This is a genomic window from Mycolicibacterium sp. ND9-15, assembly GCF_035918395.1.
Classification (GTDB): domain Bacteria; phylum Actinomycetota; class Actinomycetes; order Mycobacteriales; family Mycobacteriaceae; genus Mycobacterium.
The window spans coordinates 1232801-1345786 of the sequence record NZ_CP142362.1 but is presented as its reverse complement, the minus strand read 5'-3'; the positions used below and the strand labels follow the sequence as shown (position 1 = coordinate 1345786).

Below are 112986 nucleotides of genomic sequence, written 5' to 3'. Positions count from 1 at the left end.
GAGGTACCAGCCATGGCGACGTCAAGTATCGCTCCGGCATCTACCTGCGCCATGTGTGAGCCGTCGTAAGCTAAAACCGGAAGGAAGCTGACCAACTCCTTGACAGCCTCTTCGGGATTGGTTGCTTCCGGAGCAAGACCCGCGCCGTAATCCGCAATCTGCCGAAGCGCGCGTGTAGGCGCGAAGTCGAACACAAAGCACACCGGCTTTAGGACCTCTTCCTCGTTCGGGTCGTTGCCGTTTGGATTTCTGATCGACCAAGGCGACTGAACGCGGAATGCGGCCTGGAAGTAGGTCTCTGGTGAGTTTAGATTCCTAAGCATGAGCATCGAGGACCATTGGGGCACCGTGACCCCGGTTGTCAGCTTGCCGCAAGACAACGTGATCGTCTTAGTGTCATGCCCATTGGCTATTGCTTCCCTCACTGGGGGCAACGCCGCGAGACCAACTCCTGCACTACTTCCTGCGACGGTAAGAACTCTGTAGTCGTGAAAGAAGGTGTTGTGCTTCTCAGCCAACAGGTTCGCCATCGCGTAACAAGAGGCGACAGAAGGAAGGAACCAGAATGAGTGGTTGAGGTAAGGCAGTAGGCGCACATCGGAGTACGGAAACGGGGGCTTCTTCGCGCCAAGTTTGAGGTTGTCCACTTGAGTCGCCGTGTAGGCGCCTCGGATGATGTCAAGCCACTTCTGAACTTCGCTCTTGTACTTAAACTGCGCCGACTCGTTCTCTCCGATCGCTGTGAAGAACTCGTTCAGGTCGAACTCATCGAACTCGCCTTGCATGGCGATCGCCAGTAGTTCGTCGGGCATCTGATACGTCATGAGCCGCATTTCAGGCAATGCTCCGTAGGGATTCCATGCCTGGGGATGCCCCTCGGCCCACTGGCGCTTCGCCCGTTGCTCGTCGGTGTAGGTCCAGTTGAAGATCTGCTCTTCGATGAACTCTCCGGTTGCGAGAGCCTTGAATGGCGTACCCGAAAGGTAGAGGTAGGCCTTCGTAGTGATAGGAAGAAAATCCGCTTCGCGGCCAGCGAGGTCGTCTAACTCTTCATTGAAACCGTCCAGTTCCGGGTTGTACTCGGCAGCCGCCTCTTTCTTAGCTTCAGATTCGTCCTCCCCTTCGAACAGCTCTTTGGCCCGGTCTCGCCATGCTCCGAAGTGGTATTCATCGAATACCACGAGGTCCCAGTTGGTCTCGTGGAGCCAGGCGTTTTTGGCCTTGATGTTGCCCGACTTGTCCTTGCCCAGTAAGTCTTGGAAAGACCCGAAGTACACAATCGGCTTTCGCGGATTTGCAGACGTAGGATTTTTTCCACTCGCCTTCGACAGATACTGCCATCCGTGAAAGTCTGCGTGAGAATCAAGGTCGTTCTGCCAAGCATCCTCGACTGCCGGCTTGAAGGTGACGACCAGTATCTTGTTGGCGCCCAGCTTCTTCGCCAACTGGTACGTAGCAAAAGTCTTGCCGAAGCGCATCTTCGCGTTCCACAAGAATCGCGGCACCGCGTGCATGTCTTCTTTCCAGATCGAGTGGAAGTAGGCATGGGTCTTGTTGACGGCGGCGGCTTGTTCCGGGCGCATCTTGAAGGTCTCGTGATGCGTGCCTGACAGCTCTTGGCCGCTCGAAAGTTCGACAAGCACAGTGAGTACATCAGCGACAGAACACTTCATCCACTCCAGTTGGGGATTGGCGAAGCCCTTCTGCTTCAATCTTGTTCGGACCTGATGATCGGTAAAGACGGACCCATCGTCTCGTTCGGCGGACTCATCGATCTGGATCGTGTAGTTCTTAATCGCCGCGGTCTTGAGCTGTTGGGCTACTCGGGTCTTGACGTCCTGCGTTGTTTGCCCAATCTTCAGTTGGCCCGCATGGTCTTGATCATCGATCGAATAGGCGTAGATCCGAAGGCGAGCCTCAGGTTTTTCAGGCAGTAGTTCTTCGATCGATCTACTCACCCTTAACTCCGCTAGTCTTCGCATCGTCGTGCTCGGCCACTTGCGACTTGATGAACTCAATCTCGTCTGTCGTCAACCCGTAACGCTTGTAGAGCTTTTCATCTGTCCAGTCCTCGTCGTACGGCACATCAGGCACGAATGCATAAACGTCGCGAGTAGCGTGCTGCGTGGACTTCCTCAACGAGACGAGGAATCGGACAAATCTTGTCCGAAGGTAGCTCGCATAGCGATCAGCCTCTGTCTCGGACGGGAATCGCCCTGCAACGAGATACGTTTCCGTGCATGCCGTGCCAGGCCCGGCCACGATAGGCTTGCTGAGAAACTTCGTCTCGACGGCTGCGCTTGTGCCTTGGACAGCCGTCATGAGGACTTTCCAATCGTGGATCCAAGGCTGGTTGATCTGGATCTGTTGGCGTTCTACCCATGTCACCTTTTGGGAACCGTAGAGCTTCACCGGCTCCTTTAGGGCGCTCTCATTCGGCTTACCGTGGAAGTTGGTAGGCAATCCAAATGGCTTGCGGCTTGAAACGCGCTCATCAAGCGTCGGCTCAGACTTCGCTCGCACCTTGTCCAGAATGGAAACGGCATCATTCCAGCGGACAAGGACGTCATAGTCGTCTAGGTATCTGGCAGCCGGTTCGCCAACTGGCTGTCCATCCCACATTGTCTGAATCGTGCAGGGGCCGTCATAGTCGCGATCCCAAAGGAAGTAGGACACTCCTCCACGGATCTTGACTCCCGGAAACCCGTCGTAAAGCTTGGGATAATCGACGAGATTCCTCATGCGTCTGTCAGAAAGTAGTCGCTCCCGGAACTTGTCTAGACCCTTACCGCCCGCGAACCAGCGGGAGGGTGTGATGAAGACGGCGTATCGCGGAGCCAGATCGAGGGCGCGCTCAACGAACTTGTTATAGATCGGCGCGGCGCTGGTTCCGTAGCCACCGTCGTCCAACTGATACGGAGGATTGCCGATTACCACGTCGAACTGCATCTCGTCTCCGAACACCTCTGCCACGAAAGCTTTGGGATTGTCGTTGTGAATGAAGGCGTAGGCGTGCGTTTCAAGGCCTTCGCCGCGGTCAAGCGTCTTTTGACTTGCACCGCAGTACTTGCACTTGCCATTGACGCCCCTGCGAATCGGCTTACCGCTCGAATCTGCGGTGTCCACAAACTCGGTCGCGCCAATCCATGTGTGCTCAACAGGCTCAAACCAAATGTTGCCGGCCTGGGTGGTGAAAGACGGAGCAACGGAATGCTTCCCGTTCGCCAGTTTCGAACAGTAGACGCTCCTTCGAGCGATAAGGCTTGTCAGTGTAGTGATCCCGACACCAAAGATCTGCTTCGTGAGGATGTGATCCACACGCTCTTGGAGGTCGGGGATCTCGTCCTTCAGTCCTTCGATAAGCCGAGAGGCGATCTCTCTCAGGAAGACACCCGACTTAGTGAAAGGATCCAGAAATCTCAAAGATTTCTGTGACCAGATGTCAGCGCCGTCGTGGTCTTGCTGAGGTGAGCCCACTGTAGTGGTCCAGTCGTTGTGGGACTCTGTTGCCCGAGTGTTTGGGCAGGAAGAATCGACGACGACATGGCATCGAACAAGCGCCGGCGGCATACCCCGGATCAGATCATCCGCAAGCTCGCCGAGGGCAACAAGCTGCTCGCATCGGGCCAAGAGCTGGCCGAGGTGTGCCGGCATCTGGAGATCGCGGAATCGACGTGGCATCGCTGGGTGGCCCAGTACGGCGGCATGAAGGCCAACGACGCCAAGCGGCTCAAGGAACTCGAGGCCGAGAACGCCCGGCTCAAGAAACTGGTCGCCAACCAGGCCCTCGACATCGACATGCTCAGGGAGATTTCGGCGGGAAACTTCTGACCCCGAACCGCAAGCGCCGCGCAGCAGCGATGCTGCGTGAGCGGTTCGGGGTCTCTGAGCGCCGCGCGTGCACCGTGGTGGGTCTGCACCGCTCCACGATGCGCCTGGCCCCGCCGTCGATCAGCACCGAGGAGGCCCAGCTGCGGGCGTGGCTGCGTCGGTTCTCCACCGACCGGCCGCGTTGGGGGTGGCGTCGCGCTGCCAAGATGGCCCGCCGCGCGGGTTGGCAGGTCAACAACAAGCGGATCCGCCGGCTGTGGCGCGAGGAGGGGCTTCGGGTGCCGCAGCGGCGCCGCAAGAAGCGGCTGAATGGTATCGGCGTGGCCGTGGGCGCGATGTCGCCTATCCGTCCGAATGTCATCTGGGCGATGGACTTTCAGTTCGACACCACCGCCGATGGCCGCACCCTCAAGATGCTCAACGTCATCGACGAGTTCACCCGCGAGGCCCTGGCGATCGAAGTCGACCGCAGCATCGACGCCGACGGCGTGGTCGCCGTGCTGGACCGCCTCGCCCTGGTACACGGTGCACCGCACTACGTGCGTTTCGACAACGGGCCCGAGTTCGTGGCGCACGCCGTGAGCGATTGGTGCCGATTCAACAGTGCTGGTTCGCTTTTCATCGATCCCGGCTCGCCGTGGCAGAACGCTTTCATCGAGTCGTTCAACGGCCGGCTTCGTGATGAACTGCTCAACTCGTGGCGGTTCGACTCCCTACTGGAAGCCAGGGTGATCATCGAGGACTGGCGTCGTGACTACAACGCCAATCGGCCCCACACCGCCCACGGCGACCTCACCCCGGCCGAGTTTGCCCTACAGTGGGCCACGACCCATCAACCGAAAGTCGCATAACGACTGGACCACCAAACGGGTCCCCCTCATTGCGCCCACGTCTGAGCGACCAGATCTAGCATCTGATTGGCGAGTTCGGGCGGAGTGAAAACTTCATCGTTCGAAAGATTGGCGATGCACTTCAGGACGTCCGGATTGCGGTTCCGGAGACTGAACGCCACTGGCTCACTCAACGAGCTAGACACCCCCCAGCAATGTCGTTCACTGTCAGAGATCCATAATCCCTCGCCGGTGTAAAGATCTCGTGCTTTCCCAGATCGGAAAAAAGCGTGTCTTCTTGCCCAAAAGTTGACATCTGAGTCATGGTGTCGAAGCGGAAATCCCGGCGGTGGTACGCACCCCTCCCGAGGTACGACCATTCGGGAAATGTAATCGGTTTCGGCTCGAGTTCTCGGGTCGTCATAGACAGCGCGTCCCCGTGAACTATGTTCGCGTCGAGCACCTTCAACGCCGCGGCATACCACCGATCTGCGGAATCCAAGCCCAGGTAGCTCGAGATCACATCAAGCAGGTTCTCGCGGCACTCGGCGACGTTGTCCTCCAGGAGTTCGATGCCGTAAATCGACATGAGAGCGAGCAAGGCGTGGTGCCGCTTCTCGAAGTCGCTCTTGCCGTACTGACGATCCACGGTGGCAAGCTTTCGCTTCAGCACCGGAATCAGGAAGTTGCCGGAACCGCAGGCGGGTTCTAGGAAACGCGCGTCAATACGTTCAGACTCTGAGTGCACCAGTTCGAGCATTGCGTCCACCAACGCTGGAGGCGTGAACACCTCTCCATGGTCGGCCACCCGTTCCCTCGACTTCACAAACTCCACGGTATGAGCCTATGACGGAGAGCGGCCCACGGTTGCCAATGCAGTTGCGGGCTGCTCGGGGCCGGGCGTCCGGCGCCCATGATCTGACCGCTTGGGAGCTTAAAAACCCGTACACGATGGCTCGGCCGCATAACCGACCGGTCAGGAGGCGGGGTATGGGGGATACCCCCTGGGGTGCAGCCCGCCAATGTGGACCGCAGAAGGCCTCTCCTAGTCTGCGCCGGTCAGGGCGGACCTGCCTGGCAGAAGCGGCCTGCCACTCTGCCTGCTCTCTGGGCTGTCGTCCCCGACTAGACCGTCTTCCCGACCACGTGCCGTAACTCTCTCCCAGTGCCGCGCGAGTGCCGTACTGGCTCCAGACGCCGAGCCGCGCCGAAGGCCGCCGCCGCGATGGTGGCGATTCGCGTACTCGAAAGTCCCGCGTTACGCGCAGTCGATGGAGGTGGGTTTGGCAGTTAAACCGGTGGAAGAGGAGGAGGGTCGTCGGGATCGATCTCGAAGGCTCCATCGACACTTGGCCGACTCTTGGTACAACTCACGATTATCGCCTCGTAGGCGACCGCACCCACCCGTCCCCGTTCTTCATGCTTGGCGAGCAGTTCCTCGAAGGTCGGATTCCTCTCGTGTTCCTGGAGGATTCGGGCAGCCTCCACATCGCTCATCAGCGTCCTGGTCCAGAGGCGCAGTGCGGTACGCAACGAAGCCATCCGCCGAGCCTGATCCTCCAAACTGATGCCGGCGGCAACCATCTCGGCGTGTAGGGTTTTCATCCGCCGTTCGCCGTGCACGTAGATAATCCGCGTGTCCTTCGATGAGCAGGACGCGGCCGGGTAGTCCGGCAACATCAAGGTGGTTACGGGATGGAACTCCGGATCGATGAGCGAGTGACTCGACATCTCCGCCTCCTGTCACGAGGTGTGCTGAACCGATAGTACCGCAGGTTCGCGGAATCTGAGCACTCAAGGTTCTGCGGTTCCCTATCTCGAGACAGAAGAAAGGGGCGGGATGTACCCGCCCCTTTCCGTATGCCCATCCTGGCGCTAGACGGCCGCCGTCCGCATCTCCTCAGCGGCCTGGAGTAGGCGCTGCTTCTCAGCCTCGATCATCCGATTGATCTCCAGGGGGTCCAGAGATGCACGGATGCCGTCAAGGATGAACTGCCGGGCGAGTTCAGCGATTGATGTATTCCTGAGCTTCGCGATGCTGCTCAGCACCTCATAGTCTTTCGGCTGAAGTCGCAGACTAAAGGTCGTGGTGTTTTTCGTTGGCGTCTCAGCAACTCCTTCTTTGGGGTCATCGAGATGCGGCGACTGCTGCGCGTACCGTGACATGCTGGTTCTCCTCTGACATTGACGGTTTATCGCACTGGCGGTGCTATAAACTAGTGTAGCTGATGAGTGATTTGAACCTTAGCACCTAAGCACACGCGAAGCGCTATAATCAAACCAGTATGGCCAACCTGCGGCTAAGTCGTCACTGCGAGACCCACCAGGGAGCTTGAAGATGACCGGTGCGGAACCCACAGAGGGCAACGAGAGCAAGCCCGTTGATAAACCGATTCTTCTACGTGTAGCTGACCCTCGCCCGGTCGGTCCTGCTTTTGCGGTCCCCGGAGGACAGGTAGGCGGGAGCCACACTATCGACCTAGATTGGTACTACCGGCATGTTTACCTGTTGGCACTTGAGGATCCCGGCGTCTGCGCGGCGTTCGATGCCGCAGCAACTGTGTGCATCGAGGAGTTCATCAAGTCACTGCCTCAGTCTGTACAGCAGCCAGAATGCGAAGACGAGTGAGTCCGACATACTTGCCCCTCGGCCGTCAGGGGCCTCTCCTAACTTGTGACGTTCGTCCCCGTGCGTTGTCGGTTCGCTTTTGGTAACAATGAGTGTGTAGAGCAAGACATTGGGTATCTGAAGCGAGACAATGCGAACACACCAGATGAAGAGGTGTTGGGCATGAGTAAGAGTCAACAAGTGTTGGCCCCGATTGGCTACGACCAGACCGGCCTGCGCGGTCAGCTTGCCCAAGTTCTTGTCGATGAGCCTACTGACGAGATCGACTGGCCAGCCGATCTGCCGCCCGGCACGGAGCTTGTTGTCGTCGTGGATGACACCCCAAACCCGCATCACACCTTGCGGGTCCATCCCGTCGGAGACGCGACAAGAGTGGCGCTGGTGGTCTATGACCAACTGGCACTGGTGCCCAGTGATCGTCCGCGCATGCGAGGGGCCAGCGGACCTGACGGTCCCCCCGCTGGCCTTGAGCGATTAAAGGCGTTTCTCAAGGTCCGTTAGGATCGTCCGACTGCCCTGCAGGTACGTCTTGGACGGCTGATGTTTCAAGACCCGTACGGAATCGGCCGGGCGGATTACCGCCGGGTCCGCAGGGAGTGCAACCGCCTGGGTAGAGGTAGTACAAGAACGAGCGCCGCCAACAAGAAACAGAGCCTCATCCAGCCGCCCACGCAGCGCCTCACCAGGCGCGCCACAACTCGTGACGTACCCCTGTGGCCGTCAGCGTGGCAACCGTCACTGCCTCCCATCCCGAGCACTCACCCATCGAGACCGAGCGGGCCGGCGTCGTAGTCGGCGACCGGCCAGGGGACGGAGTAGCCCCGGTACTCCTTAGCCCGTTCCAGCAACCGCTGCAGCCGCTGACCGCCAAGAACCCTCAACGTGAACTTGCCCGGGTCGCCCTGGCGGACGTTCTCCACGACGTACAAGTAAAAGTCGGGGTTGCGTCGGGCCTCCTCTACCTGCGTCACCTCCATCAGCAAGTCATAACCACGATTGCTTGTGCCGAACGCCTTTACCTCGATGACACGCGGCGGTGACTCGATGTCAGCTGGAGCGCCCTTGAATCGGGTGTCCCTGGGATCGCGCCCCTTGGCGCGCTCAAGTTTGATCACCCATGCGATCGCCGCGTTCTCTACCGCCTTGTTACTTGTGAGTGGAGTCATCAGACAATCCTGGTGCATGAGCACGAACACCAACGTGCAGAAGCCGATCATGAATCGTTGCGTAGTTTCCTGAACAGAGGCCCGTAACGCGCCCTAGCAGCCACGCTGACGGACGTTTGTCCATCTGGGGTACACCCGTGCTGGACAGCCGCCCCTGGCGCCCACAGCGTCAAACTAGAGTCCGCAATCCGTTATTTGACAGCCTGTCTATTGGGATCTAGAGTCCAGATAGACAGACGGTCGGACAAGGGAGTTGGAACCATGGGACATCGCGTCGGGTATCAGCGAGTCAGCACGGTCGATCAGAACACGGCACGCCAGCTCGACGGCGTGCGACTGGACAAGGTGTTCACCGATAAGGCCAGTGGCAAGGACACCAAACGCCCAGAACTGGCACGGGCATTGGAGTACGTCCGCGAGGGGGACACCCTCGTCGTCCACAGCATGGACCGCCTGGCACGCAACCTTGAAGACCTGCGCCGGATCGTCCGAGAACTGACCGGCAAGGGTGTCCGCGTTGAGTTCGTCAAGGAGTCTCTCGCCTTCACGGGCGAGGACTCGGCCATGAACACTCTGCTCCTGTCGATGCTCGGTGCCGTCGCAGAGTTCGAACGGTCGATGATTCTTGAACGTCAACGCGAGGGGATCGCCCTTGCCAAGGCTGCGGGGAAGTACACAGGCCGTAAGGCGGCCCTGACAAGTGCCCAGGCCGCTCAACTGCGTGAGCGGTTGGCGGGTGGCGAGTCGGTTACGGCTCTGGCTCGGGACTACGGAGTCAGCAGGCAAACCGTCTACAACTACGCCGGGTGAGCTACAGGATTCCCAACTGCCTCATCAGTTCGTCTTCTTCCTCTCGTCGCCGACGTTCGTCGTCTTCGTAGATCGCCGGTCCCTCATCCGGCGGTGCGTCTCCTCGTGGCCGGGACCGTTCTTCCTCTATCCGCCCAGCGAGGCGGGCCTTCCTCGCCACCGCTCCCCGGCTGACCGCCAGCCGGTCCGCTACGCCTTCGATCTCAGACGGCAGGCTGTAGCCCCTGTCCTCACGTTCCAACAATCCGGTATCGACGAGGACCGCCAGCGCCTCACGCGCTGCATCGAGACTCATCCCGCCCGCCTTTGCGATCTCACTCGCACGGCGGACGCCAACGCTCACCAAATCGAACACTTGAGAGTGACGGCCCTTTAAGCCGTCACCCGTCCAAACAACATGAAGGGGGTCTACTGATGACTCCCTGGGGGGAGTCATCTCCTTACTAACAACTGTGGTCATTTCCCCCACCACTGGGGCGTACTCCTGGCTCCCGTCTTCGGCAGTCCCAACGGCACACAACCGGCCAGACTTCACCAGCCGCTCCAGGGCGGCGGATACCGTCTTCGGCTCTAAACCTGTCAGGAGCGCCAGCGTTCGCACGCTGGCCACTGTCGTCATGGTCTGGCCATCCCTGCACCGCTGCACTACTGCGAGAAACACCTTCCGGTCCGTGCTGCCGGTCCGGCCCCTCCAGGTCCCGAACCGGCCAGACTGCCACGCCGTCAGCAGAGCTTCCCCGACGTACTTGGATCTCCTGATCAGTGAGCCAGGCGCAGCAGAATCGCCGTACTTCTCCAACGCGCTCTTGACCGCGCTCTGGATCCAACTCTCATCCTCGCCGAGGTAGGCCGCCATGAGCATGTCGGCACCCTCAGCTCCCTTCAACCGGATCACGATTGGAGCAACCTCAGTGAATACATCGTTACGGCTGCCACCGGGAGCGTCGCCGAAACGCTCCACAAGCCTCGCAACCACATCATCGTCGTCCCGACCTTCGTCACGGTCGTCCGCGTCTCCGGTCGATGCTTCGGTGGCTAGGCCGACGATCTCTCCTTTGTCAACAGCGGCCAGGAGGCCCAGGGGAGCCGGTGCCGGCTCAAGGTCGTTGGTCAGTTCGTACTTACGATCCACCCCGTCAGCGCCTGTGACGACGCTGCCGGGGAGCAGTACCGAATGCGGTATGTCAATGCCCGGGCAAAGCCGTCGTCCGCTCAGGCGAACGTCGCTTGGAATCGTAAACAACAGATGCGTGCCGAACCCAGCGGGATGCGGTGTCGATGTGCGAACGGTCCTGGTTTCGGGCAGGTCCGGGAACCGTCTCCGCAAAGCGTCCACGGACCCGCCGTTCTTCGGATCAACGTCCACGATCAGCAACCGGCCAGAACCGTTGATCACTTTGGCGTTACGCATCAGCATTGAGACATTCCGGCGAGTGGCTTCGACCGTCCAACCGCCGCACCCTTTGCGGGTGTTTTTGGTCTTCCCGTAGCCGGGAACAACGACACAACCTCGGTCCAAGTAGAACCGCAAGTATTTCATCGCGGGCATAAAGCGTTCACCCAACCAGTATTCGCACTGACTGCGCCGGAGGGGCCAGCTCGGCGTACGAGCGAGCCGCACGACGGTTCGCACGAAGAACCGGAACTATTCACCGCTGACCTGTTCGGCGATCGGGACATCTGACGCTAGATCGAAAGTTTGTGACCTCTGCCCATCAGGGCTGACCAGCACCACGCCGTCGCCGCTCAACTCCATACCCGCTACGCCGTTCCTCCCCATGGCTTCGAAAACTTCCTGCCATTGAGCCGCTGGTCCGCTGGCGTTCAACTGCTGCGTGAGTGTGCCGAGGTCTCCGAGGTCTACATTGATTCCCTGACGGCCGAACTCGGCTCTCACGTTCATCGTTCGGAGCCAGACATTCCTCGCGGTCACGTCCTGGCGCTCCCACCAGTCGCCGAATCTCTCGCCGGTCGGCCTCCAGGTCCAGCCAGCAGGCGTTACTTCATCGGCGGATAGTTTCTCCTGGCGAGCTACGAGTCCTTCGATCCGGGCCATTAGAGCGTCGTACTGCGGTGTTCCGGCTCGAAAGGCCGGGGTACCGATAAAGCTGGTTACCTCCACCAGTTCGGCGTTGATTTCTTCCAGCTCTGCTGAGTTGTCAGAACCGGAATCCCATACCCGCTCAAGGCGTTCGGACTCACCGAGCAATCCGAGTATCGCGCCCTCTACAAGCAGATCGAGTTCATCTGCGCGGGTGGTTCTATTGCCGCATTTGACGGCTTGAGTCATCGACTTGCATCTATACCGGGGGAACTGGCTATGGCTGCCGCCGTTGAACTTGTAGGCGGGCTTCCCACAGATCCCGCAGTGAAGCACACGCAGCAGCAGCGACGACGAGCGTTCGGTCGGCTCACCGCGCTTGGACCTGCTGTCCAGTTCCACCCGTAGCCGCTCGAATACCTCGCGGGTCAAGATCGGCTCAGCACGGACGATCGGGGAGCCGTCATCACCACGGATCGACTTGCCGTGGGCGTCGGTTACTCGTCCGAGCATCGCCTCACTGAGTAGTGACCGTTTCAGCGGAGTCACGCTCCACGCCGTTCCCTTCGTCGGCCTGCCTTGCCGTTTCAAGGTGTGATCTTTCGGGGTGGGAACGCCCCGACGGGTCAAGTCGTGGGCGATCCGCTGTAGCGGCTCTCCGTCGACCACGCGACGCGCGACCTCGTGAATCACCTGGACCTGTTCGGCATCCTGGACCAAACGCCAAGTCCCATCGATCTTTTCGGGTCGGTATCCCCATGGTGGTTGTGATCCCCGGTACCTGCCCGCCCTGATGTTGTGGCGGGCAGTCGAGGCATTGCGCTCCGAGATGGCCTCCAGCTCCATCTGCGCGACCGTGCCCATCAGCGCGATGACGACACCAGCGAACGGTGTAGTCGTGTCGAAGTGCTGCTCTGTAGCCGACACGAGCGTCTTCCCGTGGTCGTCACACCAATACACAAGCTCTTGCAGGTGGCGCAGCGACCGGGTGAACCTGTCAACTCGGTACGAGATCAGCACGTCGAACTCATCGGTGTGTTCATGGAGCCAGCTCGACAGTTGGGGCCTCTTCTTGCGGTCGAACGGATCGACCGCACCGGACACGTCTAGATCTTCGGCAACGCCGATCTCGTCGTAGCCGCGCTTCGCGATCAGCTCCCGACAGACCGCAAGCTGGCGTTCGGGGGAGGTTGTAGTGTCGGTGACTCGCGAGAGTCGAGTAACGATGAGTGCCCGTTTGACCACTTCAGCCATGGCTTAAATCTAGACCACCGAGACGGCTGTCGTCGACAAGCCCGAGGAGCCGCAGGATGACGGCCATGGCCACGGCCACGGTCATCACCACGGCCACGCGCACTGATCGAAGTCACGAGCAAGACCCCCGCCCGCCAGTGGGGGTCTTCCTCGTTTCTGGGGACTGCGACCCGCCCATTGAAGACGAGGTGCATCAGGGCGAGCCGCAACTTGCCGACGTTGCGTGGAGCAAAACGCATGAAGCGCCCCCTCGAACTGTTAGCTTTGTCCGGGACTTCGCTGGATAAGACGCCCGCGTGCTGCTGATCGTCCCTTGGGAGGACCGTTGATGAAGAGACTTTCCGCAACGATTGTGGGCGTTGCCGCTCTAGTCGTTGCTTATGTCGCCTACAGCCCGCTTGCGGTGGCGAATCCTGCGTGTCCCTTCGACATGAATACTCAAGCGGGTCGAGATGCCTTCATGCAGGCCATTGTTGCCTCTTCCCAGCAAGTCGGGAGTCACCAGCAGGAGTACCGCGCCACCGGGAACCCCGATGTGATGGCCAATGACAATCAGATCGCACGAGATTCGAGCGAGATGACACTCGCTTGTCAAGGGATAGCTGCGCCGCCGCTGCCTCCGCTACCGCAAGAGCAACCAATGCCGCCAGTCCCTGCCCCCGTCGAGGGTCCTCCCGGCATGGACTGCGAAGGGATGTACCACTCAATCAACTCGCCCGGAGAGATAGCAGGGGCCATCGCAGATGGGTCCGCGCGGATGCCGGGGGTGAAAATACCCGGCCTCAGCCAGATTCAGGCAGCCCCGCAGGCTGTTTGCGCGGCGGTAAACGCTGGTGTTGGCGCGGTTGCGCCGAACCCGTACAACCAGGAGCAAGCGGCTGTTGGCGCATGCAACGCGGTGAATGCTTTCATCAACCCGCTGCCCGTGGACATGTGCGGCAATACCCCAGCCGGTTAACAGCGTCGTCATCGGACTCCTCACCCGCATAACCGACCCTTCGGAGGGGCCGGGGCAGGTTTGACTCGACGGACGCGAGGTGTCTCCTGACGCAACCGCCGCCATACGAAGGTTCTGGGTGGTACCAAGACAGCAGATCGGGCGGAAACCCGTGGGATTGACGGGATTGCAGCAGAGAGCGCCTGACGGCTGAGCTACACCCCGAGTGTCGCGGCGCGCCTGTCGGTGCCACTCCGGCCATTTCCCTAAACTTTTTTCTTCACCGGCGAGAGGATCAACGTGGGCAACACCGCTATCCGTCGGTCCCCTCGCCTGGGACAGCTGGTGGCCATCGCCGCGGCCAGTGTCGGCGTCATCTACGGCTACGACCTCTCCAACATCGCCGGTGCGCTTCTGTTCATCACCGACGAGTTCGGGTTGACCACCCGGCAGCAGGAATTGGTGACCACAGCGATAGTCATCGGCCAGATCGCCGGGGCGGTCGGCGGCGGGGTGCTCGCCAACGCCATCGGACGCAAGAAGTCGATGGTTCTCGTAGCCGTCACCTACGCGGCCTTCGCGCTTCTCAGCGCGTTGTCGGTGTCGGTGCCCATGCTGCTGGTGTCGCGCTTTCTGCTGGGCCTCACCATCGGTGTGTCGGTGGTGGTCGTGCCGGTGTTCGTCGCCGAATCAGCACCGGCGAAGGTCCGCGGCTCGCTGTTGGTCGCCTATCAGGTGGCCACGGTCGTCGGCATCATCATCGGCTACCTGGCCGCGTACTTTCTGGCCGGCTCGGGCAGCTGGCGGTGGATGCTCGGCCTGGCCGCGATACCGGCAGTGCTGGTCACGTTGATACTGCTGTGGTTGCCGGACACCGCGCGGTGGTACATGCTCAAGGGCCGGGTGGAGGAGGCGCGTCAAACGCTGCGCCGGGTCGAGCCAACCGCCGACGTCGAGGTCGAACTCGCCGAAATCAGCCGCGCGCTCAAGGAGGAGACCGGCGGCGCGGTGCGCGAGATGCTCCGGCGGCCCTACCTTCGCGCCACGGTTTTCGTGGTGGTGCTCGGTTTCTTCATCCAGATCACCGGCATCAACGCGATCGTCTACTACAGCCCCCGACTGTTCGAGGCCATGGGCTTCGAAGGCGACTTCGCGCTGCTGATACTTCCGGCGCTGATCCAGGTCGCGGCCCTGGCGGCGGTGTTCGTCTCACTGATGCTGGTCGACCGACTAGGTCGACGGCCGATCCTGCTGGGCGGCATCGCGATGATGATCGCCGCCAATGCCATGCTGATCGGCGTCTTCGTTGCCGGCACCGAGTTCGGCGGTGCGCTCACCACGATCGGGTTCCTCGGCGTGCTGCTGTTCACGATCGGGTTCACCTTCGGCTTCGGCGCGTTGGTCTGGGTTTACGCCGGGGAGAGCTTCCCGACCCGGCTCCGGTCGATGGGCTCGAGTGCGATGCTCACCTCCGATCTGGTGGCCAACGCCATCGTCGCCGCCTTCTTCCTGACCATGCTCAATTCGCTCGGCGGTGCGGGGACGTTCGCGGTGTTCGGCGCCTTCGCGCTGGCCGCGCTCGTATTCGTCTATCGATTCGCGCCGGAAACCAAAGGCCGTCAGCTCGAAGAGATCCGGCATTTCTGGGAGAGCGGTGGCCGCTGGCCTGCTGAAGCCAGAATCACGGCCGAGGACCCCAGCGCATCAAAGCCGTGACGCTCATCGCCACGGGGACCATCGTCCTGGAGGACCGGGTCTGCAAGCCGGGCTGGTTGGCTACCTCTGCCGGTCGAATCATCGACTGCGGGCCCGGCCCGGCACCGCGACCACCCGACCATGACTTCGCGGATCACGTAGTGGTGCCCGGGTTCGTCGATATGCACGTGCACGGAGGCGGCGGTGCGTCCTACACCGACGGCCTCAGCTCACAGATCGAACGGGCAGCCGAGTTCCACCTGCGCCACGGCACCACCACGACGGTGGCCAGCCTGGTCACCGCATCACCTGAGAACCTCTTGCGCCAAGTGCGCGTGCTCGCCGAGATGACTCGGCAGAAAACGGTCGCCGGCGTGCATCTGGAAGGCCCCTGGCTGAGTGCGGTGCGCTGCGGTGCACACGACGCAACGCTGATGCGGGACCCCGACCCCGCGGAGGTCGACGCTCTGCTCACCGCCGCGGACGGCACTATCCGGATGGTCACGCTGGCACCCGAACTGCCGGGCAGTCTGGCCGCCATCGCACGCATTTCGGACGCGGATGTGGTCGTCGCCGTCGGCCATACAGATGCCAGCTACAACGACGCGCAGCGTGCGATCGAATCGGGCGCGACCGTCGGCACCCATGTGTTCAACGGGATGCGGCCGCTGCACCATCGCGACCCCGGTCCGGCGTTGGCGCTGCTGGAAGACCCGCGGATCACGGTGGAGCTCATTGCCGACGGCGTGCACCTCCACCCCGCGCTCGTGCGGCACGTCATCGAGTCGGTCGGTCCCGATCGCGTCGCGCTGATCACCGACGCGATGGCGGCAGCCGGATTGCCGGACGGCTCATTTCGGATCGGCGCAGTCGAGGTGGAGGTCACCGAGCGCGTCGCGCGCGTGCGCGGGATGTCGACGATCGCTGGCAGCACGGCGACCATGGATCAGCTTTTCCGGACAGTGGTCGGCCAACTCGGCGGCTCGGATGAGGCGCTGGCCAAGGCGGCACAAATGACGGCGACCACCCCGGCCCGCGCGTTGAAGCTCGACCATGTCGGCAGCCTACGCATCGGTATGGATGCCAATTGTGTTGTGATGGAAAAGGATTTACGCATCCAGCAGGTGATGCGCAACGGTTCGTGGCTGCGTCACTGCTAGCAGCGCCTGGATTCGAGCACGACGTCTGGTCGTGGGCATGAGGGCTTTCCCGTTGCCGTGGCAATCGCATGACGTGTGTCGCCCAAACCGCAACCCGGTGGGTGCCGCCCGGGGGATGGCGTCGCCGCGGTCTTCGCCATGAGTCCTTTTGGACATCAAAACGATGAACTGTGTAATCTTTCTGCGTGGCCGAATCGGCGAACACAGCCGGTACGGCTGAGCTCGACGGCAAGATCGCGATCGTCACCGGAACCAGTCGCGGTGTCGGCGTGGGTATCGCGCATGAGCTGCTGCGGGCCGGAGCAACCGTCGTCGGCTGCTCACGCAAGCCGATGGACGGCATACCGGGCGTAAACGACAATTCCGATTGGGTTTCGCGGTCTGTCCAAACGGTCTGTGACCAAGGCGATTACCGCGCAATCGACACCATGGTGCAGGAAGTGGCGGACCGATTCGGTCGCGTCGACATTCTGGTCAACAATGCCGGCGGGACGGTTCCTGCGCCTCACGTGGAGGACATCCCCGAACTCGTCCAGCGACTGCAGGGAACGCCGCGCAGCGATGACGATTTCGAGCGGACAGTGCTTTTTCATGCTTTCGCGGTCCAGATGAACTTGATCAGCCCGATGTGGTTCGCGATCCGCGCCTACCGGCAGATGAAAACGCAGGACGGCACCGGCTGCATCATCAACGTCTCCAGCGGGGCCGGGCACCCCGCCGGCTCACCCACCCTGGTGTCCTACGGAGCGGCCAAGTCCGGGTTGAACCACCTCACTCGGTCGCTGGCCGAGGAGTGGGGGCCACGCGTCCGCGTCAACTGTGTCGCCCTGGGGCCCACCATCACCGACAACTTCCGCGCCTTCGTCCTGCCGCAGGACGACCCCAACGGCACCGAATACTTCAAGAAGATACCGATGCGCCGCGGTGGAGAGCCTGCCGAAGTAGGACGCACTTGCGTCTTCCTAGCCTCTGGCGCAGCTGATTTCATCAATGGCACCACGATCGAAATCGACGGCGGCATGCTTCCGGGTGTTCTCTACGAAGCCGGGCTGAAGACGATCACCGACCTCATGTGAGTGCGGACGGAACCGAAATGACAACGCGTGCCGTGCAGTTCTCCACGGGCAACGTCGGGCAGTGCGGTTCCGGAGGACCCGGCAGCACAACGGCCCATGGCCGGATCACCTGCGGACCGCCGGCTTACCTCAAGAACTTCCTCAGCAATTTTGCTGTCCAGCCAACGTGAAGACGTGTCTTCAACGGAATCAGATCGATTCTTCACGTCGGGTAAGTCGGGTAAGTAGTGAGCCATAGGCCACCTCGAGAATGAAGTAGTGGCCTACTCACGACACGGCGAAGCTCATGTGTTGAGCTTCCGGTAGGGCAGTCAACGACGCCGCACAGCGAGAATCAATGTCCTTGAAGGAGAGCAGTAGAGATGCAGAATCAAACGTTCGAATGCACGCTCACTGCGGCGGCGGACTGCTACCGGCTCGGCGAACCGATCATGGTGAAGTTCGAGATCCGCAATGTTGGGAGCGAAACCTGTCGAATACTGACATGGAACACGCCGCTCGACGGTGACCCGCTCGACTTCCTGACAGTTACTCAAGACGACGTCGAGCTCGAGTACGACGGACGGCTGGTAATGCGCGGCGATCCCGCCGAGGACGACTACATCACGCTTGAACCCGGCGCATCTCGCTCAGCCGACGTCGACATTTCACGCCTCTACCCCATCGATTTGCCGGGCGAGTACGCCGCGACGTTGACCACTTCGTTGGCTGACGCCTACACCGTGACCGAAGAGCCAGAGCCGAACGTCCAAAGCCGCAGTGAGTATCGGTCGCATCCTCTTGACGAGACCAAGGTCATGTTCGTTGTCGAGCCCGGTGGCGCGCCGAAAGCGACTGCCGGACAATTGGCCCGGCTTGCCGAACTGGAGCGTGCGGGTGGCCTGGCCGTCCGTACCGGTTCATTCCCGATGATCCCGGTGATCATTGGCGGCACAAAGCAGCAGCGCACCGATACTTTGACCGCCCACTGGGGTGTGATAGAACGGGCGACGAATGCATATTTCGCGCTGACTTCGACAAGCATTGGCGCCAACCCGATCTACCGAGAGTGGTTCGGGAAAGATGGGAAATTGGTGCCTTGGGGAGGTGAAAACCGCTCCAGCGTGGTCAAGAACACCTACGACCTTCTCCGCCACTTACCTGACGCGACTTTTCCGTTCCCCACCTACGACCTCACGGCGAACAGCAGCAAATATAACGCTTACACCCATAAAAACTCCTGGACGATCTTCTGTTGCCAGGGGTACCGCGACGCTGCATTGTTCGGGAAACACAGCAGCAAGCGCAGCATCCTCACCCATGAGTGGACCCATGCCCGCGGGGGCACCGGCGATTACGACACGTACGGCGTAGCCGCAGCTCACGCGTTAGCAATAAGTCAGCCGGGGCAAGCGGTCTTCTGCGCTGAGAATTACGAGTACTTTTCCGAATCGATTTAACCGGGTCTGTCGACACCCACACGGGACGGCAAATGTGATAGGTGCGGGAGACCGCAAAACTTGGTATGGCCGCCCTCCACCTGCCTGAATAGGGGAGGACAGGGCGTAGCAGTCTGCAGGTGTGAAATCGTCGACGTGCCAACTCATTACATCGGCGGTCCTCGAGCTATCCCATCACCGTGCCGGTGGAGTCTGGATTGATCTCGCGTCGACGTGAGAACGAGCCGAGGTTGAGGTCGTGACCAGTGTGCGGACAGGTGTAGTGGACCGGGTCGTTGTCGTGGTCACGGCCGTTCTCGACGGCGTCGATGACGCGGTCCATGATGGAGCCGATGATGGGGGCATTCTTGAACTGATTTCCACTCGTGCCGATTGCGACATAAAACCCCGGCAGAGCGGTCCTGTCGTAAATCGGCGTCCAATCCTCGGCGACGTCGTACACGCCGGCGATGCCCTTCGGCCGGTTCGGAACCGTCATGTCGGGGAACCGTCGAGCGGCGCGGCTGACTTGAGCCTCGTACCGGCCCACCGTCGGGTTCAGGTTGGCCGCATCCGGGTCTTCGATCCATTCGAGCGGGTCGCACTCTGGCTCGGTGCCGCCGACGAGCATGTCGCTGCCCGACTCCGGCCGGACATAGATGCCCAGATCCAAATCGCCGATCGCAGGGAACTCGGCGTTTGGGGCCCGGAGAGTAGGAGGCGCCTGGACACGGTGCACCTCTTGGCGCATCGGGGCTACCTCGATCGTGAAATCGTCTGTGGCCCCGACCATCTTGTTGATCGCGCTGGACCACGGGCCGGCGGCGTTCACGACGATGGGTGCCTCGATCGGTTCCTGTCCCTCGATCTCCACGCGCCACACGTCGCCGGCGCGGCCGATCGAACTGACCCGGCGGCGAAAAGCGAAGCGGGCACCCTGGTGCGCGGCTGCCGCCGCGAGGTTGGCAGCGGCGAGGCGCGGGTCGTCGACGTAGCCGCCATCGGGGGTATACAGAGCTCCGAGGTCGCCGTGCGGGTCTTCGAAGAACTCTGCTGAATCCACCTGCTTGGGCGGGTAGAAGGAACCGGTGTCGATGCCGCTCACTCGGTTCGCCAGCATTTCGGCGTCCCACACCTCATAGGGGATACCTGCGCGGTCGAAGAGGTCGGTCATCGTCTGCCGTGGGATTACGGGGACGTCGAGGACGATCATGCCGCATCGATGGAACCCGGCCAATCCGTTGGGATCCCGGTACCCCAGGTGCTCTTCCCACTCCTCCCAGCGGAACTTCGATTCCCAGGAAGCCGCGACACCTTCCCAGGTCGAGTAGTTGAACCGGATGATGGCACTGGATGCGCTGGTCGATCCCATGCCGGCGCCACCGGCCTTATCGACCGCGAGCACGTTCAGGCCACGGCGTGACAGCTCCAAGGCCGTGGCGGAGCCGACGACCCCGGCTCCGATGACGACGGCATCCGCTGTGGTGGTCATCGGGCGCTCCTTCGCGTCAGTGAGACATCTGCTTCTTCGAGTCGCCCCGCATCGCGGTGGCGCCAAGGCCGCTCACCGCAACGCCGTGGCGATACGAACTTCCGATGTCAGCGTCTGATGAACTGGGCATCGTTCGGCGATCTGCAGTAATCGCTGCCGTTGGGTGTCGTCGAGGTCGCCCGCCAACTCGACTTCGCGATCGATGTGATCGATCCACCCTTCGGTGGTCTCGCACTCGACGCAGTCTTCGGCGTGAATCCGCCTGTGTCGCAGGGCTACCGCGACATGCTCGAGCGGCCAGCCTCTGCGATTGGCATACATTCGTACCGTCATGGAGGTACATGCCCCGAGTCCGGCCAGCAGCAGATCGTAAGGTGTTGGCCCTGCGTCGTCGCCAATCGGCCGTGGCTCGTCGGAAGTGAAATGATGGCGCCCGGCGGTGATTTGCTGCGTGTAAGTCCCCGTACCGCTATCCGTCACTGTCACGGTGTCTGCAGGCAGCGCTCCGTCATGGCCAGACTCGTGTGTAGTCATGCGACTCTCCTTGTCGACCGGATGCCACTGGGGGCAGTGTCGAAGTTGTCGGGGCCGTGTCAGCTGGAACCCGACACTACTCAGACCGCGGTGGTCGACAAGCCGGCCGAGGATGAGTACGGCCAGAGGTAATGACCATCGGCCCTATGGCAGCGCGAGGCCGGAGCGCATCCTGGTGTCGAGTCGTTTCGAGGCTCGTTTTCGCACTCAACCTTCAGGAGTGATCATGGCGGAAAGCACCGAGAAGAACTCGCCGGCTGAGCGTGCGTCAGACCTGGCGGAACGGGCAGCGGGCTTGTCTGACGACGTGCTCAAGTCTCTCGAGTCCGGCCAACGGAGCGCCATCGATGCCGTGCGCAAATTCGTTGGCACTGTGGAGGAGTCGTTGCCCGGGCGTGGCGACGATCATCCGTCGCGGCGCGAAACCATCGTCGACGCCGCCCTTGATATGGCGGACAAGCTCGTCAAGACGCAATACGAGTTCATCCGAAGCGTCGTCAGCAGCGCGAGTGAGACGCTGAAGAAGCAGGGTGACGAGAAGTCGGGTGCGGAGTAGTCGCTCGTTGACCGAGCGCCCAGTCGCGCGAGCGCGCACCTTTGTACGGTTTCGGACCCGAGGTTGATCGACCGGGGATCGCATGTCGTGAAAGGCGGTCCGCCGCTGTGAGGGTCTTCGGATGCGATCGGACGGACTACGAGTTGGGCGTATCACTTCGCTAAATCGTCGAAACCGCACCGTTGACGCTGGAAGGAGAGTTAAATCTGCTGCGCGGGGAGATAGCCGCCGTCGGCGTCGCGGCGGGCCGGAAAGCCCTCCGGGTCGCGCCCGTTCGAGAAGCGGGATTCGATGATCACGATGTTGACGAAACTCACGATCAGCATCATGTTGGCGGCCATCGCCCTGGTCGGGCTGGCCGCAGCACCGGCAGGTGCGCAGGACCGCCACGTGCAGATCATCAATGAAACGCGGCACACCATCGTCGAGTTCTACGCATCGAACATCGGCCGCAACACCTGGGAGGAAGACATCCTCGGCGACGACGTGCTACCGGTCGGCCAGTCGATCAACATCAATATCGATGACGGCACCGACGCGTGCCTGTATGACTTCAAAGCGGTGTTCGACGACGGCGATGAGTTGGTGCGTAACCGCATAGACGTGTGCACATCGGCACATATCGCTACACGGAGGATTGATCTCCGCGGGCAGCCCTGATTTTGGCAAGACTCCGACCCCGGTATACCCTGGGCCGCGTGAACATCGGTTTGCGTGCCGGCTATTGGCGCTTTATCGAGGCTCCGGGCGGAGCCGATAAGGCGCAGCGCTAAGCACGCATCCACCCGGAGCCCAGGCAGTGACCACAAGGTCGCTGCCTTTCGTCATTCAAGGGCCCCGGCCATTCACCGGGTGCCCACAAACCAGAAAGGCACCTGAACGTGAATCCAGCGCAGATCGCCGCCCCTCCGGTTACCTCGGATCGGCGGGTCCGCGGCTTTCGCACCATCCCCAGCCCGCACGACGTGCTCAGCGAGTTCCCGTTGGGTCCGCGGCGGGCCGAGCGGGTGGTGCGCGACCGCGACGAGATCGCTGACATCCTCGCTGGGCGCGACGATCGCCTCCTGGTCGTGGCGGGCCCCTGCTCGGTGCATGATCCTTCCGCCGCGCTGGATTACGCCAGCCGGTTGGTCAAGGTGGCCGACGACCTCAACGATCGGCTCAAGATCGTGATGCGGGTGTATTTCGAGAAACCGCGCACCACGGTCGGGTGGAAGGGCCTGATCAACGATCCGGACATGGACGGCACCTTCGACGTGGCTCGCGGTCTGCGCATCGCGCGCCACCTGCTGCTCGACATCGTCGACATCGGGCTGCCGGTCGGATGCGAGTTCCTGGAGCCGACCAGCCCGCAGTACATCGCTGACGCGGTGGCGTGGGGCGCGATCGGGGCGCGCACCACCGAATCCCAGGTGCACCGCCAGCTCGCATCCGGATTGTCGATGCCCGTCGGGTTCAAGAACGGCACCGACGGCAACATCCAGGTCGCCGTCGACGGGGTGAAGGCCGCCGCCGCCCCGCATGTCTTCTTCGGAATGGACGACCTCGGGCGTGGCGCGCTGGTGAACACGGCGGGCAACGAGGACTGTCACGTGATCCTGCGCGGTGGCACCCACGGGCCGAACTGCGATGCCGAGTCGGTGCAGGCGACGGCCGCAAAGCTGACGGCGGTCGGGCTGTCCGGCCGCGTCGTGATCGATTGCAGCCACGCCAATTCCGGTAAAGACCACGTCCGCCAGGCGCAGGTCGCGTCCGAGGTGGCGCAACTCGTGCGCGACGGCCTTCCGGTCAGTGGGGTGATGCTGGAGAGCTTCCTCGTCGCCGGGGCGCAGTCACCCGAATCCCGCCCACTGACTTACGGGCAGTCGGTGACCGATAAGTGCATGGATTGGACGACAACCGATTCGGCGCTGCGCGAGCTGGCCAAGAGGGGCTAGCCTCCGCCCGCGCCGACGTCCTAGGAAGCCCTGCGGATGCCTCGCTTCAGCAACAGTTCGCGCTCGGTCTCGGACAGCCCACCCCAGATGCCGTAGGGCTCACCGACGGCAAGCGCGTGTGCGCGGCACTGGGCGATCACCGGGCACTGCCGGCACATTTCCTTGGCGCGCATCTCGCGCTGAGCACGAGCACGGCCGCGTTCGCCGTCAGGGTGGAAGAACACGGAGGAATCGACGCCTCGGCAAAGCCCGGCCATCTGCCAGTCCCAGATGTCGGCGTTGGGACCGGGCAGCTGTTGCGGCTGTGGCATTGGAAACCCCTCTCTGCACATCCATTTCGAAAACGAACGGATGAGTGAGTTCAAAACCGAATTCGAGCTCAAGTCGCCGATGACCACTCGTGGACACAAAGTAGGGGCGCTTACGAAATCTCGTCAATAGCCCGACCATGTGCTCATTGACATAACCGCAGGCCGAGAATTTACCTCACGTTCATCATTGCGACCCATGCACAACGCGAAGGGTGCTACGCGAACGTATCGCGGTCGATCGTCGAACGTGTTTTTCCAGTTCGCTTCAATTACCGTTGCGACAATAATTCCCGTCCGTATACACGGAAGTAACACTGCCACCATCAACTGTTAACCAACCGATTGATACCGTCGCCAGTCGATGCCCGTGGAGACCGTTCTGGCGAACGCCGCATTCGGCGACGACCCGGGGCGTTGGCCGTTGCCCTGTGCCGCCACGCCACGGGAGTTGTGGCTGCGCGCCGTGGCCGCCGGCGGTCAGGGCCGCTACGCGAGCGCGCGTGCCGATCTGGCGAAGGTGTACCGCAGCGCGGCGCCGGAGCGTGCGTTGGCGCACAGCACGGAGGCGTCGTTCCTGCGCCAGCTGGGCTGGCACACTCAGGCGCGGCGATGGGACGGACGCGCGCTGGTGCTTGCCGGGCCGGGCACAGAGGGGGCGGCGGACGCATTGATCGGATTGGCCGCCGACGCATTGGGGGTGGGCCGGTTCGCGGCATCGGAGTCCGCGCTGGTCCGCGCCGGCGGACTCCTGTCCGACTCGACGCCGCCGCGGCTGCGGGTGCGGCTGGGCTGGGTGTCCGCGGAACTGGCGATGGCGCGCGGCGAAGGTGTCACCGCGATCGCCCATGCCGAACGCGCCGTCGAACACGCCGCGAGGCTGGGCTCGATGCGCCACCAGGTCAAGTCGTCCGTCGTCCTTGCGGCCGCGCGGTGCAGCGCTGGTGACCTGGACACCGCCCGTGCCGTGGCGGATACGGCGCTCGACGATACGGATCGCCTTGGAATGGTTCCGCTGCGCTGGGCGTTGGCTTGCTTGCTGGCCGACATCGGCAGCGCCAACCACCCGACCCGGGACATGGTGATGCTCCGCGACCGTTGCGCCGATACAGTCTGTCGGCGGGGCGGCGTGTGGTCGGTGCGGTAACCGGGCCAACGCGTAAGTGAAAGTTATGGTTTAGCTGATGCCCTTTTTGGGCTGGGTCCCATTCGTAACGTTGGAGAGATCGCCCACGATGACATTTTCGGGAGAACGTCTCGATGCTGTCGTTGCTGAGGCTGTGGCAGGAAACCGGGACGCACTTCGGGAGGTGCTGGAGACCATTCGCCCGATCATCGTTCGTTACTGCCGGGCGAGGGTGGGGGCGACAGAGCGCAGTGGTCTCTCGGCAGACGACGTTGCGCAGGAGGTTTGCTTGGCCGCCATCACGGCTTTGCCACGTTATAAGGATCAGGGACGACCGTTCTTGGCCTTCGTCTACGGCATCGCCGCACACAAGGTTGCTGACGCGCACCGCGCAGCGGCCCGAAACCGATCCGACCCGACCGATGTCGTGCCGGAGCGGTTCTCGCTGGCCGCCGGACCCGAGCAGATGGCCCTGGACGCCGAGGCGTCGGCGCGGATGAACAAGCTTCTCGCGGTGCTCCCGGAGAAGCAGCGAGAGATTCTCGTCCTGCGCGTCGTCGTCGGGATGAGTGCCGAGGAGACCGCAGAGGCCGTCGGCAGCACGGCGGGCGCGGTCCGGGTCGCCCAGCACCGCGCACTGGCGCGGCTCAAGTCCGAGATCGTTGCGACGGGGCGCGACTATGCCTGACTTCGGACGCTGGACATCGAACGGCGGCGACCCCTCTCTCAACGAGATCAACCGCACCGATCGGTTCCTCGATGCGCTGGCCTATCAGCAGCCGGTGTATTCGACCGATCCAGGCGAGGCCGAACTGGCTGCGCTTCTGGCCGGCTGGCGCGACGAGGTCCGCGGGGCTCCCCTCACCGCGACGGTCACGCCACGCGACGCGGTGCTGGCGCTGGACCGTGCCGCCGCATCGCGTCGGCGCACCCGAATGTCGCTGGCCGTCGTCGGGTCGGCCGCCGCCGCGGTGTTGTGCATCGGAGGCTTCGGCGCGGTGGTGGCCGCATCGGGCCCGGGTGACTCCCTGTACGGCCTGCGCACGATGTTCTTCGGAGAGCAACAGGAGACACGGGACGACGCGGTCGTGCTCGCCGCGCAGACGCAGATGGCCGAGGTGCAGCAGCTCATCGACCAGGGCCAGTGGCAGGCCGCCCAGGACAAGCTGGAGACGCTGACCACGACCGTCGCGACGGTGAACGACTCCCAACGCAAAGAAGAGTTGGTCACCCAATGGCAGGAGCTGACGGTCAAGGTCGAGGCCCAAGACCCCGCGGCGACCGTGCCGCCGGGTGTTCCGCCGCCGACCTTCCCCGAGGTCGTCGTGCTCACTCCCAGCGACGGAACGACGACATCGGAAGCGACTGCGACATCGCAGACCACCTCGCCATCGGGGCCGACCACCCCATCGACCACCCCGTCGATGTCGCCCTCGACCACGACCCCGTCGCCGTCGCCGTCGCCGTCGCCGACTACGTCGACGTCGACGTCAGAGGCGACAACCTCGCCGCCAGTTCAGTTGCCGGGCACCGCCCCGCCGACGTCCGTGCCGAACTCTCCACCACCGCCGCGCACGCAGCAGCCGACATTGACGGCGACCACGCCCCAACCGACACCGAGCACCCGCGTTCCGGCTCCGACGCCGTCGTCGCAACCGTCGGTGATCGAGCACCAGGACGACGAGCAACCATCGGTCGCGCCGCCGTCAAGGCAGCCTGCGGGGGAGACGCCCGCGCCGAAGACGGTGATCACCACCGTGCCGCAGGCGGTCGACGAGCCCAGCTAGATCAGCGGTAGCCGTCGGATTCCGACGCCGCCTCGTTCAGCGAAGCGTCGGCGTAGCCGCGGCAGTAATCCCACGTGACGTAGGCGTCGGGTTCGGGATCGTAGGCGGGCTCGTGCGGCCGCACCGTGCCGTCGACCAGCAGTTGCAGCAGATTGGCGCGCAGCATGTCCCAGTCGTGATAGTGGTCCTGCTGGCATTCGTCACAGCACACCACCAAGCCGCGGACCCCCCGGTGCGCCAGAAGGGCCTCGTACACCGCCAGATCGGCGAGGTCGGCCTCGACCGCGGTCCGCTCCTGCGGGTCCAGCGGCTGGCCGGGCTCAAGGGCGTCGAGGGCCGCCGAAGGATCGCACGGGTCATCGGCGAACGGGTCGGGTGGCAAACCCGGTGGCAGGTGGTCACGCACGAGTCCACCCTACGCAGCCGTGCTGGGATCGCGCTAGCCGTTAGCCCGTCATGGCCGTGCATCAGGGATGGCCGCCCGCAGCCGATAAGATGGATATCTAGCTCGACGACTGTGTTCGGCTGCATTACGGGAGGCTCACCTTGTCGATACAAACGTCGACTGCCGAAAGCAGCATCCCCATCGCGGTGCCCGTGTCGACCGGTGGAGACGATCCGACGAAGATCGCCATGCTGGGCCTCACTTTCGACGACGTGTTGTTGCTGCCGGCCGCCTCCGACGTGATTCCAGCAACCGCCGACACCTCCAGCCAACTGACCAGGAAGATCCGACTCAAGGTCCCGCTGGTGAGCTCCGCGATGGACACCGTGACCGAGTCCCGGATGGCGATTGCGATGGCCCGCGCCGGCGGAATGGGCGTGCTGCACCGCAACCTTCCCGTGGCCGAGCAGGCCGGCCAGGTCGAGACGGTCAAGCGCTCCGAGGCCGGGATGGTCACCGATCCGGTCACCTGCTCGCCGGACAACACGCTGGCCGAAGTCGACGCGATGTGCGCGCGATTCCGGATTTCCGGGCTGCCCGTCGTCGACGACACCGGCGAGCTGGTCGGCATCATCACCAACCGCGATATGCGGTTCGAAGTCGACCAGTCCAAGCCGGTGTCCGAAGTGATGACAAAGGCCCCGCTGATTACCGCTCGCGAGGGCGTGTCCGCCGAGGCGGCGCTAGGATTGTTGCGCCGCAACAAGATTGAGAAGCTGCCGATCGTCGACGGGCACGGCAAGCTGACCGGGCTGATCACGGTCAAGGATTTCGTCAAGACCGAACAGTTCCCGTTGTCGACCAAGGACAAGGACGGCAGGTTGCTCGTCGGGGCCGCCGTGGGTGTCGGTGACGACGCCTGGACGCGGGCGATGACGTTGGTGGACGCCGGCGTCGATGTGCTGGTCGTGGATACCGCACACGCGCACAACCGCGGTGTGCTGGACATGGTGAGCCGGATCAAGGTCGCCGTCGGCGACCGGGTCGAGGTGATCGGCGGCAACGTCGCGACACGTACCGCCGCGGCCGCCCTCGTGCAGGCCGGTGCGGACGCAGTGAAGGTCGGGGTGGGGCCCGGCTCGATCTGCACCACCCGGGTGGTGGCCGGTGTGGGCGCACCGCAGATCACGGCGATCATGGAATCCGTCGCCGCGTGCGCACCCTCAGGTGTGCCGGTCATCGCCGACGGTGGGCTGCAGTACTCCGGGGACATCGCTAAGGCACTGGCCGCGGGCGCGTCGACCACGATGCTCGGCTCACTGCTGGCGGGTACCGCAGAGTCGCCGGGCGAGCTGATCTTCGTCAACGGCAAACAGTTCAAGAGCTACCGCGGCATGGGGTCGCTCGGCGCAATGCAGGGCCGGTCCGGCGGCGGAGGCGCGGCAGGCGCGACGCGTGGCTCGTACTCCAAGGACCGCTATTTCCAGGACGATGTGCTCAGCGAGGACAAACTCGTGCCCGAGGGCATCGAGGGCCGGGTGCCCTTTCGGGGCCCGCTGGCGACGGTGATCCACCAGCTCACCGGGGGCCTGCGGGCCGCCATGGGCTATACCGGCTCGGCGACGATCGAGCAGCTGCAGCAGGCGCAGTTCGTGCAGATCACGGCGGCTGGGCTCAAGGAAAGCCACCCGCACGACATCACCATGACCGTCGAGGCGCCGAACTACTACACCCGCTGACGAGCGCTTGCGCGAGGAACAGAACGTACTGACAGGGGGAGACCCGCCATGCGAGACATGGTTGAGATCGGCATGGGCAGAACCGCCCGCCGCACTTACGAACTCGGCGACATCAACATCGTCCCGTCGCGACGCACCCGGTCGTCGCAGGATGTCTCGACCGCATGGCAACTGGATGCCTACCGGTTCGAGATCCCGGTGGTGGCCCATCCCACCGATGCGCTGGTGTCCCCGGAATTCGCCATCGAGATGGGTCGGCTCGGCGGCCTCGGCGTGCTCAACGGCGAGGGTCTGATCGGTCGGCATGCCGACGTAGAAGCCAAGATCGGTCAGGTCGTGGAGAAAGCAGCGGCGGCCTCCGCTGAACCTTCCGCCGCGGTCGGACTGCTGCAGCAGTTGCACGCCGCACCGCTCGACCCGGACCTGCTGGGGGCCGCCGTCGCGCGCATCCGCGAGGCCGGGGTGACGACGGCGGTGCGGGTCAGCCCGCAGAACGCGCGGGCGCTGACGCCCGCACTGCTGTCCGCCGGGATCGACCTGCTGGTCATCCAGGGCACGATCATCTCCGCCGAACGTGTGGCATCCAACGGGGAGCCGCTGAACCTCAAGACCTTCATCTCCGAACTCGACGTGCCGGTGGTCGCCGGGGGCGTGCTCGACCACCGCACGGCCCTGCACCTGATGCGGACCGGCGCGGCCGGCGTCATCGTCGGCTACGGCTCGACCAGCGGCGTGACCACCAGCGACGAAGTGCTGGGCATAAGCGTGCCGATGGCCACCGCGATCGCGGACGCAGCCGCGGCGCGCCGCGAGTACCTCGACGAGACCGGCGGGCGGTACGTGCACGTGCTCGCCGACGGTGACATGCACACCTCCGGAGATCTGGCCAAGGCCATCGCATGTGGCGCCGATGCGGTGGTGCTCGGCACGCCGCTGGCAAGTTCGGCCGAGGCCCTTGGCGACGGCTGGTTCTGGCCCGCCGCCGCCGCCCATCCGTCGCTGCCACGGGGTGCGTTCCTGCAGGTCGCGGTGGGTGAACGGCCGTCGTTGGAACAGGTTCTCACCGGTCCGTCCGACGACCCGTTCGGCTCGCTGAACCTCGTCGGGGGGCTTCGCCGCTCGATGGCCAAGGCGGGGTACTGCGACCTCAAGGAGTTCCAGAAGGTCGGCCTCACCGTCGGAAGCTGAACTGCGCCTAGTCTGAACGGGGTGTTCTTCTTCCTCTTCGGCTACGGCACGAAACAGCAACACCTTGGTGCGGGGGAGGTCAGGACGTGCTGGCGCTGTCACAACACCACGCAGTGGTCGCGGGTCCGGGAGTTCAAGCAGTTCACGTTGTTCTTCATTCCGGTGGCACGCTGGAACCGGCGCCAGTTCGAGGTCTGCGGGATCTGCGGCACTGCCGTCGCCGTGTGAACGACTAGGAAGTTACCCCTCGGTAACGCCATACTGGACTGATGGAACCTGACTACGACGTCCTGGTGATCGGTTCGGGCTTCGGCGGCAGCGTCACCGCCCTGCGGCTCACGGAGAAAGGCTATCGCGTCGGCGTGCTGGAAGCGGGCCGGCGCTTCGCCGACGAGGACTTCGCCAAGACCTCGTGGAATCTGCGCAAGTTCCTGTGGATGCCACAGCTCGGCATGTACGGCATCCAGCGGATCCACCTGCTGCGCAACGTGATGATCTTGGCCGGTTCCGGCGTCGGCGGCGGGTCCCTGAACTACGCCAACACGCTCTACGTGCCACCGGATCCCTTCTTCAACGACCCGCAGTGGAAAGAGATCACCGACTGGCGCGCCGAGTTGATGCCACACTACGACCAGGCGCAGCGCATGCTCGGCGTCGTCACGAACCCGACGTTCACCGACGCCGACCGCGTCGTCAAACAGGTCGCCGACGAGATGGGCGTCGGGGACACGTTCGTGCCGACGCCGGTGGGCGTCTTCTTCGGGCCCGACGGCACCAAGGCACCCGGCGAGACCGTGCCCGACCCGTACTTCGGTGGGGTCGGCCCGGCGCGCAGGGGCTGCATCGAGGTCGGCGAATGCATGACCGGATGCCGGCACAACGCCAAGAACACCCTGGTCAAGAACTACCTGTATCTGGCGGAGAAGTTCGGGACGAAGATCCACCCGATGACCACAGTCACCGGCTTCGAGCAGCGGCCAGACGGACTGTGGGACGTACACACCGTCCGTACCGGTCGCTGGTTGCGTAGGCAGAAGCGAACTTTCACCGCGACCCACGTGGTCCTCGCCGCCGGCACCTGGGGCACCCAGCGGTTGCTGTTCAAGATGCGCGATGCGGGCAAGCTGCCGGCCTTGTCGGACAAGCTCGGCGTGTTGACGCGCACCAACTCCGAATCGATCGTCGGCGCTGGGCGATTCGAGGTGTCCGACGACTTGGACCTGACGCACGGCGTAGCGATCACGTCGTCGATTCACCCCACGCCGGACACCCATATCGAGCCCGTCCGCTACGGCAAGGGCTCCAACGCGATGGGCCTGTTGCAGACGTTGATGACCGACGGCGACGGTCCGGAAGGCACCGACATCCCACGCTGGAAGCAGCTTTTCATCAACGCTCGGAACGATCCCCGTGGCACGCTGCGGCTGCTCAACGTCCGGCGGTGGAGCGAGCGCACGTTGATCGCGCTGGTCATGCAGCACCTGGACAACTCGATCACGACTTTCACCAAGCGGAACAAGCTGGGAATCCGGCGCTTCTTGAGCAAGCAGGGTCACGGGGCACCCAACCCGACGTGGATCCCGGTCGGCAATCAGGTCACCCGCCGGATCGCCGAGAAGGTCGACGGGGTCGCGGGCGGCACCTGGGGCGAGTTGTTCAACATCCCGCTCACGGCGCACTTCCTGGGCGGCGCCGTGATCGGCGACGACGCACAACACGGTGTCATCGACCCGTATCACCGGGTGTACGGGTACCCCACGCTGTCGGTGCACGACGGCGCGGCGATCTCGGCGAATCTCGGTGTCAATCCATCGCTTTCGATCACCGCGCAGGCGGAGCGCGCGGCGTCGCTGTGGCCGAACAAGGGACAGCAGGACCTGCGGCCGGAGCAGGGCCAGCCCTACCGCCGGCTGGCGCCTGTCGCGCCCCAAAACCCGGTGGTGCCCGCCGACGCCCCCGCGGCGCTTCGGCGGCTGCCCATCGAGCCGGTCCCGTCGGCCGGTTAGAACTCGACGATGGGACGAGGGTCGCCGATGCGAACCGCATATCACGAGGAGCTGGCCGCGCTGAGTGGCCGGCTCGGCGAGATGTGTGGGCTGGCGATCAGCGCGCTGGAGCGTGCCACCCGGGCTCTCTTGGAGGCCGACCTGTCGCTTGCGGAGCAAGTCATCGCCGACCGAGAGCACATGATCGCGCTCAACCGGCGGGCCGAGGAAGCGGCGCTGCGGATCCTTGCGTTGCAGCAGCCTGTCGCGAGTGACCTGCGCACGGTGGTCGGGTCCATCCACATCGCCGCGGACATCGACCGGATGGGTGCGTTGGCGGCCCACGTCGCAGGCATCGCACGTTTGCGGCACCCGGAATGCGCGCTGCCTGCCGACGTGCGCCCGACCTTCGCCGAAATGGGTGCCCACGCGGTGACACTCGCGAGGACCGCGCAGGAGGTGGTGCTCTCGCGTGATCCCGACAAAGCGGCGCGGTTGCGCGACGAGGACGACGCCGTCGACGCCGAGCATCGGCACCTGTTCACGCTGTTGATCGACCACAAGTGGCTGGACGGGGTGTGCTCCGCCGTCGACATCGCGTTGCTCGGCCGCTACTACGAGCGGTTCGCCGACCATGCCGTCGAAATCGGTAAGCGGGTGGTGTTCGAGGCGACCGGGGGACTGCCGGGACACAAGCAGATGGCGTAGCCCCCGGCGTTGAATCCGGGTCGCTAAACCCGGCCCCGCCGCAATGGGTGCCGGCCCGGGGGCTGCTGCGGCGTCGGCAGCAGCGGTTCGCAGCGGTGGACCGGCAACCTCGTCGGTTCCCGAGAATCCAGCACGACATCTTCGCCGCCATGGCGGATCCGCAGCACGGCGTCCGGACCGTCGCGCAGCGTGTAGGTGACGTCGTCGTGGTTCGCGTCGATGGTGACCCGAAAGCTTCTCCAGCGCAATCGAAATCGGAGCCGCGATATCCCGTCGGGCAATCTGGGGTCGAGCTCGAGCACTTCTTCGTCGTCTCGCAACCCACCGAAACCGGCCACCAGTGCGGCCCACGCCCCGGCGAGCGACGCCATGTGCAATCCATCGCGGGTGTTGCCGTGCAGATCGCGCAGGTCGATCATCGCGGCCTCATAGGCGTAGTCATGGGCAAGGTCGAGATGGCCCACCTCGGCGCACATCACCGCCTGCGTGCACGCCGACAGCGACGAGTCCCGGCTGGTGCGGCGTTCGTAGTAGTCGACGTTGCGGGCCTTCTGCTCGGCGGTGAACACGTGGTCCTGCCAGTGCATTGCCAGAACCAGGTCGGCCTGCTTGACCACCTGCGCCGGATAGAGCCGGACGTATGGCTCGTGCATCAGCAGCGGGTAGATCGTGTTGCTGGTGAAGTCCCACTCCCGCAGGGTCGTGAATCCCTCGCACTGAGGATGCACCCCCAGTTCCTCGTCGAACGGGATATGGGCCGATTCGGCGGCGTGGCGCCACGCGGCCATTTCCTCGTTGGTGACCCCCGCGGTCTGGGTGGCGTCCACGTTGCGCGCGCAGGCATCGGCGGCCGCCCGAAGATTGGCCGCCGCCATCAGGTTCGTGAACACGTTGTCGCGCACCACGGCGGTGTACTCGTCCGGTCCGGTCACACCGTCGATATGCCACACCCCGTGCCGATCGTGATGTCCCAGCGACGCCCACAGCCGAGCGGTCTCGATCAGCACCGTGAGGCCACACTCGTGCTCCAGGGAATGGTCGCCGGTCACGACGCGGTACCGCTCGAACGCCATTGCGATGGTGGCGTTGACGTGGAAGGCCGCGGTGCCCGCCGGCCAGTAGGCCGAACACTCCTCGCCGTGGATGGTGCGCCACGGGTATGCGGCACCCTCGAGATCGAGTAGGGCGGCCCGCTCCTTGGCGAGCGGGAGAATCGATGAGCGCCAACGCAATGCGTCGGCCGCCGCCGACGGATGGGTGTAGGTCAGCACCGGAAGCACGAAACCTTCGGTGTCCCAGAAAGCGTGCCCGTCGTAACCCGTGCCGGTGAGCCCCTTAGCGGGTATCGCGCGCCGCTCGGCGCGAGCGCTGGCCTGCAGGACGTGGAAGAGCGCGAACCGCACCGCCTGCTGGAGGTCGGAGTCACCCTCCACCTCGACGTCGGCACCGTCCCAGAAGTCGTCGAGATACGCGCGTTGGGCGTCGAGCAGGCCCTGCCAGCCGGTGTACCGCGCGTTGGCGAGCGCTGCCGCTGCCTGATCACGCAAGGCCGGGCGGGACCGCAAGCTCGACCACCCGTAGGCGAGGTACTTGACGATCCGCAGCCGTTGGCCGGGCCGGAGGCCGCAGATGACTGTGGTGGTTGCCCAGTCCACGCCGGCACCGGTGTCGATCTGAACCCGGCCGGGCACCTCGACGTCGTGGTCCATCGCCGCGGCCATCATGAGGTTGGTGCCCCGGGTGCGGTGCAACAGGATCGCGCCGCGGTCGGAGTGTTCGTGCTGCACCGGCTCCAGCGGTTTCTCCAGCACCGCCGACACCCTCGGATCCCTCGATGACGGCGGCAACTCCTCGTTGGCGACCAGTTCGGATTGCGCGGTGACCCTGACGAATTCGTCCTGCGCCTCGACGACGTATTCGATTGCCGCCACACTTCGCTGGGCCAGCGAAACGATCCGGGTGGACGTTATCTTGATCTTCTTGCCTGTCGGCGAGCACCAGCACGCGGTGCGCTTGAGCGTGCCCGCCCGCAGATCGAGGACGCGTTCGTGGTCGAGCAGTTCGCCGTAGCGCACATCGAACGGTTCGTCGTCCACCAGCAGCCTCATCAGCTTGCCGTTGGTGACGTTGACGACAGTCTGGCCGTCCTCCGGGTAGCCGTATCCCGCCTCGGCATATGGCAGGGGACGAAGTTCGTAGAACGAGTTCAGGTAGGTGCCCGGCAGGCCATGCGGCTCGCCTTCGTCGAGGTTTCCGCGCATTCCGATGTGGCCGTTCGACAGTGCGAACAACGACTCCGACTGGGCAAGTACGCTGATGTCGAGCGATTTCTCGCGGACCTGCCACGGCTCGACCGGGTACACATCGTCGTGTAAGGTCATGCGAGCAGCTCCGCCAGGTCGGATACCACGATGTCAGCTCCGTTGCGCCGCAACGCTTCTGCGTGACCTACCCGGTCGACGCCGATCACCACGCCGAAGCCTCCCGCGCGCCCGGCCGCCACGCCGGCGATGGCGTCTTCGAAAACGGCGCCCTGCTGGGGTTCGATGCCGAGGAGCTCGGCTGCACGTAGGAAGGAATCGGGCGCCGGTTTCCCTGCGATGTTCTCCTCACGCAGCACGACACCGTCGACCCGGTATTGGACAAACCCCGCCAGCCCGGTCAATTCGAGTATCTCGCGAGTGTTGGCGCTGGCGGACACCACCGCGATGCCCAGGCCCGACTCCGCGGTCGCCTCCAGATAGCGCCGCGAGCCCTCGAACACATCCACGCCGTCCATCCGCAGAATCTCTTGGAACATCGCGTTCTTCGCGTTGCCCAGCCCGTAGACGGTCTCCTGCGGTCGCCCGTCGTCGGGATTGCCGTCGGGCAACTCGATGCCGCGGCTGGTCAAAAATGACCGCACGCCGTCTTCTCGTTTCTTGCCGTCGACATAGGGCAGATAGTCGGTTTGCACGTCGAACGGTGTGAATGCCTCACCGGTGCGCTCCGCCCGCGCCCGGAGGAAGTCGTCGAACATCAGCTTCCACGCCTTCTTGTGCACGCTTGCGGTGTCCGTCAGCACGCCGTCAAGGTCGAACAACGCAGCGCGGATTCCAGCGGGAAGACCAAGTTTCTCAGTTGTTCCGTCAGTTCCAGGGCTTATCGGCACCATCTACCCATTCCCGTTTTCGCCCGCTCGCAAGCTTGTGCATCGATGAACTTACTGCAAGGAGGGTGTGCGAGACGCCGCTCGGGGCTGTGGCGGCGATCAACCGGCCAACTAGACTTGCCGCGTGACATCTGGATCCCCACGGCCCGTACTGGTAGTCGATTTCGGAGCGCAGTACGCGCAGTTGATCGCTCGGCGGGTCCGCGAGGCTCGGGTGTATTCCGAGGTGATCCCGCACACCGCCAGCATCGAAGAGATCAAGGCCCGTGACCCCCGGGCCATCGTGCTTTCCGGCGGACCGGCGAGTGTCTACGAGGACGGCGCCCCGCAACTGAACCCGGGGTTGTTCGACCTGGACGTACCGGTGTTCGGCATCTGCTACGGCTTCCAGGCGATGGCCCAGGTGCTGGGCGGGACCGTCGCGCGCACCGGGACCCGTGAGTACGGCCGCACCGAGTTGAAAGTGACTGGCGGAGAACTGCATTCGGATCTGCCCGCTACCCAGCCGGTGTGGATGAGCCACGGTGACGCGGTCACCGAAGCCCCGGACGGTTTCGAGGTGGTGGCGGTCAGCAGCGGTGCCCCGGTCGCGGCGTTCGAGAATCGCGGTCGGCGGCTGGCCGGTGTGCAGTACCACCCGGAGGTGATGCACACCCCGCACGGTCAGCAGGTGCTGAGTCGCTTCCTGCACGAGTTCGCCGGGATCGATTCGACCTGGACGCCGGCCAACATCGCCGACACGCTCGTCGAGCAGGTGCGTGAGCAGATAGGCGAGGGGCGGGCCATCTGCGGGCTGTCCGGCGGGGTGGACTCCGCGGTTGCCGCCGCGCTCGTGCAGCGGGCCATCGGCGAGCGGTTGACCTGCGTGTTCGTCGATCATGGCCTGTTGCGTGCGGGGGAGCGGGCTCAGGTGCAGCGCGACTTCGTCGCCGCCACGCACGCCAACCTGGTCACCGTCGACGTCGCCGACCGGTTCCTCGAGGCGCTGTCCGGGGTGAGGAACCCCGAAGGCAAGCGCAAGATCATCGGGCGGCAGTTCATCAGGGCGTTCGAGGAGGCGGTCCGCGACATCGTGTGCGACGACGCTTCCGAAGTCGAGTTCCTGGTGCAGGGCACGTTGTATCCCGACGTGGTGGAGTCCGGCGGAGGGTCGGGCACCGCCAACATCAAGAGCCACCACAATGTCGGCGGCCTCCCCGACGACCTGAAGTTCAAGTTGATCGAGCCGCTGCGGTTGCTGTTCAAGGACGAAGTCAGGGCGGTGGGCCGTGAGCTCGGCCTGCCTGAGGAAATCGTTGCGCGCCAACCATTTCCGGGCCCGGGCCTGGGTATCCGGATCGTCGGCGAGGTCACGGCCGAGCGGCTGGAGACATTGCGTCGCGCCGATGCGATCGCCCGCGAGGAACTGACCGCCGCCGGACTCGACAACCAGATCTGGCAGTGCCCGGTGGTGCTGCTGGCCGACGTGCGTTCGGTGGGGGTGCAGGGCGACGGCCGCACGTACGGACATCCGATCGTGCTGCGCCCGGTGTCCAGCGAGGACGCCATGACCGCTGACTGGACGCGAGTGCCCTACGAGGTGCTCGAGCGCATCTCGACCCGCATCACCAACGAGGTCGCGGAGGTGAACCGGGTGGTGCTGGACGTGACGAGCAAACCGCCCGGCACCATCGAATGGGAGTAATTCTCAGGACTCGTCCGTGGTTCCGGTGTCCTTGTCGATGAGGTCACCGAGAATCTCGCCGACCAGCGACTCGATCGTCGACTCGATCGAGAACGCCAGGGTGGCCGACACCGCGGAGACCGCCTGCGTGCGGAACCGCACGAGCATGGTTATCAGCTCGGCGATCTCGGTGTCGGGCGGCAGTGCGGCGCCCGGGTTGATGCGGTGCAGCACCTCCTCGACACCGGCCTGCACCAGGATGCCGCTGATCTGGTCGAGCAGCGGCGCGATCCGCTCGTGCAGGTCGATGAGTTTGCCGGTGGCCACGCCGTACTGGCGGATGTCGTTGAAGGCCTCGATGAGCTTGGGCCGCACTACTGTAGCTTCTTGGAGGCCTTCCTCTCCTTCCAGCCGGATCACCCCCAGTCCGACCATCCGCTCGAAACCGGGCTCGTCGTCGACGAGTCGCTTGGCGTCGGCGACGCTCATGCGCTCGGGCTTTTCCGTCGCCCAACTGCCGGCGATCGCCGATTCGAGCCCGAGGATGTCACCGACGCCCTTGCCCTGCTCCCACGCCGACAACATCTCGTGCACATGCGAGATGTTGTAGCCGCGGTCCAGCAACGAGGTGATCAGCCGCAACCGGGTCAGGTGCGTGTCGTTGAAAAGCGCGATCCGGCCGACCCGCAGCGGCGGGTGCAGCAGGCCACGATCGCGGTACACCCGGATATTGCGGGTGGTGGTGCCCCCGAGCCGGGCGAGTTCCTCGATGCGGTATTCCCCGGACTCCGCGACGCCGTGGGGGTGTACGGCGGCGTCGAACAGTTGCGACACGGCGGTCTCGACGACATCGCGAGAACCGCGGCGCACTCGCTGCGGTGCGCGCCGAAGCCCGTTGAGGATCGCCGAGATCGGTCCCGCTTGCGGTCGCGATGTCACATCAGGCCGGTGTGATGATCGCGGCTGGGCTCGCGTCGGCTCCGACTCGGCTCGCGACGAGGTAGTCGTCCAATCGGAAGTCCCGCATCTGTCGAAGATACTGCGTTGCAAACCCCGGGTACATCGACGCGTTGAAACCGTCGGCGGTCAGGTACCAACTGTTGCAGCCCGACATCCAGGTGGTCTTGGTCAGCCGCTTCTGGATGCGTTCGTTGTAGCGTCGCTGGACATCCGCACGCACATCGAGATAGCGCACACCCTTGCGCAGGATGGTGGTGATCGCCCGCACCGTGTAGTCGAGTTGACCCTCCACGTAGACCAACAGTGAGTTGTGGCCCGGTCCGGAGTTCGGGCCCGTCATGAAGAACAGGTTGGGGTAGCCGTGCGCGTTGACGCCCTTGTAGGCCTGTGCGCCGCCGGCCCAGTCGTCGCTCAGCGAGCGGCCACCGATCCCGGTCACTCCGAACGGCGGTCCGGTCAGATGAACGTCGTAACCGGTGGCGAAAACCACGCAGTCGAGGTGGTGCTCGACGCCGTCGCTGGTGCGGATGCCGACGGGGCTCATGGTGGCGATGGGCCAGTCGATCAGCTTGCAGTTGTGGCGCTGCAGCGCGGGGTAGTAGTCACTGGACATCAACATCCGCTTGCAGCCCGGGGTGAAATCCGGGGTGAGCTGACGGCGCAGCCACCGATCTTTGACCTGCATCCGAAGGTGCGCCTTGCCCAGCCTGGCCACCAGGCCGGTGAGCGGGGTGTCCCATACCAGCGCGGTCGCGGTCAGCTCGTGACCCCAGAACAACGCCTGTCGTGCGATCTCCTGAACCACCGGGGCTTTCGCGAAGAGGGTCTGCGCCGCAGCGGGTGTGGCGATGTCCAGCCGCGGCAGTACCCAGCCCGGCGTGCGCTGGAAGACCTTGACGCGCTCGGCGCACTTGACCAGTTCGGGCACGATCTGCACCGCGCTGGCACCCGTACCGACGACGGCCACCCGCTTGCCGGTGAAGTCGTAGTCATGATCCCAGCGCGCACTGTGGATCTTGTGGCCCTCGTAGCTGTCCAGGCCGCGAATGTCGGGCCACTTGTGGTCGGCCAGCGGTCCCGACGCCAGCACCACGGTGCGAGACCGAAACGGCTTGCGCCCGTCCACTTCCAGCGTCCACACACCTTGGGCTTCGTCGAAGTGCAGACCGTTGACTTCGACGCCGAACCGGATGCGGTGGCGGAGCCCGAAATCGTCGACCATGTCCTCGATGTGGGCGCGGATCTCGTCGCCCGGTGAGTAGGACCGCGACCACCCCGGATTCTTGACGAACGAGAACGAGTACAGCAGCGACGGAATGTCGCATGCCGCACCGGGATAGGTGTTGTCCCGCCAGGTACCGCCGACCCGGTCGCTGCGCTCGAGGATGACGAAGTCCTCGACGCCGGCCTCGGAAAGCTTGATCGCCGCGCCGATGCCGGTGAAGCCGGCGCCGACGATCAGCGCGTCGTGGACGTCCATGTCAGGCCGCCGGCTCGTGGGTGACCTCTTTGACCCAACTCGGCACCGACGGCAGCAGCGGTCGCGGATACCGGTCGGAAACCCACACCATGGAATTGGCCAGTAGGTGATAGGGGTGTCGCGGGTTGGTGACGACGCCGGCATAGCGTCTCAGGAAGCGGTACGTCGGTACCCGGTTGGTGTACTCACCGCGATCGCCGAGTTCTTTGAATCTCTTCACCGCCCGGTACAACCGCTCCGGCTCCATTCCCATGGCGACGATCTCGTTGCGGATCCGGTTGATCAGCGGTGCACCCATGACCGCGCCGATGATCAGCCCCGGGGTGGCGTTGTGGCCGACGAAGTCGATCAGCAGCCGACGGATCCTGGCGTGTCCGATCATGTCGAGAACCTCGAAATCGACCACGAGATGGCGGGACTCGTCGTTGTTGATCTTTTCGAACACTTTGTGGCACACGGGATCGTGCACCTCGTCGAGCAGGAACTTCAACAGTGCGCCGTCAAGGGCGACCTCGAGCATCGGGATGACCGTGCCGAGCAGCGACAGCGGCATGTCGTCGGCCCAGCGGTCGAGCCAGTCGATGGCCAGGCGGATGTTGACGTTGGGTTCGGGAACCTCACCGTCTTCGAGCATGCCCCAGCGCTTCATCAGCGCCAGTTCGGCGTTGGCGTGCCGTTGCTCCTCGGCGTGGAAGTAGCGGTATATCTCGGCGATCGTCGGCGTCGGCGCCTTTTTGGCCAGGGCGGCGAAGCCGCGTGCGCCGATGTTCTCGATCCAGCACAGGTCGGCCATGAACGCCTTCAACTTCGGGCGCTGCTCGTCGGTGATCAGTTCGGCGCCCGGAGCGTTCCAGTCGATGTCGGCCAATGCCCATTGCCGGTCCTTGATCTTGGCCAGCATCGCGTCCATGTCGATTGCCATTGCGCCTCCTAGGTCGTGATGCGGTTGGTCAGGCCGACGGCTCGGGTGTACGCCGTAGGAGTGAATCGTTTGACGCCCCAGCCGATTCGGGCGTCCAACTGCGGCATGCAGTACAGGCCGCCGCGGTCGAGGGTGTCCAGGCAGGCGCGGGCCACCCGCTCGGGGGAGAAACCGGTCCAGCGCATCAGCCGGTCGGCCAATTGGGTGGACCTGGCCGAGATGCGCCCGGACTCGACGATATTGGTCTTGACGAACGTCGGGCACAGCGCGGTGACATGTACGCCCGTGCCGCTCATTTCGGCGGCCAGCGTTTCCGAGAGCGACAGCACCCCAGCCTTGCTGACGTTGTAGGCCGCCATCCCCGGCGCCGCACCGAAGGCGGCGGCCGAGGCGACGTTGATGATTCCGCCGTAGTGCGCGTCACGCAGAATCGGCGCGAACACATGGCAGCCGTGGATCGGCCCCCACAGGTTGATGTCGAGCACCCAGCGCCAGTCGTCCAGGTCGATCTCCCCGATCGGCAGCCCACCGGCACCGACCCCAGCGTTGTTGACCACCATCGTCGGCGGGCCATCGAACCAGGAGTGTGCGGCGTCGGCGAGCGCGATGACGTCGTCGATCCGGGTGACGTCGCAACGCATCGAAGTCACCTGCCCGCCTGTGCTTTTGATCTGTTCGGCGGTGGACTGGGCCGACGCCTCGTCGATGTCGCTGCACACCACCCGGCCGCCGCGCTTGGCGAGTTCGACGGCAAATGCGGCGCCGATGCCGCTGCCTGCGCCGGTGATGACGGCCGCCGCGTTGCGGCTGCGCTTGTGTCCGAAGATCATCTACCTCGCCCCGCGGCCCGGTGATGTCGTTGTCGCGCAAATCTCGAGCGATGAATCCCGAGATCCGGCGCATGGCGGGCGCCGCCTCGGGAGTCAACCGCGGCAATGCCTGGAAGACATGCACCTGGTCGTGAACCTCTGGGCCGCAAACCCATTCGCCGACGAGGCGTCGGGCGTCGGAGGTGCGGGTGTCGACGGGGTGGACGCGGGCGCCGGCCAGCGGGGGGCCGAAAGGAGGGCAGGACGGCGCTGGGCTGGCGCAGTGTCACGCTGCTGACGGCGGCCGCACTGCGGGCGTGCTGCGAACCGCGCAGAGGCAGTGCCGGCTCTTCGTCGAGCATCACCTCAGTGCAACACCGATTGGTGACATTTGTCAATGTCATCAATTGTAGGTGTCGCAATTTTTCCCGCCGAGCACTGCGAACGGCTTGACGCTGTCGGCGGGTAGGTGTTTACTCGGGATATCGAACATACGTTCGAAATACTAGTGAGGCAGACGATGCAGGAGGTGCTGTTGTGACAGCAGCCGTGAGCCTGGATCAGCGTCAGCTTACCCGCACTGAACAGGTGGAACACCTGCGTCGCAAGATCGCGGCGGTGTCCGGCAAGGTGGGCGGCGGGCGCCGCGGCGCGGCCTCCTCGGCCGAGCCGCTTCCGGACTCGGAAACTTTGCTGCCGATGCCCGAAACGTCCCCCGCAAGCGGGTGGTACCCCCAGGCCGAACTTGCGCAGCTGCCGCGTGGGACGGTGGCGGTGGTGGCGGGGGCCAGGTCGCTGTCGCTGAGCATGGTGGCGGCGGTGACGGCAGACGGGGGGCATGCCGCGATCGTCGGCCAACCCGACGCCGGTCTGCTGGCGGCCGTGGAGATGGGCGCCGACCTGAGCAGGCTCGCGGTCATCCCCGAACCGGGCGCCGATCCGGTCGAGGTCGCCGCGGTGCTGATGGACGGAATGGATCTGGTCGTACTCGGGCTGGGTGGGCAATACGTGCCGGCTACCCGGGCGCGGGCGGTGGTGGCCCGGGCCCGGCAGAAGGGGTGCACCCTGCTGGTCACCGGCGGCGAATGGCAGGGAGCATCGGCCCGGTTGGAGGCCAGGGTGTGCGGCTATGAGATCACCGGCCAGGGGCGGCCGGGGTTTGGCCGTATCGGCCGGGTGCGACTGGCCACCCGGGCCAGGGGACGCTCGTTCGGTTCCGGGCGTGCAGTGGGCGGATGAGTGTCCACGCGGGTTCTCGCCATCTGGTGCATGGACTGGCCGGCCGTCGCCGCGGCGGCCGCGGCGGGCCTGGCGTCGACCGCCCCGATCGCGGTGACGCTGGCCAACCGGGTCATCGCGTGTTCGGCGTCGGCCAGGGCGGCGGGGGTGCGACGGGGGCTGCGCCGCCGGGAAGCGCAGGCGCGGTGCCCGGAACTGCACGTGGCGACCGCCGACCCGGCGCGCGATGCCCGCCATTTCGAGAGCGTGACGCTCGCGGTGGACGACCTGGTGCCGCGGGCCGAGGTATTGCGGCCGGGTCTGCTGGTGCTGCCGGTCCGCGGCGCGGCCCGCTACTTCGGGTCCGAACAAGCCGCCGCGGAGCGGTTGGTCGACGCGGTGGCCGCCGCCGGTGCCGAATGCCAGGTCGGTGTCGCCGACCAGTTGCCCACCGCGGTGTTCGCTGCGCGGGCGGGGCGCATCCTCGCGCCCGGACAGGACGCGCTGTTCCTGTCGGCACTGTCGATCCGTCAACTGGCCACCGAGCCCAGCCTGGCCGGACCCGGTCGCCAAGACCTATCGGACCTCTTGTGGCGCATGGGGATTCGCAGTATCGGACAGTTCGCCGCGTTGTCCCGTAGCGATGTCGCGTCGCGGTTCGGGGCCGACGCGGTGGCCGCGCACCAGTTCGCCCGCGGCGAGCCTGCTCGGAGGCCGTCGGGCCGTGAACCCGAACCCGAACTCGACGCCGTCATGGACTGTGACCCGCCGATCGACCGAGTGGACGCCGCGGCCTTCGCCGGACGATCGCTGGCATCTGACCTGCACCGCAGCCTGGCGGCGTCCGGCGTGGGCTGTACGCGGCTGGCCATCCACGCCATCACCGCCAACGGCGAAGAGCTGGAACGGGTTTGGCGCTGCGCCGAGCCGTTGACCGAGGACGCCACCGCCGACCGGGTGCGCTGGCAGCTCGACGGCTGGCTGAACAGGCGCAACCCCGACGACCGGCCCACCGCGCCGGTCACGGTGATCCGATTGCGCCCGGTGGAAGTGGTGTCGGCCGAGGCGCTGCAGCTGCCGCTGTGGGGTGGCGTAGGAGAAGAGGACCGGCTGCGTGCCCGTCGCGCGCTGGTGCGTGTGCAGGGTCTGCTCGGGCCGGAGGCGGTGCAGGTGCCGGTGCTCAGCGGCGGCCGGGGACCCGCCGAACGCATCACGCTGACCCCACTGGGAGATGAGCCGGTGCCCCGGGCCGATCCGCATCAGCCGTGGCCCGGCCAACTGCCCGACCCGTCGCCGACGGTGTTGCTCGATGATCCGGTCGAGTTGTTCGACGCCGACGGTCGTCCGGTGCGGGTGACCGCACGCGGCCTGTTCTCCGCCGATCCGTCGCGGCTGGCCGCGCCCGGCAAGGTCGTCAAGCCGGGCAGGCTGGCCTGGTGGGCGGGGCCGTGGCCGGTCGACGAGCGGTGGTGGGATCCCGAACAAGGAAAGTCCGGCCGCAGCGCGCGGGCACAGGTGCTCCTGGACGGCGGGTCGCGCGACGGGCACCCGGGTCAGGCCTTACTGCTGTGTTACCGGCAGCGGCGGTGGTACGTCGAAGGGATTTATGAGTGACGACCGTGCGAAAGGGTACCCGCCCACCGATGACCGCGATACCGCCAGACCCCGACCCGGCCAACACGCCGGACCTCGAGCCCGGTGGCGGAGTGCCGCCCGGGGCGACGCCACCGGATTCCGACCAGACCGCGGGCGTGGGCGCGGTGGAATCGCGGCCGCGCCACCGATGGACGCCGACGGCCGTCGCAAGCATGATCGCGATCGCGATCTTCCTGCTGTTGTTCTTGGCCGTCGTGGTGTCGGTCGTCGTCTAGCCATCCAGACCTCGCGCGAACGCGCCGACGCGTGCGATGAACCGGTCGAAGAAGGTGCCCGGATCCACGTCGACGCCGACGAGCGCGTTGGTTTCCCGGCCCCATCGGTTGCTCCAGTCCGCGATGGTCATGCCGCGGGTCAGCGTGCCCGTCAGTTCGACGTCGACGGTGGCCGCCCGGCACGTGACGATGTCTGGATCCAGCGCCACCGCCGCGGCCAGCGGGTCGTGCAGATGCGCCAGATAGCCTTCGCCCTGGTCGAAATGAAACTCGAAATAGAACCGCATCGCATCCTCGAGTACCGCGATCAGCGGGTTGGCCGACACAGATCGGGTGCCACGATCATCGGACACGCTCATCGCCACCGAGATGGCACCGGCTTCCGCCGCGAGGCGGTTCAACAGGGCCGGCGTCATCGCGATGTGCTCGGTCAGGTTGAGGCCCAACACGATCGGTAGGTGCGCGGGTGGGTTGTCGGCCCACGCGGTATTCCACCCGGTGAACACCTCGGCGGCGGCCTCCGGATCCACGCTCATGTTCCACTCGGCCACCGGGGTGGTGTTGCCGCGGTAGTCGAACGCTCCGCCCATGATCACCAACCGGCGCAGCAGTTTCGGCAACCCGGGTTCCAGGCGCAGCGCCAGCGCCAGGTTGGTGAGCGGCCCGACGGCGATGGCGAGCAATTCACCCGGATACCTGTGAGCGGCGCACACCCACGCCTCGGCGGCGCCGTGCCCGGTGAGCTGTCGCTCGGACACAGGCAACTTCGCGTAACCCAATCCCTCGGGACCGTGGGTGTCCTCGGCCGTGCGAAGCGGTGAGTCGACCGGCTGCTCGGATCCCTTCGACACCGGGATGTCCGGCATCCGACACAGGTCCAGCAGGCCCAGATTGTTACAGCAAACCTGTTGTGCCGGAACATTTCCCGCCGTGGACGCGATACCGACCACCTCGGCGTCGTCGCTGGCGAACAGGTATGCCAACGCCATCGCGTCGTCCACGCCGGTGTCGACGTCGGCGAAGACAGGCTGCTTCACCCCGCCAACGATAAGGAACCGCAGTCACCAGTGCACACCCGGTACCAGCCGCGCCGCGACCTTGACCGGTCGCGGAACCCGCAGCGCAGGCACCGTCCGTTTCGGGCGGCGTGTTGTCGGAGGTCTGGTCGATGTCGGCACGCCGCGCGCCGCAGCGGAATCCGGATAGCCGAGATAGAGCTGGTGCAGGACCCGCCGCGACAGCTTCGGCGTGAAGTAGTTACCGAAAGCGGCGAGGGTGCCCAGCGGCGTGTCGATCCGCGCCGGCTTGTCGATCAGGCTGCGCACGACCATCGCCGCGGCGTGTTCGGCGCTGATCGCGGGAACCGGATCGAGCCGGTGCGACGGCACACTCATCGGCGTCTGCACCAACGGCATGTGGATGGTGGTGAAAGTGATGTGATCGGACAGCGTCTCGGTCGCGACCACATCGGCGAACGCGTCGAGCGCCGCCTTCGTCGGAAGGTACGAGCTGTACTTCGGATTGCGGGCCTGCACTCCCGCGCTCGACACGTTGACCACATGACCGAACCGTCGTTCGCGCCAATGTGGCAACAGCGCAAGCACCATCCGCACCGCCCCGAAATAGTTGACGGCCATCACCCGCTCGTAGTCGTGCAGCCGGTCGGTGGACGCCACCACAGACCGGCGAATGGAGCGTCCGGCGTTGTTCACCAGATAGTCGACGTGGCCGAACCGGCCCAGTATGTCCTTCACGGTGCTCTCGACCGATGCCGAGTCGGTGACGTCGCAAGTGAATGCGTGTGCTCGGCCACCGGCGGCGCGGATCTCGGCGACCAGTTCGTCGAGCGCGTCGGCGTTGCGCGCCAACGCGAACACCGTCGCCCCGCGTTCGGCGACCGCGATCGCCGAAGCCCGTCCGATCCCGCTCGACGCCCCGGTGATGATCACGTGCTTACCGACCAGAGGCCCGGCCGGATCGTCACGGCGGGCGCGGTCGGGATCGAGATGCGTGGCCCAGTACCGCCATAGCGACGGGGCATAATCGGCGAACTGCGGCACCGCTATCCCGGTGTGACGCAACGCTTCTGTGGTTTTCTCGGCGGTGAACTTCGGCATCAGGTCCACTACGTCGAGGATTTCGGCGGGCACGCCGAGCTGGGTGGCCGTCATATTGCGTACCACCTTCGCGCGACCGCTGACCTTGAGGAATGGTGTCGCCATGGAACGCGGCAGCGAGGCACGCAGCGGCGGTAGACCGGCGGCCTTTTCGACAGCGCGGTAGATACCGCATAACCCGACGGCTTTTTGGGCCGTGAGATGAAAGGTCGCACCGTCGCGGTCCGGTAGGTGCATCAATGCGACGAGCGCATCGACGACGAAGTCGACCGGAACGAGGTTGGTGCGTCCGGTGTCGGGCAGCGCGATCGGGGTGATCGACGGAAGCCTGGCCAGTCTTGCCAGCACCGGAAAGAAGTAGTACGGCCCGTCGACCTTGTCCATTTCACCGGTGCGCGAATCGCCGACGACGACGGCGGGCCGGTAGATCCGGTAGCGCAGTCCGGTTGCCGCGCGCACGAGCAACTCGGCCTCGAACTTCGTCTGGTGATACGGCGTCGGCAGGTCCTGACCGACGTCGAAGTCGTCCTCGCGGAACTCGCCGCGGAAGGTGCCGGCCACCGCGATGGAAGACACGTGGTGCAGCGTCGCGTCGAGTCGTAACGCTAGGTCGACCACGGCGCGGGTGCCGTCGACGTTGGCCGCGCGCTGGTCGGCATCGGAGGCGGTGATGTCGTAGACGGCGCCGCAGTGCACGACGTGGTCGATTGCGCCCACTTCGGCGAGGGCGTCGGCCGTCAGCCCCAAGTCTGGTGCGGTGAGGTCGCCGATCAGGGGTTTCGCTCGCCCACCCCACGCGGCCGCCAACCGTTCGAACCGGGAGAGCGAACCGCGGCGCACCAGCACCAGCACCTCGGCATCGCTGCTGCGTCCCAATAGCGCCGTGACCACTCGTCGGCCGATAAACCCGGTACCGCCGGTAACGACATAACGCATGCGAGTCATCGTGGACCTCCCGCGGGTGAAACGTCAATGCCTTTTGGCGGAGCGGTTATGGTCCGTTCATGCCTCTCGACCCCAACGCCATCGGCGCCAAGACCGACCCGCAGATGTTCGAGTGGACCGACCGCGACACCCTGCTCTACGCGCTGGGCGTCGGGGCGGGTACCGCCGACCTCGCGTTCACCACCGAGAACAGCCACGGCATCGAACAGCAGGTGTTGCCGACCTACGCGGTGATCGCGTGCCTGCCGTTCGCGGCTGCGGCGATGATCGGCTCGTTCAACTTCGCGATGCTGCTGCACGGCTCGCAGGGGATCCGGCTGTATGAACCGTTGAAGCCGGCCGGCAAGCTCAGCGTCGTCGCCGAAGTCGCCGACATCCAGGACAAGGGCGAGGGCAAGAACGCGATCGTCATGCTGAAGGCGACCGGCACCGATCCCGACACGTCGAACGTCGTCGCAGAAACGTTCACCACCGCGGTGATCCGCGGTGAGGGCGGCTTCGGCGGGCAGCCGGGGCAGCGGCCCGTCGCTCCCGAGATTCCCGACCGCGAACCGGATGCGCGAATCGCGTTGCCCACACGCGAAGACCAGGCGTTGATCTACCGGTTGTCGGGCGACCGCAACCCGTTGCACAGCGATCCGTGGTTCGCGCGTGAGTTGGCCGGCTTCCCGAAGCCGATCCTGCACGGTTTGTGCAGTTATGGGGTCGCGGGCCGCGCGCTGGTCGCCGAACTCGGCGGCGGTGACGCGACGAAGGTCAGCGCGATCGACGCCAGATTCACCTCGCCGGTGTTTCCCGGCGAGACGCTCACGACGTCGATCTGGCGGACCGAGGCTGGGCGCGCGGTGTTCCGCACGGAGGCCGCCGAAACCGACGGTTCGAACGCTCGCCTGGTCCTGGAGGACGGCGCCGCCGAATATCGCAACTGACGCGCATTCGGGTGAACCGCCGGTGACCTGCGCTGCGGATTGACAGGATGGACGACCATGAGGCTCGTCGTTGGTTACCTCGCCACTTCCGGCGGGGCTGACGCGCTGGCGCTCGGGGTCCGGTTCGCCCGAACGCTCGGCGCCGAGCTCGACCTGTGCATGGTGCTGCCGCCGGACCGGGTTGCGCCGTCGATCAAGCCGGTGGGCGATTTCGAGAAGCACCTCGTCGCACAGGCCGAGGAGTGGCTGGCCGCCGCCGCGGCCACGGTGCCGGACGACATTGTGGTCCGCACCCATGTCCGGTCCGAAGACTCGTCGGCCGGGGGCCTCATCGAGGAGGCGGCGCGCGTCGAGGCCGACATGATCGTGGTCGGCGGATCGGGCGGTGGCCTGGTAAGGGGTTACTCGCTCGGGTCGGTGGTCAACGGTTTGTTGCACTCGGCACCGGTGCCGGTCGCCGTGGCTCCCCGGAGAGGTCGCAATTCGACGGTCGACCGCATTCGGCAGGTGACGTGTGCGATCGGTGAGCGTGAGGGTTCAGATGCCTTGTTGGGCAATGCGGTTCAACTGAGTCGGGCAGCTGACACACCACTGCGACTGGCGTCGCTGGTGGCTCTGGACCCGACATTCGGGACACTTCGCGGAGACAGCGAAGCGGTGCGGGAGCGTGCACTCGCGCATGCGCGGCACGTTCAGGAATCCGCGACCGCTGAACTGCCAGAAGGATTTCCGGTGACCTCGACCATCGTGGACGGCGCGACGGTCGAGGAGGCGGTGGGAAAGCTGGACTGGCAGGACGGCGACCTGATCATGGTCGGATCGAGTCGACTCAGCGCGCCTCGACGGCTGTTTCTGGGGTCGAAGGCCGCCAAGATGCTGCGAGTTCTCGACGTCCCGATGGTGGTGGTGCCGCGCGACCAACTCAGCCCGGAGGATCTGCCCTGAGCGCGCATACCACGACGCACTGACATCTAAGGCGCTTCATCCCCAAGTTGCGATTGATCCACAGTTCGGGCGTTGATGGTGGGGCGGTGGCGATGGTGGTGGATAACGTTGTGGTGTGAGTGAATTCGTTACCGGTCGGGTCGCACGCGAGCGTATCGGCGTGCTCCTCGATCGTGTGGACGATGCCTACGCCGAGTTGCGGGAGTTGTCCTCGGACGAGGTGGGCACCGAGTTCCGGGTCGCGATGGCCGAGCGGTTGGAACACCAACAGCGCACGAACCGAGGTCTGACGTACCGGGTGTTCGGCGAATTGGCGCATCCACCCGATGAGGCCGGCGCGACTCCGGGGTGGATGGACAAGGTGTGGGCGCGGGTGCGGATCGCGCCGAACGAGATTCGTCGGCGGGTCAAGGTGGCTGGACTGATCCGGCCGCGCCGGTCACTGACCGGTCCAACGTTGCCGCCGGTACTGCCCTTGGTCGCCGAGGCGGTGGAGCAGGGGGCGATCGGTGAGGACCACTTGAAGGTCATCGAGGACGCGTTGAAGAAGTTGCCGTCCAACACCTCTGAGCGGGACCGGACCGAAGTAGAGGTCAGTCTGGTGCGCGAGGCGTCGAAGAACGACGCCGAAGTGGTGCGGCAGGTGGCGCGAAGAATCGACGAGATCTTCAATCCTGATGGGCACTACGACGAAAAGGACCGGGCGCGTCGGCGCGGAATGACGCTGGGCCGCCAAGGCCGCGACGGGATGTCGCGGTTCTCGGGATATATCGATCCGGAGACCCGCTGCTACGTGGAGGCCGTCACCGCGGCGGTGCGCCCGGGCAGGCATCTGCCCGACGGCGGCATCGAGGAGGTGCGTGACGAGCGCAGTGCTGCACAGCGGTGCCACGACGGCATCAAGCTGGGCCTCAAGGCCGGTATCTCGTCGGGCGGGTTGGGAAGCCATCGCGGGCACCCGGTGACGGTGATCGTGCGCACCTCGCTGGGCGAGTTGAATCAGGCCGCACATGCGGTGACGGACCCGAACGTGTCGATGCCGGGGCCGGCGCGCACCGGCGGGGACACCGCGCTGCCGATGCGTGATCTGATCCGCATGGCTGCCGTCGCCATCCACTACCTGGCCGTATTCGACGACCATAGTGAGCGTCCGCTCTACCTCGGGCGGCAGAAACGGATCGCCACCGCCGATCAGCGCATCATGTGTTACGCCCGCGACGGTGGGTGTACCCGGCCGAACTGCACCGAACCGGGCTATCACTCGGCGGTGCATCACAGTCCTGCCTGGGGCGAAAATGGAGTGAGCGACGCCGACTCGTTGTTCTTCGCCTGCGACCCCGACCACAAGCTGGTCACCGACGGACACTGGCGCACCGAAGTCACCGACAGCGGTCGGCTGGCTTGGACCGACGGAACGCGACCGCCGGAGGTCAACCACGCTCACCACCCCGAAGAACTCCTCCACGCCGACCCGGACCCGCCAGACGAAGATGTATAGGGATAGCTCGGACTAGGTCGTTCAAGATCGAACAGGTGTTCGATATACTGCGAAGGTGGGTTGGCATACCGGGCCGCCGAGCTGGGCGGAAATGGAGCGGGTGCTCTCCGGTCGGTTGATCGAGCCGGGCAAGCCGCGCCGCGCAGGCTGGCCGATCGACGAGCAGATCGGCGACGGCGGCGACAGCCCGGCCTGGTCCAGTAAGCGGGGGGAGTACCAACCGCTCGATGTAGAACGACCAACAAGCGGTATCCCGTATGCCGAACTGCACGCGCATTCGGCATACAGCTTTCTCGACGGCGCCAGCACGCCCGAGGAACTCGTCGAGGAGGCGGTCCGCCTGGATCTGCGGGCGATCGCGCTGACCGACCACGACGGCCTCTACGGGGTGGTGCGCTTCGCCGAAGCCGCCAGGGAACTCGACATGGCGACAGTGTTCGGCGCCGAACTGTCCCTCGGCGGGGGTGACCGGACCGAGGATCCCGACCCGCCCGGGCCGCATCTGCTGGTGCTGGCGCGCGGCCCGGAGGGTTACCGGCGACTGTCGCGCGAAATCGCCAAGGCGCACCTCGCCGGCGGCGAGAAGGGCAAGCTGCGCTACGACTACGACGCGCTGACCGAGTCGGCGGGTGGCCATTGGCACATCCTCACCGGCTGTCGTAAAGGCCATGTTCGACAGGGACTTTCGCAAGGTGGCCCGGAGGCGGCCGGCCGGGCGCTTGCCGATCTGGTCGACCGGTTCGGCCGCGACCGGGTCTGCATCGAACTCACCCATCATGGTCATCCGTGCGACGACGAGCGCAACGCGATGCTGGCCGAGCTGGCGCCGCGCTTCGGCCTCAGCATCGTCGCGACCACCGCCGCGCACTTCGCCGAACCGTCACGGGGCCGGCTGGCCATGGCGATGGGGGCGATCCGCGCCCGGAACTCGATGGACGAGGCCGCCGGTTACCTCGCCCCGCTCGGCGGTTCGCACCTGCGCTCGGGTGCGGAGATGGCGCGACTGTTCGCAGACCGCGCCGAGGTGGTGACCGCCGCGGCCGACCTCGGCGAGCAGTGCGCGTTCGGGCTCGCGCTGATCGCACCGAAGTTGCCGCCGTTCGACGTTCCCGCCGGCCACACCGAGGACAGTTGGCTGCGGCATCTGGTGATGCAGGGTGCGCGTCGGCGGTACGGCCCACCGCAGCGTGCCCCACGAGCGTACGCGCAGATCGAGCACGAGTTGAAAGTCATTGAACAGCTGACTTTTCCGGGCTATTTCCTGGTGGTCCACGACATCACCCGGTTCTGCAGGGAGAACGACATTCTGGCCCAGGGCAGGGGATCGGCGGCCAACTCCGCGGTCTGCTACGCGCTCGGGGTCACCAACGTGGACCCGGTCGCCAACGAGCTGCTGTTCGAGCGGTTCCTGTCGCCGGCGCGCGACGGGCCGCCCGACATCGACATCGACATCGAATCGGACCTGCGGGAGAAGGCGATTCAATATGTCTACGACCGCTACGGTCGCGACTATGCCGCCCAGGTGGCCAACGTGATCACCTACCGGGGCCGCAGCGCGGTCCGCGACATGGCCCGTGCGCTGGGCTTCTCACAGGGGCAGCAGGACGCGTGGAGCAAGCAGCTCGGCCAGTGGGGCAACCTCGCTGAGGCGCCGCACACCGAGGACATCCCCGAGCCGGTGATCGCGCTGGCGAAGGAGATCTCCAACCTGCCGCGGCACATGGGCATCCACTCCGGCGGCATGGTGATTTGCGACCGGCCCATCGCCGACGTGTGCCCGGTGGAGTGGGCCCGCATGGAGAACCGCAGCGTGCTGCAGTGGGACAAAGACGACTGCGCGGCAATAGGTCTGGTGAAGTTCGACATGCTCGGCCTCGGCATGCTCTCGGCGCTGCACTACTGCATCGACCTGGTGCGTGAGCACAAGGGCATCGATGTCGACCTGGCGCAACTGGACCTGTCCGAGCCCGCCGTGTACGAGATGCTGCAAAAAGCCGACTCCGTCGGGGTGTTCCAGGTCGAGTCGCGCGCCCAGATGGCCACCCTGCCACGCCTCAAGCCGAGAGTGTTCTACGACCTGGTGGTCGAGGTCGCACTGATCCGGCCGGGTCCCATCCAGGGCGGGTCGGTGCATCCCTACATCAAGCGGCGCAACGGAGAAGAGCCCGTCACCTACGACCATCCGTCGATGGAGCCGGCGTTGCACAAGACGCTGGGGGTTCCGCTGTTTCAGGAGCAACTCATGCAGCTCGCGGTGGACTGTGCGGGTTTCTCCGCCGCCGAGGCCGACCAGTTGCGCCGAGCGATGGGGTCGAAACGGTCGACCGAGCGGATGCGCCGGCTTCGCGGCAGGTTCTACGACGGCATGCGCCAAAGACACGGCATCACCGGAGACATCGCCGACCGGATCTACGAGAAGCTGGAGGCCTTTGCGAATTTCGGCTTTCCCGAAAGCCATTCGTTGAGCTTCGCGTCGCTGGTGTTCTACTCGTCCTGGTTCAAGCTGCACCACCCCGCCGCGTTCTGCGCGGCGCTGCTGCGGGCCCAGCCGATGGGCTTCTACTCGCCGCAGACTCTGGTGGCCGACGCCCGCCGGCACGGGGTCACCGTGCACGGACCGGACGTCAACGCCAGCCTTGCCCACGCCACTCTGGAGAAAGAGGGAACCGAGGTGCGCCTCGGCCTCGGCGCGGTACGACACATCGGCGACGAGCAGGCCGAGAAGTTCGTCGAACAGCGAAACACTCACGGCCCGTTCGCATCCCTGCTCGACCTCACTCATCGGGTGCAGCTGTCGGTACCGCAGACCGAGGCGCTGGCCACCGCGGGCGCGTTGGGCTGCTTCGGCATCACCCGGCGTGAAGGGCTGTGGGCGGCGGGCGCGGCCGCCAGCCAACGACCCGACCGGCTGCCCGGGGTGGGCGCGTCGTCGCATATTCCCTCGCTGCCCGGCATGACCGAACTGGAGTTGGCCGCCGCCGACGTGTGGGCGACCGGTGTCTCACCCGACAGCTATCCGACGCAGTTCCTGCGCGAGGATCTCGAGGCTCTCGGCGTGATCCCGGCGGGCAAGCTGCTCGACGTGCCGGACGGCTCCCGGATACTGGTGGCCGGCGCGGTGACGCACCGACAGCGGCCGGCGACCGCCCAGGGTGCCACCTTCCTCAACCTCGAGGACGAAACCGGAATGGTCAATGTCATCTGTTCGCGCGGGGTGTGGGCACGCCACCGCAAGTTGGCGCAAACGGGCCCGGCACTGCTGATCCGCGGTCAGGTACAGAACGCCACCGGTGCAGTCACCGTCGTCGCCGAACGGATGAGCAAGCTCAGCTTGGCGATCAGCTCCAAGTCCCGCGATTTCCGATAATCGGGGCTCGGTGCCGTTGCGGTGCCGCGCCGCCTACTTCCCGATGCTCAGCGCCCGGTCTTGTTTTGCAGCACTTGTCCAGAAGCGGCGTCGATGGTGACTTCGTGCTTGGTCTGTGAACCGTCGACGACATCTGCTTCCCAAACCGTCGTTCCGTTGTTGCTGTCGAGGTTGAGTTCGGTGATGGTGCCGTTCGGCACCTCGCTGAGCACCTTGTCAGCAGCGACTCGGTAATCCACACGAGCGGCCTGTACCCGGTCGCGGTGCTTGGCTTTGTCGGCTTCGTCCTCGATTTTTGCCGTCGGCCCCATCGTCACCGCGGCGCCGTCGCTGGAGACGTCCATCTCGTGCTCGCTGCCATCGGCAGTGACGACTTGGATTTCCCACCGGCCATCGCGCTCTTTCTCGATGGAAACCACCGTGCTGTCGGGAACAGCTGCGGTCGCAGTGCTTGCGGCCCGGCGCAATGCATCGATGCCGGGGTCTGCCGGAGCAGCCGGGGCGGGCGCAGAAGACGTCACCGTCGTCGCCGGAGCGGTCGCCGCCGAATCTGCGTCCTGATCATTACCGCTGGCGCATCCGCTGACTGCCAAAAGCAACACCCCGAGCAATAGCGGTGCTGCTGTGCGACGGTACTTCGACGTGAGATATCCCTCAGGCATGACTCGGGTCCTTTCTTGCACACCGTCACACCCGGATTGCCCTGCTACTCGACGGTGAAACGTCAACCCGGCGCCGTCCGACACCCGCATACCGCGGGCGGCGTCCCTTCCACGGCTTGAGGTGGTGGCCTGAGGCGGCGCCCGGTTCGGATGTCGGAGTTCGGATCCGACCCCATGTCGTGTTGCGGATCATTGGGCACTTCGAGGTCGGCGTGCGGTGGACATCGGCCAGCCCTCATCCGCTATGACGCTGTGAGTTTGCTCGACGTCACCGGGGACGTCGCGGCGGCGCCGACGCTCGACGACGAACCGATCGTATGGGTCGAGCGCTGAGGGCGACATCGGCCCGAAACTACGCAGGTGTGCAGGCCTATTACACCGATTTCCTGATCGGCACATAGCCGTCGATGACGTCGGTGCCGACTACCTGATCGTGTTGCCGGCAATTGCTGCTGTGGCCGATCGGCGAGAACGGGAAGATCCTCCAGCATGACCGACATGACCTAAGTGTCACGTGACGAGCTGCCGCAGGCCATCTGGACCTCGTTCATCCGTCCGCCTGATATGCGCTCAGACATCGCTGTGTCACAACGCGGGTCCGTCGCAGAAATGCTGCTCGATCGTCTCGGTCACCTCCGAAGAAGTAGCGCCGAGCTGACGATACCGTTGGGCCGTGCCGCGATCCGCCTGTTTCCTGGTCGGCGCCGGTTGCGCGCTCATCGCGTGCTGTTACGGATTCGCGCGCTTCTCCTACGGGCTGTTCGGGCCGGTGTTCGGCGAGACCTTCGGCTTGAGTCCGACGATCGCCGGGGTGATCGGCGCAGGAAGCTATACAGGGTATTGCGCGGCGATCCTTGTGAGCCTGCTGCTGACCGACCGCCTTGGCGCACGCTGCGTCGCCGTTGCAGCCGGAGCCGTTGCGACACTGGGTATTTCAATCGTAGCGTTGGCCCCGTCGGCATGGGTTCTCGCGGTGGGCGTGCTGGTCGCCGGGTGCAGCACCGGAATCGCCTCACCGCCGCTGGCTTCGGCGGTGGCGCAACACGTGCCGTCGAGTACGGCGGATCGGGCGCAGACGGTGGTGAATGGTGGCACGGGGATCGGTGTGGTGTTGTCGGCGCCGGTCGCGTTGCTGCTGATGAGTCACTGGCGCGCCGCCTGGGCCGTCTACGCGGCGGCGTCTGCGGCGGTGACGATCTGGGTGTTCCTCGCGGTGCCGACCTCGTCACACCGCACCGCGAAGCGGGCCGAGCGGGTCTGGCGCCCAGGCGTTTTCGGGTTGCTGCTGGCGTCGTTACTGACCGGCGTCGGCAGCATCGCGGTGTGGACTTTCGGTCGCAACCTGGTGACCACGGTCGGCGGAGCCGACGAAGCACGGTCGTCGCTGCTGTGGATCGTCATCGGCGCAGCGGGCATCGTGGGAGTGCTGGCCGGTGATGTCGTCCAGCGGGTCGGCTTGCGACGCGCGTGGCTGGCCGCGACGGTGACGATGGCGGCGGCTTCGTTGCTTCTGGCGGCCGCGCCGAGCAGCCTCGTTGTGAACGTCGTCGCGGCAACGCTTTTCGGGGCCGCCTACATCGGGCTGACGGGACTGGTGTTGCTGTGGAGTGCACGGCTTTATCCCGACAGCACCTCGACAGGCGTCGGCCTGTCTTTCTTCACGCTCGCCGCCGGTCAGGCGCTGGGTGCCCCGGTGGCCGGTGCGCTCATCGACCTGAGCGGCGCGAGAACGGCGTTCGTGGTGATCGCCGCTGTCGGCCTGTGTGCGGTCGCAGTGCGTCCGGTCCGGGAAGTGCGGGCGCCCGCCGGTTGAATTCGCCTGCCATGAGGCGAATGTAGTCTCGGGAAATGAGCTTGAATCTGTCTGTCGATGAAGTCCTGACCACCACCCGCTCGGTACGCAAGCGGCTCGATCTGGACAAGCCGGTGCCGCGCGAGGTGCTGCTGGAATGTCTCGAACTCGCAGTGCAGGCGCCGACAGGATCCAACGCGCAGGGTTGGCAGTGGGTGTTCGTCGACGACCCCGACAAGAAGAAGGCGCTCGCCGACATCTATCGCACCAGCTGGAAGCTGTACCGCACGATGCCCGAACCCGAATATGCCGAGGGCGACAGCCGCGGGGAGCGGCGCCAGGCCGTGGTGTCGTCGGCCGAGTATCTGGCCGAGAACATGGAGAAGGCGCCTTGGCTGCTGATTCCGTGTCTCGCGGGACGGGCGGACGGCGTGCCCGGCGCCGTGAGCGCAAGTTTCTGGGGCTCACTGCTGCCTGCGGCGTGGAGCTACATGCTGGCGTTGCGGTCACGCGGCCTCGGTTCGGCCTGGACGACGCTGCACCTGCTGGGCGACGGCGAGAAGCAGGCCGCCGACGTACTCGGCATTCCGGACGACAAGTACAGCCAGGGCGGGCTGTTCCCGATCGCCTACACCAAAGGCACCGACTTCCGCCCCGCCAAGCGGTTACCCGTAGAGCAAATCGCGCATTTCAATACCTGGTGATCTTCATACGGCTCCGCTGAACCCGTGTTGCCGCCAGGCCTCGTACACCGCGACCGCGGCCGCATTCGACAGGTTCAGCGAGCGCCGGCCTGCCAGCATCGGGATCCGCACCTGTGCGGTGATGTGCGGATCGGCCAGCGTCGCAGCGTCGAGGCCGGTGGGTTCCGGCCCGAACATCAGCACATCACCGGGCTGGTACTCGACGTCGGCGAACGAGGTTGCCGCATGCGCGGTGAACGCATAAACGCGCTCGGGCACCATCGCGTTCCACGCGGTGGCGAGGTCGCGGTGCACGGTGACCGACGCCAGATCGTGGTAGTCCAGCCCGGCCCGGCGCAGTCTCGGCTCGGACAAATCGAAGCCCATCGGTTCCACCAGATGCAGTTCACAACCCGTGGCGGCCACCATCCGGATCGCGTTGCCGGTGTTGGGGGCGATGCGCGGCGAGTAGAACATCAGCTTGAACAAACTGCGACCTCTCAACTTGAGAGCGCTTCGGGCACGACCGCCACCGGCTCACCGGTTTCTCTTTGCGATAATGCTCGCATGGTCGCGCAAAGCCTGTGGATGCAGAAGGTAGCGGCCGATCCTGGACATTCGCACTGGTATATCGAACGGTTTCGCGCCATGGCACGCGCCGGCGACGACCTGGCCGGCGAGGCTCGTCTCGTCGACGCGATGGCGCCCCGCGGCGCGCACGTCCTCGATGCGGGCTGCGGGCCCGGCCGGCTGGGCGGCTATCTGGCCGCGGCGGGTCACCGCGTCGTCGGCGTCGACGTCGACCCCGCGCTCATCGAGGCGGCCGAACAGGACCATCCCGGACCGCGCTGGCTCGTGGGCGACCTCGCCGAACTCGACCTCCCCGCGCGAGGCATCAGCGAACCGTTCGACGTGATCTTGTCGGCGGGTAACGTCATGACCTTCCTCGCCCCGAGCACCCGGGTCCAGGTGCTCGCCCGGTTGCGCGCCCATCTCAAGGATGACGGTCGGGCGGTGATCGGATTCGGCGCCGGCCGCGACTACGAGTTCGCCGACTTCCTCGACGACGCCGCGACTGCCGGGTTGGCGCCCGATTTGCTGCTGTCCACATGGGATCTGCGGCCGTTCACCGACAGCTCCGACTTCCTCGTGGCGCTTCTCCGGCCGGCGTAGCGGTCCGCGGGCGGTCGCATCACGAACGGGTTCCGGTATTCGCTCGGAATCCTTACACCGTCTGCGACCTGCGATTATGAAGTCTGTCTGTTCAGTAAGAATTGTGGAATCGACTGCATTTCGCTGGCATACTCGACCAATTGCCAGGGCCGGAACGCGCCCGGCCGCGGAGGGGCAATACAAGTAGGAATCAGTAGAAAGTCTTCTGAAGCGATGAGCGTGTTCTCCCAACTCAAGCAGGCCGATGGCACGCTGGTCGATTTCGAACGCACACCAGAGCCGCCGGTCAAGCGGCCGTCGCCGTGGGCATTGTCCAATTGGCCAGTCCGCTGGAAAGTTTTCGCGATCGTATTGGTGCCGCTGATTCTGGCCGGAACGTTCGGCGGCTTGCGTATCTACAACAGCGCGACGGCCGAATCCGACTTGCATCGCGCCGCCGATCGCGCCGAGTTGGTGCCGGCCATCGAGAGCTACATGGCGGCGCTGGAACGTGCCATGCTGGCGAGCTCCACCGACGGCGACATCCAGGGCGCGCTGACCCAGTTCGACAACAGCCGCCGGGATCTGCAGCGCCGATTGGACAGCACCGACATCGCGCCCGACGTCCGCCAGGCCGTCACGACGATGACCAACGGTGGTCAGGTCTTGGTGGAGAAGGTCACCTCGAACAGCATCGGACTGCGCGACAGTATGCAGGCCTACGCGTTGCTGCTGCTGCCCGCCGAGGATGCGATCACCGGCTCGGTCCGCATCGACGACGAGCGGATCCGCGCCGAGACGCTCGGCTTGTCCCGCGCGGTCGGGGCGCGGGGCCAGATGATGATGCAGACGCTCGCCCTCACCCGCGGCGCGGAGTTGCCCGAGCCCGAGTTGCGGACCGCGGTGATCGCGCTCGCGGGCACCGAGCCGTCGACGCTCTTCGGGATGAGCCAGGTGCTCGGCGTCGGATCGCCGGACGCCGAGAAGCTGCAGGCCGAGTTCGTCAAGCGGATGGCGCTGATGACCGACCCGGCGGTGCCGGTGGTGAACAATCCTGAGCTGCTGGCGTCGGTGGCCGCCACCGACCAGATCGCGCGTCAGGTCATCGAGCGCACCACCCCGGCGATCACCTCCGCTGTCCGGGACCGGGCCGACGCTGCGCGCACCACGTTGATCCGCGATGCGGTGATCATCGGCGGGACGATCCTCATCGCGCTGATCATCGTGATTCTGGTGGCACGCACGCTGGTGCGCCCGCTGCGGCGACTGCGTGACAGTGCCCTCAAGGTCGCCCATGAGGATCTGACCACCGAGATCGAGCGGGTTCGCGCGGGTGGGGATGCTTCGCAGATCACACCGATCCCGGTGCACACTTCCGAAGAGGTGGGTCAGGTCGCGCACGCCGTCGACGAACTGCACGAGCAGGCCGTCTTCCTCGCCGCCGAACAAGCGCGGCTGCAGCTGCAGATCGGGGACATGTTCGAAACCCTCTCGCGGCGCAGCCGGTCGCTGGTCGACCAGCAGCTGTCGCTGATCGACCGGCTGGAACGCAACGAGGAGGACCCGCAGCGGTTGGAAAACCTGTTCCGGTTGGACCACCTGGCCGCCCGAATGCGCCGCAATGGCGCGAACCTGCTCGTGTTGTCGGGCGCGAAGGTGCCGCGCGAACAGGCCGAGCCGGTCCCGATATCGGCGGTGATCAACGCCGCGGCATCCGAGGTCGAGGACTACACGCGCGTGGTAACCGCGACCGTGCCCGACAGCGAGGTCACCGGTGGGGTCGCCGGCGACCTGGTCCACCTGCTGGCCGAACTGCTCGACAATGCGCTGCGCTATTCACCGCCGATCTCACAAGTGCGGGTGTCGGCGGTGCACACGGCCAACGGCGGGCTGGTCATCGAGGTGAGCGACATCGGGCTCGGCATGACCGAGTCCGATCTGCGGGTCGCCAACACCCGACTGCAGTCCGGCGGGCAGGTCGACCCGTACACCGCGCGGCATATGGGGTTGTTCGTGGTCGGTCGCCTCGCGGCCCAGCACGGGCTGGTGGTCCGGCTACGCAGTACGGTGGCCGGCGAGCCGAATTCGGGTACGACAGCGGGTGTTTACGTGCCGGCCGAGCTGCTCAGCGGAGCCGGGCAGCCACATCAGTTCAGCGAACCCGAGTATGCGGTGCCCGCCGATGCGCACGCGGGTATCGCGACGGCGTTGGCGCTCGACGACGACCACAGGGAGGTCGAGCATCTAAACGGCCACTCCGAGGTCCCGATCTCGCTGCTGCCCCATCGCAATCCGGGCGCCAGCGGCATCTCGGACATTCCCGCCTCGCTGGCGGCCGCGCCCGCTGCCGAACCGCAGGTGTACGAAGAAGAGTGGCCTGCGGGCTCGATGCCTGCGCAGGCGCCGGATCCCGAACCCGCCAACCGCCCGACCGACACCTCCGGATTCTTCGCGGCGCGGGCGCAGGCGGCGAGCGACCGGACGCCGGAGCCGGTTGTTCAGTCGCCACCGTCCCCGCGGGCCAAACCGGCGGTGACGGCCGGTTCGGACGACTCGATCTACCAGAGCATGCTCTCGGAGTGGCTGGTCGACCCGACGGAAATCGCCAACAGCGAGGACCTGAACTGGGAGTCGGTGTGGGACCGCGGCTGGTCGGCCGCTGCCGCCGCGGACGAAGCGCCGGTCACGCAACGCACCGACGAGGGCCTTCCGGTGCGCACCCCCGGTGCTCACCTGGTGCCGGGCGCGGCGGACAGCGGCGACGACGAGGTAGCATCGGCGGCTGAGTTCGACGCAGAACCGGATCCGGAAGCTGTTCGCGCGAGCATCAGCAGCCATTTCGGCGGGGTCCATGCCGGGCGCTCGCACTCAAGACAGACCAGGGGAACCGATACCGAATGAAGCCGACGCAGCGCGACTCGCTCGACTGGCTGGTTTCCAGATTCGCCCGCGAAGTGTCGGGGGTCTCCCATGCCGTGCTGGTTTCCGCCGACGGACTGCTGATGGCCGCCAGCGAACACATCCCGACCGAGCGCGCCGACCAGCTCGCGGCCGTCGCGTCCGGTCTGGCCAGCCTGTCGACGGGCGCGGCGCAACTTTTCGACGGCGGCCACGTGCTGCAGTCGGTGGTCGAGATGGAGAACGGCTACCTGCTGCTGATGCGGGTCGGCGACGGCTCGAATCTAGCCACCCTGGCGACCCGCAACTGCGACATCGGCCAAATCGGTTACGAGATGGCGATACTGGTCGAACGGGTGGGCACCGTCGTCCAGTCGGCACGGCGGCGCGCACCCCAGCATTCGTGAGCCGCCCATGGACGATCCGGAGGGTTGGGACGAGGCGAGCCTGGTCCGGCCGTACATTCTGACCGCGGGCCGCACCGACTCCCGCGTCTACCTACCGCTGGAAGCGCCGATCGAGACCATCGACTCGGGCAAGCCACCCCGGTGGCCGAATAATGACGTGCGGGTTCAGATCCTGGGGATATGCGTGGATCACCCTTCGGTCGCCGAGATCGCCGCGAAGTTGTCCTTGCCGCTCGGCGTGGCGCGGGTGCTGATCGGCGACCTGGTGACGCAGGGTTATGTGGCGGTGCGCGGCACCTTGACCGAGTCGACCACCGTCGACGAAAGACGTGAGCTGATAGGAAGGACACTGCGTGGCCTCAAGGCACTTTGAGGAACGCCGGGGGCCGAACACGCCCGGGCAGGCAGTTTCGACGAAGATCGTCATCTCCGGTGGATTCGGCGCCGGGAAGACGACGTTCGTCGGCGCGGTTTCGGAGATCATGCCGCTGCGGACCGAGGCGTTGGTGACCAACGCGTCGGCCGGCGTCGACGGCCTGGAAGCCACCCCGCAGAAGAACACCACCACGGTGGCCATGGATTTCGGCCGCATCACCCTCGCCGACGACCTGGTGTTGTATTTGTTCGGAACCCCCGGACAGCGCCGGTTCTGGTTCATGTGGGACGACCTTGTTCGCGGCGCGATAGGAGCGATCATCCTCGTCGACGTGCGGCGCCTGCAGGACAGCTTCGCCGCAGTGGACTTCTTCGAGGCGCGCAACCTTCCGTTCCTGATCGCAGTCAACCAGTTCGACAGCGCGCCAAGACATCCCGTCGCCGCGGTGCGCAAGGCGCTGGCCCTGGCCGAGCATATTCCGGTGATCACCGTCGACGCCCGAGAACGGAACTCCGCGAAGGCCGCGTTGATCGCGGTCACCGAGTACGCGCTCAACAGCCTGACCTCGCTGCCCGGCTGATCGGTGCGCGCAGACGAAACGGTCTGGGCCGACGAGGAATTCACCGGCCGCGACTTCCGCGACGACGACCTCAGCAGGCTTCGCACCAAGCGGATGGTGTTCGACGAGTGTGACTTCCGCGGTGTCGACCTCACCGAGTCCGAGCATGTCGGATCCGCATTCCGGAACTGCCGCTTCGAGCGGGCGACGCTGCACCACAGTGTCTTTCGACAGTGCACGATGCTCGGCTCGGTGTTCACCGGGAGCCGGTTGCGGCCGCTGTCGCTGGTCGATGTCGACCTGACACTTGCGGTGCTCGGCGGGTGCGATCTGCGGGGTGTCGATCTGACCGGATGCCGGTTGCGCGAGACCGGTCTCGTCGACGCCGATCTGCGCAAGGCGATACTGCGCGGCGCGGACCTGACCGGTGCTCGAGTGCAGAACGTCCGAATGGACGCGGCCGACCTGCGCGGCGCCCGGACCGATGCGACGTTGTGGACCACCGCGAGCCTTCGCGGCGCGAAGATCGACATCGATCAGGCACTGGCCTTCGCCGCCGCGCACAGTCTGGACATCCACGGCCAGTGAGGCATCAATAGCGTCGAATTCCGCGTGCGGCCGTCTGTCCGAGGTGAGGATGGGCAGATGGCCGCCACGTGGGACACCATCGATCGCTACGTCGTCATCTCGACCGACACCCATGCGGGGGCCGACCTGCGCGACTACAAGGCGTATCTGCCCGCCCGGCTGCACGACGACTTCGACGCGTGGGCGGCGAGCTATGTCAGCCCGTTCGACGACCTGATCATCGCAACCGCACAGCGCAACTGGAGCCACGAACTCCGGATGTCGGAAATGAACGCCGACGGGGTGGCGGCCGAGGTGCTGCTTCCCAACACCGTCCCGCCCTTCTTCCCGACCTCGCCGAACATCACCATCACGCTGCCGCGCACCCGCGACGAGTTCGAGAAGCGGTGGGCCGGAGTGCAGGCCCACAACCGTTGGCAGATCGACTTCTGCTCGCAGGCCCCGGCGCGGCGCCGGGGACTGGTACAGGTCTTCCCCAACGATGTGGACCTGGCGCTCGACGAGATCCGCTGGGGAGCCGAGCAGGACTGCTTCGGCGGCGTGCTGCTGCCCGCCGTCTCACCCGGTGATCCGAACGTCGCACCGCTGTTTCACACCCGCTACGAACCGATCTGGACGCTGTGCGCCGAACTCGACCTGACCGTGGTTCAGCACGCCGGGGCGGGTAGCCCGCTGATGCCGATGGATCAGCCGGCCTCGAACGCGGTGCTGGTCACCGAGATGGCGATGTGGGCGCAGCGCACCGTCTCGCATCTCATACTCGCCGGTGTGTTCGAGCGCCACCCGACACTGCGGTTCGTGCCGACGGAGCAGGGCACGCTGTGGTTGCAGAACCAGATGATGATGCTCGACGTCATGGTGCCCTCGATGAAAACGGAAGCGGGCAACCGCACCTACGGCATGTTCGGCGGCTCGTCGATCGACGAACTGACGATGGCGCCCAGCGATTACGCCAAGCGGAACTGCTATCTGGCTTCGGAGTTGACGCCGTACGAGTCCTCGACGATCCGCTATCTCGGCGCCGATCACGTCATGTGGGGCAGCGATTATCCACACGAGGAAGGCTTCGCGCCGCACTCCAAGCTGGCGATCCGCTGGGCGCTGCACGACCAGCCCGAGGACGTCTGCCGCAAGATTCTGGCCGGCAATGCGGGCCGGCTGTACCGGTTCGACCTGGACGCGCTCGTCCCGGTCGCCGCTGAGATCGGCCCGACGGTCGCCGAGGTGCACACGCCGCTGGGGGATACGGGCTATGTCTCCCCGCCCGCGTTCGGGTACCGGCCGTTCGAGGGCGGGCTTGCGCTCAAGCGGCTGGCACCGGCTCGCGACTGATCCATCCCGACGTGCGCTAGGCGCTGCTGAGGCGGATCCGCCAGCGCACGAAGGCTGTGTAGCCGATGCAGATCAGCGCGAGCATCGCCATGTCGAACAGCCAGGTTCCCGCCGTGTGTTCCCAGTGCCGGTCGGCCGGCGTCAACGGCCCCGGAACCAGCCGGATGAGATCGATCGTCGAGGCGGAAGCGGCGAAACCCCAACGCGCGGGGGTGAACCACGACATCTGGTCGAGCACGATGCGGTCGGTCACCGGAATCATGCCGCCCGAGAACACCAGCTGCGACATGATCGCGACCACCAAGAGCGGCATGATCTGTTCGTTGGACCTCGCCAGTGCCGAGAGCGCCAACCCGACCATCGCCGCAGCGACCGTCGTCACCGCGATGTCGACGAACAACTCGACGCTGCGGTTGCCCAGCAGCGCACCACTGTCCACGGCGCCGGGACCCCACCCCTTACCGATGATCGCGATCGCCGTGACGATCGCCGACTGGACGATCGCGAACAGCGTGAACACGAAGACCTTCGCCAAAAGGTATGCGGTGGTTGACAATCCGACGGCCTGCTCGCGACGGAAGATCGCCCGCTCACCGATCAGCGCGCGGATCGTCAGCGCGGTGCCCATGAAGATGGCGCCCACGTTGAGCATGACCAGGATCTGCCCCGGCTCATTGGGCGCCGCGCCGCCCTGCATGGCGGGCACCGGCACGCCGAACCCGACGTCACCGGGCACCGAGAGCGACAACACACCCATGATGAACGGCAGCATCATCAGGAACGCGAAGTAGCCGCGGTCGGACACCACCAGCCGCACCTGACGGCGGGCGATCGTCGAGAACTGCCGCCGCACGCTGGTGCTGGTCGGGCTGCCCAGATCGGACGGCTGCTCGGTCGGCGGGGCGGGCGACGGCGGGCCGTGGTGGGCGAGGAACCGCTTGTTGGCGCCGTCGGGGTCACCCGCGACCGAGCTGAAGATGTCGGCCCAGTTGGTGGTGCCCATCGAGGGCCCGATCTGGTCGGGCGGCCCGTAGAACGCGGTCTTCCCGCCGGGCGCCAGCAGCAGCACCTGGTCGCAGACGTCGAGGTAGGTCAGTGAGTGCGTGACCACCAGCACCACGCGGCCCGCGTCGGCCAGTTGGCGCAGCATCGTCATGACCTGACGGTCCAGCGCGGGGTCCAGGCCGGAGGTGGGCTCGTCGAGGATCAGCAGCGACGGGCCGGTCAGCAGTTCGAGTGCCACCGAGGCGCGCTTGCGCTGGCCGCCTGAGAGCTTGTCGACACGGGTCTCCAGGTGCTTGGTCATCTCGAGCTCCTCGAGCACCTGCATGACGACCTGCTCGCGGTCGGCCTTGGTGGTGTCCGGCGGCAGTCGCAGTTCCGCGGCATACATCAGCGCCTGACGCACGGTCAGCTGACCGTGCACCACGTCGTCCTGGGGAACCATCCCGATTCGGGACCGCAGCGAGGCGTACTCGGCGTGGACGTTGTGGCCTTCGAAGGTGACGGTGCCCGTCGTCGGATGGGTGTAACCGGCGACCAACCGCGCGAACGTCGACTTTCCGGCACCCGATGGACCGATGACCGCCGTCAGCGTGCCCGGCCGCGCGGCGATCGAGATGTTCTCCAGCAGCGTCTTGTTGTTCTCGATGGTCCAGGTGATGCCGTGCACTTCCAGCCCGCCGGTGCGGGTGGCGGCCTCGGTCTCGGTCCGGCGAACCAGCGTGCCGCCGGAGAAGACGAGGTCGATGTTGCCGATCGTGACGGTGTCGCCGTCGTGCAGCAGCGCCGACTCCACGCGCGCACCGTTGACAAACGTGCCGTTGATGCTGCGGTTGTCCTGGATCTCCGTGCCGGCAGCGGTCGGCACCAGGGTCGCGTGGTGGCGCGAGGCCAGCACGTCGGGGACCACGATGTCGTTGTCGGTCGCGCGGCCGATCTTGACAGCGCCCGCGACGTTGTCGGCGGGCCGGCTCGGCCGCAGGATCTTGAGCATGCTCGTGGCGAGGTTGTCGCTCGAGCGCGGTGCGGCGGTCGGTCCCATCATCGTCGCCGACTCGAGTTCCGGCGCCGACATCGACTGTGACACCTGCGGTCGCACCGGTTGCGGTGCGCTCGGATAGCGGGGCGGCGGGGGGGCGCTCGGATATGCCGGACGCGGCGCACCCTGCGGCGGTCCGTATGGCCGTGCTACCTGTGGTCCGGACATCTGCGGGGGCGGAGCGGTGGGGTAGCTGCCCGCCGGCCGGTGGCCGGCGATCGGCACCGCCATGGTGGGCGTACGGCCCACCGCACCCTGGTGACGGCCGACCTCGAACGTCAGTCGTGGGCCGTCGGGATTGCCGATGTTGACGGTCTGGCCGTCGGAGATGTCGACGGCGGGCACCCGGCGGTTGTTGACGAACATTCCGTTGAGGCTGCCGTTGTCGATCGCGACCCAGCGGCCCTGATCGAAGCGCAACACCAGGTGCGCCCGGGAGATCAGCGGATGGGCGATGCGAACGTCGGCGCGGAGGTCACGGCCGATGACGACATCGTTTCCCGCCGCGAAGGTTCGTGTCGATCCGTCGTACCGAACGGTCAGCGCGGGTGGGGCGGGTCGGCTCATCGGAGCCAACTCTAACGGTAGGGACCCTCCGCGCTGCGTTACGACCACGGGGTCGGCTGCTTCGAATGCTTCCGCCCGACGAAAGTTCTCCTGTCGTCCGGCGCGTCGCGCGCTGATTGCGTCGAATCGTGGTCACCATTGGGCATGGTGTCTCGGGCGCCTTTCGTGTTCGTCGGCATTTCCGGGCTCTGCATCGCGGCGGCGTTCCTGGCGCCGACGGTCGATGCGCAGAGCGCCATCGCCATCGACGACCGTGGGTTCGTCGACTCGGATGCACGCTGCGAAGCGCCCGCTGCCCCGGTCGCCTTCGGCCGCACCGAAAGCGCCCTGGTCGCGATTTGTCTGAAGAACGGCCGTTACGAGTACCGCGGTGTGCGGATGCGGGACGAGGCGTTGCTCGCCGCTCCGGCGGTCGAGGATGGCGAGGGCGTGTTCACCGCCGACAGCGAGGGCGTCACGTACACGTTCTCGGCGAAGGAACTCGAGGTTTCATCGGGCGACCAGGTGATCCACGCCGAACCGATGGTCGCCTATGTGGAACCGCGCTCCGCCGACGGCTGATAGTGGTCGGGTGCGCCGGTCAGCACGCAGTGCGTGTGGCTGTAGATCGTGGGCATGCACTTGTTGCAGTGATCGCAGATCGACCGCACCGAGCTGTCGGCCTGGATGCGGTTGAGCAGATCGGGTTCGGCCAACAGCGCGCGGCCCATCGCGACGAAGTCGAAACCCTCCGCCATCGCCAGGTCCATGGTTTCGCGATTGGTGATGCCGCCCAGCAGGATCAGCGGCAGCTTCAGCTCCGCGCGGAACAGCTTGGCATCGCGCAGCAGGAACGCTTCGCGGTAGGGGTACTCGCGGAGGAACTTCTTGCCGGTCATCCGGATGCCCCACCGGATCGGCGGCTTGAACGCGCCCGCGAACTCCTTGACCGGGGCATCGCCGCGGAACAGGTACATGGGGTTGACCAGCGAGCTGCCGGCGGTCAGCTCGATGGCGTCCAGCCCGCCGTCCTCCTCCAGCCATTTGGCGGTCTGAAGCGACTCCTCGACGCTGATGCCGCCGCGCACCCCGTCGGCCATGGTGAGCTTGGCGGTCACCGCGATGGGGTTGCCCTCCTTCTCGACGGCGCGGCGCACGGCGGTGACGACGCCGCGGGCCACCTTCGCGCGGTTCTCCAGCGAGCCGCCGAACTCGTCGGTGCGCCGGTTGATCAGCGGGCTCAGGAACGAACTGGCGAGATAGTTGTGCCCGAGATGGATCTCGACCGCGTCGAACCCGGACTCGATCGCCAGGCGGGCCGCGTCGGCGTGCGCCTCGGTGACCTCGCGGATGTCCTCCGCTGAGGCCTTCTTGGCGAACCGCATCGACAGCGGATTGAAGAAGCGCACCGGTGCCAGCGCTCTTGCCTTGTTGGTCCGCGCGTTCGCCACCGGCCCCGCGTGGCCGATCTGCGCGCTGATCGCCGCGCCCTCGGCGTGGATCGTCTCGGTGAGCTTCTTCAGCCCGGGCACGGCCTCGGGCCGCATCCAGATCTGCCAGCCGTCGGTGCGTCCCCCGGGGGCGACCGCGCAGTACGCCACCGTCGTCATGCCGACCCCGCCGGCGGCGGGCAGCCGGTGGTAGTTGATGAGGTCATCGGTGACGAGCGCATTCGGGGTCGACGCCTCGAACGTGGCCGCCTTGATGATCCGGTTGCGCAGCGTCACCGGCCCGAGCCGGGCCGGCGCGAACACGTCGGGCGCGGTGTCCATGCGACGAGCATGCCAGACTGTGACGCGTGCGTGCGATCACACTGGACGGCAAGGCCACGCGGGACGAGATCTTCGTCGACCTGAAAGAGCGGGTCGCGGCGCTGAGCGCGGCGGGTCGCACCCCCGGCCTGGGCACCGTGCTGATCGGCGACGACCCCGGCTCGCACGCGTATGTGCGCGGCAAGCACGCAGACTGCGCAAAGGTCGGCATCAACTCGATCCGGCGCGACCTGCCCGCCGACATCAGCCAGGCCAAGCTCGACGAGACCATCGACGAACTCAACGCCGACCCCGAGTGCACCGGCTACATCGTGCAGTTGCCGCTGCCGAAGCACCTCAACGAGAACGCCGCCCTGGAACGGGTGGACCCGGGTAAGGACGCCGACGGCCTGCATCCGACCAACCTCGGCCGGTTGGTGCTCAACGAGCCCGCGCCGCTGCCGTGCACCCCGCGGGGCATCGTGCACCTGCTGCGCCGCTATGAGGTGGAGATCGCCGGTGCGCATGCCGTGGTGATCGGCCGCGGCGTGACCGTCGGCCGCCCGCTGGGGCTACTGCTGACCCGGCGCTCGGAGAACGCGACGGTGACGTTGTGCCACACCGCAACCCGTCATCTGCCCGAGCTGGCCCGCGAAGCCGACATCATCATCGCCGCGGCGGGCATGCCGCACATGGTGACCGCCGAGATGGTGCGTCCCGGCGCCGCCGTCATCGACGTCGGGGTCAGCCGCGACGAGAACGGCAAGCTCGTCGGCGACGTCCACCCCGACGTCTGGGAGGTCGCCGGCCACGTGTCGCCGAACCCCGGTGGCGTCGGCCCGCTCACCCGTGCGTTCCTGCTGACCAACGTCGTCGAGCGCGCGGAGGTCCAGACCGGCACGTGACCCCCAAAGAGTTCGCGCACAAGGTTTTCACGGGCCAGTGGCCGTTCTGGTCGGTCGGCCTGACCTTCCTGGTCGCGTTCGTCCTGGTGGTCGCAGGTTATTGGCGGCGGGGTGCGCTGGTGATGGCGATCGGGGTAGGTCTTGCCGCGGCGTTGCGGCTGACGTTGAGCGACGACCGCGCGGGGCTGCTCGCGGTGCGCAGCCGGGCCGTAGATTTCGTCACCACCGCGACGGTCAGCGCGACGATGCTCTACGTCGCCTGGACCATCGACCCGCTGGGCACGAGCTAGTGGCGCTCAGGTGACCCGCTCGATCGCGAAGGCGGCGGCCGCATTTGAGTGAGAAGCCACGGCTGTGAATTGGCTCCCGCAACGACCAGGAATGCTATTTCACGCTGGGCCTCCCGCGGCATCCACCGGTTATGCACTCAGCTTCAGGGCGGCGGCGACGATCGGCTTGGCCCATCCCGGCGTCGCCGACAGGTCCGCGGGGCCGACGATCTCGCCATGACTCACGTGCAGCACGAGCACCGGCCGCGGCGGTTGCCCGTCGGCGGGGTCGGCGTGGGCGGAGTTGTCGTAGACCCGCAGTTCGGTGAGAACCGGCAGCAGCTGCACCAGGTTCTGTCTGCTGTGTCGCCACCGGCGCCGGATGTCGGCTTCGGGAATGTCATGGCCACCGGAGCGGACGCGCTGGGCAACCCGCTCGATATGCGCGTCGGCGCTGGCCAACCCGACGTACCAGATGCGTACCTCGATGCCGCGCGACGCGGCGTCGGACAGCAGCCGGCTGATGGTGCTCCCGCCGAGCGTGGTCTCCAACGCGAAGTCGAGCCGCTCGCGCAGTGCCCGCTCGAGCAGTCTCGTGCCCTGCCGCCATGCCACGGCGTTCGCGGTGGTCTGGTCGAGCCCCGGGTTGGCTCCCATCAGCTTGCGGGCCGCCTCGTCGGGGTTGTAGTAATCGCTGCCCGCCGCGCGGATCATCGCGCCGCCGATGCTGCTCTTACCGGCGCCGTTGACGCCGGCAAGGACATATAGGCGGGACAGTCAGCGCCGCCGTTTCGGGCGGGCCGCCTTCACCGCGGCGCGGCCGAGTCGTTCTGGGTCGGCGTCGAAGGCCGACGCCATGCCGGCCTTCGCCTTACGGCTCTGCATGCGTTCGAGAAGTTCGTCGAACTGCGCTGTCAACTCGTCGAGCGCAGGCGTGCCCGCCTTCGTCAACGCTTCGAACTCGGCGTACGACAACAGCACCGCCCGCGGCGTGTTGTGCTTGGTGATCGCCACCGCGCCTCCGCTCGTGGCCTGCTCGAAGACCGCCCCGAACTCGTTCTTGAAGCGGGTGGCCGCCACGCTCGGCACGTCGACCAGCTCGCCGTCGCGATTGCGGTACGTCAGAGTGGACATATTGGCTATTATAGCCAAAATGTCATTTCCGGGGGGTGTGCCGCGTGCCGCGCGCCGCGCCGAGTTCGACGTTTTGGTCGATTTCACTCGCAATTTTCCGCCAAAACGTCAGTTTCGGCGCTAGTGAACACATGCCCGCTAGGCCAAGTCGGCGCGGATGCACACCGTGACGTACGGCAGCGCCAGCCCGCTGGAGTTGGCCAGCGCCGGATGGGTGGCCAACAGCTCGCGCACGCGGTCCAGCGTCCTGGTGCGTACCTTCTCCGGCGACGTGATGCAGTAGCTTCGCGAGGCGACCAGGTCGAAGAGCGCCCGCGGGGTCAGGTAGTTGGTCCACTCGACCTGATGACGCTCGACGCCGGTGAACGGCCCTGGCAGCGACACGGTGCTGCTGAAAGGATCGTCCTCGTGGCCGATGATCCGGCCGAGATCCTTCACCCAACCCAGCCGCTCGTCGCGGGTGTTCCACACCAGGCCGAGCCGCCCGCCGGGCCGCAACACCCGGGCCACCTCCTTGACGGCGCGTTCGGGATCGAACCAATGCCACGCCTGGGCCACCAGCACGGTGTCGACACTGTCGTCGGGCAGCGGAATCTCCTCTGCGGTGCCGAGCAGCGCGGGCGTTTCGGGCAGCGAATTGCTCAGCAGCTCCAGCATTTCCGGGATCGGATCGACCGCGACCACGTGGAGGCCGCGCTCGACCAGCCGGGTGGTCAGCTTGCCGGTGCCCGCGCCGAGGTCGAGCACCTTGGCGGCGTCTGGAGCCAGCAGCCAGTCGATCGCCTCCGGCGGGTACGACGGCCTGCCTCGCTCATAGGCCGCGGCTTCAGCACCGAACGACAGCGAGCGATCCTGGTCCGGACGGGTCACTGCGCCGTCATTTCGCTGCCAACTCGAGCGTTTGGCGGATGAGCTTGTACACCGCATCGGTCTCCACCAGGAAGCCGTCATGTCCGTAGATCGAGTCGACGACGTCGAGTTCGGCGCAGCCCGGCAGCAACTCGGCCAGCTGCTCCTGCAGCCGCAGCGGGTAGAGCCGGTCCGAGGTGATGCCGCCGACAACTGCGGGCACCGGACAGCCGCGCAACGCGGCCTCGATGCCGCCGCGGCCGCGCCCGACGTCGTGGCTCGACAACGACTCGGTGAGCGCCACGTACGTGCCGGCGTCGAAGCGGGCCACCAGCTTTCGGCCCTGGTGTTCCAGATAGCTCTGCACCGCGTAGCGGCCGCCGACCGCCGGGTCCTCACCGTCCTGCGGATGGTTGGCGAATCGATCGTCGAGCTCGACCTCGCCGCGATACGTCAGGTGCGCGAAGCGGCGGGCGATCTCCATGCCGAGATCGGGGGACAGGCCGGTGCCGTAGTAATCGCCGTTCTGCCAGTTCGGGTCGGCCTTGATCGCCGCGATCTGTGAGCTCTGGGTGCCGAGCTGGTCGGCGGTGGCACGCGCGCCGACGGCGAGCACCAGGCCCGAGCGCACCTTGTCCGGGTGCCCGACCATCCACTCCAGCGCCCTGGCTCCGCCCATCGACCCGCCGAGGACCGCGGCGACCTCGGTGATCCCGACCATCTCCAGGGCGGCGATGTCGGCCTCCACCTGGTCCCGGATGGAGACGACGGGAAATCGTGAGCCCCACGCCTTGCCGTCGAGGTGCAGTGAGCTCGGACCGGTCGAGCCGCGGCACCCGCCGAGCACGTTGGTCGCCACCGCGCACCAGCGGTCGGTGTCGATCGGGCCGCCGGGCCCTGCCACACCGTCCCACCAGCCGGGGGTCGGATGGTTCGGACCCGCCGGTCCGGTGATGTGCGAGTCGCCGGTCAGCGCGTGCAGCACGACCACCACGTTGTCGCGTTGCGGCGACAGCTCACCCCAGCGCTGAACGGCGATCGAAACGTCGTCGATGACCGCACCGCTTTCCAGTGTCAGCGGTCCTATGTTGACGACGCCGACCTCGCCCTCGGCGGGCAGACTCAACAGTGGCACGTCGGTTTCCAATTCGAAGATCGTCATCAGAACGCCGCCGTGGTGTTGGGATCGGTCACCGCTCCGGAGCGGAACGGCTTGGCGGCGGCGAAGCCCTGCTCCAGATCGGCCAGGATGTCCTCGATGCCCTCGATGCCGACCGCCAGGCGTACGAGGCCGGGCGTGACCCCGGTGGCCAGCTGCTCCTCCGGGGACAGCTGCGCGTGCGTGGTCGAGGCCGGATGGATCACCAGCGACCGCACATCGCCGATGTTGGCGACATGACTGTGCAGGGTGAGCGCGTTGACGAAGGCCTTGCCCGCGTCGACCCCGCCCGCCAGCTCGAAGGCGAGCACGGCCCCGGTGCCCTTGGGCGCCAACTTCTTTCCGAGCTCGTGCCACGGCGACGACGGCAGCCCGGCGTAGTTCACCGACGTGACATCCTGGTGTCCGGTTAGGTACTCGGCGACCTTCTGCGCGTTCTGCACGTGACGTTCGACGCGCAGGCTCAGCGTCTCGAGCCCCTGGGCCACCAGAAAGGCGTTGAACGGCGACGCCGCCGAACCCAGGTCGCGTAGCAGTTGCACGCGTGCCTTCAAGGCGAAGGCGGGTGGGCCGAGCTCGGCGTACACCACGCCGTGGTAGCTCGGGTCCGGTGCGGTGAAGCCGGGGAACTTGCCGTTGGTCCAGTCGAATGTGCCGCCGTCGACGATGACACCGGCGATCGCCGCGCCGTGGCCCCCGAGGTACTTGGTGGCCGAGTGCACGATGATGTCGGCGCCGTGGCGCAACGGTTGGATCAGGTACGGCGTGGCGATCGTGTTGTCGACGATCAGCGGCACGCCGGCGTCATGGGCGACCGCGGCGACGTTGGGGATATCGAGCACGTCGATCTTCGGATTCGAAATCGTCTCGGCGAAGAACGCCTTGGTGTTCGGGCGCACCGCCGCGCGCCAGGAGTCGAGATCGTCGGGATCCTCGACGAAGCTGACCTCGATGCCGATCTTCGACAGCGTGTAGTGGAACAGGTTGTAGGTGCCGCCATAGAGCCGAGGGCTGGACACGATGTGGTCGCCGGCATCGGCGATGTTGAGGATCGCGAACGTCGACGCGGCCTGACCGGAAGCCAGGAACAGCGCGGCGACTCCGCCCTCGAGTGCTGCGATGCGCTTCTCGACGGCGTCCTGCGTCGGGTTCATGATCCTGGTGTAGATGTTGCCGGGCTCGGCGAGACCGAACAGCGCGGCGGCGTGCTCGGTGCTGTTGAACGTGTACGACGTGGTCTGGTAGATCGGCAGCGCCCGCGCGTTCGTCGCGATGTCGGGGGTCTGGCCGGCGTGGACCTGCTTGGTCTCGAACGCCCACTTTGCGGTCGGATCTTCTGGCGCGCTCATGCGGGAACGGACCTCCATCTGCGTCTGGGGGCCCGTCAGAACGGACCCGCGCTTGCCGGCAGCCGCTTGTTAGCGGTTACTCAACCTGGTCATCACCCGGGGCACCCCACCGCGGTTGGAGGGTTGCCGACCAGCAAGCCGGGGCTTGTCGCTGGCACTCATGACCGATGAGAAGCGTATCGCACGTCACCGGCGTCATGCCAGCGAGGGATCGCACCGACGCGGACCCCTGGCTCACACGCAACGTCAGGTACGAGGCAATACTGGTAGCCGACGCCACAGAAAACGACCTCGAAACCGACCGAGGCCGCACCGACAAGCGAGCCGGGAGAACACCGCATGACTGCCGAGCAGCCGACCATCATCTACACGCTGACCGACGAGGCGCCGCTGCTGGCGACCTACGGGTTCCTGCCGATCGTTCGTACTTTCACCGAACCGGCGGGCATCAATGTCGAGACCAGTGACATCTCGGTGGCCGCGCGCATTCTCGCCGAGTTTTCCGACCGCCTGACCGAAGACCAGCGGGTGCCCGACAACCTGGGCCGCCTGGGTCGCCTGACTCAGGACCCGGAGACCAACATCATCAAGCTGCCGAACATCAGCGCTTCGGTGCCCCAGCTGCTAGCCGCCATCAAGGAGCTCAAGGCCAAGGGTTTCGACCTGCCGGATTACCCGGGCGACCCGAAGACCGACGAGGAAAAGGCGATCAAGGAGCGCTACGCCAAGGTACTCGGTAGCGCGGTCAATCCGGTTCTGCGGCAGGGTAACTCAGATCGACGCGCACCCAAGGCGGTAAAGGAATACGCGCGTAAGCATCCGCACAGCATGGGCGAGTGGTCGCAGGCGTCGCGCACGCACGTGGCGACCATGAAGAAGGGCGACTTCTACCACGGAGAGAAGTCGATGACGCTCGACAAGGACCGCAAGGTCAAAATGGTGCTGCAGACGAAATCGGGCGGGGAGACCGGAAAGACTGTGGTGCTCAAGCCGGAGGTCGCGCTCGAGGCCGGCGACATCATCGACAGCATGTTCATGAGCAAGAGGGCGTTGTGCGAGTTCTTCGAGGAAGAGATCCAGGACGCCTACAAGACCGGCGTGATGTTCTCGCTGCACGTCAAGGCGACGATGATGAAGGTGTCGCATCCCATCGTGTTCGGTCACGCGGTGAAGGTGTTCTACAAGGACGCGTTCGCCAAGCACCAGAAGGTGCTCGACGAACTGGGCGTCAACGTCAACAACGGCATGTCCGACCTCTACAGCAAGATCGAGGCGCTGCCGGCCTCGCAGCGCGAGGAGATCATCCAGGACATCCACGCCGTCCACGAGCACCGGCCCGAACTGGCGATGGTGGATTCGGCCCGGGGTATCACCAACTTCCACTCGCCCAGCGACGTCATCGTCGACGCATCGATGCCGGCGATGATCCGGCTCGGCGGAAAGATGTACGGCGCCGACGGGCGGACCAAGGACACCAAGGCGGTGAACCCCGAGTCCACGTTCAGCCGCATCTATCAGGAGATGGTCAACTTCTGTAAGACGCACGGTCAGTTCGATCCGACCACGATGGGCACCGTCCCCAACGTCGGGCTGATGGCGCAGCAGGCCGAGGAGTACGGCAGCCACGACAAGACGTTCGAGATCTCCGAGGACGGCGTGGCCAACATCGTCGACATCGACACCGGCGAGGTGCTGCTGACCCAGAACGTCGAGGCCGGCGACATCTGGCGCATGCCGGTGGTCAAGGACGCCGCGATCCGGGACTGGGTCAAGCTCGCGGTCACCAGGGCGCGGGTGTCGGGGATGACCGCGCTGTTCTGGCTCGACACCGAGCGTCCGCATGAGGTGGAACTGCGCAAGAAGGTCAAGGAGTATCTCAAGGACCACGACACCGATGGCCTACACATCCAGATCATGCCGCAGGTGTGGGCGATGCGGTACACGCTCGAACGGTTGATCCGCGGACAGGACACGATCGCCGTGACCGGGAACATCCTGCGGGACTACCTGACCGACCTGTTCCCGATCCTGGAACTGGGCACCAGCGCGAAGATGCTGTCGATCGTGCCGTTGATGGCCGGTGGGGGCATGTACGAGACCGGTGCGGGCGGTTCGGCGCCCAAGCACGTCCACCAGCTGCTCGAGGAGAACCACCTGCGGTGGGACTCGCTCGGCGAATTCCTGGCCATCGGAGCGTGTTTCGAGGACATCGGGCGCAAGACCGAGAACAAGCGGGCCATTCTGTTGGGTAAGACGCTGGACTCCGCGATCGGAAAGCTGTTGGACAACGACAAGGGACCGTCACGCAGGACCGGCGAGTTGGACAACCGCGGCAGCCAGTTCTACCTCGCGATGTACTGGGCGCAGGAACTCGCCGAGCAGACCGAGGACCCCGAACTCGCCGACCACTTCGCAGACCTGGCCTCGTCGCTGGCCGAGAACGAGGAGAAGATCGTCAACGAACTCGCTGAGGTGCAGGGAGATTCGGTCGACATCGGTGGCTACTACTACCCGGACCCGGAGAAGACGACGTCCGTGATGCGGCCCAGTAAGACGCTGAACTCGGTGCTGGAGGGTGCGACGGTGCAGGCGGTAACCGAGGCTTAGCTCCCGGTCGCTTCCCTGGGTGGCGATGCGTAGCGGTCGACGAAGTCGACGATCAGGTCGGCGACGACCTGCGGCGCCTCGAACATCGGAATGTGCCCGACATCGTCGAGGTGGGTGATCTCGGTGCTCGACGGCAGCTTGGCGGTGAAATGGCGAGTGAACCGCGGATGCGGCAGCACCCGGTCCTTCTCGCAGATCACCAGGCGGGTCGGGCACGTGCCCTCGGCCAGGTCCAACAGCCCCGGCGTCAGCAGCGACTTCACCAACAGCTGGTAATAGGCCGGGCAGTGGGTGACGTCGTCGATGATGTCGACGAGATCTTCATCGGACAGGCGGTCCGGACTGGCACTGATGGGGAAGTGAGCGAGGAACCGGGCGAACGGCAACTTCCGGACATGTTGACGAAACACGAGCGTGAACAGCCATACCGGAAGGCCGGCCAGGAACTTGCCGATGATCTCGAATTTGGCGGGCGTGTACCGGGTCCACCCGCCGGCCGGTGCGATACCGGTCAGCGTGCGAGCCCTACCGCGGCGCTCCAACTCGAAGGCCACCCAGCCGCCCAGCGAGTTGCCGACGATGTGCGCGGTGTCCCAGCCGAGCGCGTCGAGCCTGCGTTCGACGTCATCGGCCAATTCGGGCGTGTCGAGAAAGCGGTGCCCCTTCACGCCGCCGTTGTGGCCGGGCATGGTGGGCGCGAAAACCTCGTAGCGTCCGGTGTCGGCGATCAGCGGAGCGACCTTTTTCCACACGTTCTGCGACATCATGAACGGGTGCAGTAACAGCATGGGCTCGCCGGTTCCGACGTGGATCGGTGCGCGCTCGGTCATCAGCCCGAGACTAAAGGCGATACCGCCGGTACCGCAAGTAGGTCGTATGGTCTGCCGGACCTGGCGGTCGTGAACATCATCAGCTCGAGAAGGAACGGTTCATGGTTGCGTTGGGCTGCGCGGATGGCGACGCTGACCGACCGCGGTGCCGTGGTTCGCGGCGGCCGGAACATCGACCACACGGAGAACGAGATCAAGTCAGGTTCAAGGTAGAAGTCTGAGGCCGATTGCCCTCGTTCATTTCGCCGGCGGGCATAAGCTCGGTTGAGCTTGGGAGGTGAAGCCGTGATCAGGGATTGGGATGCGGAAGGGGACCGGCTCAAAGCTTCAGCGCCGCGTCGAGTTAAGGGGGCAAGCGGCGCTTCAAATGGTGTCGGGCGGCGCCAGGTTCTCGATGGGTAAAGGCCGCTATAGGGGGGTATGTATGCCGAACCGCGCAGGAAGGACGAGAACGGAGGCCGCTATGACGAGGAGTGGTTCGACGGGCACTAGACACCACGACCTCACCCAAGCGTCGACCGATTCCCGCACCGTCGACGCCACCAGTCTTGCTGTGCGCATGTGTAGCTATCCCCGGCCGCCCGCGACCGTGATCGAATTGAGCGGTGAAATAGACGCCTGCGATGCCGAGCAGGTAAGCGACTACCTCGTCGGGTATGTCCACGTGGATCACCCGTTGGTGCTGGACTGCAGCCGCGTCGACTTCCTCAGCGTCGCTGGTCATCGGGCCACAGTCTTGTTCGCTGAGAAGTGTCACCGGGCTGGCCGGGACTGGGTACTGATCACCAGCACGGCGGTTGATGTTCTCCTGCGCGTCGTGAACGAGGCTGACTTGCCAGTCGTCGCTTCGTTGGACGAAGGATTGCGGACGTTGGCTCAGGGCCAGCAAGGGCATCGGTCTATTACGACTGTGGACTGCAAACGGTGCTGATGGCCATGGGGCAAGGCTGAGTCACAGGTCAAACCGCGCTACCGTCACCGCCTTCTGGAGGGGGTGACGCGCGGCCTTGCACCGCCACCGGCCAGCCAGGCCGTGCGGCATTGGGAGTCGAAGTCCACGCCTGGCGGTGACGGTCGAGTACCGGTCGCGTGAAATGATCGGATGACCATGAGCAGTTCCCCGCAACCTGTCGTCTTCTCCGGTGTGCAACCCACGTCCGATTCGCTACACCTGGGCAACGCGCTGGGCGCGATCCAGCAGTGGGTCGGTCTGCAGGACGACCACGACGCGTTCTTCTGCGTGGTGGATTTGCACGCGATCACAATTCCGCAGGATCCCGAGGGACTTCGGCGGCGCACCCTGGTCACCGCGGCGCAGTATCTGGCACTCGGCATCGATCCCGACCGAAGCACGATCTTCGTGCAGAGCCATGTCCCGGCGCATGCCGAGCTGTCCTGGGTGCTGGGCTGTTTCACCGGGTTCGGCCAGGCGTCGCGGATGACGCAGTTCAAGGACAAGTCGCAGAAGGAAGGCAGCGAGGCCACCACCGTCGGGCTGTTCACGTACCCGGTGCTGATGGCCGCCGACGTGCTCCTGTACGACACCGACCTGGTGCCCGTCGGCGAGGATCAGCGCCAACACCTGGAGTTGGCGCGCGATGTCGCGCAACGGTTCAACTCCCGGTTCCCCGACACCTTCGTCATCCCAGATCCGATGATCCCGAAGGCGACGGCCAAGATCTACGACCTGCAGGATCCGACGTCGAAGATGAGCAAGTCCGCGGGCACCGACGCCGGGCTGATCAGCCTGCTCGACGATCCGAAGGCATCGGCCAAGAAGATTCGCTCGGCGGTCACCGACAGCGAGCGTGAGGTGCGCTACGACCCCGACGCCAAACCCGGCGTGTCGAACCTGTTGACCATCCAGTCGGCGGTCACCGGGACCGACGTGGAAAAGCTCGTCGACGGATACGCGGGGCGTGGGTACGGCGACCTGAAGTCCGACACCGCCGAGGCCGTCGTCGAGTTCGTCGGCCCGATCAAGGCCAAGGTCGACGAACTGCTCGCCGACTCCGGCGAACTCGAATCGGTGTTGGCGGCCGGTGCAGAGCGCGCGCGCGATGTGTCTGCGAAGACTCTGCGGCGAGTTTATGACCGGTTAGGGTTTCTGCAGCCACGCGGCTGAAACTTTGGGGAGGCTTGGCGATGAGAACCCCGGCGGAGCCGGATGACAAGCCGGGAATCGTCGGTCGGCTGCGTGCCCGATGGGGCTGGTTCGACCACGTCATGCGGGCCCAGCAGCGCTACACCGACAGCAAGGGCGACTTCTACGCCGCGGGCATCACCTATTTCACGGTCTTCGCGATGTTCCCGCTGCTGATGGTCGGATTCGCGATCGCCGGTTTCATTCTGGCCAGCCAACCGGAACTGCTCGCCGAGATCCAGGACCGGATCAGGGCGTCGGTGTCCGGCGACATCGCCACCCAACTGGTCGAGCTGATGGACTCGGCGATCGAGTCCCGCACCTCGGTCGGGGTCATCGGGCTGCTCACCGCGGCGTGGGCGGGGGTCGGCTGGATGGCCAACCTGCGCGAGGCGCTGAGCCAGATGTGGGGCCTGACGCGGCGCGGCCGCCCGGGCTTCCTGCGCACCAAGCTGTCGGACCTGACGGCCATCGCCGGCCTTTTCGTCGCGATCGCGGTCACCGTCGCCCTGACCGTGGTGAGCAGTTCCGGACTGGCCCGCAAGGCAGCGGAATGGCTTGGGCTCGAGGATGTTCCGGGAATGAGCATCGTGTTGCGGGTGGTCTCGCTGACAGTCTCGGTGCTGATCAGCTGGCTGCTGTTCACCTGGATCATCGCCCGGCTGCCCCGCGAGTCGATCAGCGTCCGCTCCGCGCTTCGGGCGGGGTTGCTCACGGCGGTGGCGTTCGAGGTCTTCAAGCAGGTGGCGTCGATCTACCTGCGGTCGGTGGTGACCGGCCCGGCCGGGGCGACGTTCGGCCCGGTGCTGGGTCTGATGGTGTTTGCCTACATCACCGCCCGGCTCATCCTGTTCGCCACGGCGTGGGCGGCGACGTCGAGAGAGAACCTGGAGGCCGTGCCCGTCGCCCCGCCCGGTCTCGCGCAGATCACGCCGCGGGTGCAGGTTTACGAGGGCGTCGGGGTCGGCGGCGTGTTGACCGCGGCGGCCGCGGGAGCAGTTGGTGCGCTGGGGATCTCGCGAATGTGCCGGCGTCAGTGATTCTGGCTGACCACTTGGAGGCCGATCACACATCCGACGAGGCCCAGTAGCAGCGCCACCTTGATCGGCGAGGCGCTCTCTTGGCCGGTCGCCAGCGAGTAGACGACCGTGAGTGCCGCGCCGACGCCCACCCACACCGCGTATCCGGTGCCGACGGGCAGGTCGCGCTGTGCGATCCCCAATCCGCCCATCGAGATGATCACCGCTACAACGAAAACCACGATCGGCACGGGTCGGGTGAACCCTTCCGACTTGCTCAGCGCGATGGCGAATACAGACTCGAACGCCCCAGAGACGACGAGGATGACCCAGGCCATGTGACACCTCCGAAGCGCCGTCTTGTCGCTGGCCGGGTACGGCGCCCCTCGTCCGGTGTCAACTGCTGACAAGGCCACCGTAGCAAAGCGGTAGCGTCGCGGGCGTGCGCCTGTCGACGCCGTGGTCCCGTCGGATGGGACTCAACGTCCCGATCGTCAACGCCCCGATGGGCGGTGCCGCCGGTGGCGCCCTGGCGGCGGCGGTCTCCCGGGGGGGCGGGCTCGGCATGATCGGGATGGGCAGTTCGGCCACCGCCGCGAACCTGTCCGCCGAACTTCCTCACATCTCGGGACTGGCACGTCCGTTCGGAATCGGTCTCGTGCATTGGGTGATGGCGGCCGAGCCGGCGCTGCTGGAGGTGGCGCTCGCCGCGAAACCCGCGCTGCTGGCCGTCAGCTTCGGCGAGGACTGGTCGTGGGTGCAGCGAGCGCACGACGCCGGCGTGCCGGTGGCCGCGCAGGTGGCTGATGTGACCGGTGCGCGGCGGGCGGTGGACGCCGGTGTGGACGTGGTGGTCGCCCGCGGGGCCGACGGGGGTGGGCACGGCGAGGCGCGCGTCGGCACTCTGCCGTTGCTCGCGGAAGTGCTGGACGAGGTGACGGTGCCAGTGCTCGCCGCTGGGGGAATCGCGTCGGCCCGCGGGCTGGCCGCGGTACTGGCCGCCGGGGCCGCCGGCGCCTGGCTCGGCACCGTGTTCACCACCTGCACCGAGGCGGCCACGTCGGCGGCGGCGCGCGAGATGCTGATGGCGGCGTCGAGCGACGAGACGGTGACGACCCGGGTATTCGACGTGGCGCAGCAATACGCTTGGCCCGCAACGCTTCCCGAACGGGTACTGCGCAACGATTTCGTCAACCGGTTCGACGGTCGCGAGGACCTGGTGGACGCCGACGCGCGGGCTGCGCTTGCCGAGGCCGCCTCCACCGAGGACTACCGGGTAGCGCCGATCAACGCCGGGCAGGGCGTCGGTATGGTGCGCGAATCGCGTTCGGCGGCAGAGGTGATCGACCGGCTCTGCGCCGGGGCCGAGCAGCTGTTGCGGCGCTGGGCCTAGATTGTCGACCGCCGGTTCAGCGACCGGGCGCCCATGATCAACGCGAACACGATCGCGCTGCCGACGACCGCGACGCCCACCCGCACCGGCATCGCGTCGATGTCCGACATCATCGGGGCGGCCTGGACCGCCGGGTTGGTGCCGTCGGCGTCCTTCGGGCCGGCCAGCGACGGGTCGGGTTCGATCAACGTGCCGACGCTGGTGCCCGGCGCGGTGGCGAAACCGTAGTCGAGCAGATGCGCGGCCTGCTCCCACGGCGCGATGGGCTGGCGGGTGCCCTTCAGCAGGACGGCGACCAGTCGCCGGCCGTCGCGGTCGGCCGCGCCGACGAACGTCTGCCCGGCGTCGTCGGTGTAGCCGGTCTTTCCGCCCATCGCGCCCGGATAGTGGAGCAGCAGCTTGTTGTCGTTCTCGATCGGGTAGCCGGCGTCGCCGCGGCCGGGGAAGTCGAACGACCGGGTCGCCACGATGTCGGCGAAGATCGGGTTGCGCCAGGCGTATCGGTAGAACAGCGCCATGTCGTACGCCGACGTGCTCATGCCGGGACCGTCGAGACCGGACGGCGTCGCGACCCTGGTGTCAAGGCCGCCCAGCTTTCGAGCCAGGTCGTTGAGTTTGTTCAGCGCGGCGTCCCAGCCGCCGAGCTGCCGGGCCAGCGCGTACGCGGCGTCATTGCCGGAGTACATCAACAACCCGTGCAGCAGGTCGTTGATCGAGTAGTGGCCGTTCTCGCCGACCCCGACCTTGGTGCCTTCTTGAGCGGCATCGTCCGCGGTGCCCGCCACGACCCTGTGGATCGGCAGATCCTTGATCGCCTGCGTGGCCACCAGGACCTTGATGATGCTGGCGGGCCGGTGCCTGCCGTGGGGGTCCTTGGCCGCGATGACGTCGCCGGTGTCCAGGTCAGCGACCAGCCACGCCTCGGCCGAGACGTCGTTCGGCAGCGGTGGTGTCCCAGGCGCGGTGATGACGCCGCAACCGGACAACTCGTCACCGCCCAGCGGCGTCGCGGGCACCGGCAGCGGAGCGGGTGGCGCCTCGCCGGGTTTGGGCACCTCGGAGGCGTCCACCGCCGGCGGGGTGGCCTCGCGATACGGGCACGCGTTGGCTTCGGGCGCCGGGGCCGGCTGAGCACTTGCCACGGCCGGCCCTGCGGCTACGAACAAGGCCGCTGCCAGCACGGCGGCGCGCTGCAGCCGAATTCGAAACTTCGCCATGGTGAGCGCAGATTAGGCCTCCGGTGGCACGATTCCGTGGAGGCGCGCTGTGACTGGTGTTACTCGAGTTTCAATTGTGACTAAGCCAGCCCGTCGGCGAGCGCACAGCTGCGTACGGTCCAACTCGGCGTGTCGCGTACACAACTGCGCACTCGCGGTCAGGGTAGGGCGCAGTGCGCGACGGCGGGGAAGCCGATGCTGCCCATCCAGAGTCGGCCGTCGGCTTCCACTACGCCGGTGACCATGCCGAACTGCGGGTGCTGGGTGCGGATGCCCGCGACGACGTCGCCGCTGTCGGGATCGAACGCCACCGCCCACACCTCGGGTTTGATCTGAGGTTGCAGGTTGTCGGGCAGCTTCCACAGCAGCTTGCGCAGCACCGGCCAGCGCGGGGCGAGCCATTCGGCGGCGGCGTTGAGCGGCGAAACCATCGCGCACCAGATGCGGCCGTCGGCGCCGGTGGACAGGTTGTCGGGATGGCCGGGCAAATGCTCGCGTAGCCGTGTCACCGACCCGGCGCGCTCACCGGTCAGCCAGTACTTCGACAGCCGCCGCCCCATCGTCTCGGCGAACACCAGCGCCGATCCGTCCGCGGTCGGTGTCACGCCGTTGGCGAAGTACAGACCGGCCACCGCGGTGAGCACGGTGCCGTGGGCGTCGCGGTGAAACAGGCTCCCGCGCGGACGCGCCTCCATCACCGCACCCTTGAAGTTGGCGTAGTCGAAGGCGCTTGTCGACTCGGTGAAATAGATTGTGCCATCCGGTAATTCCGTGACATTCGAGCAGAACATCAACCGCCGGTCGTCGACCTCGGCGACGAGCGTCTCCAACGCACCGGTGGCAGGGTCGAGGGACAGCAGGCCGCCGGGGCTGGTGCAAACGAGAATCCGGCCGTCGTGCGCGGCGTGTAGGCCCAGCGGCCGGCCCTGGATCGTCGCGACGACGACCGGATCGCCGCCGGGCGGGATCCGCACGATGCGGCCGTCGGCCAGGCCGGTCCAGATGGCGCCCGCGGCGTCGACGACCACGTCCTCGGGCCCATCGCCGGGCAGCGGCACGACGGTCAGATCGGCTCGCGGCAGGTCCGGCAACGGGTCGACGGGCGGCGGCTGCCAGCGGACGGGATCGATCGGCGGTTTGGGTGAATCCTTGGGCACGCCGCCAGTCTCGCCGAAACTGTATTCCCGCAGGCCGTTACTCGGACTTTCGCTGCTGGAATACTGTTTCGCGGTGATCAGAGGAGTCGGCTGGCTTCGGCGAGCACGCCGCGCATGATCTCGTAGATCGCGTCGAACTCCTTCTGACCGCAGACGAGCGGCGGCGCCAACTGCACGACGGGGTCGCCGCGGTCGTCGGCGCGGCAGTACAAACCCGCCTCGAACAGCGCGGGAGTGAGGAAGCCGCGCAGTAACCGCTCGGACTCCTCGTCGTCGAAGGTCTCCTTGGTCGCCTTGTCCTTGACCAACTCGATGCCGTAGAAGTAACCCTCCCCGCGGATGTCGCCGACGATCGGCAGGTCGTAGAGCTGCTCGAGGGTGGCCCGGAGTCGCGGGGCGTTCTCCTTGACGTGGTCGTTGAGGCCCTCGCGCTCGAAGATGTCGAGGTTCGCGAGCGCGACCGCTGCAGACACCGGATGCCCGCCGAACGTGTAGCCGTGCGCGAACGTGGTCTTGCCGTCGTCGAACGGCTCGAACAACCGGTCGGAAGCGACCATCGCGCCGATCGGCGAGTAGCCCGAAGTCAAACCTTTGGCGCAGGTGATGATGTCGGGCACGTAGCCGAAGTCGTCACAGGCGAACATCGAGCCGATCCGGCCGAAGGCGCAGATCACCTCGTCGGACACCAGCAGGACGTCGTACTCGTCGCAGATCTCCCGCACCCGCTCGAAATAGCCTGGCGGAGGCGGGAAGCAGCCGCCCGCGTTCTGCACCGGTTCGAGGAAGACGGCCGCGACGGTGTCGGGCCCCTCGAACTCGATCGCTTCGGCGATGCGGTCGGCGCAGTACTGCCCGAACGCCTTCTCGTCGGTCGCATACGGCGCGGGCGCACGATAGAAGTTCGTGTTGGGCACCCGGAAACCGCCCGGTGTCAGCGGCTCGAACGGCGCCTTGAAGATCGGCAGGCCCGTGATGGCCAACGCGCCCTGCGGCGTGCCGTGGTAGGCGATCGACCGCGAAACCACCTTGTGCTTACCGGGTTTGCCGGTGAGCTTGAAATAGTTCTTGGCCAGCTTCCACGCCGACTCGACGGCCTCGCCGCCCCCAGTGGTGAAGAACACCCGGTTCAGGTCGCCGGGTGCGTAGCCGGCGATCCGCTCGGCGAGCTCGATCGCCGACGGCGTGGCGTAGGACCAGAGCGGGAAGAACGCCAACTGCTCGGCCTGCTTGGCCGCGGCCTCGGCCAGTTCCTGACGGCCGTATCCGACCTGGACGACGAAGAGCCCGGACAGGCCGTCGATGTAGCTTTTGCCCTTGCTGTCCCAGATCGTGATGCCATCGCCACGGGTGATGATCGGCGGCGTGATGCCGGCGCCGTGCCGGGCGAAGTGGCCCCACAGGTGGCGGTTCGCCTTGGCTTCGAGATCGGCCGAAACGTCCTGCGCGGTAGTCATCTGGTACCCCAATTATATTGCTGCTTAATAAGTTTCAAGTATACGAGCGTCTCGGTGGAGATGACTTCCGGCAGCGCGCGGATCTGGGTGTTGAGAAGGTCCAGAAGTTCGTCGTCGTCCGCGCAGACAACTTCGACGATGGCGTCGAACGATCCGGCGGTCAGCACCACATAGTCGACGGACTCGATGGTGGCCAGCTTCTCGGCCACCTTGGTGGTGTCGCCGGTGCACCGGATGCCGATCATCGCCTGCCGGGCGAAGCCCAACTGCATCGGATCCGTGACGGCCACGATCTGCATGACGCCGGCGTCGACCATGCGTTGGACCCGCTGGCGGACAGCGGCCTCGGACAGCCCGACCGCCTTGCCGATGCCGGCATACGAGCGGCGACCGTCCTGCTGAAGCTTCTCGATGATCTGCTTGCTCAAGTCGTCGAGTTGGAACGCGGCGCCGGGGCGGGACTGGTTGACGCGGAACGAAACGGGGCCGATGCCGTGCGTGGTACCCGAGGTAGCCATGCCAGTGATTGTGCACGGAATCCGTCGTAACGGGCAACCACGGCCATGAAATCACTTGTTTGGTGGCGCTCCGGCTGCGGGATTGCGCAGACGATCCACGTCGGCTAACCGCATCGGGACCGTGAGCGCGCGGCGGTGACCGGACACGAGGTATGTGGATCAACGACCACATCCCGGTCATCAGCGAGCGACATCACCGGCGTTGCCGAGAAGGGCTGGCATCGTGCGGTTTTTGCGAAGCGCTGAGCGTTCGGCAAGTAATAGGCTGTGGGCATGTCCGCCGGCACGCGGGTCGACGAGTTCGAGGAACTACGACCGCACCTGCTGTCCGTCGCCTACCGGCTCACGGGCACGGTCGCCGATGCCGAGGACATCGTGCAGGACGCCTGGCTGCGCTGGAGTGCCGCCCAGCACGAGCCGATCAAAGACCTGCGGGCGTGGCTGACCACAGTGGTCAGCCGGCTGGGCCTTGACCGGCTGCGTTCGGCGGCGCACCGGCGGGAAACCTATGTGGGGGAATGGCTTCCGGAGCCGGTGGTCACCCCGTTGGAGGGCGACGACCCGCTGGCGGCGGTGGTCGCCGGCGAAGACGCCCGGTTCGCCGCGATGGTGGTGCTCGAACGGCTCAATCCGGATCAGCGGGTGGCGTTCGTGCTGCACGACGGTTTCTCTGTGCCGTTCGGCGAGGTCGCCGAGGTGCTCGGTGTCAGCGAGGCGTCGGCGCGACAACTGGCGTCGCGCGCGCGGCGGGCCGTGGCAGACGCGCCGCCGCCCGTGCCCGATGACACGCACAACGAGGTGGCGGGTGCGCTGATGTTGGCTCTCGCCGCGGGTGACATGGAAGCCGTTGTGCGACTGCTACATCCGAATGTCACATTCACCGGCGACTCGAACCGCCGCGCACCGACCGCACCGCGCGTCATCCACGGTCCGGACAAGGTGGCCCGATTTCTGTTCGGCCTGGCTCGGCGCTATGGACCGGGATTTCTGTCGTCGAGTCAGCTGGCCAAGATCAACGGGCAGCTGGGCCACTATCTCGTCGGCTCACCGGCCAACGATGGCTATCCGGAGGTGATGCCTCGCGTCACCGCGATGACGGTACGCGACGGCAGGGTCTGCGCGATCTGGGATATCGCCAACCCCGACAAGTTCACCGCTTCGCCGCTGCGTCGGTAGCCCACGGAACCCGGCACGCGTCACCGGAATTGAAGCCCTGCTCGGTGATGCCCAGCGCGGAGTACATCCGAGCCCGCATGTTCTCCACACCGATCTGATACGTCAGCTCGATGACGCCGTCGTCGCCGAACCGCCGCCGCAGATCGTCGACCTGCTCGTCGGTGATGGTGTGCGGGTCGGTGGTCATCGCGTCGGCGTAGGCGATCGCGGCGCGCTCGTCGTCGGAGAACAGCGGCGACGTCGCGTAGGAGTCGATGTGCTTGAGCCGGTCGACGTCGAGGCCGTCGAGGCGTTGCAGCATCGAGCCGAAGTCGACGCACCAGGAGCAGCCGACGGTGCGGGCGGTCCAGAACACGGCCAGCTCCCGCACGCTGGCGGGCAGCTTCTTCGACCCGGACTGCAGCATGCCCTCGTGCACGACGTTGGCGATCATCAACCGCGGGTGATGCGCCGCCACGGCGAACGGCTCGGGCACCTGGCCGAACCGGCGCTTGGCGACTCGGTAGAGGAGCTTGGTGAGCAGCGTGGCGCGCTGCGGAGGGAGGGGTTCGATACGAGTCTTCTGGGTCTTTTCGGTCATACCCGTTAGACGAGACAGCCCGCCGAACTGTGACAACTCTGGGGTTTCGGTGCGCTACCAGTCGATCAGCGATTGTTAGCGCACCGAAATCGCAAAGGATCAACGCGCGAACATCAGCGCGCGCTTGACTTCCTGGATCGCCTGGGTGACCTGGATGCCGCGGGGGCACGACTCGGTGCAGTTGAACGTGGTGCGGCAGCGCCATACGCCGTCGACCTCGTTGAGGATGTCGAGCCGCTCGGCGGCGGCCTCGTCGCGGCTGTCGAAGATGAACCGGTGTGCGTTGACGATCGCTGCGGGGCCGAAGTAGCTGCCCTCGCTCCAGTAGATCGGGCAGCTGGTCGTGCAGCACGCGCACAGGATGCACTTGGTCGTGTCGTCGTAACGCGCGCGGTCGGTCTGGCTCTGAATGCGCTCCCGGGTCGGCGGGTTGCCGCTGGTGACCAGGTACGGCTTGATTGCGCGGTAGGCGTCGAAGAACGGCTCCATGTCGACCACGAGGTCCTTGTGCACGGGCAGTCCGCGGATCGGCTCGATGGTGATGGTCAGCTGCTTGCGGGGGTTCTTGGGCAGCAGGTCGCGCATCAGCACTTTGCACGCCAGCCGGTTCACGCCGTTGATCCGCATCGCGTCCGAACCGCACACGCCGTGCGCGCACGACCGCCGGAACGTCAGCGTGCCGTCGAGGTACCACTTCACGTAGTGCAGCAGGTTCAGCAGCCGGTCGGTGGGCAGGGACGGCACCCGGAAACTCTGCCAGCCGGCCGAATCCGGGTCCTCTGGGTTGAAGCGGGCGATCTTCAACGTCACCATCACCGCGCCCTCCGGCACGGGCGGCAGCATCGGGTCCTTGGTGTCAACCACGGATGTCATCAGTACTTCCGTTCCATCGGCTCGTACCGCGTCTGCGCCACCGGCTTGTAGTCCAGCCGGATGTCGCTCAAGAGCTCCGAACCCTGTTTATAGGCCATGGTGTGGCGCATGTAGTTGGTGTCGTCGCGGTTGGGATAGTCCTCGCGGGCATGCCCGCCGCGCGACTCCTTGCGGTTCAGCGCGCCCACCACGGTGACCTCGGCGAGCTCGAGCAGGAAGCCGAGCTCGATCGCCTCGAGCAGATCGCTGTTGTAGCGTTTGCCCTTGTCGTGCACGGCGATTCGCGCGTAGCGCTCCTTGAGTGCATGGATGTCGGTCAGCGCCTGCTTCAGCGTCTCCTCGGTGCGGAAGACCGCGGCGTTGTTGTCCATCGTCTGCTGCAGCGCGACGCGGATGTCGGCGACGCGTTCGGTGCCGTGTTCGGAGAGGATGTCGGAGACCCAGCCGACCACCATGGCCGCCGGGTCCGTCGGCAGGTCGACGTGGTCGTGGCCCAGCGCGTAGTTGGCCGCGGCAATGCCGGCGCGACGGCCGAACACGTTGATGTCCAACAGCGAATTGGTGCCCAGGCGGTTGGCGCCGTGCACCGACACGCACGCACACTCGCCGGCGGCGTACAGGCCTAAGACGATCGTCGTGTTGTCGCGCAGCACCTGACCGTTGACCGTGGTCGGGATGCCACCCATCAGGTAGTGACACGTCGGATACACCGGCACCAGTTCGTTGACCGGGTCGACACCCAGGTAGGTGCGGGCGAACTCGGTGATGTCGGGCAGCTTGGCCTCGAGCACGTCCTCGCCGAGGTGGCGCACGTCGATGTAGACGTAGTCCTTGTTCGGCCCGGCGCCGCGACCCTCGAGCACCTCGAGCACCATCGACCGGGCGACGATGTCGCGGGGGGCGAGGTCGACGATCGTCGGGGCGTAGCGCTCCATGAACCGCTCGCCGTCGGCATTGAGCAGGCGCCCGCCCTCGCCGCGCACGGCCTCCGAGATGAGGATGCCCAGCCCGGCCAGTCCGGTCGGGTGGAACTGGTGAAACTCCATGTCCTCCAGTGGGAGTCCCTTACGGAACAAGATGCCCAGCCCGTCGCCGGTCAGGGTGTGGGCATTGGAGGTGGTCTTGTACATGCGGCCCGACCCGCCGGTGGCGAACACGATCGCCTTGGCGTGGAAGATGTGGATGTCGCCCGTCGCCAGCTCATAGGCGATGACTCCGCTGGCCACGGGGCCGGACTGCGTCTCGGTCAACGAGATGTCCAGCGCGTAGAACTCGTTGAAGAACTCGACGTCGTGCTTGACGCAGTTCTGGTACAGCGTCTGCAGGATCATGTGGCCGGTGCGGTCGGCGGCGTAACAGGCCCGGCGCACCGGCGCCTTGCCGTGGTCGCGGGTGTGTCCGCCGAACCGGCGCTGGTCGATGCGGCCCTCTGGGGTGCGGTTGAACGGCATCCCCATCTTCTCGAGGTCGAGCACCGCGTCGATGGCCTCCCTGCACATGATCTCGACGGCGTCCTGGTCGGCGAGGTAGTCACCGCCCTTGACGGTGTCGAAGGTGTGCCACTCCCAGTTGTCCTCTTCGACGTTGGCCAGCGCGGCACACATGCCGCCCTGGGCCGCGCCGGTGTGGCTGCGGGTCGGGTACAGCTTGGTCAGCACGGCGGTGCGGGCCCGCGGCCCCGCCTCGACCGCGGCGCGCATGCCGGCCCCGCCGGCACCGACGATCACCACGTCGTAGCGATGTTCCTGAATCATCTGTAATCCCTCTACGAAATATTCGCGTCGAAGGTGACCAACACGTAGCTGCCCAGCACCAGGGTGAACCCCGTGGCCAGCAGCAGCAGCGAGTTCAGCCAGAACTTCGTGGTGTTCTTGCGCGAGTAGTCGCCGATGATGGTGCGCAGGCCGTTCGCTCCGTGCAGTTGGGCCAGCCACAACAGCGCCATGTCCCAGATCTGCCAGAACGGCGACGCCCAGCGCTCGGCGACGTAGTTGAAGTCGATGCGGTAGACACCGTCGTCCCACATCAGCATCACGAACAGATGGCCGAGCGCGAGAAAAACAAGTGCCGCACCAGAAAACCGCATGAACAGCCAGGCGTACTTCTCGAAGTACGGGATACCGCCCGCGCGGCGCGGCGCCCGCGGGTGGTCCAGTCCGGCCGGCCGGTCGTGTTCTTTCTCCATCACCGGCGCGATCCGGCCCTCGCGGTGATGAGGCGTCCAGGATCCGCCCGGCCCGCTCACAGGAACCGCTCCGCCATGTGCATCCCGATCACGCCGAGCGCCGGGATGAAGACCGCCAGGAAGACGCCGACGACGATCCACAACATCACCCGCTGGTAGCGCGGTCCTTGCTGCCAGAAGTCGATCAGGATCACCCGGATGCCGTTCAGCGCGTGGTAGAGCACCGCGACGACGAGGCCGATCTCCATCAGCCCGATCAGCGGCGTCTTGTAGGTCTCGATGACCTCGTTGTAGGCCTGAGGGCTGACCCGCACCAGCGCGGTGTCGAGCACGTGGACGAATAAGAAGAAGAAGATCGTCGCACCGGTGATGCGGTGCAGGACCCACGACCACATCGCGGGATCGCCGCGGTAGAGGGTGCGCCTGCGCGACGGCCGCGATCGTGGAGCCGGTACCGCCGAGGCTGCGGGGGACGCCCCGGAAATCTGAGCACTCATCTTGCCTCCAACGCCTTCGGTGGACGATCGGGCTCCGGAGCTGCACCGGGCGGCAGGGGTGGCTGCCCGGCGGTCGGTCCGGTTCCCGCACTTCGCCCAAACCTCGGGGCGACTCTAAACCCACTTGTCCTGCTAAACGAACTACGGTTTAGCCGTCGACGTCTCGAATACGCCGAAGTTAGGGTCGCCTATTTCGTCTCCCGGCTTCGCGTACGGGACTTCGGAATGCATTCAGAACGGGGCCGACGAGGGTGGCATGACAACCGATATTGACTGGAATATGTTGCGGCGCAAGGCAACCGAGACATCAAGAACGGCGTATGCGCCGTATTCGGGGTTCGCGGTCGGCGCAGCGGCTCTGACCGACGACGGCAGGGTGGTGGCCGGCTGCAATGTGGAGAATGTCTCATATGGCCTAGGTCTCTGTGCGGAGTGCGCGGTGGTCTGCGATCTGCATACGACCGGCGGTGGACGTCTGATCGCACTGTCGTGCGTCGACGCGGCGGGCGAGGTGCTGATGCCCTGCGGGCGGTGCCGCCAACTGCTGCTGGAGCATGGTGGGTCGCAGATGCTGATCGATCACCCGCATGGCCCGCGGCCGCTGGGCGACCTCCTGCCCGACGCCTTCGGGCCGCAGGATCTGGCCCGCCGCGGCCGCCAGCCACACGGGGAAACTCCGTGACGCAGTTCACATTTGACGCGCCGACGGTGATCCGCGTGAAGCGCGACGGCGGGGTGCTCTCGGATGCGGCGATCGACTGGGTGATCGACGCCTACACCCACGGCCGGCTCGGCGACGAGCAGATGTCGGCGTTGCTGATGGCGATCTTCCTGCGCGGGATGACGACGGCCGAGATCGCCCGGTGGACGGCGGCCATGGTGAACTCCGGCGAACGGCTGGACTTTACAGACCTCCGTCGCGATGGCAAGCCATTGGCGTTGGTGGACAAGCACTCCACCGGTGGGGTGGGCGACAAGATCACCATTCCGCTGGTGCCCGTGGTGATGGCATGCGGCGGTGCGGTACCGCAGGCCGCGGGGCGCGGCCTCGGCCACACCGGAGGCACGCTCGACAAGCTCGAGTCCATCCCCGGGTTCACCGCCGAAATCTCGAAACACCAGATTCGGCAACAACTTTGCGATCTCGGCGCGGCGATCTTCGCCGCCGGCGAGCTGGCCCCCGCAGACCGGAAGATCTACGCGCTGCGCGACGTCACCGCGACGACGGAGTCGCTGCCGCTGATCGCGAGTTCGGTGATGAGCAAGAAGATCGCCGAGGGTACCCGCGCGCTGGTGCTCGACACCAAGGTGGGCTCGGGGGCGTTCCTGAAGACCGAAGAGGAGTCGCGGAAGCTGGCCCGCACGATGGTCGACCTGGGCGCCGCGGCCGGGCTGACGACGCGGGCGCTGTTGACCGACATGTCCACGCCGCTCGGTCGCGCGGTCGGCAACGCCGTAGAGGTGGCCGAATCGCTGGAGGTGCTCGCCGGCGGCGGCCCGCGTGACGTGGTGGAGCTGACTGTGGCGTTGGCCGCCGAGATGCTCGACGCCGCGGGCATCGACGGCGTGGACCCGGCCCAGACGCTGGAGGACGGCTCGGCGATGGACCGGTTCCGCGACCTCGTCGCCGCGCAGGGCGGTGATCTGACCGAGGCGCTGCCGGTCGGGCCTCACACCGAAACCATCACCGCACCGCGCGATGGCAGGATGGAGGCCATCGACGCGATGGCGGTGGGTCTGGCGGTGTGGCGGCTCGGTGCGGGCCGCTCCGCTCCCGGTGAGCGGGTGCAACCGGGTGCCGGGCTGTACATCCACCGGCGGGTGGGCGAGCCGGTCGGCGCCGGCGAGCCGCTGTTCACGCTCTACACCGAGACCCCCGAACGCTTCGAGGGGGCAATCGCCGAACTGGACGGCGGCTGGGCCGTCGGCGATGCCGCACCGCCGGCGCGTCCGCTGATCATCGACCGAATCACGAGCGGAGATTGAACCGGAGACAGACATGACGACGCTGACGCTGGACTCGATCACGCAGGCGCCCAAGGCGCTGTTGCACGACCACCTGGACGGCGGGCTGCGCCCGGCGACCGTCCTCGAGTTGGCGGAGGCCTCCGGTTACGACGACCTGCCCGCCTCCGACGTCGACGACCTCGCCACGTTCTTCCGCACCGCCGCGCACAGCGGATCGCTGGTGCGCTATCTGGAGCCGTTCGCCCACACAGTCGGCGTCATGCAGACGCCGGAGGCGCTGCACCGGGTGGCCTACGAGTGCGTCGAGGACCTCGCCGACGACAACGTGGTCTACGCCGAGATCCGCTTCGCGCCTGAGCTGCACATCGACAATGGCCTGTCGCTGGACGCGGTGGTCGACGCGGTGCTCGCGGGGTTCGCCGACGGCGAGAAGGCGGCCAGCGCCGAAGGGCGGGCCATCACGGTGCGATGCCTGGTCACGGCGATGCGACATCGGGCGCGGTCACTGGAGATCGCCGAATTGGCGATCCGATTCCGCGACAAGGGCGTCGTCGGGTTCGACATCGCCGGCGCGGAAGCCGGCTACCCGCCGACGCGGCACCTCGACGCGTTCGAGTACATGCGAGGCAACAACGCGCGCTTCACCATTCACGCCGGCGAGGCGTTCGGCCTACCGTCGATCCATGAGGCGATCGCGTTCTGCGGCGCCGACCGACTCGGCCACGGCGTGCGCATCGTCGACGACATCACCGTGGCGCCCGACGGCACCGCGCACTTGGGCCGACTGGCCGCGCTGTTGCGAGACAAGCGGATTCCGTTCGAGCTGTGCCCCTCGTCCAACGTGCAGACCGGCGCGGTCGCCAGCATCTCCGAGCATCCGTTCGACCTCTTGGCCCGACTGCGGTTCCGCGTCACGGTCAACACCGACAACCGATTGATGAGCGACACCACGATGAGCCAGGAGATGCTGCGACTGGTCGAGACGTTCGGCTACGGCTGGAGCGATCTGCAGCGGTTCACCATCAATGCCATGAAGTCGGCGTTCATCTCGTTCGACGAACGCCTGGGCATCATCGACGACGTGATCAAACCGCGCTACGCGGTGCTGATCGGCTGACGCCAACCCCGGCGCGAGCGTGCGCGTCTGTCGAAGACGCGCCGCGCAAAGTCATGCGGTTGCGCACGCTCGGGCGGCCGCGAGCGTGCGCAAAACGCGGCAAAACTACGGCGTGTCGTGCGCAAACGCGCACGCTCGCGGCGGAACGGGAAGTGACTATTCGGGACGGAGCCGCGACTCGACGAAAGCCTCCAACGCCTCCCACTGCTCGACGGCCTTGGCGTACGGAGGGCTCGGCGCCCGGACGGTGTCGGGTGCCAACACATGGGCGACGAGCCGGCCCAGCGGCTGGTCCGGGTCGAGTGCCGCGTCGACCGTCGTGTCCTCCGAGTAGTCGCCGACGTCCCGGAGCAATTCGACGGCGAGTTCCAACTGGTCGTGGTCCAGCGCATCGGGTCCGTCGGCAAGATCGTCGACGATGCCGGTGAGCACGTAGACGTTGTCGTCGGTGATCTCGACCTCCAGCGAACCGTCCGTCGCCGCCGTCCGGATGTCGTCGTAGGTGGGCAGGCCGGACAGATCGTGGTCATGTTCGTCGGCCAGATAGCGCGCCAGCGCCCGCTCCGAGCCGAAGACGCTGATGCGGCCGTTACGGCCGAGGAAGCGCGGCTGGTCTCCGAGATAGCAGCGCAGCGTGTAGTAGGTACCCGCGCTCGTCATCAACCGCACCGGGTCGATGCCGACCTTGTGCCAGAAGTCCTCGTCGCTGCCCAGCACCTGGCTCTGCGCCTGATCGGCCAGGATGTCGGCCTCGTCCTCGCTGGTGTCCTCGTCGCCGCCGATGTCGACCTCGTCGATCACCTCGTCCTCGGGCTCCGGAGCCGGCTCGGCCAGTTCGGCCTCCGCCTTCTTCGCGGCGTCGATGTCGACGTCGGGCGTGGTGATCACCTCGTCGAGCGCATCGACGACGTTGTCCCAGGCCCGGGCGATCACGGCCTCGATCTCGGCCCACCGTTTGCGCCCTCGGCGGCCGGAGAACGCGTCGGCCCCGCCGCCGAGCGTGCTCAGCACGGGATTGCCGTTGAAAAACCTTGTGACAGCTGGGAGTTCGCACACCGATCCGAGCGCCGAGACGATCGCCAGGGTCCGGTGCAACCGCCGCACTGCCTCGTCGCTGGCCTTCTCGGCGACGATCTCCGGCACGTCGACGACGTCGCAGTGATGATCCTCGTCCGGGTCCAGCCGGTGCGCGTTGGCCTCGGTGAGCTTGTCCCATGCGGGGTGGTCGAAAAGGTCGTTGTCCTTATTGGTCCGGACGAACGCGACCAGGTCGGCCACCGACTCGAAGCCATACAGGTCCTCGTCCTTGCCGAGGAAGGCCTCCCACTCGTCGCCGGCGTCGCGCCAGCGGGGCGCCCACAACGTGTACAGGTCACCCTTGGTCAACCCGAGCCGGACCGGCACGATCTCAGCAGCCATGCGGCACAGGATAGCCACCCGGCCTGCACGCACTTGCGCCGCGCAGGGCCAAACCGCACGGGTGGGCGTCCGACTTCGGCAGAATGTCCAGTCATGCCGACGAGGAACGGCCGCGGTATCGCGGTGGCGGGTCTACTGGGCGCCGCCGTGCTGGCGGCGGCGGTGCTGGTGCCGGGGTTGCGCATCGGCGCCACCCAGCCGTGGCTCGGAGCGCTCGTCATCGTGTTGCCCACCGCGGCGCTGCTCACGGTGACCGGCTACCGGCACTACGGTCTGACCCGCTCGCTGGCGGTGTCCTTGCTGGTGTCGGTGCTCGCGGCCGCGGTGAGCTGGGTGGTCGCGGTGTTCACGTTGGTCAAGGCCCTCAGCGGCGAAGGGGTGGGGCCGGCCTGGGCGGTGTTGCTGTTCCTCACGCCGGCGGTCTCGGTGCTGGCGCTGGGTGCGCTGGCCTTGCGCGCTGTGCCGTCGCCCCCCGAGTCGGGTCACCGATCATCGGCGCCGGAGTGACCAAAGTCCTCTTCCGACAGAATTCTGTCCCCACTGCGCGCGAACCGGCTGAGCCGGCACCTCGGGCCACGTAGCGTCGAGGGCATCCGCGCCCACGGTGACCTGGCGCGGCGGGCCGAAAGTCAAGGGCGCGAACATGAGTTCTATTCGTACGGATGACAGCCTTCGGGCGACTGATACACGCCACACCGAGCAGTGGGCGACAGATGACGTCGATGCCGTCGTCGATGCCGCGGCCAGCGCGGCGCGCGAATTCCGGACCTTCGACCAAGAGCAGGTCGACGCGATAGTCGAGGCCATGGTGCGCGCCGGACTGCGGGCGGCCGCCGAGTTGGCCGCGGTGGCGATCGACGAGACGGGCTTCGGCGTGTTCGAGGACAAGGTCGTCAAGAACTACGTCGCCACCGAATTCCTGCACGACTACCTCCGCGACAAGCGATCGGTCGGCGTCATCGACGAGGATGTCGAGAACAACATCCGCTATGTCGCCGAGCCGATCGGGGTGGTGCTGGCCATCACCCCGGTGACGAACCCGACCTCGACGGTGCTGTTCAAGGCGATCGTGGCCGCCAAGACGCGCAACGCCATGCTGTTCCGCCCGTCGCCGTACGCGGTGCGCTCATGCGTGCGCAGCATCGAGATTTTGCGAGAAGCCGCTGAAGCGGCGGGGATGCCGGCGGGCACGCTGCAGGTCCTCCCGGACGCCGCGCACGAGGTGACCCACTACCTGTTCAAGCATCCGAAGGTCGACTTCGTCTGGGTGACCGGTGGGCCCAAGATCGTCGCGCTCGCCAACGCGTCCGGGAAGCCGGGCGTCAGCGTGGGCCCGGGCAACGCGCCGATCTACATCCACAAGACGGCCGACATCAAGGGCGCCGTCGTCGACATGCTCATCTCGAAGACCTTCGACTCGTCGGTCATCTGCCCGGCCGAGCAGACCTGCATCATCGACGACGAGATCTACGACGAGGTGGTCGCGGAGTTCGAGCGGATGGGCGCTCGCCTGCTGACCGACGAGGAAGCCGGCAAGATCGCCGAGTTCGCGTTCGGCTGTGGCGACAAGGTCTCGCTGGACGCGGTGGGGCAGAGGGCCTCCGAACTGGCCGCCCGTGCCGGTTTCACCGTGTCGCCGACCGTGAAGGTGTTGCTGGCGCCGCTGCCGTCGGACCTCGACGAACTCGCCGCGCATCCGTTGGTGTCCGAGAAGCTGATGCCGGTGCTGGGGTTGGTGCGTGCGCGCGACGTCCAGCACGGCATCGACGCGGCAGTGCTGGTCACCGAACACGGCGGGCTGGGACACACGTCGGCGATCTACGCCAACGACGACGACGTTGTCGAACGGTACGGCCTGGCGGTGCGCACGGGACGCATCCTGGTCAACGCGCCCACCGCGGTCGGCGCGCTCGGCGGCATCTACAACAACCTGACGCCGACGTTCTCGCTGGGGTGCGGCACCTGGGGCGGATCGAGTACCACCGAGAACGTCAACTACCGGCAGTTGCTGAACATCAAGACCGTGGCGCAGCGACGGACGCCGCCGCAGTGGTTCCGGGTGCCGTCCAACACGTACTTCAACGAGGGGGCGCTGGACAATCTGCGCGATCTGGACTGCGAGACGGTCGTGGTGGTCACCGACGCGCTGAGCGAGGAGCGTGGCGTGGTGGATCAAGTGCGCGGCAAACTGCGTACCCATCACGTGCAGGTGTTCAGCGAGGTGACCCCGGAGCCGGACGAGGCGACGATCCGGCGCGGCGTGGCGTTGATGCAGCGGACCGAGCCCGACGTGCTGATCGCCATCGGCGGCGGGTCGGTGCTCGATGCGGCGAAGGCGATGCGGTTGTTCTACGAGCATCCGGAAAAGAGCCTGGACGAGCTGACGATGCCGTTCCTGGACCCCCGCAAGCGGGTGGCCGAGTTCCCGACCGATCGGCACCTGCTCGAATTGGTCGCGATTCCAACGACGTCGGGAACCGGTTCGGAGGTATCGCCCGCTGCTGTGCTGACCGTTGGCGGCCGTAAAGAAACGTTGGTCGACTACAGTTTGGTGCCAGATTTGGCCATCATCGACCCGGTGCTGACGTCGTCCATGCCGCCCACCCTGACCGCCGACACGGGCGTCGACGCATTGACCCATGCCCTGGAAGCGGTGATCTCGATCTTCGCCTCGTCGTACACGGATGCGTTGTGCGCCCAGGCGGTACGGCTGATCTTCAGCGCGCTGCCCCGGGCGTACGCCGACCCGGACGACATGTCGGCGCGCACCGACATGTCGAACGCGGCGACGCTGGCAGGGTTGGCGTTCTCGAACGCGTTCGTCGGCACCAACCATGCGCTGGCGCACGCCGTCGGCGCGCGATTCGGTATCGCACACGGCCGGGCCAACGGCATCTTCCTGCCGCATGTGCTGCGCTACAACTCCAGCCTGCCGAGCAAGTTCATGCCGGCGCCCGGATACTCGGCGTACGTGGTGCCCGAGAAGTACGCCCAGCTCGGCCAGCTCGTCTTCGGTGGCCACGACCCCGAGGACTGCCGGCAGCGATTGTTCCGCGGCGTCGAAGAGCTGATCGATCGGCTCGACATGCCGCGCTCGCTGAAGGAATACGGCGTGCCCGAAAACGAATTCTCCGCGGCGCTACCGGAACTCGCGATGGCCGCGTTCGAGGATCTGAGCAACCGCACCAACCCGCGAATGCCGCTTGTCAGCGAGATCACCACCTTGCTGCAGCTCGGTTACTCCGGCGATACGACGGCTTAGCTCATGGCCGGTCACGGTGGGGGCCGCGCCTATCCGCTGGGTGCTCATCGTGTCGACGGCGGGACCAACTTCTCGGTGTGGTCGCGCACCGCGGCGGGGCTGGATCTGCTGTTGTTCGACGACGTGGACGACGCGCATCCCGCGCGGGTGATCCCGCTCGACCGCCAGCAGAACCGGACGGCCTACTACTGGCATGTTTTCGTCCCCGATGTCGGCCCGGGACAGGTCTACGCCTGGCGTGTCCACGACACGTCGGCGGTTCTGCTCGACCCGTACGGGGTGGCGGTGGCGGTGCCGACGAAATATGACCGCATGGCAGGGACACGCGCACAACGGGATTCGCGCACCGCGATGAAGAGCGTGGTGGCCGATCTCGACGGGTACGACTGGGAAGGCGACGCCCCGCTGGGGCGGCCGTTCGCCCGCACCGTCATCTACGAACTGCACGTCCGGGGCTTTACGGCCCACCCGAACAGCGGGCTGTCGCCCCGGTTGGCCGGTACCTACGCCGGACTGGTGGCCAAGATCCCGTATCTGCGCTCGCTGGGAATCACCGCGGTGGAACTGATGCCGGTGCAGGCGTTCGATCCGCAGGACGCACCACCTGGACTGGTCAACTACTGGGGCTACAGCCCGGTGTCGTTCTTCGCCCCGCATGCCGCGTACGCGTCATGCCGCGACCCGGTCGGTGCGTTGGACGAATTCCGGGACATGGTCAAGCAGTTGCACCGGGCCGGCATCGAGGTGATCCTCGACGTCGTGTTCAACCACACCGCCGAGGGTGGGGTGGAGGGGCGGACATTCTGCTGGCGAGGCCTGGACAAGCAGACCTATTACCTTCTGGATCCGACGGATTCGTCAAGATATCTCGATGCCACGGGATGTGGAAACACCGTCAACGCAAACCACTCGGTGGTGCGCCGGATGATCATCGACGCACTGCACCACTGGGTGGGCCGGATGCACGTGGATGGGTTCCGGTTCGACCTGGCGTCGGCGCTGACCCGCGACCAGCACGGCGTTCCGATGGCTGACCCGCCGCTCATCTGGGAGATCGAGAACGACCCGATGCTGGTTGGCACCAAGGTGATCGCGGAGGCCTGGGATGTCGCCGGCCTGTATCAGCTCGGATCGTTCGTCGGGGATCGGTGGCGCGAGTGGAACGGCAAGTTCCGCGACGATATTCGCCGGTTCTCGCGCGGCGACCCGGGCACCGTCGCGTTGCTGCCGAACCGACTGCTCGGCAGCCCGGACCTGTTCGAGCGTCGCCCGGCCGAGGTCGAACACAGCATCAACTTCGTCGCCTGCCACGACGGTTTCACCCTCAACGACCTCGTCAGCTATGCCCGAAAACACAACGAGGCCAACCTCGGCCAGAACAGAGACGGCGCTGACGACAATCACTCGACCAATTGCGGAATCGAAGGACCGTCCGACGATCCAGAGATCGAGCGCCTTCGAACCCGCCTGGTGAAGGGCATGCTGGGAATCACGCTGATCGCCGTGGGTGTGCCGATGATCTTGATGGGCGACGAAGTCCGGCGAACGCAGCGGGGCAACAACAATCCCTACTGCCAGGACAACGAAATCAGCTGGTTCGACTGGTCGCTGACGGATCGGTACGCCGACATCCGCCGATTCGTCGAGACGCTGATCGACGTGCGGCTCGAGCTCGACATGACGCGCGTGGTGCACGGGCTGCCGCTGCGGGAGTTCCTGACCCAATCGTTGGTGCAGTTCCACGGCCCGTCGCACGTATCAGCCGGACTGGTCGGAGGATTCGCAGGTGTTGGCGCTCACTGTGCGCAGCGTGGTCGGGACGCGGATGGTGCACGCGATGCTGAACAGCTCCGAGGCGCCCGTGGAGTTCGAGCTGCCTCCGGTGGAACTGCCGTGGCGACGGCTCGCCGACACCGGACTCGATCCCCCCGACGATGTCGCCGATCTCGCTAGCGGACAACCGATTACAGCATCGACGTATCGGGTCGGCGCACACTCGGTGGTGCTGTTGTGCGCCGACCTGCGCGACGGCTGACGCGGCCGCCTCCGGGCCGGGGAACTCGGAGATAGATGAACGCGCGGGTATGGGGCTAGGTGTATCATAGGTGTACGCTAGGTGTATGACACGGACCAACATCGACCTCGACGACAAGCTCGTCGCAGAGGTGATGCGCCGATTCGGAGTGGCGACAAAAAAGGACGCCGTCGACCTGGCCCTGCGCCGATTGGTCGGTGCGCCGCTGACCCGCGAATTCGTGCTCGGATTGGAAGGAATCGGCTGGGAAGGTGATCTCGAGGAAATGCGCACCGACCGGCCCGCCGACATTTCATGATTCTGGTGGACACCTCGGTATGGGTTGAATACCTCCGCGCCACCGGATCCACGGCAGCCGTGCGGCTGCGCCATCTGCTCGACGGCGAACTCGGTCAGATCGCGATGTGTGAGCCGGTGGCGATGGAGATCCTGGCCGGCGCGGCCGATGCGCACTTGGCGAAACTCGAGCGGCTGGTCAATGGATTGCCGTCGCTGCGCGTCGAGGACGCGGTTGACTTTCGTCTCGCCGCTCAGATGTATCGCGCGGCTCGCCGCTCCGGCCACACGATTCGCAGCATCAACGACTGTCTGATCGCTGCGGTTGCAATGCGACACGGCGCACAGCTCATGCACCGCGACGCCGACTTCGAGGTCATCGCACAGATGACGAGTCTGGCGGCGATATCACTGCGGTAGGCCGATGCAATTACGAACGCGATCCACGATGGTCGCTGCTGTCAGCAGCCGGTCGGTAAACCATTCGAAACTCGGGATCGAACAACTGCCGATCTGATCCTGTACCACACCAAGGCATACCCCTCTGTCTAGGCGAATCACGTTGTGCGGCAACGTCATTCAGGCATACGGCGGCGCTGGTCGAGCAAGACTTTCCCCTCGGTACTAGGGTCGGGCAATCGCACGGCGTGGACTTTACGAAGCCCAGCAGTTAGTTCGGTTCCTCAACCACTGATGGTCTGCCTTGAGCCGGAGTGGCAAATCAGCCCGCCGGCGCGGCAACCTAGGGCAGGCTGTAGCAATGACGGAAGCCACCGACATCGTCGCCGCGGTGGCCGCCCTGAGCGAGGTGCTGGCACGCACGACGTTCCCGCTGCCGGCGCCGTCGGCGTGGCCGGCCGAACGGGACCGCCGCGAGTTGACCGGACAGCTGGCGGACTACTTGATTCCCCGGCTGCGCAGTATCGATGCCCCACTGCTGGCGGTGGTCGGCGGGTCGACGGGCGCCGGGAAATCGACCTTGATCAATTCCCTGGTCGGCACCGACGTGAGCCCGGCCGGTGTGCTGCGGCCGACCACCCGGGGCCCGGTGATCGTGTGTCACCCCTCGGACCTGATGTGGTTCACCGACGACCGAATCCTGCCGCAACTGCCGCGCTCGTCGGGGCCGGACGGTCTGCGGTTGGCGACCAACCCGGGCATCGGCCCCGGACTTGCGCTGCTCGACGCCCCGGACATCGACAGCGTCGTGAGCACCAATCGCGAACTCGCGGCCACCCTGCTGGCGGCCGCCGACCTGTGGATCTTTTTGACGACCGCGGCCCGGTACGCCGACGCCGTGCCCTGGCAGATGCTCCACACCGCCCGGGACCGGGGTACGGCGATCGCCATCGTGCTCGACCGCTGCCCGCCCGAGGCGGTCAAGGATGTGGGCGCGCACCTCTCGGACATGCTCGCGGCGAACGGACTGGGCGGCGCGCCGCTGTTCGTCGTGCCCGAGCAGTCGCTTCGCGCGGGACTGTTGCGGGAGAAGACGATTGCGCCCATCCGGTCGTGGCTGGCAAGCCTCACCGCCGATGCCGAGCAGCGGGCCGCGGTAGTGCGCTACACGCTGGACGGGGCGCTCCGGAGCCTCGCGCCTCGGGCGTACGCGCTGGCCGACGCGGCCGACGAACAATCCGCGGTGCGCAAGCAGTTGGAGTCCTGCGTCTCTTCGGCCTACGGCGATGCCCTTTCGCGGGTGGACGAGGCGGTCCGTGACGGGGCGTTGCTGCGGGGCGAGGTCCTGGCCCGCTGGCAGGACGTGGTCGGGACGGGCGAGTTTCTGCGCAAACTCGAGTCGCGTGTCGGCAGGATCCGCGACCGTGTGGTGGCCGCGGTGAGCGGGCGGCCGGGCCCGGTGGAGGAACTCGGGACCGCGCTGGAATCCGGGATCGCGACGGTCGTGCAGGCCGCCGTCGAAGAGGCCGCGGAGTCGGCGTACGGCTGCTGGGCGCGGCACCAGGCGGGTGAGCCGCTGCTGACCGACGAGCTGGCCCGGCCCGCCGCCGGCTTGCCCGAAGCAACCGAGCGGCTGGTCCGCGACTGGCAGGAGTTCGTGCTCGAGCTGGTCCGTACCGAGGGCGCGTCGAAGCGGTCGGGCGCACGACTGGCCTCCTACGGCGTCAACGGTGCCGGGCTGGTCGTGATGCTTGCGGTGTTCAGCCAGACGGCCGGTTTGACCGGCGCCGAGATCGCTGTGGCCGGCGGCACGTCGGTGGCCGGCCAAAAGGTGCTGGAGGCGATCTTCGGCGAGCAGGCGGTCCGCGGCCTGGCCCGGCGGGCCCGCGACGACCTGCTGGCTCGGGTCGAGGACCTGTTGGGTCAAGACAGTGGCCGCTACACCGACGTGCTGGGGTCGGCGGCGTCGTTGGTTTCCGGCGATGAGCTGCGAGCGGCGGCGAATTCCGTTGCGGCGGTGTTGCGATGAGCCTCGCCGCTCGGCTCGGTGCGCTGACTTCGGTGGCCGAGCTCGGGGCCGGTCGGCTGCCCGACGATGTGCTCACCGAGTTGCGCGCGCTGGACGAACGGGCCGGGACCCGGCTGCGGCTGTCCGGGGAGTACACCGTTGTGGCGCTGGCAGGGGCGACCGGGAGCGGGAAGTCGTCGTTGTTCAACGCCGTTGTCGGGGAGCAGCTGGCCACCGTCGGCATCCGCCGGCCGACGACGTCGGCCAGCCAGGCGGTTGTGTTCGGACCATCCGGCGCCACCGAACTGCTGGACTGGCTCCAGATAGGGAACCGGCAGTACAGGGCGGAGCCGTACGCTCCGGAGTTGTCCGGTCTTGTGCTGCTCGACCTGCCCGACCACGACTCCACCGAGCTGTCCCATCGAGCCGAAGTCGACAGGCTGGTTCGGCTCGTCGACGCCTTCGTCTGGGTACTCGACCCGCAGAAGTACGCAGACGCGGTGCTGCACGACTCCTATCTGCGGCCGCTGTCGGCGCATCGCGAAGTGATGGCGGTGGTGCTCAACCAGTCGGATCGGCTGTCCGTGCCCGACGTGGATTCCTGTGTACGCGACCTCCACCGGCTGCTGGCCCAGGACGGACTGGCCGGCGTGCCCGTGTTGACGACCTCGGCGGTGACGCCGGACGGGGCAGCGCCGCTGCACGAGTTCCTGGCGTCGACGGTCGCCGACCACCGCGCTCGGACTGCGCGGGTGAGCGCAGATCTGGACAGCATCGCCGCTCGGCTGACACCGCTGGTCCCGAGGCGCCGATCCGAACCCGCACTGCGGGACGCGCAGCGACGGCTGCAGGGCGCGCTGGCGGCGGCGGCCGGAGTGCCGACAGTCGTGGCAGCCGTGGGTCGCGCCTACGATCGCCGGGGACTGGCGGCGGTCGGCTGGCCGCCGCTGAGCTGGTTGTCCAAGGTGAGACCGGATCCGTTGCGGCGGTTGGGGATAAATCGATCCGGAGCGCAAGACGAAGTGCTTCGCCGCACTTCGTTACCGTCGGCGTCTGCGGCCTCGCGTGCGGCGGTGGACAGCGCCGTCCGCTCGCTGGCCGACACCGCCTCGACCGGGCTGCCGGCACCGTGGCCACGAAAGTTGTTGGAGGCGGCGAAGTCTCGGTCGGCAGCGGTGCCCGACGCGCTGGACCGAGCCGTCGGCGGAACCAACCTCGGGATGGACCGGCCGCCGCGGTGGTGGGCGCTGGCCGGCGCGCTGCAATGGGCGCTGCTCGCCGCGGCGGTCGTGGGCGGGGCGTGGTTGGGCGTGATCGCCGTGTTGGCCTACCTGCAGATCGACGTCGATGCCCCATCGCTCGGACCGTTCGCCTGGCCGAGCGCGCTTCTCGTCGGCGGACTCGCCCTGGGATTGGTGCTTCGCGTGGTCGTGCGGCCATTCGTGGCGTTGGGCGCCGCCCGGCGCAGGCGGCGGGCGGCATCCGAACTGCGACGACGAGTCGACGCGGTGGGCCAAGACTTCGTCTTGGCGCCGTTGCGGACAGAACTGTCTGCGTACGAGCAGTTGTCCGAGGCGGTTCACGCGCTGAAAAGCTGACCCATTAGTTCGAAACAGAGGCGATGCCCTGCGCGACGAGCACCACGGCGAGCAGGCCGAGGGCAATCGACATGATGATGCGGTTGTGCTCGACGATCCGCTGTCTGGTGCTGTCGAGTGCCGCGCTGACCCGTTCGCCGCCGCGCAGCACGAACAGCGCCACCGCGACGAACGGCGAGGTGGCCAGGACCGTGAATGCGACCAGCGATGGCAGCAAGGCAAGCGTCGAGACGTGAGTCGCGGCGGCTTGGGACCCGACAGACAGCAACACCAGTGCGTTTATCGGGTTGAGCCAGACGACGCTGAGCGAGAGCAGAAAGACCGCGAGCGAGCCCATTGCGGCGATCTCGTCGAAGATACCGGGCGGCGTTCGGTTGCCTCGCTTCACAAAGCTGCCGACTGCGAAAGGGATCAGCAGCACGCCCAGTCCGATGAGAACCCATCCGGTGACGGTGTTGGTCCGTGCGACGAGTGCGTCGTTGTTCGCCGCGGCGTTGAGTATCGAGGCGCCGAGCAAAGGCAGCAGGAAGACTCCCGCCATCACCGAGGCGATGAACACGAGCGCATTTTGTCGGGCGCGTGTGGACAGCAGGACCAGCATCAGCTCGACGATGCCGGTGGGGCTCAGTGCGACGGCGACGGCGGCGGGCAGCATCGTCGCCCAGAGTTCACCCATGCCAGTGTTCGCCGGCCGCCACCCGGCGACGGTATCGCGCCGTTAGTGTTTGGCCGGCGCTGACACGGTCAAGGCATTAGTCAGCAGGCGATTCGACCGATAAGGAGACAAAGGTGAAAGCGTTGGTTTACCGCGGGCCGGGGCAGCGGGCCTGGACCGAAGCGCCGGACGTGGCCATCACGTCGCCCACCGATGCCATCGTTCGCGTGGACACCGTGACCATCTGCGGAACGGATCTGCACATCCTCAAGGGCGACGTGCCCGCGGTGAGCTCAGGACGCATCCTGGGCCACGAAGCAGTCGGCACGGTGGTCGAGGTGGGCGCGGCGGTACAGCGGGTCGCCGTCGGTGACCGGGTGCTGGTGTCGTGCGTCACCGCCTGCGGCAGCTGCCGGTACTGCCGCGAGGCCAGCTACGGGCAATGCCTCAACGGCGGCGGGTGGATCCTGGGCCACCTCATCGACGGAACGCAAGCCGAGTACGTGCGGGTGCCCTACGCCGACAACTCGACGCACAAGGTCCCCGAGGGGGTCAGCGACGAGCAGATGATCCTGCTGGCCGACATCCTGCCGACCTCCTACGAGGTGGGGGTGCTCAACGGCAAGGTGCGTCCGGGTGACGTGGTGGTGATCATCGGGGCTGGGCCGATCGGGTTGGCCGCGATCCTGACCGCGAAGCTGTACAGCCCCAGCCGCATCGTGGCCATCGACATGGCGGACTCCCGACTCGAGGCCGCCCGCAAGTTCGGCGCCGACGTCGTGGTCAACAACGGCCGCGACGACCCGCAGGCCGTGATCGCCGAGCTGACGGGCGGCCTCGGGGCAGACGTGACGATGGAAGCCGTCGGCGTGCCCGACACTTTCGAACTGGCCGTGCGACTGGTACGCGCCGGCGGTCACGTCGCCAACCTCGGCGTCCACGGGGCGCCGGCCACGCTGCACCTCGAGGACATCTGGATCAAGAACCTGACCATCACCACCGGTCTCGTCGACACCTACTCGACACCCACGTTGATCGGGCTGGTCGTCAGCAAACGACTGGACACCTCGCCGATGGTCACCCATCGATTCCGACTCGACGAGTTCGAGACCGCCTACGACGTATTCGCCGACGCCGCGAACACGGGCGCGTTGAAAGTGGTGCTCACCGCGTCCTGAGTAATCCCTGCGCCCTCAGCGTGCAAGGCGGATGAGATCATGGCCGCATGACCGACAAACTCCCTTCCGCCGGGTCGACCCCCGTCTCCGACATCACCGGCGACCCGGTGGTGCGGGTGGCCGCCGATGCAACGATTGCCGACGTTGCCGAGGCCATCATCGGCCGTGAGGTCGGCGTCGTCGTGGTCGGCGACGACGAGCGGCCTACCGCACTGGTGTCCGAGCGGGACGTGGTGCGGTTAGTGGCAGCGGGCGATGATCCGACTTCGGTGTCGGCCCTGGACGTGGCCAGCAAGAAGCTGGTGTGGTGCGGCGCCGACGCCACGGTCGACGAGGTGGCGGTCCGGATGATGGACCGTTACGTTCGGCATGTCCTGGTGGAGCGGGACGGGGAGCTGGTCGGCATCGTCTCGGCGCGCGACCTGCTCGGGGTTTACGCCGCCAGCGCGGACATCGAATCCGATTAGACGCTGCGCGCCGGGCGATCGGTGAACAGCGTCCGCAAGTAAGCGACGCTCAATCGAGCGTGAATCCATCCGGGGTGTCTTGAAAGTGGTGGCGCGTAACAACCTCTGGCGCGGCCGGTTTACCGGATCTGCGCAGGTCGTGCTGCGCGCTGTTGAACGCGGCGGGCTTCCAGTCGGCACGGATCCTGACGAGTTGATCGAGTTCCTGGTGGCCCCAGCGCATCTCCGTCTGCTGCTACTGGACCGCCCGATCGACGATGCGCTGCTTGGCTTATCGGTGCGCAACACCATCGCTGCCTACGCCGTCGGTCGCCAAAACCCCTGAAAACCCTGTCCCGCGTTGTCAGTTCGAATCGGTGACAGCTTGACCGGATCGCCTGCCTCGATCATCTGGCCGTTACCGACGATCATCGCGACGTGACCGTCCCACACGGCGAGGTCGCCGGGTCGCAGGTGGGCCGCCGCGACGGAAGCGCCGACGTCCTGCTCCTGGGCTAGCCGCGGAAGGCTCAGCCCCGCCTCCGAATACGCCCACTGCGTGAGGCCGCTGCAATCGAGGCCCACCCCAGGTGTGGTGCCGCCCCAGTCGTACGGAACCCCCAGTTGCGTCAGGGCGTGCCGAACAGCACTCGCCGCAACGGCATTCGGCGCGGTTGTCGTGCTTCCGTCCGGCAGCCGCACCGCGACCCCGTCCCCGAACGTCGCGGCGTCCGGGGCGGGAGCTCCCAGCCCGGTAAGCTCCGCGACATCGCGTGCCGCAGAAGCGAACCCGACCGAGGGGGTGGACCCGCCCGAGCCGGCGCCCAGCCCTGAGCCCATCGACGGCATCGTCGGGGCACTGAAGCCCGCCGGTGTGGTGGGGGCGGGCGCGGCGGCCGGCGCCGTCTTCGCCACGGGAAGCCCGGCGGTATGTCCGTCCAACTCGGCGCGCAACTCGTCGACCACCGCGACGGCATCGTCGAGCGAACGGCGCGCCTCGGCCACCAGCTCCTCGGCCACGCCCGGCGAGTCGAGGTATGGCTCGAGCGCGGCCGCTCGCGCCTCGAAGGCGTCGACGATGTCGCGCAGCCGCCGGTGAGCGCGTGCCACCGCCGCACCCGCAGCATCCGCCGACGCGCCGAGGCGCCCCACCCGCTCCGCCAGTTCCTCTGTGCCCGTGACCGTCGCGGAGACGAAGTCGGCCGCCGCGTCGGCGCCCGACCCGGTCCAGTTCGCGGCAGCGCGACGCCAGGCGTGGCTGGTCGACGCCGACACCTCGTAGAGCGCGTTGCGCACGTCGTTCAGGGCGGTCGTCAGGTCGGCGGCCGAGCCGGGGCCGATCAGCGACTCAAGCTCCCGCAGGGGCGCCGTCAGCCCGGCCACCAACGCGCTCGGCATCGTCAGACGCCGCTGACCCGCGAACCCGCGCGTTCATCGGCCTCGTCGTAGGCCAGCGCCGTCCGGTGGGCGGCGTCGCCGCTCGCCCATGTCCGGTCCCGCAGCGCGGCGACCCTGCGAGCCTCGTGCGCGACGGCTTCGGTCAACACCGCGATGAACGGCTGACCGACCGGGCCGAATGCGGTCTCGGCGATGGGGGCGGCCGCGAGCTTCGAGGCGAGGGCGGCGAGCTCGTCGGCATGTGCGAAGTTCGCCGCGGCCAGGGCGCGGATGGCGTCGGTATCGGCGTGCATGTGGGTAAGACGCGGCGCGACGCGCTCCGGTTCCCGTTAAGGTCGGCGCATGCATGTGCGCGTCGTCGACCACCCGCTTGCGGCCGCACGATTGACCACCTTGCGCGACGCGACCACCGACAACGCGACCTTCCGGTCCGCGCTACGCGACCTCACGCTGATGCTGGTGTACGAGGCCACCCGCGACGCCGCCGTCGAGACCGTTCCGGTGCGCACCCCGTTGGCCGAGACTACCGGCTGCCGGCTGGCTAACCCGCCGTTGCTCGTGCCCGTATTACGCGCCGGCCTTGGGATGGTCGACCAGGCGCACGTGCTGATACCCGAGGCCCGCGTCGGCTTCGTCGGTGTCGCCCGCAACGAGGAGACCCATCAACCGACGCCGTATCTGGAGTCGCTGCCCGACGACCTCAGCGCACAGCCGGTCATCGTGCTCGACCCGATGCTGGCGACCGGCGGTTCGATGGTGCACACAATCGAACTGCTGCACTCGCGAAGCGCCGTCGACATCACGGCGATCTGCGTCGTCGCCGCCCCGGAAGGCCTTGCCGCGCTGGAGAAGGCGGCACCGGACGTCCGGCTGGTCACCGCGACCATCGACAAATGTCTCAACGAGATCGCCTACATCGTGCCCGGCCTCGGCGACGCGGGGGACCGGCAGTTCGGCCCGCGCTAGAAGCGGGCGGCCAGGTCGGACACTGCGTCCTGCACGCGCCGCGTCCGTTCCCGAGCAGCCGCTACACCGGTGACGTCAGTGCAGCGAATCTCGATGTAGGACTTGACCTTTGGTTCGGTGCCTGAGGGTCGCACCACCATGCGCACCGAGATGTCGCCGTCACCGCCGACGAATATCAGCGCGTCGGTACCGTCGTGGGTCCGCAGATCGGTGACGGTCACCTCGTAGCCGGCGATGCGATCGGGAGGCGTCTCGCGCAGGCGGGTCATCACCGCGCCCGCCTCGTGAGTGTCTTCGACGGTTCGCGAAACCGCGGTCGTGGTGTGCACACCGTGGCGGCGCGCCAGGTCGTCGAGCGCATCGAGCAGTGTGTGCCCGCGGTTACGCAGTGCGGCAACGAGATCGCAGATCAACACCGCGGCGCTGATACCGTCCTTGTCGCGGACGGCCGACGGATCGACGCAGTAGCCGATCGCCTCTTCGTAGGCGTAGACCAACGTGCAACCGGGCAGATCGACGTCGGCCCGCGACAGCCACTTGAAGCCGGTGGGCGTCTCGACGTGACGGGCGCCGTGCTCGCGAGCAATCGCCGACAGCATGCGCGACGACACCAGAGAACTGGCGACCACCGTGGCTTCCGTCACCGGCCCCGGCTCGACTTGCGACAGGATGTAATCGCCGAGCAGCCAACCGGTTTCGTCGCCGGAGAGCAAGCGCCAACCGTCGGGTGCCGGAACGCCGACCGCGCACCGATCGGCGTCCGGGTCCAGTGCGATCGCTACCTCGGCGTCGACGTCGGCGGCCAATTTCAGCAGGGCGTCGACCGCCTCGGGCTCTTCCGGATTGGGCGAGGCCACCGTGGAAAAGTCGGGGTCGGGGGCGAACTGGGCCTGAACGACATGCACGTCGTTCAGGCCGGCGCGCACGAACGCGTCAAGTGCGAACTCCCCACCCACGCCGTGCAGCGGGGTGAATGCCACCCGCACCGATCCGTGGGTGTGCCGGACGCTCGCCGCGCGTTCCACGTAGCGCTGCACCTCGTCGACGCCACCGGGGGCGACGGCCTGCCTGGGGATCTCGTCGGCGTGCGGGGCATCGGCAATGGCCTTCTCGATCTCGCGGTCGGTTGGCTCGACGATCGGAAAGCCGCCACCGAAGTACACCTTGAAGCCGTTGTCCGATGGCGGGTTGTGCGAGGCGGTGATCTGGATGCCTGCCGCGGCGGGTCGGTGGCGCACAGCGAAGGCGACGATGGGGGTGGGTACGGCGGCGAAGAACAGGGTAACGGGGAAGCCTTGCGCAGCAAGCACTTCGGCGGCGGCTAGAGCGAACTCGTCGGACCCGTGCCGGGTGTCCCGGCCGACAATGACGTCCTGGCCGGCCAGGCCCCGGTCCGTGAGCACCTTGGCGACTGCCCAGCTGGCGCGCAGGACGACCGCGAGGTTCATGCCGCTGGGGCCACCGCGCAGCGGCCCGCGCAGACCTGCGGTGCCGAATGTCAAAGGCTGTGAGAATCGCCGTTCGAGCTCTTCTTGGGAGCACTCCAAGAGCTCGGCGGCGGTCTTGGGATCCGGGTCGTGCGAGATCCACTCCTGCGCGGTGCTTGTCGACGGCGACGCAGTCATGCCGCTAGTGTGCCCGGTTTGGAGTCGGCATATACCGGATCGCGTCAGCGTCAGAGCCGGGCGATGAC

Annotated in this window: 106 protein-coding genes, 1 pseudogene and 2 riboswitches (2 of these 109 only partly in view); of the genes and pseudogenes, 60 read left to right on the top strand and 47 right to left on the bottom strand. The window is 66.2% G+C overall.

The features are described 5' to 3' along the window. Window positions 1-1958 carry the 5' portion of a DEAD/DEAH box helicase family protein gene (locus QGN32_RS06550; RefSeq protein ID WP_326547815.1) on the bottom strand. It extends 439 nt beyond the left edge of the window, so only the first 1958 of its 2397 coding nucleotides appear in the window; the start codon lies at window positions 1956-1958; its stop codon lies off the left edge, out of view. Then, window positions 1951-3477 carry an Eco57I restriction-modification methylase domain-containing protein gene (locus QGN32_RS06545; RefSeq protein WP_326547814.1) on the bottom strand — a complete coding sequence of 509 codons (1527 nt, stop codon included), beginning with the start codon at window positions 3475-3477 and terminating at the stop codon, window positions 1951-1953. The genes QGN32_RS06550 and QGN32_RS06545 overlap by 8 nt, the downstream gene beginning before the upstream one ends. A 66-nt stretch (window positions 3478-3543) precedes the next feature. On the opposite strand from QGN32_RS06545, the gene QGN32_RS06540 reads away from it, so the two are divergent. Then, a protein-coding gene (locus tag QGN32_RS06540; RefSeq protein ID WP_326547813.1) for an IS3 family transposase occupies window positions 3544-4682 on the top strand; the annotation gives its coding sequence in 2 pieces (ribosomal slippage) (window positions 3544-3814 and window positions 3814-4682; 1140 coding nt in all). Between the two features lie 169 nt (window positions 4683-4851). Here QGN32_RS06540 and QGN32_RS06535 read toward each other — a convergent pair. The 3 genes from QGN32_RS06535 to QGN32_RS06525 all read right to left on the bottom strand — a co-directional run bounded on the left by QGN32_RS06535 (window position 4852) and on the right by QGN32_RS06525 (window position 6827). After that, complete coding sequence (locus QGN32_RS06535) at window positions 4852-5496, bottom strand: N-6 DNA methylase (RefSeq protein WP_326547812.1); 645 nt, start codon at window positions 5494-5496, stop codon at window positions 4852-4854. 455 nt (window positions 5497-5951) lie between these two features. Then, window positions 5952-6392 (bottom strand): hypothetical protein, encoded by a 441-nt coding sequence (locus tag QGN32_RS06530; RefSeq protein ID WP_326547811.1) that lies wholly within the window; start codon window positions 6390-6392, stop codon window positions 5952-5954. A 144-nt stretch (window positions 6393-6536) separates the two neighbouring features. Beyond that, window positions 6537-6827 (bottom strand): DUF6290 family protein, encoded by a 291-nt coding sequence (locus QGN32_RS06525; RefSeq protein ID WP_326547810.1) that lies wholly within the window; start codon window positions 6825-6827, stop codon window positions 6537-6539. Between the two features lie 625 nt (window positions 6828-7452). Here QGN32_RS06525 and QGN32_RS06520 point away from each other — a divergent pair. Beyond that, a complete protein-coding gene (locus QGN32_RS06520) occupies window positions 7453-7791 on the top strand; it encodes a DUF7161 family protein (protein WP_326547809.1) in 339 nt (112 codons plus the stop codon). 257 nt (window positions 7792-8048) lie between these two features. On the opposite strand, the gene QGN32_RS06515 is transcribed toward QGN32_RS06520, so the two are convergent. Continuing rightward, the gene (locus QGN32_RS06515) at window positions 8049-8456 is read right to left on the bottom strand and encodes a protein NO VEIN domain-containing protein (RefSeq protein WP_326547808.1); all 408 of its coding nucleotides are present in this window, start codon (window positions 8454-8456) and stop codon (window positions 8049-8051) included. Window positions 8457-8717: 261 nt separating this feature from the next. On the opposite strand from QGN32_RS06515, the gene QGN32_RS06510 reads away from it, so the two are divergent. Beyond that, on the top strand, window positions 8718-9266 hold the full coding sequence (locus tag QGN32_RS06510; protein WP_326547807.1) for a recombinase family protein: 549 nt from the start codon (window positions 8718-8720) through the stop codon (window positions 9264-9266). Between the two features lies 1 nt (window position 9267). Here QGN32_RS06510 and QGN32_RS06505 read toward each other — a convergent pair whose 3' ends face one another. Further along, complete coding sequence (locus QGN32_RS06505; RefSeq protein WP_326547806.1) at window positions 9268-10815, bottom strand: bifunctional DNA primase/polymerase; 1548 nt, start codon at window positions 10813-10815, stop codon at window positions 9268-9270. A 96-nt stretch (window positions 10816-10911) separates the two neighbouring features. Beyond that, a complete protein-coding gene (locus QGN32_RS06500; protein WP_326547805.1) occupies window positions 10912-12561 on the bottom strand; it encodes a recombinase family protein in 1650 nt (549 codons plus the stop codon). A gap of 328 nt (window positions 12562-12889) precedes the next feature. Between QGN32_RS06500 and QGN32_RS06495 the strand changes: the two genes are divergently transcribed. From QGN32_RS06495 to QGN32_RS06475, 5 genes are all read left to right on the top strand, one after another. Further along, window positions 12890-13519, top strand: a complete 630-nt coding sequence (locus QGN32_RS06495; RefSeq protein ID WP_326547804.1) for a hypothetical protein — start codon at window positions 12890-12892, stop codon at window positions 13517-13519. A gap of 294 nt (window positions 13520-13813) precedes the next feature. Further along, window positions 13814-15214 (top strand): sugar porter family MFS transporter, encoded by a 1401-nt coding sequence (locus tag QGN32_RS06490; RefSeq protein ID WP_442791827.1) that lies wholly within the window; start codon window positions 13814-13816, stop codon window positions 15212-15214. Next, window positions 15211-16353: an N-acetylglucosamine-6-phosphate deacetylase gene (gene nagA, locus QGN32_RS06485; RefSeq protein ID WP_326547802.1), complete on the top strand. Its 1143-nt coding sequence runs from the start codon at window positions 15211-15213 to the stop codon at window positions 16351-16353. Before QGN32_RS06490 ends, nagA begins: the two co-directional genes overlap by 4 nt. Before the next feature lie 185 nt (window positions 16354-16538). Beyond that, complete coding sequence (locus QGN32_RS06480; protein WP_326547801.1) at window positions 16539-17429, top strand: SDR family NAD(P)-dependent oxidoreductase; 891 nt, start codon at window positions 16539-16541, stop codon at window positions 17427-17429. Window positions 17430-17791: 362 nt separating this feature from the next. Beyond that, window positions 17792-18868, top strand: a complete 1077-nt coding sequence (locus QGN32_RS06475) for a M35 family metallo-endopeptidase (protein ID WP_326547800.1) — start codon at window positions 17792-17794, stop codon at window positions 18866-18868. Window positions 18869-19034: 166 nt separating this feature from the next. Here the strand turns inward: QGN32_RS06475 and QGN32_RS06470 are convergent, their stop codons facing one another. Together QGN32_RS06470 and QGN32_RS06465 are read right to left on the bottom strand one after the other, a co-directional pair. After that, entirely contained in the window at window positions 19035-20339 is a 1305-nt protein-coding gene (locus QGN32_RS06470) for an NAD(P)/FAD-dependent oxidoreductase (RefSeq protein WP_326547799.1), read from the bottom strand. A 72-nt stretch (window positions 20340-20411) separates the two neighbouring features. Further along, the gene (locus QGN32_RS06465) at window positions 20412-20873 is read right to left on the bottom strand and encodes an OsmC family protein (RefSeq protein ID WP_326547798.1); all 462 of its coding nucleotides are present in this window, start codon (window positions 20871-20873) and stop codon (window positions 20412-20414) included. Between the two features lie 226 nt (window positions 20874-21099). Here QGN32_RS06465 and QGN32_RS06460 point away from each other — a divergent pair, with 226 nt between their 5' ends. After that, complete coding sequence (locus tag QGN32_RS06460) at window positions 21100-21429, top strand: hypothetical protein (protein ID WP_326547797.1); 330 nt, start codon at window positions 21100-21102, stop codon at window positions 21427-21429. A gap of 200 nt (window positions 21430-21629) precedes the next feature. On the opposite strand, the gene QGN32_RS06455 is transcribed toward QGN32_RS06460, so the two are convergent. Continuing rightward, on the bottom strand, window positions 21630-21770 hold the full coding sequence (locus QGN32_RS06455; protein WP_326547796.1) for a hypothetical protein: 141 nt from the start codon (window positions 21768-21770) through the stop codon (window positions 21630-21632). On the opposite strand from QGN32_RS06455, the gene QGN32_RS06450 reads away from it, so the two are divergent. Together QGN32_RS06450 and QGN32_RS06445 are read left to right on the top strand one after the other, a co-directional pair. After that, window positions 21757-22089, top strand: coding sequence for a hypothetical protein (locus QGN32_RS06450; RefSeq protein ID WP_326547795.1), 333 nt, complete (start codon window positions 21757-21759; stop codon window positions 22087-22089). The genes QGN32_RS06455 and QGN32_RS06450 overlap by 14 nt on opposite strands. 221 nt (window positions 22090-22310) lie before the next feature. Beyond that, a complete protein-coding gene (locus QGN32_RS06445) occupies window positions 22311-23366 on the top strand; it encodes a 3-deoxy-7-phosphoheptulonate synthase (RefSeq protein WP_326547794.1) in 1056 nt (351 codons plus the stop codon). A 20-nt stretch (window positions 23367-23386) separates the two neighbouring features. Here QGN32_RS06445 and QGN32_RS06440 read toward each other — a convergent pair whose 3' ends face one another. After that, window positions 23387-23677: a WhiB family transcriptional regulator gene (locus QGN32_RS06440; protein ID WP_112552744.1), complete on the bottom strand. Its 291-nt coding sequence runs from the start codon at window positions 23675-23677 to the stop codon at window positions 23387-23389. Window positions 23678-24038: 361 nt separating this feature from the next. On the opposite strand from QGN32_RS06440, the gene QGN32_RS06435 reads away from it, so the two are divergent. The 3 genes from QGN32_RS06435 (at window position 24039) to QGN32_RS06425 (ending at window position 26587) form a co-directional block, all read left to right on the top strand. Then, a complete protein-coding gene (locus QGN32_RS06435; RefSeq protein ID WP_326547793.1) occupies window positions 24039-24821 on the top strand; it encodes a tetratricopeptide repeat protein in 783 nt (260 codons plus the stop codon). An 88-nt stretch (window positions 24822-24909) separates the two neighbouring features. After that, a complete protein-coding gene (locus QGN32_RS06430) occupies window positions 24910-25488 on the top strand; it encodes a sigma-70 family RNA polymerase sigma factor (RefSeq protein ID WP_326547792.1) in 579 nt (192 codons plus the stop codon). After that, window positions 25481-26587: an anti-sigma-D factor RsdA gene (locus tag QGN32_RS06425; RefSeq protein WP_326547791.1), complete on the top strand. Its 1107-nt coding sequence runs from the start codon at window positions 25481-25483 to the stop codon at window positions 26585-26587. The genes QGN32_RS06430 and QGN32_RS06425 overlap by 8 nt, the downstream gene beginning before the upstream one ends. Before the next feature lies 1 nt (window position 26588). On the opposite strand, the gene QGN32_RS06420 is transcribed toward QGN32_RS06425, so the two are convergent. Continuing rightward, entirely contained in the window at window positions 26589-26993 is a 405-nt protein-coding gene (locus QGN32_RS06420) for a DUF5319 domain-containing protein (RefSeq protein ID WP_326547790.1), read from the bottom strand. Window positions 26994-27184: 191 nt separating this feature from the next. Between QGN32_RS06420 and guaB the strand changes: the two genes are divergently transcribed. The 5 genes from guaB to phoU are packed head-to-tail and all read left to right on the top strand — an operon-like array spanning window position 27185 to window position 32592. Further along, window positions 27185-28711 carry an IMP dehydrogenase gene (guaB, locus tag QGN32_RS06415; RefSeq protein ID WP_326547789.1) on the top strand — a complete coding sequence of 509 codons (1527 nt, stop codon included), beginning with the start codon at window positions 27185-27187 and terminating at the stop codon, window positions 28709-28711. 57 nt (window positions 28712-28768) lie between these two features. Beyond that, window positions 28769-29899, top strand: a complete 1131-nt coding sequence (locus QGN32_RS06410; protein ID WP_326548965.1) for a GuaB3 family IMP dehydrogenase-related protein — start codon at window positions 28769-28771, stop codon at window positions 29897-29899. Between the two features lie 21 nt (window positions 29900-29920). Continuing rightward, window positions 29921-30127, top strand: a complete 207-nt coding sequence (locus tag QGN32_RS06405; RefSeq protein WP_326547788.1) for a zinc-ribbon domain-containing protein — start codon at window positions 29921-29923, stop codon at window positions 30125-30127. A gap of 41 nt (window positions 30128-30168) precedes the next feature. Next, complete coding sequence (locus QGN32_RS06400) at window positions 30169-31905, top strand: GMC oxidoreductase (protein ID WP_326547787.1); 1737 nt, start codon at window positions 30169-30171, stop codon at window positions 31903-31905. 27 nt (window positions 31906-31932) lie between these two features. Next, window positions 31933-32592 (top strand): phosphate signaling complex protein PhoU, encoded by a 660-nt coding sequence (phoU, locus tag QGN32_RS06395; protein WP_326547786.1) that lies wholly within the window; start codon window positions 31933-31935, stop codon window positions 32590-32592. 23 nt (window positions 32593-32615) lie between these two features. Here phoU and QGN32_RS06390 read toward each other — a convergent pair whose 3' ends face one another. Then, a complete protein-coding gene (locus QGN32_RS06390; protein ID WP_326547785.1) occupies window positions 32616-34973 on the bottom strand; it encodes a glycoside hydrolase family 65 protein in 2358 nt (785 codons plus the stop codon). After that, window positions 34970-35746, bottom strand: a complete 777-nt coding sequence (locus QGN32_RS06385; RefSeq protein ID WP_326547784.1) for a beta-phosphoglucomutase family hydrolase — start codon at window positions 35744-35746, stop codon at window positions 34970-34972. The genes QGN32_RS06390 and QGN32_RS06385 overlap by 4 nt, the downstream gene beginning before the upstream one ends. Window positions 35747-35867: 121 nt before the next feature. Here QGN32_RS06385 and guaA point away from each other — a divergent pair, with 121 nt between their 5' ends. Continuing rightward, on the top strand, window positions 35868-37427 hold the full coding sequence (guaA, locus tag QGN32_RS06380) for a glutamine-hydrolyzing GMP synthase (protein ID WP_326547783.1): 1560 nt from the start codon (window positions 35868-35870) through the stop codon (window positions 37425-37427). Between the two features lie 3 nt (window positions 37428-37430). Here guaA and QGN32_RS06375 read toward each other — a convergent pair whose 3' ends face one another. From QGN32_RS06375 to QGN32_RS06360, 4 genes are read right to left on the bottom strand one after another with little or no spacing between them, the layout of a single operon-like run. Beyond that, window positions 37431-38345, bottom strand: a complete 915-nt coding sequence (locus QGN32_RS06375) for a MerR family transcriptional regulator (RefSeq protein ID WP_442791787.1) — start codon at window positions 38343-38345, stop codon at window positions 37431-37433. Window position 38346: 1 nt separating this feature from the next. Next, the gene (locus QGN32_RS06370; protein ID WP_326547782.1) at window positions 38347-39846 is read right to left on the bottom strand and encodes a flavin-containing monooxygenase; all 1500 of its coding nucleotides are present in this window, start codon (window positions 39844-39846) and stop codon (window positions 38347-38349) included. 1 nt (window position 39847) lies between these two features. Further along, window positions 39848-40768: a ferritin-like domain-containing protein gene (locus QGN32_RS06365; protein WP_326547781.1), complete on the bottom strand. Its 921-nt coding sequence runs from the start codon at window positions 40766-40768 to the stop codon at window positions 39848-39850. Window positions 40769-40776: 8 nt separating this feature from the next. Next, on the bottom strand, window positions 40777-41598 hold the full coding sequence (locus QGN32_RS06360) for an SDR family NAD(P)-dependent oxidoreductase (RefSeq protein WP_326547780.1): 822 nt from the start codon (window positions 41596-41598) through the stop codon (window positions 40777-40779). Window positions 41599-42114: 516 nt separating this feature from the next. On the opposite strand from QGN32_RS06360, the gene imuA' reads away from it, so the two are divergent. Genes imuA' through QGN32_RS06345 form a run of 3 tightly spaced genes read left to right on the top strand, consistent with a single transcriptional unit; the run spans window position 42115 to window position 44666 of the window. Then, window positions 42115-42816: a DnaE2-dependent mutagenesis accessory factor ImuA' gene (gene imuA' / locus QGN32_RS06355; protein WP_326547779.1), complete on the top strand. Its 702-nt coding sequence runs from the start codon at window positions 42115-42117 to the stop codon at window positions 42814-42816. Window positions 42817-42846: 30 nt separating this feature from the next. Beyond that, window positions 42847-44409, top strand: coding sequence for a DNA polymerase Y family protein (locus QGN32_RS06350; protein ID WP_326547778.1), 1563 nt, complete (start codon window positions 42847-42849; stop codon window positions 44407-44409). A gap of 29 nt (window positions 44410-44438) precedes the next feature. Further along, window positions 44439-44666 (top strand): DUF6480 family protein, encoded by a 228-nt coding sequence (locus QGN32_RS06345; RefSeq protein WP_326548963.1) that lies wholly within the window; start codon window positions 44439-44441, stop codon window positions 44664-44666. On the opposite strand, the gene QGN32_RS06340 is transcribed toward QGN32_RS06345, so the two are convergent. Both QGN32_RS06340 and QGN32_RS06335 read right to left on the bottom strand, forming a co-directional pair. After that, entirely contained in the window at window positions 44663-45655 is a 993-nt protein-coding gene (locus tag QGN32_RS06340; RefSeq protein ID WP_442791826.1) for a nucleoside hydrolase, read from the bottom strand. The two genes, QGN32_RS06345 and QGN32_RS06340, sit on opposite strands and share 4 nt — an antisense overlap. Before the next feature lie 72 nt (window positions 45656-45727). Beyond that, window positions 45728-47719, bottom strand: coding sequence for an SDR family oxidoreductase (locus QGN32_RS06335; protein WP_326547776.1), 1992 nt, complete (start codon window positions 47717-47719; stop codon window positions 45728-45730). Window positions 47720-47787: 68 nt separating this feature from the next. On the opposite strand from QGN32_RS06335, the gene QGN32_RS06330 reads away from it, so the two are divergent. From QGN32_RS06330 to QGN32_RS06315, 4 genes are all read left to right on the top strand, one after another. Then, window positions 47788-48657, top strand: coding sequence for a MaoC family dehydratase (locus tag QGN32_RS06330; RefSeq protein ID WP_326547775.1), 870 nt, complete (start codon window positions 47788-47790; stop codon window positions 48655-48657). Window positions 48658-48714: 57 nt separating this feature from the next. Beyond that, the gene (locus QGN32_RS06325) at window positions 48715-49602 is read left to right on the top strand and encodes a universal stress protein (RefSeq protein ID WP_326547774.1); all 888 of its coding nucleotides are present in this window, start codon (window positions 48715-48717) and stop codon (window positions 49600-49602) included. Window positions 49603-49717: 115 nt separating this feature from the next. Beyond that, window positions 49718-51100: a 13E12 repeat family protein gene (locus QGN32_RS06320; RefSeq protein WP_326547773.1), complete on the top strand. Its 1383-nt coding sequence runs from the start codon at window positions 49718-49720 to the stop codon at window positions 51098-51100. A gap of 55 nt (window positions 51101-51155) precedes the next feature. Continuing rightward, on the top strand, window positions 51156-54467 hold the full coding sequence (locus tag QGN32_RS06315) for an error-prone DNA polymerase (protein ID WP_326547772.1): 3312 nt from the start codon (window positions 51156-51158) through the stop codon (window positions 54465-54467). 47 nt (window positions 54468-54514) lie between these two features. Here the strand turns inward: QGN32_RS06315 and QGN32_RS06310 are convergent, their stop codons facing one another. Further along, window positions 54515-55069, bottom strand: a complete 555-nt coding sequence (locus tag QGN32_RS06310; protein WP_326548962.1) for a PepSY domain-containing protein — start codon at window positions 55067-55069, stop codon at window positions 54515-54517. A 733-nt stretch (window positions 55070-55802) separates the two neighbouring features. Here QGN32_RS06310 and QGN32_RS06305 point away from each other — a divergent pair. Next, a complete protein-coding gene (locus QGN32_RS06305) occupies window positions 55803-56942 on the top strand; it encodes an MFS transporter (RefSeq protein ID WP_326547771.1) in 1140 nt (379 codons plus the stop codon). A gap of 35 nt (window positions 56943-56977) precedes the next feature. Beyond that, window positions 56978-57625, top strand: coding sequence for a nitroreductase family protein (locus QGN32_RS06300; protein WP_326547770.1), 648 nt, complete (start codon window positions 56978-56980; stop codon window positions 57623-57625). 3 nt (window positions 57626-57628) lie between these two features. On the opposite strand, the gene QGN32_RS06295 is transcribed toward QGN32_RS06300, so the two are convergent. Next, window positions 57629-58093: a tRNA (cytidine(34)-2'-O)-methyltransferase gene (locus QGN32_RS06295; RefSeq protein WP_326547769.1), complete on the bottom strand. Its 465-nt coding sequence runs from the start codon at window positions 58091-58093 to the stop codon at window positions 57629-57631. A gap of 78 nt (window positions 58094-58171) precedes the next feature. Here QGN32_RS06295 and QGN32_RS06290 point away from each other — a divergent pair, with 78 nt between their 5' ends. From QGN32_RS06290 to QGN32_RS06260, 7 genes are all read left to right on the top strand, one after another. After that, window positions 58172-58777 carry a class I SAM-dependent methyltransferase gene (locus tag QGN32_RS06290; protein WP_326547768.1) on the top strand — a complete coding sequence of 202 codons (606 nt, stop codon included), beginning with the start codon at window positions 58172-58174 and terminating at the stop codon, window positions 58775-58777. A gap of 213 nt (window positions 58778-58990) precedes the next feature. Continuing rightward, window positions 58991-61657: a HAMP domain-containing sensor histidine kinase gene (locus QGN32_RS06285; RefSeq protein ID WP_326547767.1), complete on the top strand. Its 2667-nt coding sequence runs from the start codon at window positions 58991-58993 to the stop codon at window positions 61655-61657. Next, window positions 61654-62061 (top strand): roadblock/LC7 domain-containing protein, encoded by a 408-nt coding sequence (locus QGN32_RS06280; RefSeq protein WP_326547766.1) that lies wholly within the window; start codon window positions 61654-61656, stop codon window positions 62059-62061. The genes QGN32_RS06285 and QGN32_RS06280 overlap by 4 nt, the downstream gene beginning before the upstream one ends. A 7-nt stretch (window positions 62062-62068) precedes the next feature. Beyond that, the gene (locus QGN32_RS06275) at window positions 62069-62434 is read left to right on the top strand and encodes a DUF742 domain-containing protein (RefSeq protein WP_326547765.1); all 366 of its coding nucleotides are present in this window, start codon (window positions 62069-62071) and stop codon (window positions 62432-62434) included. Further along, the gene (locus QGN32_RS06270; protein ID WP_326547764.1) at window positions 62415-63017 is read left to right on the top strand and encodes a GTP-binding protein; all 603 of its coding nucleotides are present in this window, start codon (window positions 62415-62417) and stop codon (window positions 63015-63017) included. The genes QGN32_RS06275 and QGN32_RS06270 overlap by 20 nt, the downstream gene beginning before the upstream one ends. A gap of 3 nt (window positions 63018-63020) precedes the next feature. After that, window positions 63021-63584, top strand: coding sequence for a pentapeptide repeat-containing protein (locus QGN32_RS06265; RefSeq protein WP_326547763.1), 564 nt, complete (start codon window positions 63021-63023; stop codon window positions 63582-63584). A 57-nt stretch (window positions 63585-63641) separates the two neighbouring features. Further along, entirely contained in the window at window positions 63642-64916 is a 1275-nt protein-coding gene (locus QGN32_RS06260; protein ID WP_326547762.1) for an amidohydrolase family protein, read from the top strand. A 16-nt stretch (window positions 64917-64932) separates the two neighbouring features. On the opposite strand, the gene QGN32_RS06255 is transcribed toward QGN32_RS06260, so the two are convergent. Next, on the bottom strand, window positions 64933-67524 hold the full coding sequence (locus tag QGN32_RS06255) for an FHA domain-containing protein (RefSeq protein WP_326547761.1): 2592 nt from the start codon (window positions 67522-67524) through the stop codon (window positions 64933-64935). 147 nt (window positions 67525-67671) lie between these two features. Between QGN32_RS06255 and QGN32_RS06250 the strand changes: the two genes are divergently transcribed. Beyond that, window positions 67672-68085, top strand: coding sequence for a hypothetical protein (locus QGN32_RS06250; RefSeq protein WP_326547760.1), 414 nt, complete (start codon window positions 67672-67674; stop codon window positions 68083-68085). Here the strand turns inward: QGN32_RS06250 and QGN32_RS06245 are convergent. Further along, complete coding sequence (locus QGN32_RS06245; RefSeq protein WP_326547759.1) at window positions 68055-69275, bottom strand: NADH:flavin oxidoreductase; 1221 nt, start codon at window positions 69273-69275, stop codon at window positions 68055-68057. The two genes, QGN32_RS06250 and QGN32_RS06245, sit on opposite strands and share 31 nt — an antisense overlap. 26 nt (window positions 69276-69301) lie before the next feature. Here QGN32_RS06245 and QGN32_RS06240 point away from each other — a divergent pair, with 26 nt between their 5' ends. Both QGN32_RS06240 and QGN32_RS06235 read left to right on the top strand, forming a co-directional pair. Beyond that, window positions 69302-70159 carry a bifunctional methylenetetrahydrofolate dehydrogenase/methenyltetrahydrofolate cyclohydrolase gene (locus QGN32_RS06240; RefSeq protein ID WP_326547758.1) on the top strand — a complete coding sequence of 286 codons (858 nt, stop codon included), beginning with the start codon at window positions 69302-69304 and terminating at the stop codon, window positions 70157-70159. Then, entirely contained in the window at window positions 70156-70449 is a 294-nt protein-coding gene (locus tag QGN32_RS06235; RefSeq protein WP_326547757.1) for a DUF3017 domain-containing protein, read from the top strand. Before QGN32_RS06240 ends, QGN32_RS06235 begins: the two co-directional genes overlap by 4 nt. Window positions 70450-70578: 129 nt before the next feature. Here QGN32_RS06235 and QGN32_RS06230 read toward each other — a convergent pair whose 3' ends face one another. The 5 genes from QGN32_RS06230 to QGN32_RS06210 form a co-directional block, all read right to left on the bottom strand. Beyond that, on the bottom strand, window positions 70579-71142 hold the full coding sequence (locus tag QGN32_RS06230; protein WP_326547756.1) for an ATPase: 564 nt from the start codon (window positions 71140-71142) through the stop codon (window positions 70579-70581). Window positions 71143-71205: 63 nt separating this feature from the next. After that, entirely contained in the window at window positions 71206-71562 is a 357-nt protein-coding gene (locus QGN32_RS06225) for a type II toxin-antitoxin system prevent-host-death family antitoxin (protein ID WP_326547755.1), read from the bottom strand. A gap of 138 nt (window positions 71563-71700) precedes the next feature. After that, entirely contained in the window at window positions 71701-72432 is a 732-nt protein-coding gene (locus tag QGN32_RS06220) for a class I SAM-dependent methyltransferase (protein ID WP_326547754.1), read from the bottom strand. Between the two features lie 7 nt (window positions 72433-72439). After that, the gene (gene metX, locus QGN32_RS06215; RefSeq protein ID WP_326547753.1) at window positions 72440-73573 is read right to left on the bottom strand and encodes a homoserine O-acetyltransferase MetX; all 1134 of its coding nucleotides are present in this window, start codon (window positions 73571-73573) and stop codon (window positions 72440-72442) included. Then, complete coding sequence (locus QGN32_RS06210; RefSeq protein ID WP_326547752.1) at window positions 73573-74919, bottom strand: bifunctional o-acetylhomoserine/o-acetylserine sulfhydrylase; 1347 nt, start codon at window positions 74917-74919, stop codon at window positions 73573-73575. Before QGN32_RS06210 ends, metX begins: the two co-directional genes overlap by 1 nt. 43 nt (window positions 74920-74962) lie before the next feature. After that, window positions 74963-75085, bottom strand: a riboswitch (SAM riboswitch). Window positions 75086-75258: 173 nt separating this feature from the next. On the opposite strand from QGN32_RS06210, the gene QGN32_RS06205 reads away from it, so the two are divergent. Further along, complete coding sequence (locus QGN32_RS06205; protein ID WP_326547751.1) at window positions 75259-77526, top strand: NADP-dependent isocitrate dehydrogenase; 2268 nt, start codon at window positions 75259-75261, stop codon at window positions 77524-77526. Here the strand turns inward: QGN32_RS06205 and ephH are convergent. After that, entirely contained in the window at window positions 77523-78356 is an 834-nt protein-coding gene (gene ephH / locus QGN32_RS06200) for an epoxide hydrolase EphH (RefSeq protein WP_326547750.1), read from the bottom strand. The genes QGN32_RS06205 and ephH overlap by 4 nt on opposite strands. A 301-nt stretch (window positions 78357-78657) precedes the next feature. On the opposite strand from ephH, the gene QGN32_RS06195 reads away from it, so the two are divergent. From QGN32_RS06195 to yhjD, 3 genes are all read left to right on the top strand, one after another. Beyond that, entirely contained in the window at window positions 78658-79287 is a 630-nt protein-coding gene (locus tag QGN32_RS06195; RefSeq protein WP_326547749.1) for an STAS domain-containing protein, read from the top strand. 177 nt (window positions 79288-79464) lie between these two features. After that, window positions 79465-80481 carry a tryptophan--tRNA ligase gene (gene trpS, locus QGN32_RS06190; RefSeq protein WP_326548961.1) on the top strand — a complete coding sequence of 339 codons (1017 nt, stop codon included), beginning with the start codon at window positions 79465-79467 and terminating at the stop codon, window positions 80479-80481. 20 nt (window positions 80482-80501) lie between these two features. After that, window positions 80502-81539, top strand: coding sequence for an inner membrane protein YhjD (yhjD, locus tag QGN32_RS06185; RefSeq protein ID WP_326547748.1), 1038 nt, complete (start codon window positions 80502-80504; stop codon window positions 81537-81539). Here the strand turns inward: yhjD and QGN32_RS06180 are convergent. Further along, the gene (locus QGN32_RS06180) at window positions 81533-81856 is read right to left on the bottom strand and encodes a DMT family transporter (RefSeq protein ID WP_326547747.1); all 324 of its coding nucleotides are present in this window, start codon (window positions 81854-81856) and stop codon (window positions 81533-81535) included. The two genes, yhjD and QGN32_RS06180, sit on opposite strands and share 7 nt — an antisense overlap. A gap of 11 nt (window positions 81857-81867) precedes the next feature. Continuing rightward, window positions 81868-81931: riboswitch (guanidine-III (ykkC-III) riboswitch) on the bottom strand. Between the two features lie 59 nt (window positions 81932-81990). Between QGN32_RS06180 and QGN32_RS06175 the strand changes: the two genes are divergently transcribed. Next, window positions 81991-82911: an NAD(P)H-dependent flavin oxidoreductase gene (locus QGN32_RS06175; protein ID WP_326548960.1), complete on the top strand. Its 921-nt coding sequence runs from the start codon at window positions 81991-81993 to the stop codon at window positions 82909-82911. On the opposite strand, the gene QGN32_RS06170 is transcribed toward QGN32_RS06175, so the two are convergent. The 4 genes from QGN32_RS06170 to QGN32_RS06155 form a co-directional block, all read right to left on the bottom strand. Further along, entirely contained in the window at window positions 82908-84128 is a 1221-nt protein-coding gene (locus QGN32_RS06170) for a D-alanyl-D-alanine carboxypeptidase family protein (RefSeq protein ID WP_326547746.1), read from the bottom strand. The genes QGN32_RS06175 and QGN32_RS06170 overlap by 4 nt on opposite strands. A gap of 158 nt (window positions 84129-84286) precedes the next feature. Beyond that, entirely contained in the window at window positions 84287-85285 is a 999-nt protein-coding gene (locus QGN32_RS06165; protein WP_326547745.1) for an SMP-30/gluconolactonase/LRE family protein, read from the bottom strand. A 77-nt stretch (window positions 85286-85362) separates the two neighbouring features. After that, window positions 85363-86739, bottom strand: coding sequence for an aspartate aminotransferase family protein (locus QGN32_RS06160; protein WP_326547744.1), 1377 nt, complete (start codon window positions 86737-86739; stop codon window positions 85363-85365). Beyond that, a complete protein-coding gene (locus QGN32_RS06155) occupies window positions 86736-87257 on the bottom strand; it encodes an Lrp/AsnC family transcriptional regulator (RefSeq protein ID WP_326547743.1) in 522 nt (173 codons plus the stop codon). The genes QGN32_RS06160 and QGN32_RS06155 overlap by 4 nt, the downstream gene beginning before the upstream one ends. A 273-nt stretch (window positions 87258-87530) precedes the next feature. On the opposite strand from QGN32_RS06155, the gene QGN32_RS06150 reads away from it, so the two are divergent. Continuing rightward, entirely contained in the window at window positions 87531-88433 is a 903-nt protein-coding gene (locus QGN32_RS06150) for a sigma-70 family RNA polymerase sigma factor (RefSeq protein WP_326547742.1), read from the top strand. Here the strand turns inward: QGN32_RS06150 and QGN32_RS06145 are convergent. From QGN32_RS06145 to sdhC, 5 genes are all read right to left on the bottom strand, one after another. After that, a complete protein-coding gene (locus QGN32_RS06145) occupies window positions 88408-89013 on the bottom strand; it encodes a carboxymuconolactone decarboxylase family protein (RefSeq protein ID WP_326547741.1) in 606 nt (201 codons plus the stop codon). The two genes, QGN32_RS06150 and QGN32_RS06145, sit on opposite strands and share 26 nt — an antisense overlap. A gap of 99 nt (window positions 89014-89112) precedes the next feature. Beyond that, the gene (locus QGN32_RS06140; protein ID WP_326547740.1) at window positions 89113-89886 is read right to left on the bottom strand and encodes a succinate dehydrogenase iron-sulfur subunit; all 774 of its coding nucleotides are present in this window, start codon (window positions 89884-89886) and stop codon (window positions 89113-89115) included. Further along, window positions 89886-91640, bottom strand: a complete 1755-nt coding sequence (sdhA, locus tag QGN32_RS06135) for a succinate dehydrogenase flavoprotein subunit (protein ID WP_326547739.1) — start codon at window positions 91638-91640, stop codon at window positions 89886-89888. The genes QGN32_RS06140 and sdhA overlap by 1 nt, the downstream gene beginning before the upstream one ends. Before the next feature lie 11 nt (window positions 91641-91651). Continuing rightward, window positions 91652-92071 (bottom strand): succinate dehydrogenase hydrophobic membrane anchor subunit, encoded by a 420-nt coding sequence (locus QGN32_RS06130; RefSeq protein ID WP_326548959.1) that lies wholly within the window; start codon window positions 92069-92071, stop codon window positions 91652-91654. Between the two features lie 56 nt (window positions 92072-92127). Further along, entirely contained in the window at window positions 92128-92568 is a 441-nt protein-coding gene (sdhC, locus tag QGN32_RS06125) for a succinate dehydrogenase, cytochrome b556 subunit (protein ID WP_442791786.1), read from the bottom strand. 256 nt (window positions 92569-92824) lie between these two features. Here sdhC and QGN32_RS06120 point away from each other — a divergent pair, with 256 nt between their 5' ends. From QGN32_RS06120 to QGN32_RS06110, 3 genes are read left to right on the top strand one after another with little or no spacing between them, the layout of a single operon-like run. Next, a complete protein-coding gene (locus QGN32_RS06120) occupies window positions 92825-93250 on the top strand; it encodes a cytidine deaminase (RefSeq protein WP_326547738.1) in 426 nt (141 codons plus the stop codon). Beyond that, window positions 93247-94554 (top strand): thymidine phosphorylase, encoded by a 1308-nt coding sequence (locus QGN32_RS06115; protein ID WP_326547737.1) that lies wholly within the window; start codon window positions 93247-93249, stop codon window positions 94552-94554. Before QGN32_RS06120 ends, QGN32_RS06115 begins: the two co-directional genes overlap by 4 nt. Before the next feature lie 13 nt (window positions 94555-94567). Continuing rightward, window positions 94568-95653 carry an adenosine deaminase gene (locus QGN32_RS06110; protein ID WP_326547736.1) on the top strand — a complete coding sequence of 362 codons (1086 nt, stop codon included), beginning with the start codon at window positions 94568-94570 and terminating at the stop codon, window positions 95651-95653. A gap of 156 nt (window positions 95654-95809) precedes the next feature. Here QGN32_RS06110 and satS read toward each other — a convergent pair whose 3' ends face one another. After that, window positions 95810-97072, bottom strand: coding sequence for a protein export chaperone SatS (gene satS, locus QGN32_RS06105; RefSeq protein ID WP_326547735.1), 1263 nt, complete (start codon window positions 97070-97072; stop codon window positions 95810-95812). Window positions 97073-97165: 93 nt separating this feature from the next. Between satS and QGN32_RS06100 the strand changes: the two genes are divergently transcribed. The 8 genes and pseudogenes from QGN32_RS06100 to QGN32_RS06065 all read left to right on the top strand — a co-directional run bounded on the left by QGN32_RS06100 (window position 97166) and on the right by QGN32_RS06065 (window position 106650). Then, the gene (locus QGN32_RS06100; RefSeq protein WP_326547734.1) at window positions 97166-97579 is read left to right on the top strand and encodes a hypothetical protein; all 414 of its coding nucleotides are present in this window, start codon (window positions 97166-97168) and stop codon (window positions 97577-97579) included. 136 nt (window positions 97580-97715) lie between these two features. Further along, window positions 97716-100334 (top strand): bifunctional acetaldehyde-CoA/alcohol dehydrogenase, encoded by a 2619-nt coding sequence (gene adhE / locus QGN32_RS06095; protein WP_326547733.1) that lies wholly within the window; start codon window positions 97716-97718, stop codon window positions 100332-100334. A gap of 3 nt (window positions 100335-100337) precedes the next feature. Next, window positions 100338-101054: pseudogene (locus QGN32_RS06090) on the top strand (glycogen debranching enzyme); the annotation flags it as partial. A gap of 1066 nt (window positions 101055-102120) precedes the next feature. Then, a complete protein-coding gene (locus QGN32_RS06085) occupies window positions 102121-102369 on the top strand; it encodes a hypothetical protein (protein WP_326547732.1) in 249 nt (82 codons plus the stop codon). Window positions 102370-102454: 85 nt separating this feature from the next. Then, entirely contained in the window at window positions 102455-102667 is a 213-nt protein-coding gene (locus QGN32_RS06080) for a type II toxin-antitoxin system VapB family antitoxin (RefSeq protein ID WP_326547731.1), read from the top strand. Continuing rightward, window positions 102664-103065 (top strand): type II toxin-antitoxin system VapC family toxin, encoded by a 402-nt coding sequence (vapC, locus tag QGN32_RS06075; protein WP_326547730.1) that lies wholly within the window; start codon window positions 102664-102666, stop codon window positions 103063-103065. Before QGN32_RS06080 ends, vapC begins: the two co-directional genes overlap by 4 nt. A gap of 340 nt (window positions 103066-103405) precedes the next feature. After that, window positions 103406-105073, top strand: coding sequence for a dynamin family protein (locus QGN32_RS06070; RefSeq protein ID WP_326547729.1), 1668 nt, complete (start codon window positions 103406-103408; stop codon window positions 105071-105073). Beyond that, window positions 105070-106650 (top strand): GTPase, encoded by a 1581-nt coding sequence (locus tag QGN32_RS06065; protein ID WP_326547728.1) that lies wholly within the window; start codon window positions 105070-105072, stop codon window positions 106648-106650. Before QGN32_RS06070 ends, QGN32_RS06065 begins: the two co-directional genes overlap by 4 nt. Window positions 106651-106654: 4 nt before the next feature. On the opposite strand, the gene QGN32_RS06060 is transcribed toward QGN32_RS06065, so the two are convergent. Beyond that, on the bottom strand, window positions 106655-107326 hold the full coding sequence (locus QGN32_RS06060; protein ID WP_326547727.1) for a GAP family protein: 672 nt from the start codon (window positions 107324-107326) through the stop codon (window positions 106655-106657). A gap of 113 nt (window positions 107327-107439) precedes the next feature. On the opposite strand from QGN32_RS06060, the gene QGN32_RS06055 reads away from it, so the two are divergent. The 3 genes from QGN32_RS06055 (at window position 107440) to QGN32_RS06045 (ending at window position 109275) form a co-directional block, all read left to right on the top strand. After that, entirely contained in the window at window positions 107440-108483 is a 1044-nt protein-coding gene (locus tag QGN32_RS06055; RefSeq protein WP_326547726.1) for a zinc-dependent alcohol dehydrogenase family protein, read from the top strand. 47 nt (window positions 108484-108530) lie between these two features. Next, window positions 108531-108950, top strand: a complete 420-nt coding sequence (locus QGN32_RS06050; RefSeq protein ID WP_326547725.1) for a CBS domain-containing protein — start codon at window positions 108531-108533, stop codon at window positions 108948-108950. 85 nt (window positions 108951-109035) lie between these two features. Continuing rightward, the gene (locus QGN32_RS06045; RefSeq protein ID WP_326548957.1) at window positions 109036-109275 is read left to right on the top strand and encodes a TetR-like C-terminal domain-containing protein; all 240 of its coding nucleotides are present in this window, start codon (window positions 109036-109038) and stop codon (window positions 109273-109275) included. Here QGN32_RS06045 and QGN32_RS06040 read toward each other — a convergent pair. Continuing rightward, window positions 109248-110327, bottom strand: coding sequence for a C40 family peptidase (locus QGN32_RS06040; RefSeq protein ID WP_326547724.1), 1080 nt, complete (start codon window positions 110325-110327; stop codon window positions 109248-109250). The two genes, QGN32_RS06045 and QGN32_RS06040, sit on opposite strands and share 28 nt — an antisense overlap. Before the next feature lie 2 nt (window positions 110328-110329). Continuing rightward, window positions 110330-110620 carry a type VII secretion target gene (locus QGN32_RS06035; RefSeq protein WP_326547723.1) on the bottom strand — a complete coding sequence of 97 codons (291 nt, stop codon included), beginning with the start codon at window positions 110618-110620 and terminating at the stop codon, window positions 110330-110332. A gap of 49 nt (window positions 110621-110669) precedes the next feature. Between QGN32_RS06035 and upp the strand changes: the two genes are divergently transcribed. Beyond that, window positions 110670-111293: a uracil phosphoribosyltransferase gene (gene upp / locus QGN32_RS06030; protein WP_326547722.1), complete on the top strand. Its 624-nt coding sequence runs from the start codon at window positions 110670-110672 to the stop codon at window positions 111291-111293. Here the strand turns inward: upp and QGN32_RS06025 are convergent. Next, complete coding sequence (locus tag QGN32_RS06025; RefSeq protein WP_326547721.1) at window positions 111290-112918, bottom strand: phospho-sugar mutase; 1629 nt, start codon at window positions 112916-112918, stop codon at window positions 111290-111292. The two genes, upp and QGN32_RS06025, sit on opposite strands and share 4 nt — an antisense overlap. A gap of 50 nt (window positions 112919-112968) precedes the next feature. Further along, window positions 112969-112986 carry the 3' end of a purine-nucleoside phosphorylase gene (locus QGN32_RS06020; protein WP_326547720.1) on the bottom strand. Its footprint extends 777 nt past the window's final position, so only the last 18 of its 795 coding nucleotides appear in the window; the start codon falls outside the window, past its right edge — the gene reads right to left on this strand; the stop codon is at window positions 112969-112971.

Bases quoted from the DNA above. Each gene is read 5' to 3' on its own strand.
- QGN32_RS06530 (WP_326547811.1), bottom strand. From the start codon at position 6,392: ATGTCGAGTCACTCGCTCATCGATCCGGAGTTCCATCCCGTAACCACC.
- QGN32_RS06525 (WP_326547810.1), bottom strand. From the start codon at position 6,827: ATGTCACGGTACGCGCAGCAGTCGCCGCATCTCGATGACCCCAAAGAA.
- QGN32_RS06520 (WP_326547809.1), top strand. From the start codon at position 7,453: ATGAGTAAGAGTCAACAAGTGTTGGCCCCGATTGGCTACGACCAGACC.
- QGN32_RS06515 (WP_326547808.1), bottom strand. From the start codon at position 8,456: ATGACTCCACTCACAAGTAACAAGGCGGTAGAGAACGCGGCGATCGCA.
- QGN32_RS06510 (WP_326547807.1), top strand. From the start codon at position 8,718: ATGGGACATCGCGTCGGGTATCAGCGAGTCAGCACGGTCGATCAGAAC.
- QGN32_RS06505 (WP_326547806.1), bottom strand. From the start codon at position 10,815: ATGCCCGCGATGAAATACTTGCGGTTCTACTTGGACCGAGGTTGTGTC.
- QGN32_RS06500 (WP_326547805.1), bottom strand. From the start codon at position 12,561: ATGGCTGAAGTGGTCAAACGGGCACTCATCGTTACTCGACTCTCGCGA.
- QGN32_RS06495 (WP_326547804.1), top strand. From the start codon at position 12,890: ATGAAGAGACTTTCCGCAACGATTGTGGGCGTTGCCGCTCTAGTCGTT.
- QGN32_RS06475 (WP_326547800.1), top strand. From the start codon at position 17,792: ATGCAGAATCAAACGTTCGAATGCACGCTCACTGCGGCGGCGGACTGC.
- QGN32_RS06470 (WP_326547799.1), bottom strand. From the start codon at position 20,339: ATGACCACCACAGCGGATGCCGTCGTCATCGGAGCCGGGGTCGTCGGC.
- QGN32_RS06465 (WP_326547798.1), bottom strand. From the start codon at position 20,873: ATGACTACACACGAGTCTGGCCATGACGGAGCGCTGCCTGCAGACACC.
- QGN32_RS06460 (WP_326547797.1), top strand. From the start codon at position 21,100: ATGGCGGAAAGCACCGAGAAGAACTCGCCGGCTGAGCGTGCGTCAGAC.
- QGN32_RS06450 (WP_326547795.1), top strand. From the start codon at position 21,757: ATGTTGGCGGCCATCGCCCTGGTCGGGCTGGCCGCAGCACCGGCAGGT.
- QGN32_RS06455 (WP_326547796.1), bottom strand. From the start codon at position 21,770: ATGGCCGCCAACATGATGCTGATCGTGAGTTTCGTCAACATCGTGATC.
- QGN32_RS06440 (WP_112552744.1), bottom strand. From the start codon at position 23,677: ATGCCACAGCCGCAACAGCTGCCCGGTCCCAACGCCGACATCTGGGAC.
- QGN32_RS06435 (WP_326547793.1), top strand. From the start codon at position 24,039: ATGCCCGTGGAGACCGTTCTGGCGAACGCCGCATTCGGCGACGACCCG.
- QGN32_RS06430 (WP_326547792.1), top strand. From the start codon at position 24,910: ATGACATTTTCGGGAGAACGTCTCGATGCTGTCGTTGCTGAGGCTGTG.
- QGN32_RS06425 (WP_326547791.1), top strand. From the start codon at position 25,481: ATGCCTGACTTCGGACGCTGGACATCGAACGGCGGCGACCCCTCTCTC.
- QGN32_RS06410 (WP_326548965.1), top strand. From the start codon at position 28,769: ATGGTTGAGATCGGCATGGGCAGAACCGCCCGCCGCACTTACGAACTC.
- QGN32_RS06400 (WP_326547787.1), top strand. From the start codon at position 30,169: ATGGAACCTGACTACGACGTCCTGGTGATCGGTTCGGGCTTCGGCGGC.
- phoU (WP_326547786.1), top strand. From the start codon at position 31,933: ATGCGAACCGCATATCACGAGGAGCTGGCCGCGCTGAGTGGCCGGCTC.
- QGN32_RS06390 (WP_326547785.1), bottom strand. From the start codon at position 34,973: ATGACCTTACACGACGATGTGTACCCGGTCGAGCCGTGGCAGGTCCGC.
- QGN32_RS06385 (WP_326547784.1), bottom strand. From the start codon at position 35,746: ATGGTGCCGATAAGCCCTGGAACTGACGGAACAACTGAGAAACTTGGT.
- QGN32_RS06370 (WP_326547782.1), bottom strand. From the start codon at position 39,846: ATGGACGTCCACGACGCGCTGATCGTCGGCGCCGGCTTCACCGGCATC.
- QGN32_RS06365 (WP_326547781.1), bottom strand. From the start codon at position 40,768: ATGGCAATCGACATGGACGCGATGCTGGCCAAGATCAAGGACCGGCAA.
- QGN32_RS06360 (WP_326547780.1), bottom strand. From the start codon at position 41,598: ATGATCTTCGGACACAAGCGCAGCCGCAACGCGGCGGCCGTCATCACC.
- QGN32_RS06350 (WP_326547778.1), top strand. From the start codon at position 42,847: ATGGACTGGCCGGCCGTCGCCGCGGCGGCCGCGGCGGGCCTGGCGTCG.
- QGN32_RS06345 (WP_326548963.1), top strand. From the start codon at position 44,439: ATGACCGCGATACCGCCAGACCCCGACCCGGCCAACACGCCGGACCTC.
- QGN32_RS06340 (WP_442791826.1), bottom strand. From the start codon at position 45,655: ATGGCGTTGGCATACCTGTTCGCCAGCGACGACGCCGAGGTGGTCGGT.
- QGN32_RS06335 (WP_326547776.1), bottom strand. From the start codon at position 47,719: ATGCGTTATGTCGTTACCGGCGGTACCGGGTTTATCGGCCGACGAGTG.
- QGN32_RS06330 (WP_326547775.1), top strand. From the start codon at position 47,788: ATGCCTCTCGACCCCAACGCCATCGGCGCCAAGACCGACCCGCAGATG.
- QGN32_RS06325 (WP_326547774.1), top strand. From the start codon at position 48,715: ATGAGGCTCGTCGTTGGTTACCTCGCCACTTCCGGCGGGGCTGACGCG.
- QGN32_RS06300 (WP_326547770.1), top strand. From the start codon at position 56,978: ATGAGCTTGAATCTGTCTGTCGATGAAGTCCTGACCACCACCCGCTCG.
- QGN32_RS06290 (WP_326547768.1), top strand. From the start codon at position 58,172: ATGGTCGCGCAAAGCCTGTGGATGCAGAAGGTAGCGGCCGATCCTGGA.
- QGN32_RS06285 (WP_326547767.1), top strand. From the start codon at position 58,991: ATGAGCGTGTTCTCCCAACTCAAGCAGGCCGATGGCACGCTGGTCGAT.
- QGN32_RS06280 (WP_326547766.1), top strand. From the start codon at position 61,654: ATGAAGCCGACGCAGCGCGACTCGCTCGACTGGCTGGTTTCCAGATTC.
- QGN32_RS06275 (WP_326547765.1), top strand. From the start codon at position 62,069: ATGGACGATCCGGAGGGTTGGGACGAGGCGAGCCTGGTCCGGCCGTAC.
- QGN32_RS06260 (WP_326547762.1), top strand. From the start codon at position 63,642: ATGGCCGCCACGTGGGACACCATCGATCGCTACGTCGTCATCTCGACC.
- QGN32_RS06255 (WP_326547761.1), bottom strand. From the start codon at position 67,524: ATGAGCCGACCCGCCCCACCCGCGCTGACCGTTCGGTACGACGGATCG.
- QGN32_RS06245 (WP_326547759.1), bottom strand. From the start codon at position 69,275: ATGGACACCGCGCCCGACGTGTTCGCGCCGGCCCGGCTCGGGCCGGTG.
- QGN32_RS06230 (WP_326547756.1), bottom strand. From the start codon at position 71,142: ATGATCCGCGCGGCGGGCAGCGATTACTACAACCCCGACGAGGCGGCC.
- QGN32_RS06225 (WP_326547755.1), bottom strand. From the start codon at position 71,562: ATGTCCACTCTGACGTACCGCAATCGCGACGGCGAGCTGGTCGACGTG.
- metX (WP_326547753.1), bottom strand. From the start codon at position 73,573: ATGACGATCTTCGAATTGGAAACCGACGTGCCACTGTTGAGTCTGCCC.
- QGN32_RS06210 (WP_326547752.1), bottom strand. From the start codon at position 74,919: ATGAGCGCGCCAGAAGATCCGACCGCAAAGTGGGCGTTCGAGACCAAG.
- QGN32_RS06205 (WP_326547751.1), top strand. From the start codon at position 75,259: ATGACTGCCGAGCAGCCGACCATCATCTACACGCTGACCGACGAGGCG.
- ephH (WP_326547750.1), bottom strand. From the start codon at position 78,356: ATGACCGAGCGCGCACCGATCCACGTCGGAACCGGCGAGCCCATGCTG.
- QGN32_RS06195 (WP_326547749.1), top strand. From the start codon at position 78,658: ATGCGGAAGGGGACCGGCTCAAAGCTTCAGCGCCGCGTCGAGTTAAGG.
- trpS (WP_326548961.1), top strand. From the start codon at position 79,465: ATGAGCAGTTCCCCGCAACCTGTCGTCTTCTCCGGTGTGCAACCCACG.
- yhjD (WP_326547748.1), top strand. From the start codon at position 80,502: ATGAGAACCCCGGCGGAGCCGGATGACAAGCCGGGAATCGTCGGTCGG.
- QGN32_RS06180 (WP_326547747.1), bottom strand. From the start codon at position 81,856: ATGGCCTGGGTCATCCTCGTCGTCTCTGGGGCGTTCGAGTCTGTATTC.
- QGN32_RS06175 (WP_326548960.1), top strand. From the start codon at position 81,991: ATGGGACTCAACGTCCCGATCGTCAACGCCCCGATGGGCGGTGCCGCC.
- QGN32_RS06170 (WP_326547746.1), bottom strand. From the start codon at position 84,128: ATGGCGAAGTTTCGAATTCGGCTGCAGCGCGCCGCCGTGCTGGCAGCG.
- QGN32_RS06160 (WP_326547744.1), bottom strand. From the start codon at position 86,739: ATGACTACCGCGCAGGACGTTTCGGCCGATCTCGAAGCCAAGGCGAAC.
- QGN32_RS06155 (WP_326547743.1), bottom strand. From the start codon at position 87,257: ATGGCTACCTCGGGTACCACGCACGGCATCGGCCCCGTTTCGTTCCGC.
- QGN32_RS06150 (WP_326547742.1), top strand. From the start codon at position 87,531: ATGTCCGCCGGCACGCGGGTCGACGAGTTCGAGGAACTACGACCGCAC.
- QGN32_RS06145 (WP_326547741.1), bottom strand. From the start codon at position 89,013: ATGACCGAAAAGACCCAGAAGACTCGTATCGAACCCCTCCCTCCGCAG.
- QGN32_RS06140 (WP_326547740.1), bottom strand. From the start codon at position 89,886: ATGACATCCGTGGTTGACACCAAGGACCCGATGCTGCCGCCCGTGCCG.
- sdhA (WP_326547739.1), bottom strand. From the start codon at position 91,640: ATGATTCAGGAACATCGCTACGACGTGGTGATCGTCGGTGCCGGCGGG.
- QGN32_RS06130 (WP_326548959.1), bottom strand. From the start codon at position 92,071: ATGGAGAAAGAACACGACCGGCCGGCCGGACTGGACCACCCGCGGGCG.
- sdhC (WP_442791786.1), bottom strand. From the start codon at position 92,568: ATGAGTGCTCAGATTTCCGGGGCGTCCCCCGCAGCCTCGGCGGTACCG.
- QGN32_RS06120 (WP_326547738.1), top strand. From the start codon at position 92,825: ATGACAACCGATATTGACTGGAATATGTTGCGGCGCAAGGCAACCGAG.
- QGN32_RS06110 (WP_326547736.1), top strand. From the start codon at position 94,568: ATGACGACGCTGACGCTGGACTCGATCACGCAGGCGCCCAAGGCGCTG.
- satS (WP_326547735.1), bottom strand. From the start codon at position 97,072: ATGGCTGCTGAGATCGTGCCGGTCCGGCTCGGGTTGACCAAGGGTGAC.
- QGN32_RS06100 (WP_326547734.1), top strand. From the start codon at position 97,166: ATGCCGACGAGGAACGGCCGCGGTATCGCGGTGGCGGGTCTACTGGGC.
- adhE (WP_326547733.1), top strand. From the start codon at position 97,716: ATGAGTTCTATTCGTACGGATGACAGCCTTCGGGCGACTGATACACGC.
- QGN32_RS06080 (WP_326547731.1), top strand. From the start codon at position 102,455: ATGACACGGACCAACATCGACCTCGACGACAAGCTCGTCGCAGAGGTG.
- vapC (WP_326547730.1), top strand. From the start codon at position 102,664: ATGATTCTGGTGGACACCTCGGTATGGGTTGAATACCTCCGCGCCACC.
- QGN32_RS06070 (WP_326547729.1), top strand. From the start codon at position 103,406: ATGACGGAAGCCACCGACATCGTCGCCGCGGTGGCCGCCCTGAGCGAG.
- QGN32_RS06065 (WP_326547728.1), top strand. From the start codon at position 105,070: ATGAGCCTCGCCGCTCGGCTCGGTGCGCTGACTTCGGTGGCCGAGCTC.
- QGN32_RS06060 (WP_326547727.1), bottom strand. From the start codon at position 107,326: ATGGGTGAACTCTGGGCGACGATGCTGCCCGCCGCCGTCGCCGTCGCA.
- QGN32_RS06050 (WP_326547725.1), top strand. From the start codon at position 108,531: ATGACCGACAAACTCCCTTCCGCCGGGTCGACCCCCGTCTCCGACATC.
- QGN32_RS06040 (WP_326547724.1), bottom strand. From the start codon at position 110,327: ATGCCGAGCGCGTTGGTGGCCGGGCTGACGGCGCCCCTGCGGGAGCTT.
- QGN32_RS06035 (WP_326547723.1), bottom strand. From the start codon at position 110,620: ATGCACGCCGATACCGACGCCATCCGCGCCCTGGCCGCGGCGAACTTC.
- upp (WP_326547722.1), top strand. From the start codon at position 110,670: ATGCATGTGCGCGTCGTCGACCACCCGCTTGCGGCCGCACGATTGACC.
- QGN32_RS06025 (WP_326547721.1), bottom strand. From the start codon at position 112,918: ATGACTGCGTCGCCGTCGACAAGCACCGCGCAGGAGTGGATCTCGCAC.